Raw genomic sequence first — 115,343 nt, forward strand, 5'->3', positions numbered from 1 at the left:
AAGGCGTTTTACCGATTTTCAGAGGATGTGTATTATATCCGTTCGGACAGAATACAGCGGAATGTCGGGTGGACGGCTGAGACGGCTTACGGAAAGCTGGACATCACGATCAACCTTTCAAAACCGGAAAAAGATCCGAAAGCAATTGCCGCTGCCAAAGAGCAGCCTCAATCCGATTATCCGAGATGTGTTCTTTGTAAAGAAAATGTCGGGTACGAGGGGAGACCGGATCACCCGGCGCGTCAAAACCTTCGTGTCATTCCGGTAATTCTCGGCGATGAGCAGTGGTTTCTGCAATTTTCTCCGTATGTGTATTACCGGGAGCATTGCATCGTTTTGAAAGACCGGCACGAACCGATGAAGATCAGCAAAAAAACGTTTGACCGGCTGCTGTCGTTCGTCAGCCAGTATCCTCATTATTTTCTCGGTTCCAATGCTGATCTGCCGATTGTCGGCGGCAGTATTTTAAGCCACGACCATTTTCAGGGGGGCAATTATGAATTCCCGATGGCGCGGGCGGAGACAGAAAGCCGGTACAGGCTGCCTGACTATCCGAAAACGGTGTTGGGAATTGTGAAGTGGCCGATGTCGGTCATCCGCCTGCAAAGCGAGAGTGCGTCTGAGCTTTCCGGCGCGGCGGATGCCATCCTGCGGGCGTGGCGCGGTTATTCCGATGAGGCGGCTGATCTCCTCGCCCATTCAGGAGAAACACCGCACAATACAATTACGCCGATTGCCCGGCGGAGAAACGGTTTATTCGAATTAGATCTCGTCCTCAGAAATAACCGCACCTCTGATGAGCATCCGCTGGGAATTTTTCATCCCCATCAGGAAGTTCATCACCTGAAAAAAGAAAATATCGGACTGATTGAGGTAATGGGGCTTGCGATTCTGCCGGGCCGCCTTGAACAAGAAATGAAATACACGGCTGAAGCGCTGTGCTCACCGGACCCGGAAGCGGTCTTAACGGCAGACCCTTCTGCGGCAGCGCATAAAGATTGGGCGCTCAGTGTGCTGCATAAGCGGAAGGTAACGAAAGAAAACGCGGAACAGATTCTGAAAGAGGAAATCGGCCATGCCTTTGCGCGGATACTGGAGCATGCCGGCGTCTTTAAACAAACAGAAGAAGGCAGAGCGGCTTTCCGGCGGTTTATCCGCCATTTGGGCGCTCTACCGGAAAAAAGCCCCATCCCATAAGGGACGAGGCTTTTTTTTTATCCTCTGCTTCTGGCGATCAGGCTGAATAAGAACACCACGATCGCAGCTCCGATGATTGCCGGAATAATGGCAAAGCCGGCAAGGTGAGGACCCCATGTGCCGAGCAGTCCGTGCCCGATCCATGCGCCGATCAGACCGGCGATCATTGACCCGATGATTCCCCCGGGCATACTGCCTTTTACAAATAAACTTCCGATCCAGCCGATAATAATAGCGACAATCAGAGATACGATAAAACCCATAAATATCACTTCCTATTTTTTATTATTTATGCCTATATGTTTCCTTCGTTTTGTCCATATTAAACATATAAATGTGTTTTTTATAATGAACATATCAAGGCGCGTTCCGGTCTTTTTTTTCATAATGCGTTGCGTTAAAATGGAAACCGTGTGAAAAGGTGTGAACAAAGGAAAAAATATTTCTTTTGTAGAATGTTTAACAAAATGAATCTTTTTGTTGACCAGCGTTTTTTATTATGGTAAACCTTTATTTGGTATTATTCGTTCTCACTATCTTTTTTCTCTATATATGCTAAATGATCTAAAACTTTTTATGTTTGGTTTGCGCAAGTGGAAAAAGTTCATGCATTTTTTGACGATTTTGTGACATTAGGTCGAAAAAAAGATGAACTTTAGAAAAAAATAAAGCTAATAAGGGCAGATTTTGATAGCATAACAAGGTAGATAGAGAAAAGATTTTGAGAAAGTACATTTCAGATTCACTACATCAATAGGAAGGATGGTGATCTTCTTGTTCAGAGCATTTAAACCGTTACTTTTAATAGCGATGTTGGCTGTTGTTTTCGTACTGGGCGGATGCAGCGACATTTCCGTTTTAGATCCGAAAGGACCTGTAGCAGACCAGCAGAAAGATCTGATTCTCTTGTCAATCGGATTTATGCTGTTCATTGTCGGCGTCGTATTCGTACTATTTACAATCATTTTAGTGAAATACCGCGACCGCAAAGGCAAAGACAGCGGAAATTACAAGCCCGAGATGCACGGCAACACGTTCTTAGAAGTAGTCTGGACAGTGATCCCAATTTTAATTGTTATTGCACTTTCTGTGCCTACCGTACAGACGATATATTCGTTAGAAAAAGCGCCTGAAGCGACAAAGGATAAAGAGCCTCTTGTTGTTTATGCTACTTCGGTAGACTGGAAATGGGTATTCAGCTACCCAGAGCAGGATATTGAGACGGTTAACTACCTGAACATTCCTGTAGACCGTCCGGTTTTATTTAAAATTTCTTCAGCCGATTCAATGGCATCGCTATGGATTCCTCAGCTTGGGGGACAAAAATACGCGATGGCGGGAATGCTGATGGATCAATACTTACAGGCTGACAAAGTGGGAACATATGAAGGCCGCAACGCGAACTTCACCGGCGAACACTTTGCCGACCAGAAATTCAACGTAAAAGCTGTTACGCAAAAAGACTTTAACAGCTGGGTGAAAAAAGCCCAAAGCGATTCTCCAAAGCTGACGAAAGAGAAGTATGACGAACTGATGCTTCCGGAGAATGTCGGTAAATTAACGTTCTCTTCTACACACTTAAAATACGTTGACCACGGCCAAGATGCCGAATATGCGATGGAGGCGCGAAAACGCCTTGGCTACAAAGCCGTATCACCGCACTCTAAAACAGATCCGTGGGAAAATGTAAAGAAAAACGAATTTAAAGTATCCGACGATAAACAAGATTGAAATTGAACAAGAAAGGAGGAAGCCCGAATGAAATTGAGATGGGATGAATTTTTTGTAACAGGTGACCCATTAATTCTGGGCGCACAAGTTTCCATTGCGCTTTCCACTATCGCTATCATCGTTGTACTCACATACTTCAAAAAGTGGAAATGGCTCTGGTCTGAATGGCTGACGTCTGTAGACCATAAGAAACTTGGAATCATGTACATTATCTCTGCTGTTATCATGCTGTTCCGCGGCGGGGTCGACGGCTTGATGATGCGCGCCCAGTTAGCGCTTCCTAATAACAGTTTTTTAGACTCAAACCACTATAATGAGATCTTTACGACTCACGGTACGATCATGATTATCTTCATGGCGATGCCGTTTTTAATCGGTCTGATTAACGTTGTCGTACCTTTGCAGATCGGTGCGCGCGACGTAGCATTCCCTTACTTGAACAACCTGAGTTTCTGGACGTTCTTCGTAGGTGCGATGCTATTCAATATTTCTTTCGTTATCGGAGGTTCTCCGAACGCAGGCTGGACGAGTTACATGCCGCTGGCAAGCAACGACATGAGTCCCGGGCCTGGTGAGAACTTCTACCTGCTCGGTCTTCAGATTGCCGGTATCGGTACGCTGATGACGGGTATCAACTTTATGGTGACGATCCTGAAAATGCGTACGAAAGGCATGACGCTGATGCGTATGCCGATGTTCACATGGACGACGCTGATTACAATGGTTATTATCGTATTCGCCTTCCCTGTTTTGACAGTGGCATTGGCGCTGTTATCATTTGACCGTTTGTTCGGCGCTCACTTTTTCACGCTGGAAGCCGGCGGTATGCCGATGCTTTGGGCTAACTTGTTCTGGATTTGGGGACACCCTGAAGTATATATCGTTATCTTACCGGCATTCGGTATTTTCTCTGAAATTATTTCAGCGTTTGCAAGAAAGCAGTTATTCGGTTACAAAGCGATGGTCGGCTCAATTATCGCCATTTCCGTCCTGAGTTTCCTTGTATGGACTCACCACTTCTTCACAATGGGGAACAGTGCGTCTGTTAACTCTTTCTTCTCGATTACAACGATGGCGATTTCGGTTCCGACCGGGGTTAAAATCTTTAACTGGCTCTTTACGATGTATAAAGGCCGAATCAGTTTTACAACACCGATGCTGTGGGCGCTCGCGTTCATCCCGAACTTCGTTGTCGGCGGGGTAACAGGGGTTATGCTTGCGATGGCTGCAGCGGATTATCAATACCATAATACGTACTTCCTCGTATCTCACTTCCACTATGTGCTGATCGCGGGTACGGTATTTGCATGTTTCGCAGGATTTATTTTCTGGTATCCGAAAATGTTCGGTCACAAGCTGAACGAAAGAATCGGAAAATGGTTCTTCTGGATCTTTATGATCGGATTTAATGTATGTTTCTTCCCTCAATACTTCTTGGGGCTGCAAGGTATGCCTCGCCGTATTTACACATACGGACCGAATGACGGATGGACTGCATTGAACTTTATTTCAACTGTCGGAGCCTTCATGATGGGTGTCGGATTCTTAATCCTTTGTTACAACATCTACTACAGCTTCCGCTACTCTACTCGCGAGATCAGCGGAGATTCATGGGGCGTGGGACGTACGCTTGAGTGGGCGACTTCATCTGCGATTCCGCCGCATTACAACTTTGCGGTGCTTCCTGAAGTGAAATCTCAAGATGCGTACCTGCAATTGAAAGAAGACAAAACGGATATTCATCCGGAAAGCAAGTTCAAGAAAATCCATATGCCGCACAACTCCGGAAGACCGCTTATTATGTCAGTGGCGTTCGGTATTGCAGGCTTCGGACTTGTATTTGAATGGTTCTGGATGGGCATTGTCGGCTTGATCGGCATTCTGCTTTGCATGGTGCTTCGTTCATTTGAATATGACAATGGCTACTATATACCTGTTGAAGAAATAAAAGAGACGGAAAGAAAGATTTCCGAATAAAGGAGGCGTGATTTATGGAACATGCAGAACACGGCAATTCTAACGCGCCTATGGAATATCAATCTGAAACCGGCAGACTCAATATTCTCGGGTTTTGGATCTTTTTAGGGGCAGAGATTGTGTTGTTCTCAACACTATTTGCAACCTTCTTCGTTCTTCAAAGAAGAACAGCAGGAGGAGTCTTACCGGCTGAATTATTTGAAGTGAAGCTTGTCATGATCATGACATTCCTGCTTCTGATCAGCAGTTTCACCTGCGGGATCGCTGTTCATGAAATGCGTCGCGGAAGTTTAAAAGGCGTCGTCATTTGGACGATCATTACGCTTCTTCTTGGCGCGGGCTTCGTCGGATGTGAGCTTAACGAGTTCATCCACTATGTACATGAAGGAGCATCTCTCGGTACAAGTGCTTTCTGGTCTGGATTCTTCGTCCTTCTGGGAACGCACGGAACGCACGTAACGATCGGTATCTTCTGGATTGCCGGCATCTTACTGCAATTGAAGAAACGCGGATTAACGCCGCAGACGTCTTCAAAAATCTTTATCTCAAGTTTATACTGGCACTTCTTAGACGTTGTTTGGATCTTCATCTTTACAGGCGTCTATCTCATCGGATTGGGGGGACTATAATATGGCAAACAAATCTGCTGAACACAGCCACTTTCCGTGGAAGCATATCGTAGGTTTTGCGTTGTCTATTATTCTGACCCTGCTGGCCCTTTGGGTTGCGGTATATACGGATTTAAGCTCATCAGCAAAACTCTGGATCATTTTCGGATTCGCATTTATCCAAGCCGGTCTTCAGCTTCTCATGTTCATGCACATGACAGAAAGCGAAAACGGCGGAATTCAAGTCGGAAACACGCTCTTCGGATTTTTCGGAGCGATTGTTATCATCCTTGGTTCCATCTGGATCTTTGCGGCGCACTACCATCACGGTGACCATATGGATGGAAACCCTCCTGGCGGTGCGAAGCATCATTCCGAACATCAGGAATAAAAAGAAACCCTCTTCGTTTATGCGAAGAGGGTTTTTTGTGCCTTTATTGGCTTCTTCTCCGGCGCAGTCGCGGAAGGCCGTAAATGATAAAGGCGGCGATATGGGCAACGATGACGTTGACGGCAAACAGGATGATCATAAGTGTGTGGCCGAGAGGGGATAGGCTGCTGGTTGCGTAAAAGTAGAAGAAAACCCACATGAGAATAATTGGCGGTATGGCCGAAAGAGCGACTTTTTTGTTATCCAGCCAGATAAAGAGGGGTGTTGCGCTTGCGACCAGTAAATAAGCAAAAAACATGTCCATCTTACATGTCTCCTTTCATTTTATGGGAGCGTTTCCAAAATGAAATACAGAGAATAAAATGTGTCTGTTTTGTGGTCGTTTTTTGAACATTTTGTTACAATTATTATACCATGTTTTCCAATTTTTGATACCGCTTTTTCGAGAAATGTATTGCAACTATTGCCTCATTTTTGGATAGGTACAAGAAACCGGAAAGGCCAAATACCCTGTCACATTTCCGGACAATGGAATGGCGCAGGCTGTGAACCTTTGCTATGGTCAAAGAAAATATGCACAGCAAGGGTGGTTTGAAGTGGACGTAAGGAAAGAAGATGTCACAGCGCCGGATGTCTTTGCGCTTTTGCAGGATCATCTGAAGAGCATGACCATGCATTCTCCTCCGGAAAGTATACATGCGCTCAATGCGGACCGGCTGCGTCAGCCTGACGTTACGTTTTGGAGTGCGAGGGAAAACGGCATCCTGCTCGGCTGCGGTGCCTTAAAGGAGCTAAACAGCCGGCACGGTGAGATCAAATCAATGAAAACCTCTCCGCATCATGTCAGAAAAGGCGTTGCCAACCGGATCCTCCGCCATATGCTTGAAGAAGCAAGGCGGCGGGGCTATCAGCGGATCAGCTTAGAAACCAGTTCTATGGAGGCTTTTCTCCCCGCCAGACGCCTGTATGAAAAAGCCGGGTTTCAATATTGTGATCCGTTTGCACATTATAAAGAGGACCCGAACAGCTTGTTTATGACGTTAAACATAGGCTGAAACCCCTTTTCTGACGAGAAGGGGTTTTTTATCGGAAAAGTTTCATCATGACCGAAACATTTCCTTTTCTGACACGTCATATGTCGTGTAGTCCCCAAACCGTAAAAAATAAAAAGGAAGCAACCTCATCATGTTTTCTTGAACGGTGTTCATGTATAATAAACAATAGTGACTTCCGATGAAAATGTAAGGCGGGATAGAATGAGTCGATATAAGAAACAGCAAAATCCCTATTATCAGGGGGATTTGATTTTTATATTTGGTGTGTTTTTAATAATTAGTGTTGCGGCGATTTATGCGGCCGGACAGTTCGGGCAGTACGGAAGTGATGCCTGGATGAGACAGATCGTCTTTTATGTCATCGGAGCCGGTCTCATGGTCAGTATCATGTATTTTGATTTAGAGCAGCTTGAAAAACTGAGTCTGTACGTGTTAATTGCCGGCGTGCTGTCGCTGCTCCTTTTACGTGTGGCGCCGGAATCCATCGCGCCGATTAAAAACGGAGCGAAGAGCTGGTTTAAAATCGGCAGCTTTACCCTCCAGCCCTCTGAGTTCACGAAAATAGGAATTATGATGATGGTCGCGTCCATTATATCGAAGGCGGGCCCGAAGGATCAAAGGTCACTTCGGGAAGATGTGAATCTGCTTTTGAAAATTGCGGCATGGACGGTTATTCCGATCGGGATGATCGTTTTGCAGGATGCCGGAACGGGTGCGATCTGTCTGTTCATCGTTATGGTGATGGTGTTTATGTCGGGTGTGAACTGGAAGCTGATCACCATCATCGGCGGTTCGGCCGCGCTTGTGCTTGGCCTTTTCTTAGTGCTGGTGATTGAATTTCCCCATGTGGCGAATTCAATCGGCATTGCGGATTATCAAATTAACCGGATTACATCGTGGATGTCTGACTCCAGTGCGGCAACGACTCAGGCAGAGAGCGATAAAAGCTGGCAGGTGGATCAGGCCGTTATGGCGATCGGATCGGGCGGCATTACCGGAAACGGCGTTCATAATCTGAAGGTGTACGTACCTGAGGGACAGACCGACTTTATCTTTGCGATTTTGGGTGAAAGTTTTGGATTTTTAGGCTGCGCCATTGCGGTTGTCATGTTTTTCTTTTTAATTTACAGACTTGTGGTGCTGATTGACCGCTTGCATGCGTTTAACCGATTTGGCGCGTTTTTTTGCGTAGGATTTACTGCACTTATCGTGATTCACACCTTCCAGAACATCGGGATGAATATCGGCATTATGCCGGTTACCGGTATTCCGCTGCTGTTTGTCAGCTATGGGGGGAGCTCGGTGCTTTCTACATTAATCAGCTTCGGGATCGTATATAACGCAAGTGTGCAGCTGACGAAATATAAAAGCTACTTGTTCAATTCTTAATGTGAGACGGCTCGTTTTTCGGGCTGTCTTTTTTTGTTTAGAGCATTTCGCTTTTGACATGATTCCCTTTCGGATATGATATAGAAAGAAGGAGGCTTTTATATGAACAATACCATCGAAACCATACTTAATCATCGGTCGATCCGATCATTTACTGACGAGCTTCTGACAGCAGAAGAGATAGATACATTAGTGAAAAGCGCCCAGGCGGCGTCAACGTCCAGTTACGTGCAGGCTTACTCCATCATCGGCGTAACCGATAAGGAGAAAAAGCGGAAGCTGGCGGCACTGGCCGGAAACCAGCCTTACGTCGAGAATAATGGGCACTTGTTTGTGTTTTGCGCTGATTTGTACCGTCATAAAAAACTTGCTGAGGAAAAAGGCGAAAACATTACCGAGCTTCTTGAGAATACAGAAATGTTTATGGTCAGCGTCATTGATGCCGCACTTGCCGCACAAAACGTAAGTGTTGCCGCGGAATCAATGGGACTTGGCATTTGTTATATCGGAGGCATTCGAAATGAACTTGATCAGGTGACGGAAGTGCTTGGAACGCCTGACCATGTGCTGCCGCTGTTCGGCTTGGTAGTCGGTCATCCCGCTCATCCGTCCGGTCAAAAGCCGCGCCTGCCGAAACAAGCCGTATATCATGAAAACACGTACGATACGAATGAAGAACACTTCCGCAGTTATATGAAGGAATATGATGAAACCATTTCCGCTTATTATGATAAACGGACAAACGGCAAGCGGGTTGAAACGTGGTCTGATCAAATCCTGCAGTTCATGAAACAAAAACCGAGAACCTATTTAAATCAATATGTAAAAGATAAAGGTTTTCAAAAGAATTAAGAAAAAACCTCTCCTGACCGGGAGAGGTTTTTATGTTTCACGTGTAACATATTTCGACAAAATGGAACAAGGTATATAAATGTTTATCATCAGGGATGCTTATAAGCATGCAGAAAGAAAAAACGGCTTAGCAGTGGTACGATGTTGATGAGGTGACAGTGATGATTTCATTAAGCATATTAGATCAATCTCCTGTATCAGAAGGGAGTTCCGCGGAAAGTGCTCTGCGGAATACAGTAAGACTGGCGCAGGAGGCGGAAAAGCTCGGATATAAGAGGTTTTGGGTGTCAGAGCATCATTTTTCAGAGCGGTTGGCGGGTTCAAGCCCTGAAGTGCTGATCAGCCATATTGCGGCGAAAACGAATGAGATTCGTGTAGGCTCGGGCGGTGTCATGCTTCCGCATTACAGCGCATATAAGGTGGCGGAGAATTTCCGCGTGCTTGAAGGGTTGACGCCGGGCAGAATCGATCTCGGATTAGGGAGAGCGCCGGGCGGAATGCCGATCGCATCATGGGCGCTGAATGACGGCGGGAAGCGTAACGCTGATCAATATCCGCAGCAGCTTCGTGAGCTGGCGATGTATTTGCATGATGCAGCCGACGACAATCACCGTTTTCCGAATCTGACCGCATCACCCCTTATTAAGACGGCGCCGGAAGTCTGGCTTCTCGGTTCTTCGGGGGAAAGCGCGCTTCTGAGCGCAGAAATGGGAGCAGGCTATATGTTTGCTCACTTTATTAATGGAGAAGGCGGAGAAAGCACGACAGCACAATATAAGCGCAGATTTAAACCTTCTGTATTAGGAAAAGAACCAAACACAGCCGTGGCGGTGTTTGTGCTGTGCGCGGACACGGAGGAGAAAGCGGAGGAACTCGCGGCCGTCATGGATTATACGCTGCTTGCGGGTGAACAGGGGATTCCGCTTCACGGCGTACCGTCTTACGAAACCGTCCGCGGCAATACGTACACACCGTATGAGCAAAGACGAATTGCCGATAATCGGAATCGAATGATCATCGGAACGAAGCAACAAGTGAAAGAACAGATTCTGGCTCTCAGTAAAGCATACGGAACGGAAGAAGTGATGGCTGTAACCATTACTCATCATTTTGAAGATAAACTTCAGTCATACCGGCTGCTTCGTGAAGCTTTTGCCGAATGATCAGAAAGAAACCCTGCTGATGCTCCAGCAGGGTTGTTCGGTTATTCAATGATAAAAGGTTTTTCAGTCAGCACCTGGCTTGATTTCCCTTTGTTCGCGGCATAGGCCAGCATATAATATTCTCCTGCCGGCAGTGCGGTGTCACCATTGACTTTGCCGTTCCAGTCGAAATATTGATAGCCTTTATCCTGCTTTTTGTAGATGCCGGCTTGGCCGACAAAGTCAAGATTGCTGTCATATACAAGGAAGGCAAGCTCTTCGGCTCCCGCCGGAAGATAGGTTTCAATTTGGTAGGTTCCCTGCGTTGTGCCGTCCTGCACGTCGATTGACGTCACGCGCGGATAGTCCGGCTCTTTTACAATCAGCAGCGTCGGCACTTTTGCGACTGTTTTTCCGCCTTCACGCACTGTGACGGTTCCCTCATAGGTGCCTGCCTTTACTTTTTTGGCATTGACCTTTACTTTCGCATTGACCTTTCCGGTTTGATGAGCGGGGATCACGACCCGGTCTGTGCCCGAAACGGTAATGCCCGTGCCGTTGAAAGAGTACTCGAGCTGATATGATTTTCTGATGGACGATTGATTTTCAATCGTAAAGGTTTCTTTTTTCGTTTCATTGCCTTTGTCTTTCATAAACGTTCCGTAAGAATAACTTCCCGGGGCGACAAGGGAGTCTGCTTTGATCGCCTTCATGATTCTGATGCTTCCGGCACCTTGCGCATTATGCGGGTATACGTCACCGTCCGCGTCCGTTAAGGTTTCCGCCGTGTTCATGAGAGCGGCTTTTATTTGTTCCGGGCTCCATTTCGGTTTGGCCTGCTTGATGACGGCAGCTGCGCCGGCTACATGCGGGGAAGCCATGCTCGTTCCCTGCTTCGATCCGTAGCCGTACGGGTCGGCCGGATCATGGGTCGGAATGGTGCTGACGATGTTTACGCCGGGAGCGGAGACGTCAGGTTTAATCATCCACGTGTCCATAACCGGACCGCGTGACGAAAAGTCTGCCATTTGTTCAGTGAGCGATTTAGCCACGGATAAATTGAATGTCGCTTTTGTGCCGCCCGCTTTTAATTGGCTGACGAGTTTTTCGCCGTCTTCTGATGAAAGCTTAATCGTCGGCACGGACATGCCCGGTACGTTGGCTTCAATTTCTCCCGGGGCATTGTTATACACAACCATACCGATCGCGCCCGCTTTTTTGGCGTTGTCTGCTTTATCCACAAAGGCGATGCTGCCCCGTTTGACGACCGCGACTTTTCCTTTCAGATCTTTGCCTTCAAAATCCTTTTGCTCGCCGATCCCCGCCTCTATGAGCTCTGTTTCTTTTTTATTCAGTGCTTTTATGTCATCTTCTTTGTTGTAGCCCATTACTTTCGCTGAGGAATAGGAACCGAAGGACACGGCGTACTCGTTCAGCGGCAGCTGGGTCGCTCCGACGGAGATGGCTTCTCTGGACGTTCCCGGAGAGCCGACGGTCCAATTGTTCGGTCCGCTGTTTCCGTTTGATGTAACGGCCGTGACGCCTTCTGACATCGCCCAGTCAAGCGCCGTGCTTGTCGCCCAGTCTGGGTTATTCACAGAATTGCCGAGAGAAAGGTTCATGACATCCGCTCCGTCCTGTACCGCGCGTTCGATGCCGGCGATGACGTTCTCCGTTGTTCCGCTTCCGCCCGGACCGAGCACACGGTAGGCAAGGAGTGTAGCATCCGGCGCAACGCCTTTAATCGTTCCGTTTGCCGCTACCGTGCCCGCGACATGGGTTCCGTGGTCAGTCGACGCGCCTCTCGGATCACCGGACGGCGTTTCTTCAGGATCGTAATCGTTATCCACAAAATCGTATCCTTTATATTGTCCGAAATTTTTCTTTAAGTCAGGGTGTTTATATTCGACACCGGTGTCAATAATGGCAACCTTGACGCCTTTACCCGTATAGCCGAGCTTCCACGCGTCATTTGCCCCTATATAAGGCGCGCTGTCATCCATCTGCGGAGACACGGCATCCTTAGATAGGGTGATGTCTTTATCTTTGAGCTGATCGGTATGATAGGTGACATTCGGATAAACCGCTTTGACATCCTGATCACTCAGCAGTTTGGGGATTTCATTTGCCGGGAGTTTCATGGAGAAGCCGGAAAACACTTGCTCATATTCCCTGTTGATTTTTCCGTGTTTAATGGTTTTGAGCGCTTTCTTTTTCACTTTTGCGCGTTCGCTTTTCAGCTTGCTTTTTGTCTGTGCTTTGCCGAGTTCCTTTGCTTCCGCCAGTGACTTTTCCTTCAGCTCCACGATGACTGTCGTTTGTTTGCCGGTGGTCATATCAATGTCACCGAACACCTCAGCCTTCTCAAGATCAGGAGTTTGCGGTTTTGAAGCCGGCGCAGCCTGTGAACTTGTGGATAAGGTAAAGGATAAGACAAAAGCCGGAAGCAGATAACGGATGATTCCTTTTTTCAATCGTGTTTCCCCCTTTTTCTTTATCTAAATTAGAAATCTAGTATATATTTCTTGAAAATTCAAAATAATCCTTGTGTCATATGACTCATTTATGGAAATTGGTCTGTGAATAAGGAGGGAGTTATACACAGAATCCTGTGTATAACTGAATAAATTTGTGTATATATATTGTTGGGAACGAGTGTTCCTATACAAAATATAGATCGAGTTTGTGGATATGTGGATATGCCCTGTGTTTAAGCTGTGCTTAACCAAGGGATAAGGTGTGTATAATTTTTTTTATCGGCTTTTCCATTTTTCAGGTCATTTCCATCAGCTTTCAACAAAACTTCTGAAAACTAGTTTGTTTTTTCACTCATATTGTGACAAACAATTCGCCCGGCCGCGTCTATCATAGAGTCATAGGGTTGCTAGACCCGCTAGTTTTTAGCGGAGAAGGATCGGCCGCCTTTTCCGTTAAAGCGGAGAGAAAAACAGGCCTGCGAACAAGCTGTCTGTCAAAAAGAAGCGGAGGGATGATTTGCAATGAAACGTTTGCTAGTATCTTTACGGGTGTGGATGGTCTTTCTGATGAACTGGATGGCGCCGGGTAACGGAAGATATCCATTAGCCGCCGTGTACGGAAACCAAGTGGCTTATCATAAGAAAGCGAAGCGGACGGCTGGGGCTTTTTCGTTTGTGAGCCGTGTCCGATCGGTGGATTTGACCGATGAAACGAAATCGGCCCGCGGCAGGCTGGATAAAAACCGATGGATGCCTGTCCGCAAAGAATTGCCGAAACGGGAGCGCGCGGGTCCGGCACCTTTACATCATATGAAAAAGAGGGTACAATCCCACTAAACATATGAACGGGAGCGAACCTCTTGAGAATAGACAAAGTATTAAATAACAATGCGGCGTTAATAAAAGAAGACGGACGGGAAAAGATCGTAATGGGTCCCGGAATCGCTTTTCAAAAGAGAAAAAATGATGTGATTCAAAAACATAAAATTGAAAAAATATTTGTCGTGCACGACGAAAATGAAAAGTTCAAACAAGTGTTAGAAACGCTTCCCGAAGAGCATATAGAGGCGGCTGAAGATATCATCAGCCATGCGGAGGGAGAGCTTGCGGCACCTTTGAGCGATCACATCCACATTGCGCTGGCGGACCATTTATCCTTTGCGATCGAAAGGATTCAAAACGGCCTTCAGGTGCATAACCGATTGCTTCATGAAATTAAGGCGCTTTATAAAAAAGAATATGAGATCGGCCGCTGGGCGGTTGAACACGTGAAACAAACCCTCGGTATATCATTGCCTGATGATGAGGCGGGGTATATCGCGCTTCATATCCACACTGCCAAGGCGGATGCCAAAAGCATGTATTCGGCGATGAAGCATACAACCATGATCAAAGAAATGATCGAAAAGATCGAATCCTTTTTCGAACAGAAGGTGGATGAAGACAGTATTTCCTATCAGCGCCTCGTCACGCACTTACGGTATGCGGTCAGCCGGTTGGACTCAAATGAAGCACTCCATTCCATGGACGAGGAGATGCTTTATTTCATCCAAAAAAAGTATCCGTTTGCTTATCGGTGTGCGCTTGAACTGGCGGCGTTTTTAAAAACTGAATATGATTTGGAGCTGCCGGAATCCGAGGCCGGCTATATCACGCTGCATGTCCAGCGTCTGCAAAAAAACCCGGAATAACGCGTCTGTTTCGAGAAACAGACTTTTTTTTTGAAAACATATTGACGAAAGCGCTATCATGGAATAGAATGAAAGCGCATTAAAAAACTGAATCCGGCGGGATTGTGACTGGTAATGCAGGCAAGACCTAAAATTTGCGTACATGAAAAAGGGATTATGCTGACCTTTTTCGTTGGCGAATTTTAGGTCTTTTTTGATTTTAGAAAGGGGGATACATCATGAATTATCAAGAAACGGCAAAACAGCTTATCAAACATATCGGAGGGGAATCAAATATCATCAGCGCGACACATTGCGCGACGCGGCTCAGGCTCGTCATTCAAGATGAACAGAAGATCAGCCAGGCCGGCATTGAAGAAATAGAAGGCGTAAAAGGGGCTTTCAGCAGCTCGGGGCAATATCAGATTATATTCGGCACCGGCCTCGTGAATAAAGTGTATGACGCTTTTTCAAAAGAAGCCGATTTGGGGCGGGAGGATCGTGAGACACATCAGGACGCAGCGAAAAAAAAGCTGAATCCGGCCGCAAGATTTGCGAAGACACTGTCTAACATATTCGTTCCCATCATTCCGGCTATCGTGGCAAGCGGACTTTTAATGGGGCTGCTCGGCATGATGAAGGCTTTTCACTGGGTGTCTGAACAATCATCGCTGTTTAAGCTTTTAGACATGTTTTCAAGCGCGGCGTTTATCTTCCTGCCCGTATTCATCGGGTTCAGCGCGGCGAAGGAATTTGGCGGTAATGCCTATCTCGGTGCCGTGCTCGGGGGAATTATGATCCATCCGGCGCTTTTGAATCCGTGGGGGCTTGCGGATGCATCGCCTGATTTTATGCAGCTCTTCGGCTTCGACATTGCGCTGCTCGGCTACCAAGGGACGGTCATCCCCGTACTGTTAGCCGTTTACATTATGAGCAAAGTGGAAAAGGGCACGAGAAAAATTGTGCCTCACGCATTCGATTTATTGGTCACGCCCTTTGTCACGGTGATTGTCACAGGATTTATCACCTTTATCGCAATCGGTCCGCTTGGCAGGGCGATCGGATCAGGCATTACCGTCTCGCTGACATATGTGTATGATCATGCGGGCATTGTTGCCGGACTGCTTTTCGGCGGTCTTTATCCGCTTATTGTGCTTACCGGTGTGCATCACAGCTTTCATGCGATTGAGGCCGGTCTCATCGCTGATTTGGGCAGAAACTATATCCTTCCTATCTGGTCGATGGCGAATGTCGCTCAGGGCGCGGCGGGACTGGCTGTATTTTTCCTGACGAAAAAAGCGAAAATGAAAGAAATCGCTCTGCCGGCCGCCTTTTCCGCTTTTCTCGGTGTAACCGAACCAGTCATTTTCGGTGTGAACCTAAGATACCGCAAGCCGTTTATCGCGGGAATGATCGGCGGAGCGCTGGGAGGAGCCTATGTCGTGGTGACCGGTGTCGCCGCCAATGCCTACGGTCTGACCGGAATTCCGATGATTGCCATCACGGCTCCGCTCGGTTTAGGAAATCTTATAAACTATCTGATCGGAATGGGCATCGCCTCTGTCTCGGCGTTTATTGCCGCTTACATTATGGGAGCTAAAGAAAAGGAGGCCGTCAAATGAGGACACCGGATCAAGAGCTGCGCCTGCAGGCTGAGGAAGCAAAAAAGAAGCGGGGAGAAACAGCCGCGTCAGATCCATACCGCCAGAACTATCATATTATGCCGCCGGTCGGGCTTTTAAATGATCCGAACGGCGTGATCCAATGGAACGGCGTATATCACTTGTTTTTTCAATGGCAGCCATTTCATACGGGGCACGGCGCGAAATTTTGGGCGCATGTGACGACGAAGGATTTCGTTGAGTGGAAAGAGGAAGAAATTGCGCTTGCGCCGGGTGAGTGGTATGACAAAAACGGCTGCTATTCCGGAAGCGCCATCGAAAAAGACGGGCGGCTCTGCCTGATGTACACAGGCAATGTCCGTGACGGAGAAGGCAATCGGGAAACGTATCAATGCCTCGCCGTATCCGAAGACGGGATCGTATTTGAAAAAAAAGGAGTCGTCGCGCGTCTCCCGGAAGGCTATACCGCTCATTTCCGTGATCCGAAGGTTTGGAAGAAAGACGGAGCGTATTACATGGTGCTCGGCGCGCAGACAGAAAAGCTCACCGGAAGCGCTGTATTGTTCACATCAGAGAACTTGATGGATTGGACGTTTCTCGGTGCGATTGCGGGGGCGGACTCCGGCGGTCTCGGGTCATTCGGTTATATGTGGGAATGTCCCGACCTGTTTTCCCTTGACGGAACCGACGTGCTGCTCGTATGTCCGCAGGGGCTTGAAGCCGACGGGATAGAATATCATAACAGCCACCAGGCGGGCTATTTCCTCGGCAGGCTGCATACAGAGCCGCCAGAATTTAAGCACGGTGAATTTACGGAGCTTGACAGAGGATTTGATTTTTACGCGGCGCAGACGCTGGAAGATGATAAGGGACGGAGAATTCTGTTCGCGTGGATGGGCGTTCCGGATCAGCATGAGGACAAACATCCGACACATGCGTATCACTGGATTCACTGCTTAACGATGCCGAGACAGCTGTCACTGTCCAACGGCAGAATCATACAGCGCCCGCTTTCGGAAATGAAATCACGCCGCACGGATGAACAAAAGCGCCGTCTTCAATTGAATTGCTCGTCTGTAAGCCTCCCGGTGAAAGATGCGTCCCGGGCTGAAGTGCTGCTGGAGGACATCACTTGCGAATCCGGTTTTGAAATCTCAATTCGGGGCGCGGCCCGGTTTATATTTCATCAGGAAGAGGGGCTGGCTGTGCTGGAGCGCACCGCTTTCAGCGGAGAAGAAAAAGAAAAGAGAAGCTGCGCCATCAGCGAGGTGCATTCCGTGCAGCTCTTTCTGGATGCATCCTCGATTGAATTGTTTTTGAATGATGGAGAAGAGGTATTCAGCGCCAGATATTTTCCTTTCCCGGGAAATGATGACGTAACCGTCACTTCGGCAGGAAAAACGGAAATAAATGGCTCGATTTGGACACTTTTGTAGAAAATCGTTCTTTTTTCTTATGTGAAACCTATGCCATCTGTGCTATTCTTCAAACGAAAGCCTATGATTCCAGGAATAAAAGGAGTTGTTTTCTCAGTTTTGAAAAATCAGAAGATGACGCCGAAATGTTTACTTGTCAAAGCCGCAGAGCAAGTGGAAGATAAGCGGGAAGAATATAAAGAAGTATTGCTTCAGCTGAATCGCATGCTCAAGAGAGCTGAGCCGCACAATGAATGGAGTGATCGGCTGATGCATACATATGAACAGATGAAGGAATATGCGCTGTTTGTGCAGTCTATTGAGATGTTTTTGCGGTCATCCGCGAAAAAAATGAAATAATCCCCCTCGGGTAATGAGGGGGATATTTATTTTATTTTCCGCTAAGACGCATCGCCGAATGTTTAGTCGGTCCGATGTATTGGTTCAGCGGGAAGGATTCTTTGATTGCCGCGGTGATAAATTCTTTTGCCGCATAGATGGCTTCCTTCACTTCAGAGCCTTTGGCCAGTTCTGCCGTCACGGCGGCGGAGAATGTGCATCCGGCTCCGTGCGTGTAAGGTGTATCAATCATTTCGCTTTCTAATACTTCCGCGGTTTCTCCGTCATACAGCACGTCGATCGCTTTTTCATGTTTCAATTTGCCTCCGCCTGTAATCAATACATATTTCGCGCCGAGTTCGTGAATTTTCTTGGCCGCTTCTTTCATGTCTTCCACCGTTTTTAATTCATCCATACCGCTCAGCTGGCTTGCTTCAAACAGGTTTGGCGTGATGACGGTTGCCAGAGGCGCCAATTGGGTGCGAAGCGCTTCGGCATGCTCCGGATACAGTACTTCGTTCGCTCCTTTGCAGACCATGACAGGATCGATAACGACATTCTTCAGCTGTTTTTCTTTAATCGTTTTCGCCGCAAGCTCTATGATCTCCACGGTAGGGAGCATTCCCGTTTTCATGGCGTCTACGCCGATTCCGTCAACAATCGTCGCCAGCTGTGCGCGAATCGTATCGGCATCGATCGGAAATACTTGATGATCCCAGCTGTTCTCCGGGTCCATCGCTACGATCACGGTCAAAGCCGTCATTCCGTATACGTTTTTTTCTTGAAATGTTTTTAAATCGGCCTGAATTCCCGCGCCGCCGCTGGAATCAGAACCGGCAATAGTAAGTGCTTTGTGCATTGACATATCAATGGCCTCCATCAGTGTTTTATATCTCATTATAGTTAGATTTTCTTCCGATCACAATACGGAAGGCTTGGAGGAATGATTTGACAGCCGCGGGGGATGTGCGTACAATACCTACATAAGAATACTAGGTAAGGGTGAGAAAATAAATGCTCAACAGGGAGCTTGTAAAGGGAAGCACGGTCATTCTGGTGCTGACGCTGCTGAATGAACGGCCCATGTACGGGTATGAACTTGTGAAAGAAATGGAGAAAAGAAGCGGGAATGAACTGCAAATGAAGGAAGGCACGCTGTACCCATCGCTTCATAAGCTTGAACGCCAAAGCTATATTTCTTCTTACTGGGAAAAGCAGACCAAAGGGCCGGACCGAAAATATTACCGGATCACCGATGAAGGAAAAAACATTCTAGCCGAACGGACGAAGGAATGGAATCTGTTCTCTGCTCTGATGGACCGGATGCTGAAGCGGGGCGGGCAGAATGGATAAGGACCTTTATGTGCAGGAAATCAGAAAAGGGCTCGAGGGCAAGTCCGGAAGCCGTGAATTATTAAAAGAAATCGAAAGCCATATTCATCATGCCATTTGTGATCATCTGGAAAAAGGCAAAACCGAAAGCGAAGCGATGGAGCTTATTCTGCGGGAAGTGGGGACTCCGTCTGAGATTATCTCTGCTTTTCAAAAAGCTTCGGCGGTGCCCGCGCGGACTTTTATGCTCTTTTATCTGTTCTGCAACTGCGGTCTTTTTGTGATGGGGGCGATGATTACGATGATGCACGCGTGGAGGATTCATCCCGCTGTTGACGCGCTGTGGAAAGGGATTTCCGTGTCAGTGTGGCTGATTATGATCGGTTATGTGCTGTATGGTTCCAAATCGGCTATCAAGCTGGCAAAGAGTTCGGGGCTGGCGGCAAAAAGCTTGCTGAGCGGACGGTATGGGCTTCAATGGTGCCGAATCTATGTTTTATGTTTGTCTTCTTGTTCAATCTGGTTCCGGCTGGGCTGTTTCCTTCGGCGGTCACACCGAGTTTTGCGGCAGTATGCGCCGTTGTGACGGTATGTTTTCCGTTTTGCGGAAAAATAGGTTTTTACGCAGGCAGGCAGAGACTTGCCTGATCTTTTTCACTATATACATAGGGGATCTATATAGGGGTGTTAAAATGAGATTAGGTTCGTGGATGTACGGCGCGTGCGCCCAAATAGCCGTAACCGTATTTACCGTCTGCAGCTTGGTTCTTGCATTGCCCGTTGTGAGTCTTTTTATTATGGTTCTGAATGGGATGCAAGACGCTGTTTTTGTTGTTTTCAGTATTTTGCTTCTTCTATTATTTTATGCGCTGGGATGGATTTGGGCCGTTTCGTTTGCGCGTGAGTGGAAGGTGAAACTTTTCGAGCTGCAGATCAGTTCGCTCATTCCGCTGGCGGGTATATTATACTTGTACATTGACAGCGGGGTGAGTATACCGGAACTGATTCATGATTGGCATGAGGATGGATGTGCGCTTGTCCCGCCGGCTTTTGTCTGCTTGTGCACAAGCTATGCGATGGTGTTGGTGCCTGTTTATCAATCAAAACTTTGGAACGCCATGGAGGCGGGCAGACTTAATGCCAAGGCGGTATGCACTGTTTGGGGAGACCTTCTGATCATTCTCGTTTTGCTGGCGGGCATGACCTGGATTTGTTTCTGAATGGGCCGAAATCAAAAATCCCCCCTGATCTCTCCGCCGCTTTATGTTTTAATAGAACATGAGAAAAAGCAGAAGGAGCGGATCATGAATATATCAATTGTCATAGTCACGTATAATCGGATTCCGGCTTTGTGTGAGCTGCTGGAGTCGATTTCCATGCAGACCATAAAGCCTTATGAAGTGATCATTGTAAATGATGCCGGGGAATCGGTCGAACAAGCGAAGCAGCTGTACAGCGATCTGCCGATTCAGATTATTGATTTAGAACAGAATGCCGGACATGTGGAAGCTCGGAACGCAGGTGTGAAAAAAGCGTCGGGTGATTGTATCATGCTGTGCGATGATGATGATTTCATTACGCCGGGCCATTTGGAAAGAATGGCGGCTGCACTTGCTGATGCGGATTTTGTCCATTCTGACGCGGAAATTGTGTCATTTGAAGAACGGGGCGGCACGAGATACCCGGTGTCACGAAAGCCGTTCGCCTATACGGCGGATTATGCGGATATGCGGGTATTTTCCACGTACGTTCCGTCAGGCAGCATGTACAGGCGTTCTCTGCATGACACGTTGGGGTATTTTGATCCGGATGTCCATAATTATTGGGACTGGGACTTTTATTTGCGCGCCGCGAAACAGCACCGTGTGAAGCGTGTTCCTTGCGCGAGCGTCATATATGCGTTTTTTGAGGGAGGCGGCAATCAGTCCGCGGATCTCGGCGGCAAAAGGAAGCGGTACTTAGACCGGTTAAGCGAAAAGCACGGGCTTGGAGAACTCCCGACGAAAAACTTTGCGGTTCTTCTTGAAGAGCCGGACATGAAGAGGCGGGAGGCGCCGACTGACATTGTGTGGGACGGAAAGCCCGTCCATTCAAGACTGCACAGTTCATAAGGGGGACGGACAGTTTGAAACAGCTTTTAAAAGACAGCTGGTGGAATCAGCTGAAAGATGAATTTGACAAACCGTATTATCAAGAGCTGAGAGAAATGCTGAAACAAGAATACAGCAGCCAAACGATTTATCCTGACAGCCATGATATTTTTAACGCCTTGCATTATACGCCCTATGAGGATGTAAAAGCGGTCATTCTCGGACAGGATCCATATCACGGGCCAGGACAGGCGCACGGGCTTAGTTTTTCCGTTCAGCCCGGGGTCAGGCAGCCGCCGTCTTTGAAAAATATTTTCATAGAGCTTCAGGACGATATCGGCTGCTCCGTACCGAACCATGGATCGCTCGTCAGCTGGGCGAAGCAGGGAGTGCTTTTGTTAAACACAGTGCTTACGGTTCGCCGCGGTCAGGCCAATTCCCACAAAGGCAAGGGATGGGAGCGGCTCACTGACCGCATCATTGATGTGGTGAATGAAAGAGAGAAGCCGATTGTCTTTATCCTATGGGGGCGTCACGCGCAGATGAAAAAAGAGCGCATTGACACATCGAAACACATTATTATTGAATCGACTCATCCGAGCCCGTTTTCGGCAAGGAACGGTTTTTTCGGGAGCAGACCGTTTTCCCGTACAAACGCCGCCCTTGAAAAAATGGGGGAGCAGCCGATCGATTGGTGCATCCCCGACCTGCCGCAATAAACGGTTTTTTTTGAGGCGCTTCCGCCTGGCGGAAAGCGCCTTTTTTGGCGTTCAGGGCGGTATGCCGTCAGAAAAAATAACAAACTCAATTCTGCGATTCGCTCAGAAATTTGATAAAATGCAGGAAGAAGACAAATTACTGCTGGAGGATTTACTCATGAACATACATATCTCTGCTTTGATTCAGAAGATGGAAGAAGAACTGAGGCAGGCGAAAACGGCGACCCGCACCGAGGAGGTCAAAATGCACGCGGCCGCCATCCGCTCTCTGTGTGATGTCGTGCTCGGCACTCAGACGCACACCGCTCCGGCGCCTGTGCAGAATTCGATTCCGAAAGCGGCGCCGAAACCTTCCGCGTCTCCTTCGACAGACCCGCTGCTGCTTGAAAAAATGATGGGCAGCGCCGGGCTGAACCAATATCAGAAAAAAGCGAAAGACGAACGTGAGGAAGACGGAAACGGGGATTCCATTTTCGATTTTTAACAGGAGAGGTTGATTGACTTGAAACTGATACTCGGGGGTTTGCAATGGACGGCATTTATGATTGCGGCTGCGATTGTAGTTCCTGTCGCCATCGCACAATCATTTCACTTGAACCATGCCGATTCTGCCGCATTGATTCAGAGCACATTTTTTGTGCTTGGCGTCGCCGCGGTCATCCAATGTCTCCAGGGACATCGTCTGCCGATTAATGAAAGCCCGGCAGGCTTATGGTGGGGCGTATACACGATTTACGGCGGACTGACTGGCACGGTGTTTGCGACATTCGGCGAGACGCTGCGGGCGCTGCAGGGGGCGCTGTTATTAAGCGCTGTCTTTTTCTTTTTGTTCAGCCTTTTTAAAGTGATTGAACGGCTGGCCGTGCTGTTTACGCCGGTTGTGACCGGTGTGTATCTGCTGCTGTTGGTCATGCAGCTGAGTCAGCCGATTGTGAAAGGCCTTTTGGGCATCGGCTATTTAAAAAACAGCGTCGACGGCCTTGTATTCGGGCTCGCCATGGTTGTGACGGCGGCGATGTTCATCATGTCCCGATCGAATGTTACGTTCTTAAGACAGTATGCGATTCTCCTTTCGCTTGCGGGCGGATGGATCTTATTCGCCGTCTTCGGCGCTGCCAAACCGATTCAAATACCGGACCGCGTGATTCAGCTGCCGGCTCTTTTTCCGTTTGGAAAACCCGTGTTTGACAGCGGCCTGATCATTACGTCACTTTTCATTACCGTGCTTTTGATTGTCAATATGCTCGCGAGCATCCGGGTTGTAGAAGCGGCGGTGAAAAAATTCGGCGGCACCGTCGGGAAACGGCGTGAGCGTCCGGCTGGGTTTGCGGCTTCGATCAGCCACCTTTTGAGCGGACTGTCAGGGGGCATTGCGCCTGTGCCGATTTCAGGGGCGGCCGGTTTTATTGAGACGACGAAGCTTCCTTCGAAAAAGCCGTTTCTTTTGGGAAGTGTATTTGTCATGATCATCAGTATGATCCCGCTATTTATGAATGCGTTTGCGAGTCTGCCCTCACCGGTCGGCTTTGCGGTAAACTTCGTCGTTTTCTCCACGATGGCGGGTCTTGCCTTTACGGAGTTTGACTCTTATGAGAAAGCGGAGCAAAAACGAATCCGTTCCATTATCGGTCTGGCGCTCCTGACGGGAGTCGGTGTGATGTTTGTGCCGGAGAGCGCGTTATCGGGAATGCATCCGATACTGATTTCGCTCTTAAGCAACGGTCTTGTGCTCGGGACGCTGCTGGCGATAGCGATTGACCGAATCCAGCTTATCAAAAAGAAAAAATCCGACAATCTCGTGTCATCGGACGGCGGACGTTGAATTTTGCCGATGTTGGGTTATGATTGAATTGGAAACTTTAACGAAAAGGCGGGAGAAAAATAGATGAAAGTGTTTATTATTCTTGGTGCGATTAACGCTTTATTGGCCGTGGCGCTGGGCGCTTTCGGCGCGCATGGGCTTGAAGGGAAAATCCCCGATAAATATTTGCAGGTGTGGCACACAGGCGTGCAATATCATATGTATCACGCGCTCGGTCTTCTGGCTGTCGCGTTTTTGGCCGAAAAGCTTTCTGGCGCAGGCAGTGTTTCTGTTGCGGGCTGGCTGATGTTTGCGGGCATCGTTCTGTTTTCAGGAAGCCTGTACGTATTGAGCGTGACGCAGATTTCCATTCTCGGCGCGATTACACCGCTCGGCGGCGTGGCGTTTATCATCTCTTGGATTATGATTATCGTCGCGGCCGTCAAATATTTATAAAGAAAAAAAGCCAATCCTCTGTCAAGTGAGCGATTGGCTTTTTGATTTATCTCGGAGAATAAGAAGACATGGAGTACGGATAAGTATAAGCGATTTCCTCATCAAACGTGATGTAATCAAGGTAAATGGTCAGAAGCAGATAGCGGGTGCCCGTTTTCGGATCGCTGATGATGATATGGTCACGTCCCGCCGCCTGAATCACACCGCGGAAAATCTTTGAATTCCATTCTTTGCTGTTTTCAAATGTCATATAAATCGTCGCTGTTTTGCCCCGGTTCAACCGCAGAATATTTTCAATGTATGACTCTTCAATCGGCAGCATGCCGGGAACGTTTTGTGACGATGATGGACCTGACGGAATCTGAAAGCTGCCGCCGCCCTGCTGCTGCGGCTGGCCGGGGAACCCCCCGCCGAAGCTCTGCTGGCCTTGCTGCATCGGCATTGTCATTTGCTGCTGCATCGGCATCATTTGTGATCCTTGGCCCTGAGGCTGCGGATAAGGATTAGGCCCGAGCTGCGGCTGGTATCCTTGCATATCCATTCCCATTCCCATCCCCATCCCCTGCATTTGCTGATATTGATTCTTTTTCGGTTTCATATTGTTCCTCCTTTGATGAAAACCTCTTGATGCTGAAACCTCCTGACAAGTATCAGACAGCCGACAGAGCGGCTGCTGTTTTTATCTATTCCACCATATGAGCCCAAAGAAAGATTTATGCGAAAAAAGAAAATACGCTCCAATGAGTCCGGACATCAGAGCCGGCTTTTTTTGTGCGCGCAATGCTGACTTTTCACATAATAGTCTGTATTCCTAGCGCATCTTCCGCATAAGGAACATATGATAGCGGTAGTTTCAGGTGCGAAAAGGGGGTGACGAGTTGCCTAAAGTGTCAGTGATCATGACGAGCTATAACAAAAGTGACTATGTGGCCCGCTCTATTAAAAGTATTCTGTCTCAAACGTTTACGGACTTTGAGCTGTTCATTATGGATGACAACTCAAATGAAGCGACATTGGCGGAAATACGTCCTTTTCTCACGGATGACCGCGTCCGGTTTTATCAAAGCGATGTATCGGGCGTCAAAGAAAGAACGGAAAAAACACGCTACGCCGCCTTGATTAATCAGGCAATAGAAATGGCGGAGGGCGAGTACGTGACGTATGCGACCGACGACAACACGTATGTGCCGGAACGGCTTGAGAAAATGGTGAAAGAGCTTGATGAAGACCCGGAAAAAGCCGTCGTGTATTCAAGTTCCAAAACCTATCATCTGAATCAGCGGAAAGAGACGGTGAAGGAGACGGCCAGGCCCGCCGAACGGATCGTGTGGAACGCGCCGTGCGCCATTGACCATTGTTCGGTCATGCACCGGTTTTCCGTGCTGGAACAGGTCAAATCGGCATTCGGTTCCTATTGGGATGAAAGCCCGGCGTTTTACCGGATCGGTGACGCCCGTTTCTTCTGGAGAGTGAATCATTTTTATCCGTTTTACCCGATTTCTGAGGAGCTTGATATCAATTATATTACCGATCAATCCATCCATTATCAGCTTTTCGCGGCGGAGAAAAACGAGTTTGTGAACAGCCTTCCGCAGCAGACCACGTGCCGGGAGCTGAGGGAATCATTAAAAAAGCTTGGAAAGGGGTGAGGGCTTGTCGGCATACTTAGCGAATTATTGGGTGCTGTACCGGCAGTATATTGACCTTTTTCAGTCACTTCGCTACAAAGACATCCCGCTCGCATTGATCAGTAATTTTTATCAATATATCAGTCCGGCGCTTCGGGAGAGCATGGAGCAGAACCCAGAGCTTTTCGGTCCGGCTGATCAGCATATTCCTGAAGCCGGTATACAGCCATATTATGATCAAAAAAGGCAAAACATTAAGAAAACAGATGAGAAACCGGTAAACGGAAAAGTCATTCTGCATTTCGATCATCTTCGGTTCACCGAGGGAAACTACCGGCAGTTTGATCCGGCAAAAACAGCGGTACTGGCCAGATGGAGTCTGCCTGACCATTACGGGCTGCCCGTTATCTGCAAATTGGAGCTGACGGGAATGGGGCAAAAAGGGAACCCCGTCCCTTATATTGAAAAAGCCCATTCCATTTTGAAAGAGCTTCACAGCCATCCCGCTTTCGGAAACAGAGAATTTCAGGAACGTTTGTATAAAGACATTCCCTTATTTATTGAAGCGATTGACGCCATTGATATTTTGTTTACGGCCGAAAAGATTTCCGCCGTTGTAGTCGGCACGACGGAGGATATTTACAGCCGTGTGCTGGCGCTGATGTCCGCGAAAAAAAACGCCGTCAGCATCTGTCTTCAGCACGGAGCGCTCATGGGAGATGAAGCGTTTCTGCCCGTGTTTACGGACTATCAGGCCGTATTCGGGGCTTATGAAGCGGAGTGGTATAAAGCAAAAGGCTGCAGGGATGAACAAATCATCATCACGGGGCATCCCCGTTTCGACGAGATTTTCTCAAGAGAGCCGATAGATCAGGACACGTTTTACCGCAAACTTTCTTTTTTCCCGTCACAGCGGACGGTGCTGATCGCCACGCAGCCGTTTTCTGATGAATTTTATACGGGCGTGCTTGAAGAGCTTGCCGGCCAAAAGAACATGCAGCTCATTATTAAACCGCATCCGTGGGAAATCGGCAAAAACAAGCTGGATGCTTACAATCAGGTGCTGCGGAAATATAAAGCAGGCAAAATCATCAAAAAAGAGATGGAGCTGTATGATATTCTCCCGTATGTTGACGCTGCGGTGACACAGACATCAACGGTCGGTCTTGAAGCGATGCTGTTTCAAAAGCCCGTGCTGATCGGAAAATCAGCGGGAACCCGCAGATACCCTTATTATCACTCACTTGGAGAATTTGTCTTTGAGGACCCGCAGGCACTCGCTCAGGAATTAATCCGGATATGCGAAAGCCCCGCAGAATATCAAAAAGCGGAACAGGCGCGCCGTGCTTTTGTCGCCGCGAACTACCCGGTTCAGGATTCGCTTGCCGCTTTATGCCAAGTGCTTCAGGAAAAAACCGGAGTCAGCTTCAGACGGGTTGACCCTTCATAAAAAAGATAGGAGCGCAAAGAAAATGGTGCAAAAAAGATCAGCTTTTCTTCCCTATTCATTGCCCATGATCGGGAAGGACGAAATTCAGGAGGTTATTGATACGCTTGAATCGGGCTGGCTTTCAAAGGGACCGAAAGTAGAGGCGTTTGAAAAAGCCTTTGCCGCCTGGACGGGGGCAAAGCACGCGATCGCGCTGAACTCATGTACCGCCGCTTTGTTTTTGGCCCTGAAAGCGAAAGGGATCGGTCCCGGCGACGAGGTCATCACGTCTGCCGTGACGTTCAGTTCAACGGCCAATACAATCGTGCACACAGGCGCCGTTCCGGTGTTTGTTGACATCGATCCGCTTTCGCTGAATGCGGACCCTAAAAAAATTGAGGCGGCCGTCACCCCGCGGACAAAAGCGATTGTACCCGTTCATTTCGCCGGCCAGTCGTGTGATATGGATCAGATTCTGGCCATTGCCGAAAAGCATCAGTTATTTGTCTTAGAGGATGCCGCACATGCCGTGTATACCACGTATAAACAGAAAATGATCGGATCAATCGGCGATGCGACGGCATTCAGCTTCTACGCGACAAAAAACCTGGCAACCGGTGAAGGCGGCATGCTGACGACGGACGATGACGGGCTCGCCGATCAGATCAGGGTGCTCAGCCTTCACGGCATGAGCAAAGGCGCGTGGAACCGCTATTCTTCAAACGGAAGCTGGTACTACGAGGTCGAAACGCCCGGCTATAAAATGAATATGTTTGATCTTCAGGCAGCGCTTGGGCTTCATCAGCTGAAACGGATTGACAGCATGCAGCAAAGAAGAGCCGACATTGCGAGCCGCTACCAGGACGCCTTCAGACACATGAAAGGGCTGACCATCCCGCATGTCAGTGATGACGGACGGCATGCATGGCATCTGTATGTTCTTCAAATAGAGGAGCAGGAGGCCGGGGTCAGCCGGAACGATCTGATTTCCGCTTTAAAAGACCAATATAATATCGGCACAAGTGTTCATTTTATTCCGGTTCCGTTCCATCCGTATTATCAAAAAACGTACGGGTATAAGGAAACTGACTTTCCGGCCGCTGCAGCGTATTATCACCGCACCGTGTCACTCCCTCTTTATCCGTCAATGACAGATGACGACGTTGAATACGTCATTGCAGCCGTTACGGATATCGTCAAAGGGGCTGATTAGGTGTACAGACTGAGGGAAAATCTTGCGCAGGACATGATTCATACCTTCCTGCATCAGAAGGGCATTCAGCCGGAAGCCTATGAATCGTCGCTCTGTTTATTGGAAGAAAACAGCCTTCAAGGCGTGATTTTATATGAAAACTCTTCGTGGGAAAGTCAATTGTTTCGAAAAAATATCATCAATGTGAAGCTTGCAGCCGCAAACAGCGCCGGACAGCTCAAAAGGCTGTTTCAGGAATTTTACGCGGCAAGGCGGGCGGCAGGCACTGATTTTATATTTATTAAAATACCGGCTGAAGATATCGGCGCGATGCAGGTCGTTCAGCAGCTTCCGAACGCTTATTTTGTAGGGAGTCTTCTCAAGCTCGTCAGTCCGGTGCGTGTTTATAACAGCACGCCGCCATTTGAGATTACAGAAGCCGGACCCGGCGACACGGAAGCGATCAGCCGGCTGGCCCGCGACGCCTTTACAAAAAGCAGGTATTATCAAGACCCCCGCCTCAGCTATGAAAGTGCAAACCGCCTGTTTGAAGAGTGGGCGCGGAATAACGCGGAAGGCAGAGCTTCGTTACAATTCGCCGCCACATATAAGGGAGAGACCGTGGGCTTTGTTCAGGGGCTGTCTAAAGGCGATGAATTCGTCCTTGATCTGATGGCGGTAAAGCCGGGATTTGAAGGAAAAGGAGCGGGATTCCATTTAGCGGCGCATGTGATTGAACAATCATTGCGCTTTCAGCATAAGACTGTATCAGCGGGAACGCAGCTCCACAATGTAAGAGCCATCCGCCTGTATGAAAGAATGGGATTTAAAGCGGATGCGTCCTATTACTACTATCATGTGTGGCCCGGGAAGGAGGCGGACTGATGGCATCATGCCAAATCGGAACGAAGTCAATCGGCGAAGGTTCACCCGTATTCATCATCGCCGAAGCCGGAATTAATCATGACGGAAAACTGAGCCAGGCGTTTGAATTGATAGATGCGGCCAGTGAGGCCGGCGCGGACGCGGTCAAGTTCCAAATGTTTCAGGCTGACAAAATGTATCAGAAAGACCCCGGCTTGTACAAAACCGCTGCGGGAAAAAACGTCTCTATTTTTTCTTTGGTGCAATCAATGGAAATGCCCGCCGAGTGGATCGAACCGCTGCTTGAATATTGTAAGAAAAAAGGCGTGCTGTTTTTAAGCACGGTCTGTGACGAAGGCTCTGCCGACTTACTGTATGCGACTTCGCCTTCAGCCTTTAAAATCGCCTCCTACGAGCTGAACCATCTGCCGTTATTGAAATATGTTGCGGGGCTGAAGACCCCGATTATCTTTTCCACCGCGGGCGCTGATATTTCAGATATTCAGGAGGCTTATCAAACCATTACCGGCGAGGGGAACACAGAAATTGCGATCATGCATTGTGTGGCGAAATATCCCGCGCCGCCTGAATACAGCAATCTGAGCGTCATTCCCATGCTTGCCGCTGCATTCCCGGATGCTGTGATCGGTTTCTCCGATCACAGCGCCCATCCGTATGATGTGCCGTGCGCGGCTGTCAGGCTCGGAGCGAAACTGATTGAAAAGCATTTTACGATCGATAAAAACCTGCCCGGTGCTGATCACTCCTTCGCCCTCAATCCGGATGAATTAAAAGAAATGGTTGCGGCAATCCGCTCAGTTGAAGCGGAGCTGCGGCAGGGGCATCACGCTCCGGTGCCGGAAGTGCTGTCGGGAAGCTCCCATAAAACCACGACACCGATTGAAGGGGATATCAGAAGGTTCGCTTACAGAGGCATTTTTTCAACAGCGCCGATTCAAAAAGGCGAATGTTTTACGGCGGAAAACCTTGCCGTCCTTCGTCCCGGCCAAAAACCGCAGGGGCTCCACCCGAGATATTTTGAGCTTTTAACTGACGGCGCGCGTGCGGTCAGGGATATTCCCGCCGACACGGGCATCACTTGGGATGACCTTTTGACGAAAGGCAGCTCATATGATGACTGACATTTTGTTTATCATTCAGGCGCGGATGGGAAGCGGGCGTCTTCCCGGTAAAGTGCTGAAACCGATCGGCGGGTATACGATCCTCGATATGATTGTCAAAAGGGTTCGGCAAAGCGCGTATTATGATCAATCGCGGGATAATCTGATCGTCGCCTCGTCTGACAGCAAGACCGACGACATTCTGTCTGCGCACTGCCTCAGCAAGAACTACCGTGTGCACCGCGGCAGCGAGCAGCGCGTGCTTGACCGGTTTGCACAAGTCATCGAACAAGTTAAACCGGACATCGCAGTCAGACTGACGGGGGATAACCCGTTTGTCGACCCTTCGCTGCTTGATTTTCTGATTCAATCGCATTTAGATCAGCACGCAGACTACACGTATATCTGCGGTACACCGCTCGGCATCGGCGGCGAGGCGGTAAACGCGCGACTTTTAACGGAGATCAATGCCGACAAAACGCTGGCGGACAAATACCAGGAACATGTCACGCTTTTAATAAGAGAATCTCCTGAGAGGTACCGGCTTCTCTTTCCTGAGCCCCCGCAGGAACTCCGGGCTCCTCACTTGCGGATGACCGTCGATACAGAAGAGGACTACAGGCTGGCCCGCGAGCTGTACGTAAAAGCGGGCTCGCGTCCTGATATTCCGGCAAAAGAATTGATCCATCTGCTGAATCGTGATCCGGAGCTCAGGGCCATTAATCAAATGATCCGGCAAAAAGAGGCTGATTAGCATGCGGGTTCTGATTTTCGCTGACGGGGGCCGTGACATCGGCATGGGGCACGCGGTCCGGATGAAGCTGCTTGCCGGTGCCATTAAGAACAATTGCTCAATAACGTTCTGCACAAATAAAGAGGCTTCTTCTTATCTGTCTTCTGATCAATGGGAAGTGATCATCAAGCCTGACAAGGAACAGAAGGAATTTATTGTCCGGGAAATAAACAGGCAGGCTCCTGACCTTCTTATATTCGATCTGCTCGATATGCCGTGTGACTGGTTAGAGGAAGTCAAAAAGCATTCATCGGCACGCATCGTCTTATTTGAAGAAAAACGGGAACATGTCATTCATTTATGCGATGCCGTTATAAACGGCATTTACGGCGGGCTGAAAAGCCGGACGGTCCAAATGGGCAGCGCCGCTGTATATGAAGGCCCGGAATATATGATTCTTCATCCGGGTTTTGAAAAAGCCAAACAGCTCTATCAGCTGAGAAAAGAATGCGGGACCATATTGGTCTCATTAGGAGGAAGCGACCCGAAGAAGCTTGTCTTTAAAGTGATGGAAGCATGCCGCCGCATCCCCGACATTCATCGAAAACGAGTGATCATCATCATGGGCGGCGCCGCGCCTCATGCTGACGACGTGCGCGCGCATCTTACACAAATGCCTTATGCCGAGATGGTAAGGCAGACAAATGACATGGCCGCGCTTCTTTCGAGGGCTGATATGGCCGTCGTGTCCGGCGGGATCACTTTATATGAAACCATTTGTACAGGTGTGCCCTGCATCGTACTTTCTCAAGTGGAGCATCAAACTGAGACGGCGGAAAAATTCGCCGCACGGGGGGCCGCCATTCATCTCGGCCTTGGTGAATGCATATCACCGGACGTTCTCGCTCGGCATATGTCTGACATGGCCGCTGATTATCCGATGCGGACCGGACTTCATCAATACGGAAAGCCGCTGGTTGACGGCAGGGGCATCAAACGGGCGGCGGCGATTCTTTATGATTTGTGATAAAACCACACGTAAGGAAGTGTTCATGTGAAAGGTGTTATCTTAGCCGGAGGCACCGGCTCACGCCTTATGCCGCTGACAAAAGCGGTCAATAAGCATTTACTCCCTGTCGGTCCATATCCGATGATTTACTGGTCGGTCATGAAGCTGGAAGAAGCGGGGATTACAGATATCTTGCTGATTACGCAAAAAGAATATATTCCGCAATTTCATAAACTTCTCGAAACCGGAGAAGAGCTCGGCGTCTCAATCACATATCAGGTTCAGCCAGCCGCATCCGGCATATCCGACGGTTTATCATACGCAAAGCGGTTTACCGGGCGCGATCCGTTCGTTCTGCTTTTGGGAGATAATATTTTTGAAGATTCATTAAAACCTTATACGGAGCGTTTCGCAAAGCAGGGAAAAGGAGCGAAAGTGCTGCTGAAAGAAGTGGACGATCCGGAGCGCTTCGGCATCGCCGAGATTGATGAGGAAAACAAACGGATCAAGTCGATCATTGAAAAGCCGGAGCAGCCGCCGACCAGACTATGCGTCACAGGGATCTACATGTACGACGCAGAAGTGTTTTCTTATATTGAACAAATTTCCCCTTCAAAACGCGGCGAACTGGAAATTACGGATGTCAATAATTTATACATTGAACACAGTGAGCTGACGTATGATGTGTTAACGGGCTGGTGGGTGGATGCGGGCACGCATGAATCGCTCCACCTTGCCGGAAGCCTGGCGCATCAGGCATTACAGAAAGGACAGGAGCATTAATCATGCCAAAATCATATTTAATTACAGGGGGCGCCGGATTTATCGGCCTTACCTTTACAAAGATGATGCTGAAAGAAACGGACGCGCAGATTACCGTCCTGGATAATCTCACGTATGCAAGCAGGCCGCTTGAAATAGAAGCCTTAAAAAAGAACGGCCGTTTCCGTTTTATCAAAGGTGACATTTCTGAAAAAGAGGACATTGACAAAGTCTTTTCCCAAATGTATGACGCTGTCATTCATTTTGCGGCTGAATCCCATGTGGACAGAAGCATAAATCAGGCAGAGCCGTTTATCACAACAAATGTGATGGGCACATACCGACTGGCGGACGCGGTGTTACAGGGAAAAGCCGGCAGGCTGATTCACATTTCCACAGATGAGGTGTACGGAGATTTGGCGCCGGATGATCCCGCTTTTACGGAGACGACGCCGCTTTCTCCGAACAATCCGTATTCCGCCAGCAAGGCAAGCTCAGACCTGCTCGTCATGTCTTACGTGAGAACCCATAAGCTTCCTGCCATCATTACAAGATGCAGCAACAATTACGGGCCGTACCAGCATCACGAGAAAATGATTCCGACCATTATCAGGCATGCCGTAAACGGCACGCCGGTTCCGCTGTACGGCGACGGGATGCAGATCAGAGACTGGCTGTTCGCCGAAGATCATTGCCGCGCCATTAAGCTCGTGCTGGAAAAAGGAACACTCGGTGACATTTACAATATCGGCGGAGGAAATGAACGGACGAATAAAGAGCTTGCGTCATTTATCATGAAGGAGCTCGGTGTCGAGGAACGGTTTGCTCATGTCGAAGACAGAAAAGGGCATGACCGCCGTTACGCCATCAATGCTTCAAAGCTGAAAAATGAGCTGGGATGGCGGCAGGACGTCACATTTGAAGAAGGAATGAGAAGAACCATTCGCTGGTATACAAACAGCCAAGACTAATCGGAAAGAAGGGGATCCGATTGACGAAGGTATTAGTAACCGGAGCGGCCGGCCAGCTGGGGCGGGAGTTATGCCGCCAGCTGAAGCGGGAAGGGTATGAAGTGATCGCCTTGACAAAAGCGATGATGAACATATCCGACCAGCGTTCGGTGCGGCACTCGTTCAGCCATTACAAGCCGGATATCGTCGTCAATACGGCGGCATACACCTCCGTTGACAAATGTGAAACGGAGCTCGACAAAGCGTATTTAATAAACGGAATCGGCGCTTATTATGCCGCGCTTGAGGCTGAAAACACCGGCGCGAAATTCATTCACATCAGCACCGATTACGTCTTCAGCGGCAAAGGAACACGGCCATACCAGACCGATGATCCCGCAGATCCGGGCACGATTTACGGAAAAAGCAAAAAACTCGGCGAAGAACTGATCCGGTTAACGGGAAAAAACCACACCATTATCAGAACGTCGTGGGTGTACGGCAGCGGCGGGCACAACTTTGTCAATACGATGCTGAAACTTGCGGATACACATGATCAGGTGCGTGTCGTTAACGATCAAGTCGGAGCGCCGACGTACACAAAGGATTTAGCCGAAACGGTGATCGGTCTGTTTGACAGGCCGCCGGGCTTATACCACGCCGCAAACAGCGGAGTGTGCAGCTGGTATGAATTTGCCAAGGCTATTTTTGAAGAAAGCGGCAGAACCGCCTCCGTGCTGCCCGTCACGACGGAGGAATACGGAAATGAGACGCCGCGCCCCGCTTACTCGGTGTTGAGTCTTGAGTCGATTGAACGGCAGGGGCTCGGCATGAGGCATTGGCGGGAAGCGCTGCATGATTATTTACAAAGGGAGGGACAGTGCAAGTGATCGAAGGCGTAAAAATCAAAAAGCTGATCAAACACAGCGATGACCGGGGTTTTTTCTCAGAACTCGTCCGTGACGATGAACATCTCTTAGAGCGTTTCGGGCAGGCTTCCTGGTCCAAAAGCTACCCCGGCGTCATTAAAGCATTTCACTATCATGAGAAACAGGATGACCTGTGGTTTTTTCCGACGGGCCACGCCCAGGTCGTGCTGCATGACCTTCGCGAAGAGTCGGCAACCAAGGGAGAAACGGATGTCTACTACATGGGAGAAGACAATCCGATGCTCCTTCTCATTCCTAGGGGCGTCGCACACGGGTACAGAGTGCTGGGTGAAACCCCGCTGACCATTATTTATTTCACGACAATGTCCTACAATCCGGATCAGCCTGACGAAAAAAGAATTCCGTGGAATGATGACACCATCGGATTTGACTGGCAGACGGCTCACCGATAGCGCACAAGACGAAGACAGCGGATGTCTTCGTTTTTTGTGCTGATTCATCTCGTGAAAAATAAATGATTGAATATTCTAAAAAATAATTTACTTCCATGGATAAAGGTGGTAGATTATTCTCAGGAAAAGAGAAACCCAATTCGCGAATGGAACCATCAGACACGCTTTTCCGGCAGAGGACGCTCTGAATCCCATATGATCTGGAGGAATTCATGATGTTAAAAAGAAAATCATTTTCGGCCTTTCTCATCAGTGCTGCGGTATTTTCATCTGTGTTCTTGCCATCTTTTCATGCGAACGCCCAATCTGCCGTTATTGAAGCGAAAACCGTCAATAGTACGAAAGAATACGCGACGTCTGATATTGAAGTCACATACAAGCCGAATGCGCTGCTTGCCGTCGGCGCCGTTGAATTTCAATTTCCTGACGGGTTCAACGCCACTGTGAGGGACTCTGTAAACGGAAGAACACTGAAAGAAACGCAAATTCTCAACTACGGAAAAACGGTCAGACTTCCGCTTACCCTTGACTTATTGGGCGCGTCTGAATACAATCTCGTCCTAGTGCGTAAAAACCTTCCGCGCGCGGGCGCGTATACAATTAAAGGCGATTACGTAAACGGTTTGGGGGCCGGCAGTCTTTATGCCGAAACAAAGCTGGTTATTGACCCGCGTTAATCGGGGATGAAAGAGGCTGACAACAGCCTCTTTTTTTTATGCGCAAAAAACCTGGCATGAATCTTGCATATAAAAAAGGGCGTAACGACAATGTGAAAGGGATTGATGGGTTTTGGTGTAAAAGCGCTTACATTTTGTTCTGCCGGTAATTGAAGCTTACACGTAAAATACGATGAGGTGATAAAACATGTCAGCCAACCCGATTTCTAAAAGCAATCAGAAAGATGAAGAAAAAGAAGTTCTTAATTTGTTCTTGTCAACACAATCGATCATAAAAGAGGCCCTGCGAAAACTGGGGTACCCTGACAATATGTATGAACTGATGAAAGAGCCGATGCGGCTTTTGACCGTCCGCATCCCTGTCAAAATGGACAATGGCTCAGTACAGGTTTTCACGGGCTACCGCTCACAGCATAATGACGCAGTCGGCCCGACAAAAGGGGGCGTGCGGTTTCATCCGGAAGTCAGTGAAGAAGAGGTTAAGGCGCTTTCCATCTGGATGACTTTAAAATGCGGCATCACAAATCTTCCTTACGGGGGCGGAAAAGGCGGCATCATCTGTGATCCTCGGACGATGTCATTCGGAGAGCTGGAACGGCTGAGCCGCGGATATGTGCGTGCGATCAGCCAGATCGTCGGTCCGACAAAGGATATTCCGGCTCCCGACGTATATACCAACTCGCAGATTATGGCATGGATGATGGACGAATACAGCCGCCTGAGAGAATTTGATTCACCGGGATTCATTACGGGCAAACCGATTGTTCTCGGCGGTTCACAGGGGCGGGAAACGGCGACCGCGCAAGGCGTCACGATTTGTATTGAGGAAGCCGTTAAGAAAAAAGGGATTCCATTGGAAAATGCGCGGATCATCATTCAGGGGTTCGGAAATGCGGGGAGCTTTCTCGCTAAATTTATGCATGACGCCGGCGCCAAGGTGATCGGCATCTCAGACGCCCACGGCGCTTTGTATGACCCTGACGGCCTTGACATTGATTACCTGCTGGATAAGCGGGACAGCTTTGGCACGGTGACGAATCTCTTCTCGGATGTCATAACGAACAGGGAGCTGCTGGAAAAGGACTGTGATATTCTCGTGCCCGCTGCAATCTCCAATCAGATTACGGCTGAAAACGCCCATCACATTAAAGCTTCAATCATTGTGGAGGCGGCAAACGGCCCGACAACGATAGATGCCACGAAAATTCTGAATGAAAGAGGCGTGCTTCTCGTGCCGGATATTTTGGCAAGCGCCGGCGGCGTGACGGTGTCTTATTTTGAATGGGTGCAAAATAATCAAGGCTTTTACTGGTCTGAGGAGGAAGTCGCCGGAAAACTGCGCAGCGTCATGGTGAATTCGTTTGAATCCATTTATCAGACAGCGCATATCCACAAAGTCGATATGCGTTTGGCCGCCTATATGACGGGCATCAGAAAGTCGGCTGAAGCGGCCCGGTTCCGCGGCTGGGTATAAGTGTTATCCGCAAAGAGATTTTGCATCAGTTATATAGCGGATCGCAAAATTTCTTTGCGTTTTCAGATTACAGCTGACAGATTCGGACAAGCTTCGTCCGCTTTCGGCAAAGATTTTCTTATTTTTATCACAAATTGCTATGCTGGTATGCTTCTTGCATCTTCATAAAGCGTGAGCACACATTACAAAATACGGGGAGGAATTCTAATGACAGTTTCATACGCACACGAACCATTTACAAATTTTCAGGAAGAGACAAATAAACAATCGTTTCAGGAAGCGCTGGCTTATGTGAATTCACAGCTCGGCAAGCATTATCCGCTTATCATCAACGGTGAAGCGATTGAAACGGATAAAAAGATCATTTCCGTCAATCCGGCAGATAAAAAAGAAGTGATCGGTTCTGTATCGGCCGCCGGAAAAGAACTTGCGGAAAAGGCCATGCAGGCTGCGCTGCAGGCATTTCAAACATGGAAAAAAGTACGGCCGGAACACCGCGCGAATGTGCTGTTTAAAGCGGCGGCGATCATCCGCAGAAGAAAGCACGAATTCTCCGCATATCTAGTGAAAGAAGCGGGAAAACCGTGGAAGGAAGCGGATGCGGATACGGCGGAAGCGATCGACTTTTTAGAGTATTACGCCCGTCAGATGCTGAAACTGAAAGACGGTTCCCCTGTAAAGAGCCGTGACGGAGAATATAATCAGTATCACTATGAGCCGCTTGGGGTGGGGATCGTCATCTCTCCATTCAACTTCCCGCTTGCGATTATGGCGGGAACGGCGGCGGCAGCCATCGTAACAGGCAACACGATACTGCTGAAACCGGCGGATGCGGCGCCTGTCGTGGCGGCGAAATTCGTTGAAGTGATGAAAGAAGCGGGCCTGCCGGACGGCGTGCTCCAATTCATACCGGGCGACGGAGGAGAAATCGGCGACTATCTGGTTGAGCATCCGAAGACGAGATTTGTGTCGTTTACAGGTTCCCGCGCGGTCGGATGCCGCATCTATGAACGCGCCGCAAAAGTACAGCCGGGCCAAAAGTGGCTGAAACGGGTCATTGCCGAAATGGGAGGGAAAGATACGGTGCTTGTAGACAGAGATGCTGATCTTGATCTTGCCGCTTCCTCAATCGTGTATTCCGCCTTCGGATTCTCAGGCCAAAAATGTTCAGCCGGTTCCCGTGCGGTCATCCATCAGGACGTCTATGATGAAGTTGTTGAAAAAGCCGTCGCTTTAACAAAATCACTCACCGTCGGAAGTCCGGAAGATTTTGATACATACATGGGGCCAGTCATCCACGAAGCATCTTATAATAAAGTCATGAGTTATATCGAAATCGGCAAAACAGAAGGAAAACTCCTGACGGGAGGCGAAGGTGATGATTCAAAAGGATACTTTATTCAGCCGACCATTTTTGCGGATGTTGATGAAAACGCCCGCCTGATGAAGGAGGAAATTTTCGGGCCGGTCGTCGCGATCTCAAAAGCCCGTGATTTCGACCATATGCTTGAGATTGCCAATAATACCGATTACGGACTGACGGGCGCTCTGTTATCGAAAACCCGCGCGCACATTGAACGCGCCCGCGAAGATTTTCACGTCGGGAATCTATACTTCAACCGCGGATGTACGGGAGCGATTGTCGGATACCAGCCGTTCGGCGGCTTCAATATGTCAGGAACCGATTCAAAAGCCGGAGGACCTGACTATCTGATTCTTCATATGCAGGCAAAAACAACGTCTGAAGCCTATTAATCTTTCGGAAATAGCGCGATGAAAAAGAGAGTCGCGCTATTTTCTCTATATGAGGGTAAGGAGGATGGAATATGTATCAGCAGCTCAGCAAAATGCTTCCGGAGGAGAAAATAGAAGCCATTACAAAATCACTGGTGGCGTTAAACAGCATCAACGGCACATTGGGAGAAGGAAAAAAAGCCGACTATATCAAAGATATGATCAAGAGCTTTCCCTACTTTCAGGAGAATCCGTCACATGTGTGGGAGCAGGCGATTCCTGAGGACCCTTACGGCCGCAAAAATATTTTCGCATTTATTGAGGGTAACGGCGAAAGCCTGAATACGGTCATTTATCACGCTCATCTTGATACGGTCGGCATCGAGGATTTCGGCCCTTTAAAAGATATCGCTTTTGATTCCGGCCGTCTCGCGGAGTATTTCTCAAACTATGAATTTGATCGGGATGTGCAGCGGGACGCCCGCTCAGGCGAGTGGATGTTCGGAAGGGGTTCGGTTGATATGCAGAGCGGTATTGCCGTTCATCTCGCCAATCTGCTTCACTTTTCTGAACGGCGCGATCAGCTGCCGGGCCATATTCTGTTCATGGCAAACCCGGATGAAGAAAGCCAGCATTCCGGCATTTTAACCAGCATTTCTGAATTAAAACGGCTGAAACAAGAAAAGCAGCTTCGTTATTTAGCAGCGATTAATAACGATTTTATCACCCCGCTGTATGAGGGTGACACGACAAGGTACATCTACACGGGCGCGGCAGGGAAGCTTTTGCCTTGCTTTGCGATTTACGGGCGGGAGGTGCATGTCGGTGATACGCTGTCCGGCATCGACCCGAATTTGATCGCGTCAGAAATCACCAGAAGAATTCACAACAATATTCATATGGCGGAAAACATTGAAGGGGAGCTTGTGCTTCCGCCGACCTGCCTGTACCAGCGTGACAACAAGGAAGCGTATAACGTGCAGACCGCCGTCAGCAGCTATGTCTATTTTAATTATTTTATTTACGAGAAAACCGCCAAAGAAGTCATGGATCAGCTGACCGCCGTGGCTGACGAAGCCTGCAAAGAGACAGAACGAAAATTATCTGATTATTACGACGAATACTGTGAGAGAACGAGCTTGCCGAAAAAAGAGATGTCATGGAACGTTCAAGTGTACAGTCTGGAAGATTACCTGAAAAGGCTGAGAAGCCGCGGAATAGACCCTGCACAGTGTATCGGGCAGGCATTTAAAACATATGAACATCTTGAACTGCGGATGAGATGCTTTAAAGCCGTCGAGGAACTGCAAAAACTCGATCCTGAGCAGGGAGCCAAGGTCATTATTTTCTATGCGCCGCCTTACCTTCCGCACAATTATCTGAAAGAAGAGAGCACACGGGACCGGCTTTTGCAGCATGTCATTCAAGAAGCGGTCGATAAAACAGCGGCGTCAACCGGAGAAACATTCGCCTTTAAAAAGTTTTTCCCTTATTTAGCGGACGGAAGCTTTTTATCGCTGCATGAAACAGACGAGGAGGTCTCCGCCTTTACCGATAATTTTCCGGGCTGGGATGTCATCGGGACGATTCCTTTTAAAGAAATCAGGGAATTGAATATTCCGTCGGTCAATATAGGGGTATACGGAAAGGACGGCCATAAATGGACGGAACGCGTGTACAAGCCGTACACATTCCATGTGCTGCCGGAACTCATTCAGCAGACGACAATGCACCTTTTGCACAGCTACCGATTAGACATACGCACAAATGGCTGACATAACGGAATAAGGGGGATGTATATGCAGGGAGATACCAATCAAACTGAATTGCAGCGCACGATGAAGGGCCGGCATTTGTTTATGATCGCCCTCGGCGGCGTGATCGGGACGGGGCTTTTTCTGGGCTCCGGTTTTACGATCAGTGAAGCGGGACCGATCGGCGCGATATTGGCTTATGTGATCGGCGGATTTTTAATGTATCTGGTGATGCTTTGTTTGGGGGAGCTCGCGGTCGCCATGCCGGTCGCAGGATCATTTCAGGCGTATGCCGCAAAGTTTCTCGGGCCGTCGACGGGTTTTACGATCGGGTGGATGTACGCATTCAGCTGGGCCAATACAGTGGGGCTTGAACTGACGTCGGCGGGGATTTTAATGCAGCGGTGGTTTCCGGCCGTTCCGATTTGGGTGTGGTGCCTGGTATTCGGCGTCGTCATTTTTTCCATTAACGCGCTGTCTGCGCGGAGTTTTGCGGAAATGGAATTTTGGTTTTCCAGCATTAAGGTCATGGCCATTGTATTGTTTATTATTCTCGGCTGCGCTGCGGTATTCGGCTTTGTCGGTTTTAACGGCGGGCAGACGGCTCCGTATCTGTCAAACTTTACGACGGACAAAGGGCTTTTCCCGAACGGTGCCCAAGCCGTGCTGTTTACCCTTGTCATGGTGAATTTTTCATTCCAGGGCACCGAACTGGTCGGAATCGCCTCGGGAGAAAGCGAAAATCCGGAAAAGACGCTTCCCCGCTCAATCCGAAACGTCATATGGCGGACGCTGTTTTTCTTCGTGCTGGCAATGTTTGTTCTCGTGTCCATTTTGCCGTACCAAACGGCAGGCGTCATCGAAAGTCCGTTTGTGGCTGTGCTGGATAAAATCGGCGTTCCTTATGCGGCTGATATCATGAACTTTGTCATTCTGACCGCCATGCTGTCGGTGGCGAATTCCGGGCTGTACGCTTCGTCCAGAATGATGTGGTCCCTATCAAAAACTAAGATGGGCCCCGCTTCTTTAACGAAACTGACGAAAAAAGGCGTGCCTCTGAAAGCTCTTTCCATCACCATCGCTATCTCCGGTTTATCCCTGCTGACAAGTGTATTCGCGGCTGAAACGGTGTATGTGTGGCTCATTTCCATCTCCGGTATGATTACCGTCGTCGCGTGGATGTCAATCTGCGCTTCACAATTCGTTTTCCGGAGACGCTTTCTCGCTGAAGGAGGAAATCTGAAAGACCTGGCATTTAAAACGCCTCTTTATCCGATCGTGCCGATTCTCGGATTTTCGGTTTACGGCCTTATCTTAATCAGTCTCATCTTTATCCCCGACCAGCGTATCGGTCTGTACTGCGGCGTCCCGCTGATGATCATCTGTTACGCGTATTATCACTTCGGTATTAAAAAACGCCTGAAGGGTGAGCCGGCTTCTTCGGAAAAAGGCGCTGCCGGATAAGAAAAAAAGCCCTCCGCAAAAAGCGGCGGGCTTTACTTTGTTTTTCGTTTGGCCGACAGCACATAGGATAGAACGGCAAAGAACTCAAAACCGAAAATGCTGACGGCCATCGGCCAGGCATTTTCTTCTCCGGCAATCCCGACAAGGGGAGCGGCAGCCGCACCGCCGATAAAGGGCAGGAGTCCGAGAAGAGCCGCAGCGCTTCCCGCGCCTTTCTCCTGTTTCTGCATAGCCAGAGAAAACCCTGTCGTCGTGACGATCCCGACAGAAGAAACAATGATGAATAAAGAAATGCAGACCGCCGTCAGGCCTAAACCAAACGCAAGTGATAAAAGCAAAGCGATGCTTCCGATGACGGCGATCAAAAGCCCGGAGACAAACAGCTTCCGTTCATCATGTGTTTTGGCCATCCGTCCGGTGATTTGGGTTGCGCATATGATTCCCGCACCGTTTACGGCGAACAGCAGGCTGAACATTTGCGCCGATACGCCGTAGATGTTTTGCAGTACAAACGGCGACCCGGCAATATATGCGAACATGCCGGTCATCACAAATGCCTGGCTGAGCGCAAATCCCATAAACATCCGGTCGCCAAGCAGGCCGCGAAACGTCATCAGCGTCTCCCGGAGTCCGCCGCTTGTCCGCTTTTCCGGCGGGAGTGATTCAGGCAACGCCGTAAGCACGGCGGCAGTAATGATACAGCCGATCACCGCCAGCACGACAAATACGATTTTCCAGCCGGCAAACTGAAGGATAAATCCCCCTGTAATCGGCGCTAAAATCGGTGCCGCCCCATTGACGAGCATCAGTAATGAGAAAAAAGCCGTCAATTCTTTTCCGGAATACATATCGCGTGCGGACGCCCGTGCGATGACGATTCCGGCCGCCCCGGTGAATCCTTGAATAAACCTCATGACAATTAAAAACGAAACAGAAGGGCTGAAGGCGCATAATAAAGAAGACAGCGTATAAAGCAGCAATGACAGAATGAGCGGCTTCCGGCGCCCGATCATATCACTGAGCGGCCCGACAACGATCTGCCCGACCGCCAGCCCCAAAAGACAAAACGTCAGGCTCAGCTGCGCAAGTGACGCTGTCGTATGAAGATCGGCCGCCACTTCAGGCAAAGCGGGCAGATACATATCGAGCGAAAGCGGCCCGAATGAAGCGAGCGTCCCGAGAATCAGTACCATGCCGAGGCCTGCGCGGGCGGCCTTTGAATCAGCGTTATTCATTTCATGACCCCCACCTTAACAAATGATTCTATCACTATAGCATAACCGGACGGCGTATTTTATATCATTTATTGAATACAAACTAAATATTTTATTTAAAATCTGAATGTAAATAAAAAAACAGAATTAGTTTTCATGTGAAATGTAAAATGAAACATAAGGATGCTAAACTATAAAACAACAAAAGGTAGAAAAGTTTTACGGAAGAGGTGTTCAAAGAGCATGAACAGCAAACAAACCGATCACATCGAAACGAAACGCCGATTTCCGATCTGTCTCGCGCTTGCTTTGACATTAGGCGTATTTGCCGCCGGTTCTGAAGAGCTGGTGATTTCTCCGCTGCTTCCGGATTTAGCGCGGGCATTCAGCTCGGATGTCAGTGTGCTGGCGCTTTCCATCAGTATTTACGGAGTGATGATTTTTATCGGTGCGCCGCTTCTCGTTCCGCTGGGCGATAAATATTCCCGGGAACTCAGCCTGATGGCGGGGCTGCTTATATTTACGGCCGGCACGGTGATCTGCGCGCTGGCGCACAATCTCTTTTTCTTCTTTCTGGGCAGGGCGCTTTCCGGGCTTGCGGCGGGTGCGTTTGTGCCGACAGCTTATGCGGTGGTCGGCGACCGTGTGCCTTATGCGTACCGCGGCAAGGTGATGGGTCTGATCGTGTCAAGCTGGTCGCTCGCTTTGATTTTCGGCGTTCCGATCGGCTCTTTTATCGGCGGCGTTTTAAATTGGCGGTGGACGTTTTGGATTTTCGCCCTCATGTCTGTCCTCGTTGCTTCGCTCATTTTCATTGAGGCGCGCCGCAGCACGGCGGATGGGGATAAAACAGAAGAGGAAAACGGCCGGCAGGCAGGCACTTTCCGGGATGCGCTGAAGGTGCCCCGTGTCCCTGTATACCTCACGATCACTTTTTGCAACATGATCGGTTTTTACGGCATGTATTCCTTTCTCGGCACATATCTTCACCGCGTGCTGCCGGGGGGGAATACAGCTTCAGGGCTGCTGATCATGGTGTACGGAGTCGGTTTTTCCATGAGCGTGTTCACCGGAAAAATCGCAGATAAGGCGGGGAAAATGCGCTCTTTGATCGCGGCATTGGCCGTGATCAGCATATGGCTTTCCTGTCTCGCCTATGCGCCGTCATCAATGCCGTTTTTGGTCATCGGGTTATTCGTCTGGGGATTGATGCAAAGCCTGACGGTGACCTTGCTCAGCACCATTTTAAGTGATTGCTCACAGAGCCGCCGGGGCAAAATCATGGCATTTTACAGCCTGGCGTCCAATTTGGCCGTCACCTTGGGTTCTGCTGTCATGGGTCCGGTCTATGTCGGATACGGATATGCAGCTGTTGGATTTATCTGTGCGGCCGTCACCCTCATCGGCTTTGTCCTCAGCGTTTTCGCATACAGAAGGTATGAGAAATATGAGCATCAGGCCGACCAATCATTGTATCGGTAAAATAAAGTTTCTATAATTTTGTAAATGTTAATTTTTAGCACCCTATTTCATAGGGTGTTTTCTAATATATAGGAATAATTATCAATATTTTCAAATAATATTGACAGCTTGAACATCTATGGATAATATTTACTTAAAATTTAACAGATTGGTTGGTGCTCATGATTATATTGGATAATAGCATTCAAACGAAAAGCAAGGCTTATTCAATATCTAAACTGATTACGATCAACACGCTCGGTCCTGAAGGGACAAGCAGTGAGTACGCAGCAAAAAACTTTATCACCAATTTTACCCTTCTCCAAGGGGTGAACAGTAAATTATCACTGCATGATACATTTGAATCGTGCATTGAAAAAACGCTTCAAAGTCCGCTGGAATACACAATTGTGCCTCACGCGTATGACGGCATTAAGCACTTCTACATGAGACCGGATCTGCAGCTTCTGCAAATTTTCAGGTGCGACACCCCGATGTACGGCCTGGCTGTCCGGCCCGGTTTTGAATATACGGATGACATGCTTGATCAGACTGTCATCGTATCCCACCCGTCTCCTATCAATTTGATTAAGTATTTTACCCGTAAAGATGTCACGTTTGATCTGGTGAACTCAACGAGCGCAGCCGCGAAAAGAGTGAAGGACGGTTTGTCCGACATCGCGCTGACAAATGAGCTGGCCAGACAAAAGTACGGCCTTCACTTTGTCAAAACATTTAAAAGCATTCCCATGAGCTGGTCATTATTCGGAAAAGGAGAGATTCATGATGAAAACTGAACAAGATTTGCAGGAACTTTATTTCCCGACGCCTAAATTAATAGAATGGGATAACGGAGTAAGACAATATTCGTCCGTCAGAGGAGATACGGAAGTTCTGCTTTCTTACGTTCCGCCGCATACAAACGTGGAACCGCATCAGCATAAGGAAGTCCAAATCGGCCTTGTCGTTTCCGGCGAGCTGTCCATGACTGTCGGAGATGTCACAAGAAAGATGACAGCGCTGGAATCAGCCTATATCGCGCCTCCTAATGTGCCTCACGGCGCAAGAAATGAGACGGATCAAGAAGTGATCGCCATTGATATTAAACGCCTGAAAGCCGGTGAAACCTACACAAGCCCTGAAGATTATTTTTTGAATATTTTTAAAACGAGAGACTTATTGCCCGGTATGGAAGTCACGTTCTTCGTGGAAGACTGGGTGGAAATCATGCTTGCCAACATTCCGGGCAACGGGGGAGAAATGCCGTTCCATAAACACCGCAATGAACAGATCGGCATCTGCATCGGCGGCGGCTATGATATGACCATTGAAGGCTGCAAAGTGGATATGACATTCGGCACAGCTTATTTCTGCGATCCGAGAGAAGATCACGGCGCCATCAACAGATTTGAAAAAGATTCAAAATCAGTCAATATCTTTTTCCCTCCGCGCTATAACAGAGCAAAAGCGAAAAAATTAGAGGCGGAAGAGTCATGAACCTGACGGATAAAACCGTCCTCATCACAGGGGGCGCATCAGGCATCGGTTATGCCGCGGTTCAGGCGTTTCTGAATCAGCAGGCGAATGTGGTCGTCGCGGATATTGATGAGGCGCAGGGAGAAGCGATGATCAGGAAAGAAAACAATGACAGGCTGCATTTTGTGCAGACGGATATTACAGATGAGCCGGCATGTCAAAACGCCATCCAGTCAGCGGCGGACAAGTTCGGCGGATTGGACGTGTTAATCAATAACGCCGGCATCGAAATTGTCGCCCCGATTCATGAGATGGAGCTGAGCGATTGGAACAAGGTGCTCAACGTCAATCTGACGGGCATGTTTCTTATGAGCAAGCACGCGCTCAAGTATATGCTCAAAAGCGGCAAGGGCAATATCATTAACACGTGCTCCGTCGGAGGAGTCGTTGCATGGCCCGACATTCCCGCATATAACGCCTCTAAAGGCGGCGTATTGCAGCTGACGCGTTCGATGGCTGTCGATTACGCCAAACACAACATCCGCGTCAATTGCGTGTGCCCGGGAATCATTGACACACCTTTGAATGAAAAGTCGTTCCTTGAAAACAACGAAGGCACGCTTGAAGAAATCAAAAAAGAAAAAGCGAAAGTCAATCCGCTGCTGAGACTCGGCAAGCCTGAAGAAATAGCGAACGTCATGCTGTTTCTCGCGTCGGATTTATCAAGCTATATGACCGGAAGCGCGATCACCGCAGACGGTGGATACACCGCACAATAGAGAAGGAGTGTTTACATATGGAGAGAAAAACAGTATTGGTTATCGCTGACCTTGGGGGATGCCCGCCGCATATGTTTTACAAAAGCGCAGCCGAAAAATACAACCTCGTCAGCTTTATTCCAAGGCCTTTTGCAATTACAGCCTCTCATGCGGCATTAATTGAAAAATACTCGGTCGCGGTCATAAAAGATAAAGACTATTTTAAGAGTCTGGCTGATTTTGAGCATCCCGATTCGATTTACTGGGCTCATGAAGATCATGACAAACCTGAGGAAGAAGTAGTCGAAGAAATCGTCAAGGTGGCCGGCATGTTCGCGGTTGACGCCATTACGACCAACAATGAACTGTTTATCGCTCCGATGGCAAAAGCGTGTGAACGTCTCGGCCTGCGGGGAGCGGGCGTACAGGCCGCTGAAAATGCCAGAGATAAAAACAAAATGAGAGCCGCTTTCAACCGGGCCGGCGTCAAGTCTATCAAAAACAAACGGGTGACGACGCTGGAAGATTTCCGCGCCGCGCTTCAGGAAATCGGAACGCCGCTCATTCTAAAGCCTACATATCTGGCGAGCTCCATCGGCGTGACGCTCATCAAAGAGAGGGAAACGGCAGAAGCCGAATTTAACAGAGTCAATGAATACCTGAAGTCGATTAACGTACCGAAAGCGGTCACGTTTGAAGCGCCGTTTATCGCGGAAGAATTTTTGCAGGGCGAGTATGACGACTGGTACGAAACAAGCGGTTATTCCGACTATATCAGCATAGAAGGCATCATGGCCGACGGAGAATACTTCCCTGTCGCAATTCATGATAAAACACCGCAAATCGGATTCACGGAGACATCGCATATTACGCCGTCCATCCTGGATGATGACGCGAAGCGGAAAATCGTCGAAGCAGCCAAAAAGGCGAATGAAGGACTCGGCCTCGAAAACTGCGCAACACATACAGAGATTAAATTAATGAAAAACCGGGAAGCCGGACTGATTGAATCAGCGGCACGATTTGCGGGCTGGAACATGATTCCGAATATTAAAAAGGTCTTCGGCGTCGATATGGCGCAGCTGTTATTGGATGTTCTCTGTTTCGGAAAAGAAGCCGATCTGCCGAAAGGATTATTGGAGCAGGAGCCATGCTATGTCGCCGACTGCCACTTGTATCCTCAGCATTTCAAAGAAAACGGCCAGCTGCCTGAGACGGCTGTCGATTTCGTCATTGAAAGCATTGACATTCCCGGCGGCGTCTTAAAGGGAGACACCGAAATCGTTTCTTTCTCGGCGGCCGAGGCGGGTACATCCGTGGATCTGCGGCTGTTCGAAGCGTTCAACAGCATTGCGGCGTTCGAGCTGAAAGGAAGCAATTCGGGTGACGTGGCCGAATCAATCAAACAAATTCAGCAGCAGGCGAAGCTGACTGCAAAGTATGCGTTACCGGTATGAAACAGCTGAAACCGAACTCTAAGTATTTGCTTTTCGGGCAGGCGCTTTCGTTTATGGGAGACTATTGCGTTCTCCCGGCTCTGCTCATTTTGTCTACATACTATCACGACTACTGGGTGACGTCCGGCGTCATCGCGGTCCGCAGTATTCCGATGGTGTTTCAGCCGTTTTTAGGCGTGCTCGTGGACCGGCTCGACAGGGTGAAAATCATGCTGTGGACGGATGTGATCAGAGGCGTCATCTTTTTGGGGCTGACATTTCTCCCGAAAGGCGAATATCCGCTGCTTTTTCTGGCGCTGCTGTTTGTTTCTTACGGAAGCGGCGTGTTTTTTAACCCGGCACGTCTCGCGGTCATGTCGTCTTTAGAAGCGGATATTAAAAATATCAACACTTTGTTTGCAAAAGCCACGACGATTTCGATTATTGTCGGCGCTGCAGCCGGCGGACTTTTTCTGTTAGGCGGTTCTGTGGAGCTTGCCGTCGCGTTTAACGGGGTGACCTATCTTGTCTCCGCGTTTTTCATCAGCCGCATTAAGCTTCAATACGTGCCGATTCAGTCAGAAAACGTTAGGGAAGCTTTTCAGTCGTTTAAAGAAGGCCTGAAGGAAATCAAAACAAATGCTTTTGTGTTAAACGCCATGTTCACGATGATTACGATGGCGCTTTTGTGGGGTGTCGTCTACAGCTATTTCCCGATTGTCAGCCGCTTTTTAGGCGACGGAGAAATCGGCAATTTCATCCTGACGTTCTGTATCGGCTTCGGCGGCTTTATCGGCGCCGCTCTTGTCAGCAAATGGGGCTTTAACAACAATAAAGGGCTGATGTATTTTACAGTGTTATCGATCATCTCGCTTGCGCTGTTTTTGTTTACCCCGATTTTCGCCGTGTCAGTCATTGCCGCCATTCTTTTCTTTATCGCAATGGAATACGGTGAGGTGCTGGCGAAGGTCAAAGTTCAGGAGAACGCGGCGAACCAGATTCAGGGCCGGATTTTTTCGGTGGCGGAGGCCTCCATCGGATTGTGCATCGCCGTCGGTTCCATGCTGATCAACATTGTAGACGCGGCAGTCATCATGGCGTTTATCGTCCTTTTGGTCAGCGGGCTGTTTCTGCATACAAAACTGGTCAATAAATCCTTTTCAGAACGGAATAACGAATCAGAGCAAATTCATTTATAAGGAGCCTTTCAGATGGAAATCATACCGTCCGACGTCATCAAGACACTTCCGAAACAGGAATTTTCGCTCGTTTTTCAAAAGGTAAAAGAGATGGAGAAAACGGGAGCCCAGATCATTAATCTCGGGCAGGGGAATCCCGATCTCCCCACACCGTCGCATATCGTTGAAACATTGCGGGAGGCTGCGCTGAATCCTTCGTATCACGGATACGGCCCGTTCAGAGGCTATCCGTTTCTGAAAGAAGCCATCGCGGAATTTTATGAGAGAGAGTACGGGGTATCGGTCAATCCGGAGACAGAAGTCGCGCTGTTCGGCGGAGGGAAAGCTGGTTTGTACGTTTTGACGCAATGCCTGCTGAATCCCGGCGATATCGCCTTAGTCCCGAACCCCGGCTACCCTGAGTATTTATCGGGAATTACAATGGCCAGAGCGGAGCTGCATGAGATGCCGCTTCATCCGGAAAACGGCTATCTGCCGGATTTTGAGCGGATTGATCCCGCCGTCCTGAAAAAAGCCAAGCTGATGTTTTTGAATTACCCGAATAACCCGACGGGCGCGACTGCGGATCAGGCGTTTTATGAAAAAGCGGCAGCGTTTGCAAAAAAACATGACATCCATCTTATTCACGATTTTGCATACGGCGCGTTCGAATTTGATCAGAACCCGGCCAGCTTTCTTCAGGCGAAAGAAGCGAAAACGGTCGGCGCGGAGCTTTATTCATTTTCGAAAACCTTCAATATGGCAGGCTGGAGAATGGCATTTGCTGTGGGGAATGAGAAAATCATTCAGGCGGTCAATGAGTTTCAGGATCACGTCTTCGTCGGCATGTTCGGCGGCCTTCAGCAGGCGGCAGCGGCGGCGCTGTCAGGAAATCCTGAGCATACCGAGCGTCTGAAGCGCACATATAAAGAACGGATTGACTTTTTCACGGCGTTATGTGAAAAGGAATTAGGCTGGAGCATTGAAAAACCGAAAGGGACTTTTTATGTCTGGGCTGAAATTCCGAATGAATTCGAGTCTTCACACCAGTTTTCGGACTATCTGCTGGAGCATGCCCATGTTGTCGTGACGCCCGGCGAGATTTTCGGCAACGGCGGAAAGCGTTATGTCAGAATATCAATGGTGGCCAAGAAGGGCGATTTGAGGGAATTCGTGCTGCGGATTCAAAAGCTCGGTTTGTCCTTTCCTTCATTACAAGAAACATCCCGCTGAGAGCGGGATGTTTTTATTATATGCTTTTCATGCTGCCGCCGTCGGCTGATACTTGCTGTCCGGTAATATAGGAGGCTTCTTCAGAGGCAAGAAAGGCAGCCAGCGCCGCGGTTTCTTCCGCAGTTCCGACACGCTTCATCGGGACGCCTGAGGCAATCCGTTCTTCCGCTTCCGCTTTAGAAATGCCGTTTTGCTTCATGACATTCTTCACGAATTGGTGATAACGGTCTGTGGCGATAAACCCGGGATTCAGACAGTTGACAGTAATGTGAAAAGGCGCAAGCTGAATGGCGATGTTTTTGCTGGCATTAATTAAAGCGGCGTTCATCATGCTGTTGGTAAACATATTGGCGCCGGGTTCTTTCCATAGGTTTCCGACGATATTAATGATTCTGCCGAATTCGTGCTGCTTCATGATTGCTGCGGCCGTTTTCATAGAGTCGATATAAGCGATCGTTTTATTCGTAAAGGTATTTGTCATATCTTCTATATCGCAGTTTTCAAAGGTATCCGGCGAGCCGCCCGGAATGTTGTTGATCAATACATCAAGCCGTCCGCATTGTGATCTGATCTCTTCAAAAATGCCGGCTCTTGTCTTCTGGTCCGACATATCCCCGGCCAGAACGGTGACGCCCGCATCCGGATGTTTGGCGAGGATCTCTTCTTTTACCGATTCGATATTTTCGGGAACTCGTGAATTAATGACGGTATGAAAGCCATTGTCCGCCAGTTTCAGAGCGATCGCTTTGCCGATCCCCTGACTGGCTCCCATAATAAACGCGGTTCGTTTTGACAACTGTCTGCACCCCTTTACCAAAATGGAATCTCCTTTACATCGTAAAAAAAAATGATAAAAATAGCAAATTTTATTTAAATTCTGACAAATAAAAACCCGCCGGACAGGCGGGGGGGGGTTACACGTGCAAAAACTTCGGAAGCGTGTCGAGAGACAAGCGGTTTCCGACAAAAAATGAACCAAATTCGCCGTAGCGCGCGCTGACTTCGTCAAAGCGCATTTCATAAACAAGTTTTTTGAACTGAAGCACATCATCGCTGAAGAGCGTAACGCCCCATTCGTAATCGTCAAAACCGACAGATCCCGTGATAATCTGTTTGACTTTGCCGGCATAGCTCCGTCCGATCAAGCCGTGGCTTCTCATCAGGTTTCTGCGTTCATCCATAGAAAGCATGTACCAGTTGTCATTGCCGCTTCTTCTTTTATCCATCGGATAGAAGCAGACGTATTTCGCTTCGGGCAGCTCAGGATACAGGCGGGCGCGGACATGCGGATTTTCATACGGATCGCCTTCTCCGCTTGCGAGGTAGTTGCTCAGCTCAACCACGGACACGTAAGAATAAGCCGGGATTGTAAATTCAGCAAGCTTTGATTTGTTAAATTCAAGCTCGATTTCGTTCAGCTCTTCCATTGTCGGGCGAAGAATCATCAGCATAAAATCAGCTTTCTGTCCGACGATGCTGTAGATGGTTTGCGAGCCTTTGCCTTCTTTTTGGGCGACACCCCATTTTTCAAGCAGTCCCGTAAATTCGTGAATAATCGACAGGCGCTCATCGCTGGATAACATCTTCCATGACGTCCAGTCCATTGTGCGGAAATCGTGAAGCGCGTACCAGCCGTCAAGCGTTTGGGCGGCTTCGTTCGTTTTTTGCTGCTCACTCATGTATCTTCACTCCTATATCTTTTCATTACATTGATGCCTTCACTATATCACAGTTTAACCGTTTCGGCTGTGGAGAAACCTTGAATAATCCGAAGCCTTGTGTCAGAAACTATGCCGTGAACAAACGGTCAATTAAATTAGTTAGAAAAATAAGATTTCTTTTTGAAAGCGCTATAATAGAAGTTGGTTATTTGAATTTAGCTGGAAGAAGAGTATGCTGTAAAAGTAAGCGTTTTTTGTCAACATAGAGGAGGGTATATCGTGGCAGATTTATTTACAAAAGTACAAGAAAAAGTCGCAGGAAAAGATGTGAAAATCGTATTTCCTGAAGGGTTGGACGAACGTATCCTGGTTGCGGTCAACAACTTGGCGGGCAACAAGGTATTAAAGCCGATCGTAGTCGGCAATAAAGAAGACATTCAAGCAAAAGCGAAAGAATTAAATCTTACGCTTGACGGCGTGGACATTTTTGACCCGCATACATATGAAGGCATGGAAGAACTCGTTCAGGCTTTCGTAGAACGCCGCAAAGGCAAAGCGACGGAAGAACAGGCCCGCAAAGCTTTGCTGGACGAAAACTATTTCGGCACGATGCTTGTGTACAAAGGTCTCGCAGACGGACTTGTCAGCGGAGCTGCACATTCTACTGCTGATACGGTGCGCCCTGCACTGCAAATCATCAAAACAAAAGAAGGCGTGAAAAAAACATCAGGCGTCTTCATCATGGCCCGCGGTGACGAGCAGTATGTGTTCGCTGATTGCGCGATCAACATTTCTCCTGACAGCCAGGACCTTGCCGAAATCGCCATTGAAAGCGCCAATACGGCTCAAATGTTTGACATTGACCCGCGCGTTGCCATGCTCAGCTTCTCTACAAAAGGATCGGCGAAATCAGACGAGACGGACAAAGTGGCTGAAGCCGTGAAAATTGCGAAGGAAAAAGCGCCTGAGCTTACGCTTGACGGCGAATTCCAATTCGACGCTGCATTTGTGCCGTCTGTCGCTGAGAAAAAAGCGCCGGACTCCGACATTAAAGGAGACGCGAATGTATTTGTATTCCCAAGCCTTGAAGCAGGAAACATCGGCTACAAAATCGCTCAGCGCTTAGGCGGCTTTGAAGCGGTCGGACCGATTCTGCAAGGATTAAATATGCCTGTAAACGATCTTTCCAGAGGATGTAATGCGGAAGACGTCTACAATCTTGCGTTAATTACGGCTGCTCAAGCGCTGTAATCCGCAAAAGCCGGCCTTTACGAGGGCCGGCATTTTTTTATAGAAAGAACGTCACTGCGGCCCAGCCGAACAGGGACAAACAGAGAGAACCGATCAAGCCTGCTGCGAGAGCTCGCCAGCCGTTATGGCGAAACGCCGATATATGGACTTTCAAACCGAGACCCGCCATCGCCATGCCGATTAAAACATAAGACACTTGAACAAGAAACGCGGAAAACGAAGCTGAAATAACGCCTGATGTATGGATGGCGCTCATTCCGAGAAATCCGAAGATAAACCAAGGGATGGGGAGCGAAGCGGCAGAAGCCGTCTTTGACTTTCCGCTGCGGCGCGCCCGCATTCCGAGCATGAATGCGGCCGGGACGAGCAGCGCGACCCGGGTCAGTTTGACGATCACCGCCATCTCGACGGCTGCTTTTCCTCCGGCGCTGCCGGCCGCCGCCGCATGCGCCACCTCGTGAAGCGTTGCCCCGCAAAAGGCTCCGTAAGCCGCAGGAGAAAAGCCCAATCCATGATAAGCAAGAGAATATACAACAGTAAAAACGGTTCCTAATAACGAAACGGCGGCCGCGCTGATGGCGGCTGCATTTTCATTTGATCTGATCTGCGGCGCGATCGCGGCAATGGCAGCCGCCCCGCAGATCGCTGTGCCGCAGGCTGTCAGCGTGCTGAGTGTCTGATCTATACGGAACAGCCGGGACAGTCCGTATACAACGGCACCCGCAAACATCATACAGCAGACGGCAATTGCAAATACGTGCCAGCCCGCATGATAGATATCCGCCAGATTCAGTCTCATGCCAAGCAGGATGATGCCTGCTTTCAGCAAGTATTTGCTTGAGAACGCGATCCCCGGCTCTAATGCCGCCCGCTGTCCGAATACGGCGCGCCAGAGCATGCCGATCAGCATTGCAAGGACAAGCATTCCGAGCATTTGCAAAAACGGCAGGCGGCTGACATAGAAAGCCGCAAACGCAATTCCTGCGGTAACTGAAACACCTTTTACCATCTTCATCTCAGTCACTTCCCATTATCTTGATAACTCCACTTTACTGCGGTCTTAATCATTAGTAAAATATATTTATATGATCTAAACGATTAGGAAAAATAATGATTAGGGGCGATGCTTTTTGTATTATGGGGAACTGAAAACATTCATTGCCGTCGTGGAAGAAAAAAACTTTACAAAGGCGGCGCAGAAGCTGATGATTTCTCAGCCGAGCGTCAGCCTTCACATTAAAAACCTGGAGAAAGAATTTCAAACCGCCTTGCTGAACCGCTCTCCGAAGCACTTTACGACTACGCCGACGGGGGACATTCTCTATCAGCGCGCCAAGCAGATGGTCTTTTTGTACGAACAGGCGAAATCCGAAATTTACGCCCATCATCATTATGTCAAAGGGAAGCTCAAAATCGCCGCGAGCTTTACCATCGGCGAATATATTCTGCCGCCGCTTCTCGCAAAGCTTCATAACGAGTATCCCGAGCTGAACCTGGACGTCATGATCGGAAACACGGAGGAGGTCAGCGAAGCGGTTCGGATGCTTCAAGCCGATATCGGATTAATTGAAGGGCATACGGGGAAAAACGAGCTCGACATTCAGCCGTTTATGGAGGATGAATTGTGCATTGCCGCACCGAACGGACACCCGCTCGCCGGCAGAAAAAACATCCCGGCTGCCGAATTGCAAAATCAAGCGTGGGTGACGAGGGAGAAGGGTTCGGGAACGAGGGAATATTTAGACCACGTCCTTCAATCAAACGGACTGCGGCCGAAATCCATGATGACGATCAGCAGCAACCAGGGCGTCAAGGAAGCCGTGATCAGCGGAATGGGTCTTTCCGTACTGTCAAAAAGCGTGCTGCAAAAGGATCTGCTTCACGGCAGCATTTCCGTGCTTGAGATAAAAGGATTCTCCTTAAAACGGAAACTGTCTATCATCCAATCTTCCATTATGGAGAACACAAAAAACAAAGAAATCTTCATCGCTCTTTTGAAAAGCCAATTTCAATCATCACAAGCGGAGTGATATAATAAATGCATGGAAAGCCTATGACGAAAGGGATTTAATATAGATGGGAAAGCAACCGATTGATTTACTGATGCAGCCGAGCTGGAGAATCATTGACCAATCCAGCCTCGGGCCTTATTTTGATGCGAAGCAGTCATTCGCAATGGATGATACGCTGTGCGCCTCCGTAGGCAAAGGGGAATCGCCTGCGACGGCACGCTCTTGGGTGCACCACCGGACGATCGTGCTCGGCATTCAGGACACGCGCCTGCCGTTTTTAGAGGACGGCGTGAAATTGCTGGAGGACGAAGGCTACCGTGTTATTGTCCGCAATTCCGGAGGCCTCGCCGTCGTACTGGACGAAGGCGTATTGAATATCTCGCTTATTTTTGAAGACGAGAAAAAAGGCATCGACATCGACAGAGGCTACGAGGCGATGACAGAGCTGGTGCGGCGGATGCTGCGTCCGTACCATGCTGAAATTGAAGCATATGAAATTAAAGGATCGTACTGTCCGGGCAGCTATGATCTCAGCATCGGCGGCCGAAAATTCGCGGGAATCTCACAAAGACGCCTGCGGGGCGGAACCGCGGTTCAGATTTACCTCTGCGCCGATAAAAGCGGAAGCGAACGCGCCGATCTGATCAGACGTTTCTATCAAGCCGCTTTAAAAGACAAAAGCAACGATACAAAAGGCGTATATCCCGATATCCGGCCCGAAACGATGGCTTCATTAAGCGAATTGCTGCAAACGGACATTACCGTGCAAGACTTAATGCTGGCGCTTTTGACCGAACTGAAGGAACTCAGCGGCCGCCTGTATGCAGCCGGATTATCGCCGGAAGAAGAAATGGTATTTGAAAAAAATCTGACCCGAATGCTGGAACGGAATGAGAAGGTGTTCGGCACGCAGGAAAGCTTGGACTAAGTCCGGGCTTTTTTTGTTTTTGGTAATTATATACTATTTAGTTATAGTGAAAAAGAAGTGTTATACCAAAACTAGTTTACATTATATACCTTATTTGATTAATATATTTATGTAGGTTCCAAATAATTCTATAAACTGAAGGAGATGGAGATATGAACTTTAAAAAAATAAGAGAAGAAAAAAGAATCACGATCCCGACGCATTTGTTAGCCGGAGATGCGGAACAATCAGGCAATTCTTTCGCTTGGAGCGGCTGGGTGCTTGTAGTGCCGAGCCAAGAAGACAATCAAAACCCGAATTTGAATTTCTCTGATTTAGCCGCTCAAAAGTAGGATAATCACTGTTTGGAGCCTACACATCTGAGACGAGGCGGTGAGAGTGTGACACAAGAGTATATAACAGAAATTAAGCGGGGGGCACTGTCATGGATTGTTAAAAATATCCATTATTTTGATATGAATCATAAAGTAGCGAATGATTTCAGGTGGCGCCTTAAAACATTTATAGAACTCATTTTTCTTACCAATTACCTGATCAGAAATCAGGCAGATGATAAGGAAGTTGCTGTTTTAACGGAGTTTATTACAGAAAGGCTCCATAATGATCAGCTTGAAGAATTTATTCATTTTGATCCGGACGGTCTCGCCGGATTGGCTATCGCGGGTGAATTTCTTACCTTGACTGATCATCCGTCACGGGCTTCGGTGATATGGGAGCTGGAAAAATTCACGGCAGCACGTTTTGATTGCAGCCTTGCTAAAATTCCCTTTCGGAAAATGGATCTGAAGTACAGTCTGCAAAGAGCAGGCGTAACCTCGGAAATAACGGATTTTTCTGACTTATATCACTACACAGCAGCTGGTCAGGATATCCCAAATACATATATGACGGATCATGATGCGTACAGTATCACTCATACGATTTTTTATATAACAGACATGGGATGTTCTTCGCTTACGGATAAAGAGTATCATCTGCCGTCCTTAAAAGAAAAGGTCCTGAAATTTCTCGGGATCTATATCTGTCTTGAGAATTTAGATATTACCAGTGAATTATTGATGTGCAGCTCTTTTTTACATATCGACATGGATAAGGACAACCATAAACCGCTCTATGAAGCAGCCTGGAATAAAATCTATCAGGGCCGAATGAAAGAGGGGAATGTCCCGAGCATCACCTATCAACATAAACTCGGTTTGAAAGGTGAACAGCGAAGAGAAGATGTGTTTAAACATTGCTATCATACAACACTTGTCGCCGCGGGTGCCGCGCATGCCTGTCTTAGAGCAGAAAGGAACGATTAACTTGAATAGATTAGCTGAAGAGACAGATCAATTTTTATTATCTTTTGCTGAACAATCGCTTCCGGATCAAAAGAGCATTCAGCTGTTTGCCGGCTTCTGCAAGTACTACAGGAAGACGAGCCATTCTTCCGCTGTAAAAGAACATACTGAAAGGATTGCCTCCGCTTTCGTTGATAAGTCATGCTGGGAAGATCTGTTTCACTGTAACACGGCCATTGTCAATGAGTTGATTCATATCTATTTAACGGCAAAAGCTTATAAAAAGAAGCAGGGAATGGATTCGGATGATCAGGTCATACGTCACGGATTGCAAAACGGCTATCTTATAAAAAAAGAATGGCCTTATTTTAAATACGCCGAATTCGTCGGTTTGCTGAGCGAGCTGGGAATGTCAACTGACCATGAAAAAGTGCGCTTTTACAAGAATTCGATGTTTCAGCCTTTGCTCCATGACGCATGGAAAAGAACAGCTGAAAACGAGCTGGAGTTTGTCGAGTACTGTCTTCTTCATTTAGATCAGGGAGAGCATCTGCTTCATCCCGGCTTGAAGGCTTCCATTCAAAAATGGCTTGTGTTTTGTCTCGGCAGCCGAAAAATGAAACAGCTGTGCAATATGTTATTTATCCAATCGTGTATCGATCCATTTTTTTATGGCTGTCAAGCGGCTCTTCATCATATAAATAACGAGAATCCATCCATTCATTGTGCTCCGGCTCTTCTGCCGGCGATTGAGATTCTGAATCTGGAGTGTGGAACATGCAGATAGTCAAGGAACATTTTAATATAAAAAAACAGAAGAATGGCTGCTGGGTTTTTGGAAGAACATTCAGCTGCAGCCGGAAGAAATGGAAGCAGATGATTTCATGCACCTGTTTTGCGGTTTAGCGGCATGTCATCATTTTGAAAGCAGAAAGGATACAGAAGAAGTTATTCTATTCCTAGACCGTTATTTCGGAGAAAAAACACACGAATGCCATCCGGTCCTGTTCGCGTATGCGTATCATGTGTACCGCAGGATAGATGCCGCAAAAAGCATCTTTTTTCATAACGGACTTGAACAAATGGTCCGCGGTTTACAAGAGGAACTGAAATCAGAGCCGTCCTCTATGATCCTCATGGTGTTAGGAGCTTATTTTGGGGCGGTGACTCCGGAAGAACTGATCGTGTTCTTAGAAACCGGGATGAAACGTGAGGCCGATTTGCTCATGGCACCGGGCGGCATGCAGGAAGAACAGGCGGATGCCCTTTATGCCGTCACTTATTTGCAAATGAAAGAATTGCAGCCTTTTCTCACGGAATGGTACAAAACATCAGACTTTGCTTTTTCAGGTTTAATGTTAGCCGAGTGCAGAAAGTATCACATTGACGCCGTTGCAAAATACACAGCCATTATGAAATTTCTCCAATTCGATGAGGCGCTTTTTATACGGGAAGGGCGGGAATTTCTACGCTTTCAGCAGCGAAGCAGCGGGAGCTTCGGTTATTTGAATCCATTAGCGATGGACCAAGGGGCGGTCAGCGGCAAATTGCTGGACCGTCAATATTTCCTGCCGTCCGCTCATTATGCCGCCGCCTCTCTGTCTATGCTGTAATGTCTCTCTTTTGAAAGACGGAAAAAGAAATCAATAAACAAATAAGAAAGTAGATCGCTATAACCGTCATGGAATAGGGGATGTTTAACGTTGAAATCGCATCACCCGCACTTTTATTTACATAAGCAACGAGATTTAAATGCGGAAAGAGCGTAAATTTATACCACGTAAATTGGGCAAGCAAATCAGTTCCGCCCAATATACTGCCGGCAAACAGCAGTAAAATCGATAAGCAAAGGGAGAGCGCCTGGCTTTTGCACAATACTGACAAAGTGAACGCAATGGTGACAATGCTTATAATTGATATGAAACGCAAAAGCAGAATGATTCCGGATGCTTTGATTGAACTGATGGTATACAGACTGTCATTTAAATGAGTATAGACGAGCGGATATGAAGCATTGGAAAAACCGAATAACACGCCGCCGATCAGCAAACAGCTCACACAGTAAAATAAGTAAATCATACCGGTAAACAGAAGGGAGGCCAGAAATTTCGATGTTAAAATCCGCCATCTTCGGTTCGGGCTTGTAGCGATAAACTTAATCGTTCCAAGGGCAAACTCTTTAGAAACAATCCCGCTGACGGTTAAAATCGCGGTTAAGCTTACGAAAATCTCAAGCCCGTTTGAAGTAACCGTGCCGAAAAACCTCCAGCCGTTCCATTCATAGGGGTTGATGTTATGCTCCAAATAATAGTCTTTATTCTTAACATCAGCAGAATAATAAACGCCTGTCGTTTCAGCGGGTTTATCAATTTCTTCCTGTTTTTTTTCGGCGAGAAGCCGTTCTTTCCAATTGTTATCCGAGGAAGCATCTAACTCATGATTCATAATAAGGCCGGCCAGCAAAACGATGAGAAACAGGAAAAAAAGAGATAAAAGTGTGCCTTTTTTTCGGGTTATTTTTATGAATTCGTTCTGCGCCAGATGAAATATGCTCATACCGCGTCCTCCTGATCTGTAATCATCATGTATTTCTCTTCCAATGATAAAGTTCTTGCAGAAACGCGGGAAATCAGAATCTCTTTCTCTGCCAAAGATTTAATGACATACGGGATGGTATCTTCTTCCGCTTCCAATTCAATGATGCGGCTGTCTTTTTGCTGTACTTGAAGAATACCGTCCTGCTCTAATATTTCTTTCGCCCTTGCCGGATGATCTACCGTGACGGTAAACAGTTTTTTCTGACCAAGGTCATGTCTGTTCTTCATGTCTTCAATTCCTAAAATCCGTCCCTTTTTAATATAGGCAACCCTATCGCAAATCTCCTCCATTTCCGACAATAAATGGCTTGATAATAAAATGGAAACCCCTTGCTTCGCTAAATCGGAAAGAATGGTGCGCAATTCTTTCATTCCTTTAGGATCGAGGCCGTTCATCGGTTCATCCAGAATTAATAATCCGGGATTGTGAAGAAGAGAATAAGCGAGCCCCAAGCGCTGTTTCATACCTAATGAGAAATGTTTCACTTTTTTGCGGGCAGCCTGCTCTAGCCCGACTTTTGCAAGGGTATTCATAAGGTCATCCGTTCGCAGCGAGGTGCTGCGCAGTTTAGTAAAATATTTTAGGTTTTGCAAAGCGGTCATATTCGGATACATATCCGGGCCTTCAATGATAACCCCGATATGTCTCATAAAATATTCAAAGTCGCTGTCCGGTCTGCCTCTGAATGAAATGGCTCCTTCTGTTTTTTTAATAAGCTGTACGATCATTCTGAAAATAGTGGTTTTTCCTGAGCCGTTCGGCCCTAAAAGGCCGAAAATCTCGCCTTTTCTCACATCGAAAGAAATTGACTGTACAATAGGGGTATGATTGATTGTTTTAGAGACATCTTTTAATATCAGGGCTGGTTCAGTCATGATATTTGCACACCTTCCTTATGATTTAGGGTAAAAGCCGTCAAAACCGAAGAACATGCTTCCGATCAGGCCGGCAACGATTAAAATGAGAGCAATGCTATACCACATTTTTCGATTCAATGGTTTCCCTCCTTACAACGCTGACATTCCATTTGAAATAGCGCAAAAAGATGCGGAATATCAGTTTCGAAAGATCAAATCCGGCCATAAACACCGCCATACCCGCTCCAAGAACCATACATCCGTTAAAAATGGCTGTTGCAATCGGCACTTTTACGAGGAGAAAGAATGATCCGGTCATCAGCATCAGGCCGATCGCCATCAAACTTAACACCGCAACAGAGGCAAAAAGAAACGGTGTCAGCATAAACATGAAGTTGAACATGCCCATCCCCAGCATCAGGCCGAATGCTTTGAAAAAGGAGCGCCATGTTTTCTGCTCCTCGGCATCACTAATGAAAATATCCGCTTTTAAGGCGCGCGCAAGTGTTTTGGGGTTTCCTAAATTGTCGGCGATTTGTTCATCGCTTTTTCCTTCAGCGCCGCCCATTTGGAATATTTCGCCGATATCGGCGAGTATCTCTTTTTGCTCAAGTTCCGGCAGATCTTTTATTTCCCGCCGGAGATGTTTTAAATATTGGTCTTTACACATTCATTTTCCCTCCTTAATGATGCTGTTCACTTTTTCGGACAGGTCAAGCCATTCCGATTTTAATGTTTGATGATATAAGGCGCCTTCTTCTGTTACTTTGTAATATTTGCGTGATGGGCCTTGATCGGAAGCTGCTGTATACGTTTTTAGGTAGTTATTTTTTGTGAGTCTTCGTAATATGGGGTAGATGGTGCCCTCCGATACAGGGAACGTTTCACTTATGATCTTGATTAATTCATAACCATATAAATCTTCATAAAGAAGCAGGGACAACACACAAAGTTCCAACGCTCCTTTTCGTAATTGGCTACTCATTTACTATCATTCCCATCATATCTAATAATTGTATTCTCTATACAGTGTATTGCACAGTAGCTAATCGATCAATAATTCCCAAGAACCATTTGGGATGAGGAATTGAATCTTTATGCTTATGTGCGGGCGGGGACCGAGATGCGCAGCCCTTGCGGGAAGAAGGCCTCCTGAACAATGTTTACATTAATATAGATCAGGATGCGCGTCATTGACAAATGGCAAAAACCCCTTTTTCCATGACAAGGAAAGGGGTTTTTCCGTTATTCGGCCATTTTTTCTAAATTGCCGTTCCGGTCCATTTTGAAGGACGGAGAGGCATGTTCGTCGTCTTCAAATAAAACTAGTTTTCTGGCTCTGTTCATAATTTTCACCAAGGTTTCGTAGTCTTCCTGAATGGTTTTTTGATCTTTTTCAAGCTTTTCGACGGCCGCTTCCAGCTGCTCGGTTTTAGACTGAAGTTCTTGGTTTTCCCGTTTTAAACGGTCATTTTCCATTTGCAGGGCGGAAGTTTGCTTTCCGCTGCCTTCATAGCTCTTCAGAAATTGAATGACGTCTGCCATTGTGAGCTCCGCCTTTTGGCTCGGCTGCTGAGGCGCCAGCAAATGTGATAAACTAGCTAACTCTTCCTTGAAGCTTTCATCGACATAAGGCATATGTTCGCCGGACATGACGGCTTGCCGATCCTCTTTTGGCGCTTCCGTTTGAACCGTCTCTTCGGCTGCGGTTTCCTGCATGATGTCCGCATCCGGCGCAGGCGGCTGATATAATAGTTTCTTCTTGGCCGGCTGGCCGTTTCCGAGCGCGCGCATCCGCTGTTTCCGCTGTTTTTTGGCGAGCTGAAGCGCTTTTTCGTATTGATGGCGGACGACGGCATTCCATCTGAAACCGCACGCTGCCGACGTTCTGTTTAATTTATCGCCTACCTCTTCAAAGGCGTTCAGCTGCGTGCTTCCTTCCCGGACGTGCCGGAGCACGGTTTCCGCAAGCAGCAGGTCATTTTCCTCCGACCAGGCGTCCTGTCTTTGTTTTGTCAATGTTCTCAACCCCCAATATCTTTGATGGTATTAGAATGTCCAGATTGGAAAATATTTATACAAATTGGCTGAAAGAATGAGAGATACGCAGAGCCTTGCAGGATAAGATGAATCCTTGTACAATGAGATGTGATGTGATTTTTTTCGTTTTTAAAATTAAGTTTTAACATAGAGGAACATTGAATGAAGGGAAGCGTACATCATGGCTAATGAATTCCGAGTGTGTGATGATTGCCAGGCCACCAATATTAAGACTTTGCTGCCGCGTTTGAAAGAAGCTGACCCGGATGCAAAAGTGGAGGTCGGATGTCAGTCATATTGCGGGCCCGGACGCAAAAAATCGTTTGCTTTCGTAAACAACCGCCCGCTGTCGGCGCCGACTGAGGACGAGCTGATTGAGAAAGTGAAAAAGAAGATCAAAAAGTAAATGTGTATTTTACGACAGCCTCGCCCGATGGGTCAGGCTTTTTTGCTTCAAAAAATCAATGACGGAAAACTGGAACAAAACGCCGGACAAATTCAAGGATGTTTTCAAATTACAGAGCCGATATAATAGAATCACGGCTAAAAAAAAGAGGGAATGACGATGGCGTATCCAAACGGAAAATTATCAGAAGAAAAAGTGTTTAAAGATCCCGTTCACCGCTATGTTCATGTGCGGGACAAGCTGATCTGGGATTTGATCGGCACCCGTGAATTTCAGCGGCTGCGCCGGATCAAACAGCTCGGTACGACGTATTTGACGTTTCACGGCGCGGAACACAGCCGTTTTAACCATTCTCTCGGCGTCTATGAGATAGTCAGACGAATGGTTGATGATGTTTTTAAAGGGCGTCCTGAATGGGATGACAATGAACGCGAACTCTGTCTCAGCGCCGCGCTTTTGCACGATTTGGGACATGGGCCGTTTTCGCATTCCTTTGAAAAGGTTTTTCATCTGGATCATGAAGACTATACGAGGGAAATCATTCTCGGCGACACCGAGGTGAATCAGGTTCTCAGAAAGGCGGGACCGGGATTTCCGCAGGATGTTGCCGAAGTCATTGCCAAAACATACAAAAACAAACAGGTGGTCAGCCTGATTTCGAGCCAGATTGACGCCGACAGGATGGATTACCTTCAGCGGGACGCATACTATACGGGCGTCAGCTACGGACATTTTGATATGGAACGGATTTTAAGGGTGATGCGTCCGCGAGAGGACCAGATCGTCATTAAGCAAAGCGGCATGCACGCTGTCGAAGACTATATTATGAGCCGCTATCAAATGTACTGGCAGGTGTATTTTCATCCCGTGACGAGAAGCGCTGAAGTCATATTGACGAAAATTCTCCACCGTGCGAAGCAGCTCCATGAAGAAGGGTATATCTTCACTCATGCTCCCGTTCATTTTTATTCCATTTTTGAAGGGAAGCTGACGCTTGCGGATTATCTGAAGCTTGATGAAGCCATCATTTTATATTATTTCCAGGCTTGGGAAGAAGAAGAGGACCCGATTCTGTCCGACTTGTGCCGCCGCTTCATTAACCGCCAGCTGTTTCAATATGCCGAATTTAACCCCAATGAGGAAATGTCGGCTTATTTTGAACTGACCGCTCTGTTTAAAGAGGCGGGAATTGATCCCAATTACTATTTAGTGGTCGATTCTTCATCGGATCTGCCGTATGATTTTTACCGGCCGGGTGAAGAGGAGGAGCGTCTGCCGATTCACCTGTTAACGCAGAAGGGCCAGATCAAAGAGCTGTCCAGGCAGTCCGCCATTGTCGAATCCATTTCGGGCAAACGCCGGACGGACCATAAGCTCTACTATCCGATGGACCTCATTTGCGACGATTCAGAAAACCCTGAAGCAAAATTAAAAATCCGGCAGCTGCTGGGACTGACATAGAAGGATTTTGGTAAAGAAGGAAAAGGAGATGTCGGGAATTTGTTGAAAGAACATGCAAAACTGATGAAGGTGTTCTCGGATTCTGGAGAAATCATCGGGCGGAAAAAGCTGCAGAAAATCATTTATATCGCGAAGAAAATGCAGTATCCTTTCTACGAAAAATATGATTTTCATTTTTACGGCCCGTATTCCGAAGAACTGACGCTTCGAATTGAAGAGCTGTGCAATCTTGGGTTTCTGGATGAGGTGAAGGAAAAAAAGGGCGGCTACTTTCAATACCGGTACTCGCTGACGGAGACGGGAGCCGAGTTTTTACATCATGCGGAGCTTACGATGCCGGATATGAAGAAGTACATCGACAGCGTCAACAGCCGCTCATCCCGGTTTTTGGAGCTGGTGTCTACGATTTTGTATTTTGACGGCCTTGAAGCTGAGGAAAAGAAAGAGAAAGTGTTTACGATAAAAAGCAAACAGAAATATACGGATGAAGAATATGATGAGGCGCTTCACTACATAGAAGAGCTGAAACACATTTGTTAAAGGCGATGGCTTTCGTCTTTTTTGATGAAAAAACCAGGCCGCACATAAAGCGGGCCTGGTTTTGTTTATTGTCTCAATTTGCTGTGCTTGTACGAATATAAAAAGTAAACGATCACGCCGATGATCAGCCAGACGGCAAAATAAAGCCACGTTTTCAGCGGCAGATTGACCATTAAAAACAAACAGCAGATAATGGCCAAAATCGGCAGTACGGGTACAAAAGGCACTTTAAATCCCCGTGGCAGATCCTTATGGGTGCGGCGCAGAATCAGCACGGACAGACTGACCATGGCGAATGTCAATAATGCGCCGATGTTTGAGAGATCTGACAGCTCTTTCAGATCAACAAAACCCGCGATGCAGGCGCTGATCAGTCCGATCAGCCACGTATTAAAGATCGGCGCTCCCGATTTCTTTCCGACAATGGTAAAGACTTTCGGCAGCATTCCGTCTCTTGCCATCGCAAAAGATATACGGGTCGCCGCATAGGTATGGGCGAGAACGACGGCCATCAGTCCGATCACCGCACCGGCAGCGATAACGCCCGCCACCGCGTTTTGTCCGACAGACTGCAGCACATAAGACATGGCTTCCGGCACATTAAGCTGTGAATACGGAACCATCCCCGTCATGACGAGACAGACGATGACGTATACCAATGTACAGATCACCAGTGAACCGATAATACCGATCGGCAGGTTGCGCTGCGGTTTTTTGACTTCTTCAGCCGAAGCGGAAATCGCGTCAAATCCGAGAAACGCAAAAAAGACGGCAGAAGCCCCCGTAATGACGCCTTTGATTCCAAAAGGCATAAAAGGATGCCAATTGCCCGGCTTTACAAAAAAGCTTCCTGTGATGATAAACAGCAAAACAATTCCGATTTTTACGAGAACCATTATATTATTAAAGGTTTTGCTCTCTTTGGAGCCGCGTGACAGAACGACGGCAATTAATAGAGTAATGATGATGGCAGGAAGGTTGACGATGCCCCCCTGGCTCGGCACGTGCAGCAGACTGTCCGGCAAAGGCATGCCGATTTCGGCTAACAGATTATTAAAATAACTTGACCAGCCGCTTGCCACCGCCGACGCCGTCACCATATAAACGGATAAGAGCGTCCAGCCCATTAAATGGCCGACAATTTCTCCCATGGTGGTATAAGAGTAAATATAGGCGCTTCCGTAAACCGGGAGAACAGAAGCGATTTCGGCGTAACATAATGCTGCAAGGCTGCAGACAACGGCTGCAATGATAAAAGAAAAGATTACGGAAGGTCCGGCGTTTTTCGCGGCCGTAATGCCTGTAAGAACCATGACGCCCGTCCCGATGACGGCGCCGATGCCCAGTAAAGTTAAATCAAATCCACCCATCGTTTTGGCAGTCTGCCTGTTTCTGCTTTGTTCAAGCAGCTGGGTGATGTCTTTTTTTTGTAGGATATTCCGCAACACGCATCCCTCCATCCAAAAGCAAAAGCCAAGAGGGGCTCTTTGGCTTTTACCCGTGTCACATCTTCTGTGTAATCGACAATCCTGTGTTCTGTTTCCCCGTCTGTTCCGTTTCTTTTCCAGTCATATTGTCTGCCGCATCCGATCAGATTATCCTTTCCGTCAAACGCAGTCACCCTTAATGATTTTACCTGAATCATGTCTATAAAACCAGCATTGCATAAAAGGGATGGGTAAAAAAGCAGGAGATAATAGTCTGTATAGGGCAGGATAAAAGTTGCGGGCTTTCCGGCCGAAATTTTGACTTTCCCCGCGAGGTATCAGTAAAATGTAATAAAAAACAATCAAATGATGATGGATGCATCTTGAAATGGGGAGTTTCTGCATGGAGTACGATATATTGCAAGCAAATGTACTGGATTACGCGCTCACGAAATATTTAAAGAGCACGAAAAAGCTTGATGAGGCGACAATTCCGAAGAGTATAAACAATATCAGAGGATTTATTCTCAGGATTATTTACCGGCACGGCACGTGCACGATTAAAGATATATTGCAGGAAGTTACATTATCGCCTTCAGCCACGACAACCGCTCTGAATCATTTAGAAAAAGAGGGTTTCGTGGAAAGGTCGAGAAATAACGAAGACCGACGCACGGTATGGATGACGCTTTCCGAATCGGGAAAAATGGCGGCCATGCAAATGATTGAAAACCGGCAGATGCTCATTGACGAGCTGTTCGAAGCATTGACAGAAGAAGAAAAGAATACCTTTTTCAGCCTCGTTGAAAAAGTAATGAAATAAGCCGGCCTGACATAGCAGCGCCGGCCATTATCAAGGATTACTCCGTATCGCTGATCCGTTTGCCGGCGACGGCGTAATGATCCTTTCTCATTTCATCAATCATGACAATGATCTTTTCTTCGGCTGCGCCTGTCGTTTCTTTTACGGCTTCTGTCACTTTTTCAACCAGATTCCGTTTTTGTTCATCTGTGCGGCCTTCAAGCATTTTAACGGTTACGAGCGGCATGGTGCTGATCCTCCTTTATCGTTTCCTCTCTTTGGAAGAGAGGTCACTTATAGTATACTGAATGAAGGACAATCTTGCATTTTTTAAAAAAGGGGATTTTTACATTTGGACAGATTTTTATATTATCCGCTGGAGCTTATGCCCTATGTCGTGATTACGCTGATTGTGGCATTTACGATGCATGAACTGGCGCACGCGTATGTCGCGTATCGGTTCGGAGACGATACCGCGGCGAGACAGGGCAGATTAACGCTCAATCCGATTAAACATCTTGATGTTTTCGGAACGATTCTAATTTTGGTCGCGGGTTTCGGCTGGGCCCGTCCGGTGCCGGTGAACCGCCGCGCCTTTAAAAGACCGCGGCTGGCGGGAGTGCTGGTTTCCGTCGCCGGGCCTGTAAGCAACCTGCTTCTTGCCTTTATCGGTTTCTTTTTGCTAGTGTTGATGCATGCTTACGGAATGGAGCTGCTTTCTGCATTCAGCATGGGGCTTGACCGCTTTTTCTCTATTTGGATTCAGCTGAATCTCGCGCTGTGTTTATTCAACCTGCTGCCGCTTCCTCCGCTTGACGGCTACCGGATTATTGAGGATCTCGTGCCGCCGCGGGTGCGCGCCAAAATGACTCAGTTTGAGAGCTACGGGATTATCGTGTTTCTCGTGCTGTTTGTGACACCGGTCGGCTCCTATGTCGTGTGGCCGCTGTTAAGTGAGGGGAGAGACTGGATTCTCAAGGTATTTGCCATTATATTTCAACCGCTTTTGTAGGAGGGTATTTTCATGGAAGAAAATAAGAAGAAAACAATCGGATTTAATATTATTAAAAGTGATCCGACCGACGGACATGGCGGTTTTGGCGCCGGGGCGCTGAGCCTTGACAATATTTCTCCGGTATTTGTCGATGTGGAAGAGAAGGAAGCCTTCGTTGACATCGGCGCCATGCATGCCCGCAGTGTCGTTGAAAAAGGCATCAAATTCCTGCCGAACAAAGATGAAGTGCCGAACGGAAAACCGTACTGGCTCGTGTGGGTCACCATCGACAGAAAAGAAGAAGGCCCTTATTACGCGGGTGTGACGGCTTGTGAAATGACCGTGGACAGAAGTATCCGCAGAGGCTATAAGTCATTGCCGGAGCATGTGAATTTAATGGATAAATCAATGAAGCGCTGCATTATCGTGGACAAAATGGACGCCAGCTCAAAGCAGGTGCTTGCTGAATTTCTGCAGAAACATGACCAAGGGCTCTGGGAACGTTCATCAGATGAATTGAAAACAGGTCTGCTTCCGGAAGAAAAATAATTTGTGAACTTTTTGTGAAATTTATAAATATTTGCACTATTTTGCGATTGTACTGAGTAAACTGTTGATACAGAATCAGGACATGGAAAGTCCCGAGCCGAACCAAGACTCGGGGTTTTTCATGTTTACGCGGAGGTTTCATCATGTTCACCGTCTTTGAAATCGGGCCATGGGTCATTGAAGCAGATGCGGCGGAAACGAGAAAACAATACGAAAAATCATGGCCTGATCCTTGCGATTGCGGGAGCTGCCGGAACTTTTCCGAGGCGGTGAATCTCCTTCCCGCCGAGAAAACAAGATTGTTTACGCAGTTTGGGATTCGTCCGGCTGTCTGTCACGACTTGGGGGAGCATGGAAAGGAAAACGGCCTGCATCATTATGCGGGCAGCTATCCGATTGTCGGCAGGCTTAGGGAAGGCTGGCCGAAGTTTCATATCGAGAGGGCGGGAGATATCCGCTTTTCGTTTTCATTGCCGAGTACAACATTTTTTATACCGAAGGGTTTTCCTGACCCTATTATCCATCTCGACTTTTCACTCTTGCTCCCGTGGGTGCTTGAGGAAGACGCGGATTAAAGCCCGGCGCGCAATGCACCGGGCTCAGTCTTTTTTGCCGAGCCACTTATCCCACCACTTTTTGCGCGGAGCTTCTTTGCGGGCGGGGGCGTGTTCCTTTTCTTTTTTAGAAGGTTCCGGTCCGTAGCACACATCCGCGGGCTCAGTGCCTGCGATGAAATACGTATAATGCTTTGCGGCGCAGCCGGGTCCCGAAGTGTAGCCGGAAGCGGGATCGATATAGACGCCCGTGACGCCCTTCGGCGGTTTAAGCGCTATTTCCGGTTCTCCTTCGAGCGCCTTCTCCATAAAGTCCGCCCAAATCGTCTTCGCATAGCTTTTTTCTTCTACTGAATCAATCGTGCTGCTTTTGTCATAGCCTGTCCATACACCGGCGGCAAGAGCGGGATTAAAGCCAATCATCCAGCTGTCTGCGCTCGTCGTGCCTGATTTACCGCCATAGGTTCGGGTCAGCCGGTCAGAAATGGCGCGTCCCGTGACGGAAGTATAGCCGTTTAAATCCTGATCAAACATGCCTGTCATCATGCTCGCCGTCACAAAAGCGGCTTTTTTATCAAGCGTCTGCTGATGTCCGCGCGGCTGTTCATACAAGATGTTGCCGGCGGTATCCGTCACTTTTGTGATAAAGGAAGGGGTGATTTGTTTTCCCCCGTTTGCGAGCATCGCGTAGGCATTAACCATCTCAATCGGGCGCACGGGTTCAGTTCCGAGCGCCAGAGACGGAAGAGGCTTTAAATGTTCGCTGATGCCGAATTCCTTTGCCGCCGACACGAGCTTATTCATGCCGAGAAAGAGATGGGTCTTCACGGCATAAATGTTGTCTGATAATGCAAGCGCCTGAAGCAGCGTAATCGGTTTATTGGCGTAGTAGCCGTTGTAATTGCTTGGAGAATAAGTATCTCCGTTGTCGTCAATCTGGAACTCTGTGGCTTCGCTTTTCATCAGCGTGACCGGTGTAAAGCCGCTTTGAATCGCTTTGTAGTACAAAAGCGGCTTGATCGTGGAAGCCGGCTGCCGTTTCGCCTGTGTCGCCCGGTCAAACGGGCTTTTTTCGTAGTCACGTCCGCCGAGAAGCGCAAGCACGCGCCCTGTTGCCGGATCAATCGCGGAAAAGCCGACCTGAATGTCAGAGCCGGTACGGATCGTATGTGCCACAGTGTTTTCCGCAATCCGCTGCATGCGCTTATCAAGCGTCGTATAAACACGCAATCCGCTCGTTGCGAGCTGTTCGCGCGTCATGCCGAGCTTTTTCTCGAGTTCTTTCATCGCATCATCGTAAAAATAAGGCGCCGTTTTCGCCGCGGTTCTGTTTTTCAGCGGCTGATAGGCAAGCGGCGTTTTCTTAAGCCTTTCCGCCTTTTCTTTTGAGATCATTTTTTGGCCGATCATCAGTCGGAGAATGGTTTCCTGGCGCTGTTTGGCCTTCTTTTCGCTGACATATGGCGAATAGCCGGACGGGCCTTTCGGTATGCCCGCCAAGAGCACGGCTTCCGCATCGTTCAGATCTTTGGCGTGTTTGCCAAAATACAGGCGCGAGGCGGCTTCAATTCCATATGCGCCGTGGCCGTAATATATCGTATTTACATAACCTTCTAAAATCTCGTTTTTAGAATAGTTCTGTTCAAGGCGGATCGTGTAAAAGGCTTCATTCCATTTACGTTTCCATGTCTTATCATGCTCAAGGTAGAGATTTCTCGCGTATTGCTGGGTGATGGTGCTTGCGCCCTGAACCTTGGCCATTGCCTTTATGTCAGCCAGCGCGGCGGCGGCCATCCGCCGGTAATCAAAACCGTGGTGATTGTAAAAGTTTTGATCCTCCACCGCTATGGCGGCCTGCACCGCTATCGGATTGATATCTTTTAACCGGACCCAGTAGCGCTTTTCCCCAAAATCGGTCTCACCTAGCTTTGAGCCGTCATTTGCATAAAGAATCGTAGACTGAGGAACCCGGACGGAGGGGGCCCCCTGCCATTTCGCTGCAAGAAGAACGGATGTGAAGCAGACGCCGGCCAGCATTCCGCCGATCAGTGTCAGAAAGATGCAGGCGCGGATGATTTTGAACGTGATTCTGAGCTGTTTTCCAGATACTTTATCCACTTTTGGGAACCCCCTTTTTCATGATTCTATTATTATGTGAAAAAAGGGGGTTTTTTAAACATATCAAACCGGACACTTCTTTACTTTTTCCCCTCCATCCTCTATACTTTTTCCTTAGGTGAAAATGAGATTTTAACCGGAATAAAAGCGATACAGACGCTTACAATAAATGAAATAAGCCTTGAAAGGGAGATGACAATTGAGCGAGCTTTGGTATACGGAGAAGCAGACGAAGAATTTCGGCATTACATTAAAGGTGAAACAAACATTACATACGGAACAGACGGAATTTCAGCATCTGGAAATGGTGGAGACAGAAGAATTCGGCAACATGCTGTTCTTAGACGGAATGGTCATGACTTCTGAAAAAGATGAATTCGTCTATCATGAAATGGTTGCGCACGTCCCGTTATTTACGCACCCGAATCCGGAAAACGTCCTCGTTGTCGGCGGCGGAGACGGCGGTGTCATCAGAGAGATTCTGAAGCACCCAAGCGTAAAAAAAGCGACGCTTGTCGACATTGACGGCAAGGTTATTGAATACTCTAAAAAATTCCTTCCGTCCATTGCGGGCAAGCTTGATGATCCGCGCGTCGACGTGAGAGTCGATGACGGTTTCATGCACATCGCGAAATCAGAAAATGAGTATGACGTCATCATGGTTGATTCAACAGAACCGGTCGGACCGGCCGTCAATCTGTTCTCAAAAGGCTTCTATGCCGGAATTTCCAAGGCGTTAAAAGAAGACGGCATCTTCGTCGCGCAGACGGACAACCCGTGGTTTACACCGGAGCTGATTACAAACGTACAGCGTGACGTGAAAGAAATCTTCCCGATCACCCGTCTGTATACGGCTAATATCCCGACGTATCCGAGCGGCCTGTGGACATTTACGATCGGTTCTAAAAAGTACGATCCGCTTGAAGTGGAGGACAGCCGTTTCTTTGACATCGACACGAAATATTACACGAAAGAGCTTCACAAAGCGGCATTTGTTCTTCCGAAATTTGTGAGCGACTTAATCAAATAAAAACGTACGGCGCAGGAGCGAATCTTGCGCTTTTTTACAGGAAAGCGAGGGTTTTATCATGAGGTTTGATGAAGCATATTCAGGAAAAGTATTTATCGCAAGCCGCCCCGACTGGAAAGAGGCGGACGCCATCCTTTACGGCATGCCGATGGATTGGACGGTCAGCTACCGTCCGGGTTCACGATTCGGGCCGGGGAGAATCCGCGAGGTGTCTATCGGTCTTGAAGAATACAGCCCGTATCTCGACCGTGACTTGGCTGATTTGAATTTCTTTGACGCCGGAGACATTCCGCTTCCGTTCGGCAATCCGCAAAGAAGCCTTGATATGATTGAAGAATACGTGGACAGCATTTTAGAAAAAGGAAAGTTCCCGCTCGGCATGGGAGGGGAGCACCTTGTATCATGGCCTGTCATAAAAGCCATGTATAAGAAGTTTCCGGACCTTGCCATCATTCATTTTGACGCGCACACCGACCTGCGCACGGATTATGAAGGCGAACCGCTTTCCCACTCTACTCCGATCCGCAAAGCGGCCGAGCTCATCGGGCCGCAAAATGTATTTTCATTCGGCATCCGTTCCGGAATGAAGGAAGAATTTGAATGGGCGAAAGAAAACGGCATGCACATTTCTAAGTTTGAAGTGCTTGAGCCGCTGAAAAAAGTGCTGCCGCAGCTTGCGGGACGCCCTGTTTATGTCACGATCGATATCGACGTTCTTGATCCCGCTCATGCGCCGGGAACGGGCACGGTTGACGCAGGAGGCATCACGTCTAAAGAATTACTCGCGTCCATCCATGAAATCGCGCGCTCAGAAGTCAGCGTAAAAGGCGCTGACCTCGTAGAAGTCGCGCCGGTCTATGACCACTCAGAACAAACCGCAAACACGGCAAGCAAGATGATTCGTGAAATGCTGCTTGGGTTTGTGAAATAAAAGAATTTCCCCCGCTTGAAACATGCGGGGGATTTTTATATTGTATATAAACTACTTAGAAGTTAGTAAAAGCAACATAATATTTTACCATTAATCATTGATGTTATTGATAAAAATTATATAATAGGGTATTATTTAGTAAATACATCTTTAGAAAGGAAGTTAGAATGAAAACAGCAGTAGAAAATGAATTGGAATTAAAAAAGATTGAAATTTCAGTAATTAAACTGATAATTGCTGAAAAACCTAATAAAGAGATCGCTAAGTCATTAAACTACTCGCAGCGTAATGTCGAATATATCATAGCCGGTCTCTGTAAAAAGTGGAATGTGAGTACTAGAGTCGGTATTGTTTCGGAAGCATATAAAAGGAACTGTATACAGTGAACGAAATGAAAGAAAAACCCCTATTGAGGGGGTTTATTTATATATGCTAAAAAAACATTCTATACAGGAATGCCGTAAAAATAAAAACTGAGATTGTCAGGTAGTTCAAATTTGTTCTCCATTTCAGAAGAATAAACAAAAGAAATAAGTATGCAATATTGAACAAATCAAAGATAGAAAAAATCAAATGATTACTTGTGAAAAATAAACTGGTATTTGGATGTTCTGCGAAAATGTTTTTGAATGATATAAGAAAAAACTTAATTGCGACCGGGATGTTAGAAAACATAAATAGGGAATAAAAGGTTTTAATCTTAATTTGAGCGCCAAGAAAATTTATAATGAGAAATAATACAAATCCTTCAAAAATCACCCCGAACATTAAAAGAAACAGTGCGGCTATCGCAATGATATAATCTAAATGTTTTACTTGCTCAACAACTTGTATAGGGATGTTTTTGGGAATTAAACTTTTCATAAAAGGTAAAAGGGAACTTAAATAAAAAGCTAACCCGATAATATAAAACAAAAACGAGGACAAAAAATTAATGTTTCGTTCCTTAAATGAGGATAATTCAATTTGCATAATCTTAAGAGGCTCCTTTTATAAAGATAGGTGTAATAAATGTTTCTAACATAGCTGCTATCATTAAACCGAGAAATATAATACCAATATATTTAAAAGTGAATTTCAAATTTATTTTGAGGAGTAATAAATCCAAAGTTAATTTCATTCCTACAGAGGCTGCAAGAAGCAATACCGGCACTTCAATTATTCCATGGGGAATAACAAGCAGTAAAAGGTTTAAATTGTCTTTGATGTTTCCTATCGCATTCCCTAAAATTAATCCATTAATAATTAAAACAGCAACCGTGCCAAGCGACAGCGTCAACGGTCCTAAAAAAACAAGCAGACTCGCTACTTTAATATTATTAAAGAAAATCTGAAAAAAATCCGGACGGATATTTCGATTTAGATTATTTACATTTGAAGCGGGATCTGTATAAAAATATGCTGTAAATAAAGCAATTAAAAATAAGATCAGACAGAGTATGTACAATTTGACTAAAACGTTCTTTTTAAACAAAGTATTTTCATCCATTCGTTTAAGGGACTGCCAGGGATATTGAATTTAATGTTTTATATTAAGCTGCTGCTGTACTTGCTGCAGCCAATTGTTCTAAAACGGCTAATGGCAAGCCTGCACCAAGAGATCCTAAAACAGTAATGATAGCCAGGACTGAACCCGTTGCAGTGATAGCACTGACAATCCAACTAGGAGCTATTATTCCAGCTCTGTTTAAAATATCGATGACATCCATGCTTAAATGATTATGTTTTATACTGAAAAGAGCGAGAACAATGATTCCTGATGCTACTAATGTAAAAATCGCTTTACTATTTTGTGTTTTTAAAAGTAGACTCATTTTTTCCTCCAATTTTTTCAATATCCCCAGCAAGTTAAATAATAAAATATATTGGAAGCTATTTGAATTGCGGATTTCCGAAAAAATATTTAAGAGGTGAGATCCGTTAAGGTATCTGCTGGCTTATTTCAGTACAAAGAAAGCCGGACCATATGTATGATCCGGCTTTCTTTGTACTGAAACATTTATATTTTTTTTTCAAGAATAATATCAAAATAATCGGCTGCCCCATAACCTGAAATAGGAGGAGCAAATATTTGAACCAGCTTCCATCCTTGCTGCGAATACTTTTCAATAATTTCTTTATAGTCTTCTTTAGGCTTTCCTTTCCATCGGTTTACTTCTACTTTTATGAACTTATATTCGTACATTGCTGTATAATCCTCCGGAAGTGTATTGGAATTGTTACCTTGTTTTTCGATTATGATAAACTTGAATCCATAAATAGAGCGCGCAGCCTATTAAAAGTATTGGGAATTGCCATCCTGTATTTCCGTTTTTAAAATAATCTATTAATGACCATATCAGTAAAGCGACAGTATAAAAACTAAATGCTATTCTGGCGGCTATACCCGATTGGTGTTTTTGCATCTCATCCATTTTCTTCATAAGAACCGCTCCCTTACTTTTTTTTGGCGTTATAGTTGAATACTTTATCTATTCCCGTATTTAATGCGTGAGCTATCGAAAAAGCCAGACTTAAAGTTGGATCATATTTATTATTTTCAATTGCATTGATGGTTTGCCTGGTCACATTGCAGAGCTTAGCCAGATCATTTTGTGAAATATCAGCTGCTGTTCTAAGTTTTTTAATATTGTTATCCACTAAAACCCTCCTTAAATATTTTTGTTTTTATTTTAAATTTTCAAATTTATATATATTTATTTTAAATAATATATGTATATGTGTCAAATACTTTTTACACATTTGAATTTTAAGGTATACTTTTTGTTTTTGCAAATTAGTTGTTTATATAAAAAACGGCTTGCAGTTTAACCTGCAAGCCTAAAAGTAATCATCATTTAAATCATTCCGCGCTGAGCAACTTCAAATTGATGTTTCGGTGCACTTGCGATTTCGGCTGAAACAAAAACAGTGCTTATTGCCAAGCAAGTAAGTGCTAATTTATACTTCAATTTCATACAACTTCACACCTCCTTGAATCTGCTGTCTTGTTTCTTCCACCTTTAAAAAATATGCGGAAGCCTTCTCGAAATTTTCTCTTTCATGATAATATTTTGCCACATCTAAGGCAAAATCTTCAAGATCAGCATACATCGATTTATCTCTGAGAAAGTCAAAACATTCCATGATTGCTTCTTCATCAGGCTCACCGACATATAAAGATTCTAAAAATTCATACTCGGCGATATATAGGGAATCTTCTGCCTCCTCTGCATAAGATACCCCTTTGTCATGATATTGTCTGGCTATGGCCATATTTCCGATTTTATAATGTATTTGTGTGATTAAGAAATAGGCTTGCGGGAGAGAAGTGATGATGTTCCCATCTTCAAAAACAGCTATTGCCCGTTTTATGTAATCAATGGCTGGTTTGTAATTTTCTTGGCTGTTAAAACAAAGTCCGATATTATATAGAGTCCGGCCCATTAATTGTGGCTGCTGTTCTGCCTCTGCCATGGCATAAGCCTTTTTAAAATGCTGAATTGCTTCATCATATTGCTTTAAGTCAAGAAAGTTGGTAGCGAACAATGAATGGCACTGAAGCACCCTTATATTATATGCCTCCTGCTTATGATAAATTTTATAAGCCTGCCGGGCATAATCCATAGAAAAATAAGTCTGTTTCATATAATAGTAGGACTCTGACATCTTAAAATAAAATTCAGCTTTCTCGATACAATCTTTGACAAAATCAAGCTTATATTCAGCTTTCTTAAAAAACTGAATCGCTGAAAGATATTCACGGCATTCCAGCTCATACATCCCCCGGAAAAAATTAAAATAATAATCAAGACGTCCGGTCAGCCGGGCCTGCTTTTTATCAATATCCGCGAGCAGATCCGATAGTCTCGGCTGTTCTTCTATCCGCTGCGATTCCAGCGGTTCGAGGTATTCGAGCATCAGATTATGGCGGAATTCCATGAGAGAATAGTATAGATGAAGATCCTGATCATCTTCCAGACCTGCAAGTTCTTCTTTGATTTCTCTCCGCAAGTACTCGGCGTCCGGGATGCTGAACCTTCGAATGTACATATACCATTCGTTGATTTTTTCTCCAACCGCTGAAGATGATAAAACACTCGCCACTATTCCGAATCCCTCCCTTCCACGTTATGTATATGACATATTTTATCATTTTCATTCGGAAGGATAGCGCAAAAATACCGCAATGTTTTCTTTCGTTAAAACCGCATGTCTGCGGATATCATTTCAAAAATCCACTATTATCCCCACAATTTGTACAAGCAAACAAATACACCTTCCCATATTCTGTTGTATCTGCGTGAGCAGTGTATGTCTGAAAAGGAAGTGAAGATATGAGAAATAACAAGCTTTCCTTTAAAGAAAAAGCAGGAGCCGCACAAGAAGAATGTTTATGTTTTTGCGAGGAAGAAGCAAGCCGTGAAGCGATGTTTCAAGCGCCGATTGAATTGCCTGAGGGGTTTGTCGTTGATCCGGCTGAAGCTGTTGCAAACGTGACGTGGAATGCAGACAGCCTTTCTTGTGTCATTGAACGCTGTTTCATTGAGACGGGGCCAGAGCCTGATGAAATCGGTGTTCAATTCGCAGTGCGCCTGCAGGGAACTGTTACGCTTCTCGTCAGTGTCTCACCAGTGCGAAATCAATATGGACAAGGGAACGGGTCTGTTTCTGTCATCCGCAATGCAGAGATTGACCAAGTCGTCTATTATTCTGATGAACCCGATGATTGCCCGGATGTCAGTGACATTACGATCGAGAACCTTGTTGTCGTTCCGCCATTCTATGGCAGTCCTTTATCGGTGACGGGCACGATTGTGCTTGTGCCCGAACCGGAACCCGTTTATGCGTTTACAGCGAATCTAAATGATCAATCGGTTTCTGTGATAGATACAAACACTCACACCATTGTGACAAAAATTGCTCTTCCGTACCGGCCGACAGGTATTGAAATAACTCCGGATAAAAGCGCTGTGTTTGTTTTGCACTTCAACAATAATGTGATTTCTGTCATCGATTATGACACTTTAACAGTGACAGCATCCATACTGCTGGAACAGCCGCCTGGATCGATAAAATGCATCCCAAATCATGAGTTTGCTTATGTTCTCGGCGATACTGCGATTTATGTGATTGGAATTGATACGTTAACTGTGGATAGGTCGATTCCTGTGGAAGGATTTGATTTTGCAATTGATCCCAATGGGTTATTCGCCTATGTTCTTGATTTTGGTTTAGTGCAAAAAGTGGACCTATTCACCGGTGAAGTCACAGGAACGATTGAACGAGAGCTTATCGTATCATCCATAGAAACAAATTGGCCGGAGCGGTATGCGTATGTCTTAGAACAAGAATTCTTATTCAATTATTTGACGGTTATTGACTTAAATACGTTTACGATAAGCATTACCCAAGAGCTGGAGCCTGATGGCCAATATGTAATGTTTACGAGTGGATCAGAGGTGTATTTACATGACAGCTTCACTGGCAATTTATATGCTGTCAGTCCGAATGGTGCAGGCGTTATAGGTAATGTTCCGCAATCGGCAAGAGACTTTGCGTTTACTCCGAATGGCGAATTTCTGTATGCTGCTCATTTTTTAGAGCAGAACATCACTGTTTACAACACGGATGATTATTCTGTGGAAACTGTGATATCTCTTGGGGTTTCACCGGGAGATATTGTGATTTAACCAACTGCATGCTGTACATTTCTAAAAGGACGTGAATTCATGAAAAAGAATGATCTGCCTGCTTTACAGGAAAATTGTTTCTGTTTTTGTGATGAGGAAATTAGCAGAGAAGCGCCGTTTCAAGTGCCGATTGACATTCCCGAGGGGTTCACCATTGATTCTGCCGAAGCAGCTGCGACGGTTACATGGAGTACTGCTCATTTATTATGTATCAGTGAGCCTTGCTTAATCCAGACGGGGCCGGAACCAGAAGATATCGGTGTTCGATATGCCGTGAGAGTTAAAGGGACCGTTACGCTTCTTATCAGTGTGTCGCCTGTACGAAATCAATATGGACAAGGGGACGGGTCTGTTTCTGTGATTCATACTGAAGAGATTGATCAAGTTGTTTATTATGCAGCGCAGTCTGGCCGCTGTCCTGATTTCAGTCAAATAACAGTGGAAGATCTTCTCATTGTACCGCCTTTCTACGGCAGTCCGCTTACGGTGACCGGGACACTTGTTTTACCGCCATCGCCAGACCCTCAATCGTATGTGTTTACAGCCAATTCAGGAGACAGCACGGTTTCGGTTATTGATTCAGATTTAAACACTGTTGTAAAAACAATCCCTTTTTCTGACGTGCCAACTAATCTAGGCGTTACTTTCGATAAAGCTTTCACGTATGTCCTCCATGGGAATACCAACCTTGTCTCAGTGCTAGATAATAAAACATTAACCATCATAAATACCATCACTGTTGGAGGAGGGCCGAGAAAGGTTGAATTTGATTCAACAGATGAGTTCGCGTACGTGATGGCCGCCGGATCTATATATATGATCAACATGGCCTCTCAATCGGTCATTGATGTCATTCCGATACCCGGCGCTTTAGACTTTGCTCTTGATCCCAATGGACAGTATGTCTATACCGCTAATGGAAGCAGTTGGTCGGTTGATAAATATGATGTAAATACTGGGCAGTTGGTAGAAAGTATCATAGATACATTTGAATTTCCCAGTTTAATTGCCACTCCTTACGCTGGAAATTTTGCGTATGTGTTGAATGGTGAGCTGCTGCCGAAAGGTGTAACGGAGATCAGTTTGTCACCATTAAGCAGGGGAGGCGACTTCAACCGTTTATTTGAAACTCTGAGGACGATTGTATTTTCTCGCGATAGCACTAGGGCTTATTTTCTAGAGCCATATAGTGAACCGTTTCTCATTAATAACTTATACGTAGTTAATACGGCTGGACAGAGTATCATTGCAAACGTGTCTCTGCCCGGCGCCTTTGACCTCGCCGTAACACCTGATAATCAGTACATTTATGCAGCACAGCCCGACGACAATACCGTAACCGTGTACCGCACGAGTGATTATACAGCCATGACGGTGATTCCGGTTGGGACTGGTCCGTCAGCGATTGCGATGTAGCTTATTTCACAGGTTGAGAGAAGCAGAGCTGCGATAAAAAAATCGTTTATAAATGAGCCGATCTGCTGGATGGCAGCCAGGATGATTAAAAACAGCAGTTCACTTATGGTGAAACTGAGCATCCACCAAACCCCGGCTCCTGTCAGCGCTCCCGCAAGCCCTTTTTTGAACAGGCTGCCATGCTGGAAAAGCTGCAGCAAGTACGTCCGCATAAAATACAATAAATACAAAATCAGTAACACCGCGAGTCCCATTGATATGGCAAGGGGCGTGTGAAAGCGGAAAGGGACGGCTTTGACGATTTCGAACACGCAGCCGAATATGATGACTTGGCATAATACAGCAGCCATCACGTGTGTTTGGCGGACGTTTTTATAGCTGTCACGCAGCGCTTTGACATCGTTGGCATTTCTGCTGCACAATCTATGCTGCTGGAAGTCGCAGCAGCTTCGATGAGACTGTTTGGGTTTCTGAAAAGCTGCTGTCATGTTTTTCACGGATTGGGTGACATAGTGATATGATTTTCTCTTCTCATAAGGAACTGCTTTTTATGAGGTTTATCTTCAAATCTAATGAGCAATGATGGTAAGATAGAAGCAGTTGAAGTTTACAAACTGAAGGATTATACTATTCAAGTCAAAGCGGAATGATGAAAAGGACGTGTCAAAATGAAACAAGAGACACCGATAACACTCCATGTGAAGTCTGTGATCGAGGATGACGGAAATGAGGAAGTCATCGAATTCCGTACTACCGGATTTTACTATGTAAAACAACAAAAAGTGTATCTATCTTATTATGAAGAACACGACCTGGGCAAAGTAAAAACGATTGTGAAGGTGAGCGAAGGCGAAGTCCTGATCATGAGGTCAGGCGCTGTTAAAATGAATCAGCGTTTCATAACGGGAGCTTCCACAATTGCGAAATATAAAATGTCATTTGGTGAGCTTGAGCTGCAAACAAGCACAAAATCGATTCAATCTGATCTCGGTGAAGAAAAAGGCCGAATCAGCATCGCATATGACATGCATGTCGGAGACGAGCAGCAGCATTTACATAATATGACGATCACGTATGAGGGAGGAACTCACGCATGAACATTGCGGAACAAATGAAGGACGTGCTGAAGGAAGAGATCAAAGCGGCCGTTCTGAAAGCGGGCCTGGCGGACGAAAGCCAGATTCCAAGCGTACTGTTAGAAACGCCGAAAGAAAAAACACACGGTGATTATTCCACAAATATGGCGATGCAGCTGGCGAGAATCGCAAAAAAAGCGCCGCGTCAAATCGCTGAGGAGATCGTGGCGTCATTTGATAAAGGCAAAGCTTCCATTGAAAAGATGGATATTGCGGGACCCGGCTTTATCAACTTTTACATGAACAACAGCTACTTAACAAAACTGATTCCGTCCGTGCTTGAAGCGGGTGAACATTACGGAGAGACAAACATCGGACAAGGCGAAAAGATTCAGGTCGAATTCGTATCGGCCAACCCGACGGGAGATCTTCACTTAGGCCATGCGCGCGGCGCGGCGGTAGGTGACGCGCTGTGCAGCGTGCTTTCTAAAGCGGGCTATGATGTGAGCCGCGAATACTATATTAATGATGCGGGCAACCAGATTAACAACCTGGCGCTTTCCGTTGAAGTCCGTTATTTTGAAGCGCTCGGTCTCGAGAAACCGATGCCGGAAGACGGCTACCGCGGCGAGGATATTATCGCCATCGGGAAAAAGCTTGCCGAAGATTTCGGCGACCGTTTCGTACATGAAGAGGAGAGCGAACGTCAGGCGTTTTTCCGTGAATACGGCTTAAAGTACGAGCTTGATAAACTTCGCTCCGACTTGGAAAATTTCCGCGTGCCGTTTGACGTATGGTATTCTGAAACGTCACTGTACGAAAACGGAAAAATTGATCAGGCGCTCGAGGCGCTTCGCGAAAAGGGCCATGTATACGAAGAGGACGGCGCGACATGGTTCCGTTCCACAACGTTCGGCGACGATAAAGACCGTGTGCTGATCAAAAAAGACGGCTCATACACTTATTTGCTGCCGGATATCGCATACCATAAAGACAAACTTGACCGCGGATTCGACAAGCTCATCAATGTATGGGGCGCGGATCACCACGGGTATATTCCGCGTATGAAAGCGGCAATTGAAGCGCTCGGTTACAAGAAAGGCACATTGGAAGTTGAGATCATTCAGCTCGTTCATTTATACAAAAACGGCGAAAAAATGAAGATGAGCAAACGTACGGGGAAAGCCGTAACGATGCGCGACCTGATTGAAGAGGTCGGCCTTGACGCGGTCCGTTATTTCTTCGCGATGCGCAGCGCTGATACGCACATGGATTTTGACTTGGATCTTGCCGTATCCACATCTAACGAAAACCCTGTGTATTATGCGCAATACGCACATGCACGTATTTGCAGCATGCTTCGCCAAGGGGAGGAGCAGGGACTTAAACCGGCGGCAGATCTTGATTTCAGCCATATTCAATCAGAAAAAGAATATGACCTGCTGAAAACGATCGGCGGCTTCCCTGAGGCAGTGGCAGAAGCGGCGGAAAAACGCATTCCTCACCGTGTCACAAACTATATTTATGATCTGGCTTCCGCTCTGCACAGCTTCTACAATGCGGAGAAAGTCATCGATCCGGAAAATAAAGAGAAGAGCCGCGCGCGTCTCTCTTTAATGAAAGCGACGCAAATTACGCTGAACAATGCGCTTCAGCTGATCGGCGTATCCGCTCCGGAAAAAATGTAATGATGATCAAAGGACAAAGTCTTCGGGCTTTGTTCTTTTTTTGTATATAAAGCGTGTGATGTAATTCACAATCCCGCACACTGAGTTTTTGTATGATAAGGCTGATATTGAATCAGTGAAAGGGGCAAGCCGAATGATCAATCGTCAACATATTCAATTATCGTTGCAGTCATTAAGCTTAGTGGCAGGGTTTATGGTGTGGGTGCTGATTTCATCGCTCATTTCTCAAATGACATCAGATATTCATTTAAGCAAAGGCGAAATTTCATTGGTGACGGCGATTCCCGTTATTCTCGGATCGCTTCTCCGTATTCCTTTAGGATATTTAACGAACAGGTACGGGGCGCGGCTGATGTTTATGATCAGCTTCATCCTGCTTTTGTTTCCTGTATTTTGGATCAGTATCGCGGATTCTTTATTTGATTTAATCGCGGGCGGCTTTTTCTTAGGAATCGGGGGAGCGGTATTCTCCATCGGAGTGACGTCCCTCCCGAAATATTATCCGAAAGAAAAGCACGGAGTCGTCAATGGGATTTACGGTGCCGGAAACATCGGGACCGCCGTTACTACCTTTGCGGCGCCGGTTATCGCTCAAGCCGCGGGATGGAAAGCAACCGTGCAGATGTATCTTGTTTTGCTGGCTGTTTTCGCATTACTGCACGTTTTGTTCGGCGACCGGCATGAGAAGAAAGTCAAAGTTTCCATAAAGACACAAATGAAAGCCGTTTACCGAAATCATGTGCTGTGGATGTTGAGCCTGTTTTATTTTATTACGTTCGGCGCCTTTGTCGCCTTTACCATCTATCTTCCGAATTTTTTGGTTGAGCATTTTGGGCTGAGCCCTGCGGACGCCGGTCTGCGGACGGCCGGCTTTATTGCGGTCTCTACGCTGCTCAGGCCTGTGGGAGGGTTTCTTGCAGATAAACTGAGCCCGCTCCGCATTCTGATGTTCGTTTTCGCAGGGCTTACGCTGTCAGGCGTCATGCTGTCATTCTCCCCGACGATCGGCCTTTATGCGTTCGGATCGCTGACGGTGGCAGTCTGCTCAGGGATTGGAAACGGGACGGTATTTAAACTGGTGCCTTTCTATTTTTCGAAGCAAGCGGGGATTGCCAACGGGATTGTGTCTGCCATGGGCGGACTGGGCGGTTTTTTCCCTCCGCTGATTCTGGCAAGTGTATTTCAGGCAACAGGCCAATACGCGATCGGGTTTATGGCGCTTTCAGAGGTCGCGTTAGCCAGCTTTGTTCTTGTGATCTGGATGTATTGGCAGGAAAGAATGAAAACACATACGGAGAGAAACAGTCAGAGCCTCAATTCATAATGATCCATTCACAAGATTGTTAGTTTTTTCTGGGTGAGTGCAAATCAAGTCACGTTACAATATACATACGCAACGTGACTTTCTTCGAGGTGAGCTCATGAATATTCTCTCTGTCCGAAAATCTGATAAAGAACTTCTTTCCCGCGAACTGCATGAATTGCTGGAATCGATCAGTACGAAAAGGAAAATGAAAAAACATACTTATTTGTTTCAAGAAGGAATGGATGCAAAAGAGCTTTATCTGATTCAATCAGGACTCATTGAAATCGGCAAGCTGACGTCTGACGGAAAAGACCTGACGCTTAGAATCTGCCAAAAAAACGATATTGTCGGGGAATTGACGCTATTCACAGATGAGCCGAGATATATGCTCAGTGCGAAAGTGTTAGAGGATGGCGAGGTGCTCGTCATTAATAAAAACAAGCTGGAAAAGGAATTGATCCAAAACGGTGTTTTGACGTTTGAATTTATGAAATGGATGAGCACCCATCTTCGAAAAATCCAGTCCAAGATCAGGGACCTGCTTCTTCACGGCAAAAAGGGGGCGCTCTATTCCACCCTTATCCGCTTATCAAACAGCTACGGGGTGGAACGAAGCGACGGGATTCTGATTAACATTGTGCTGACAAATCAGGATTTGGCTAAGTTTTGCGCGGCGGCAAGGGAGAGCGTCAACCGCATGCTGGGAGACCTCCGCAAACAAGGGGTTATTTCGATAGACGAAACCGGAAAAATTATTTTGCACAAGCGGGACTATTTACGATGCGAGATCGAGTGTGAAAATTGTCCGCTTGAGATCTGCAATATTGACTGAAAAAAACAAGGGCAGCCGGTGTCCTTGTTTTTCAGCTTGTGATACATATACACATGACGGCGAAAAAGAAGCCTCCATTTATGATTTCCAGAATGCCGATCGTTTTCACCGGCCAGTCTCTTCCGTGAAAAAACCAGGCCCGCAGACTGCTTGGGATAAAAGCGAGAAACGCCCAGCCTGCCCCGAGAAAAGCCGATAAAAAGGGGAGCAAGAGGTGATATCCCCATGACCAGTATGCAAAGGTTCTGTTTTTTCTCTCCCGTATGACCGATTTCACATAAAAAGAACTCCCGACAAAAAATAAAGCGGATTGCAAGAATAGAAACCAAGCCCAGCCGTCAAGGGTTCCCGTTCCCAGCCAGCAGCTCGCAAGCCCGCCTGAACAAAAGAACAGAACACCCGCAATATCATTCGTGAGCGCCCGTTCGTTTTTTCGACGGGCATAATGCGTATGTATGAGAAACAGCGGCAATAAAAAAACGCCGATCCAGACGAGCTGCGGCTTATGATAGACAGAAATGATCAAAAAGCAGCAGGCCGGAAAACCGTAATACCATATCCACTTTTGATAGGGCTGAAGCTGTTTCTTTTTCAAAGCGAGAGAAACGGGATAAACCGTCAAGTAAAGGAACAGCCAGCCCAGAAAGAGCGGAATATGCCAGAAAACCGGGCCTCCCTTGACCATGCCGAGTAAAAATGGAATCAGCAGCATCGCCCATGCGCCGTGCTGCTTCGGAATCATCGCCTTCATCGAAACCCTCCTTTTTATTTCATTATAAGTACAAACACTCTCCTGATAAGTGACTTTTATCATACAAGCTGTGAAATACATCACTGCCGCGCGGGCTCAATCGGGCTACACTAAAGCTATCCTTAGCACAGGAGGCTTTCCTATGAATCAGTGTGACTATTTATTATTTCTGAAACAACTTCCTATGTTTAATGAAGTGCCTCTGTCCATTGTCGAAACCTTGCTGAAAAACGGGACGTTTATCCGCGGCTCATCTGACCAATCTCCATCCTTTCTTCATTCACAATCCGTTTATATTGTATTAAAAGGCAATATCCGTTTTACGGACAGCAGGCTCCCTGAAGGGTCGCAAACCGTTGCGCTGTGGGAAAAAGGCGATGTGTTTCCGATTGATGAAAAAGGCGGGCTCTCTTTATCGCCTTTTATCTCAGTCAATGCCTCACCGGATATCCTGGTACTCCATATTCCATATTCCGTTTTTAAGCAAATGATGTCTTACCATCCGCGGCTGCAAATGAACTTTTTGGCGATGCTTCAGCAAAATGTCTTCTGTTCCTATCAGTTGTTTTTGCGGTATCTGCATACATCACGGGATGAAAACGCCGAACCCGGTTCTTAAACAGAACCGGTTTTTTTTGATGACGCCGGGCGTCCCCATATCGTTTGAAAATCCTTCCTGCTGCTCTGTGTGAACGTTTTGTGAAAAAAGCAGAGTGTGTGACATAGTTCACAAGGAAACGCGCCGTCTCTGTTTATAGTGTACATAGCATCACCTGACTCGGAAGGAGTGAACGATCATGAAGAAAAAGAAAATGAGTCCGTTGCTCAGGAGATTAAACTATTTTTCTCCTATCGAACATCATTCAAATAACCATAGCCAAACGACAAGCGAAGATCGTGATTGGGAGAATGTATACAGAAACAGATGGCAGTACGACAAAGTCGTTCGCTCCACCCACGGCGTCAACTGCACGGGTTCTTGCAGCTGGAATATTTATGTAAAAAACGGAATTGTCACGTGGGAAGGACAAAACTTGAATTATCCATCAACAGGCCCGGATATGCCTGATTTCGAACCGAGAGGCTGCCCGCGGGGGGCCAGTTTTTCTTGGTACATCTACAGCCCGCTCCGTGTGAAATATCCATATGTACGCGGTGTGCTGATCAATTTGTGGCGGGAAGCATTGCAGGCGCATCAAAATCCGCTGGATGCCTGGAAATCGATCGTTGAAAACCCTGAAAAAGCGAAGTCCTATAAACAGGCAAGGGGGAAAGGCGGCTTTGTCCGCGCGGAATGGCCGGAGGTGCTGAAGCTGATTTCAGCCTCTCTGCTGTATACAGTGATGAAATACGGGCCTGACCGGAATGTCGGTTTTTCTCCGATCCCGGCGATGTCCATGATCAGCCACGCATCAGGTTCGCGATTCATGTCGTTAATCGGCGGCCCAATGCTCAGTTTTTATGACTGGTATGCGGATCTTCCGCCGGCGTCCCCGCAAATTTGGGGCGACCAGACGGACGTTCCGGAGAGCAGTGATTGGTACAATTCAGGCTATATCATCACATGGGGCTCCAACGTTCCGTTAACGAGAACGCCTGATGCGCACTTTCTGGCGGAAGCCCGCTATAAAGGCGCTAAAGTCATTTCGATCAGTCCCGATTTTGCGGAATCCTCAAAGTTCGCAGATGACTGGCTGAGTATCCGCCAGGGGACTGACGGGGCGCTTGCGATGGCGATGGGTCACGTCATTTTGCAGGAATTTTACGTGAACCAAGAAACTGAACGTTTTATTGAGTACGCGAAGCAATACACCGATTTTCCATTCTTCGTCACTCTTTCAAAAGAGAACGGCGTGTATACAGCGGGACGGTTTCTGCATGCAAAAGACATCGGGCGGCAGACAAAAAATGATCAGTGGAAGCCGGCGGTCTGGAATGAACAGACAGGTGCGTTTGCCATACCGCAAGGCACAATGGGCTCCCGCTGGGACGGGCAGCAGAAATGGAATCTGCACATGATCGACGAAGACACCAGGGAACAGATTGAGCCCCGTCTCTCAGTGCTCGGAATAGAGGACGAAATCGGCTCAGTGCGCATTCCGTATTTTTCAGATGACGGAAACAAAGTGCTTGAGCGGGATCTTCCTATTAAAAAATTGGATCTGAACGGTGAAGAGACGTACGTCACGACCGTGTTTGACTTGATATTGGCCAACTACGGCGTGAACCGGGGCATCGGCGGACAATCAGCCGCATCCTATGATGATCCCCGTCCGTTCACACCTGCCTGGCAGGAACAGATCACGGGAATTAAAAGAGAAGCCGTTATACAGATTGCCAGGGAGTTTGCCCAAAATGCGATCGATACAGACGGCAGATCCATGATTATCGTAGGGGCGGGTATTAACCACTGGTTCAACTCCGACACGATTTACCGTGCGGTGTTAAATCTTGTTTTACTCGTAGGCGCCCAAGGCGTAAACGGCGGAGGCTGGGCCCATTACGTGGGGCAGGAAAAACTCCGTCCGGCTGAAGGGTGGCAGACGATTGCAACCGCAAAGGACTGGGAAGGCGTGCCTAAGCTGCAAAACGGCACCTCATTTTTTTACTTTGCGACAGACCAGTGGCGTTATGAAGACCAGCCGATCAGTGACTTGGCTTCACCGATCGCCGCGTCATCCCGCTACAAGCATCACGCCGATTACAATGTGCTGGCGGCGCGATTAGGGTGGCTTCCGTCTTACCCGACATTCAATCAAAACGGCATTGATCTGTACAAAGAAGCTGAGAAAGCGGGGGCGGCGACACCTGAAGACGTAGGTGCGTACGTGGCCTCACGGCTTCAAGAAAAAAAACTGAAATTCGCGATTGAAGACCCTGACAATGAAGTGAATTTCCCAAGGAATCTCTTCGTATGGCGGGCAAATCTGATCTCAAGCTCAGGGAAAGGGCATGAATATTTTCTCAAGCATCTGCTGGGGACGACGAACGGTCTGATGAATGACGACAGCGACAGCATCCGCCCTAAAGAAATCAAATGGCGGGAGCAGGCGCCGGAAGGCAAGCTCGACTTGTTAATCAATCTTGATTTTCGAATGGCGGGTACGGCGCTGTATTCCGATATCGTGCTGCCGGCGGCGACATGGTATGAAAAACACGATCTCAGCAGCACGGATATGCATCCGTTTATTCATCCATTTGCTCCGGCCATCTCGGCGCCGTGGGAATCGAAGTCAGACTGGGATATTTTTAAGGCGCTGTCAAAAGCCGTTTCCGATCTGGCGGAAGAAGTCGATATGGAGCCGGTGAAAGAGGTAGTCGCAACGCCGCTCCTCCACGACACGATGCAGGAATTGGCCCAGCCGTTCGGCAAAATCAATGACTGGAGCAAGGGTGAATGTGAACCCATTCCGGGAAAAACGATGCCGAACATCCATGTCGTTGAACGGGATTACAAACACATTTTTCATAAAATGACCGCGCTTGGCCCTAATACGGCTTTAAAACCGAGCGGAACAAAAGGGATGAGCTGGTCGATTGCGGATGAATATGAATCACTCAAACAGAGACTGGGAGAAACTGATTCTTCAAACAGCGTTGCCAAAGGATGCCCGAATATAAGTGAAGCGAAGCAGGCGGCGGAAGCGATTTTAACCCTGTCGTCCACCTCAAATGGAAAAGTCGCCGTGAAAGCATGGGAATCACTTGAAAACATTACCAATCTGGAGCTGAAAGACCTGGCGGAAGAGCGCGAGGAAGAATGCTTTACGTTCGAGCAAATTACAGCCCAGCCGAAAACGGTCATCACCTCTCCGGCCTTTACCGGCTCAGAAAAAGGAGGGCGCAGGTATTCGCCGTTTACGACGAATGTGGAAAAATTAATTCCGTGGCGGACGCTGACCGGCAGACAATCCTATTATGTCGATCATGAACTGATGATGGAATTCGGTGAAACGATGGCGACATTTAAACCGATCCTCCAGCACCGCCCGTTCCTAAGCAAGCGGCCTGATCAAGAGGGCAAAGAAATCGTTCTTAATTATTTGACGCCGCATAATAAATGGTCCGTCCACAGCATGTATTTTGATTCTCTGCCGATGCTGACGCTGTTCCGCGGCGGGCCGACCGTGTGGATGAATAAAGATGACGCAGAGGACACGGATATCAAAGACAACGATTGGATTGAATGCTTCAACCGAAACGGCGTTGTCGTCGCGAGAGCGGTTTTGTCTCACCGGATTCCTAAAGGAATGGCGTTTATGCACCATGCCCAGGACCGCCACATCAATGTGCCCGGCACAAAACTGACGAATAACCGCGGAGGCACCCATAACAGCCCGACAAGGATTCACGTCAAGCCGACCCAGATGATCGGGGGCTATGCCCAGCTCAGTTACGGCTTTAACTATTACGGTCCGACGGGGAATCAGCGCGATCTGAATGTCGTCATCCGCAAGCTGAAGGAGGTCGATTGGCTTGAAGATTAAAGCGCAAATCGGGATGGTCATGAACTTGGATAAATGCATCGGCTGCCACACGTGCAGCGTCACCTGCAAAAACACGTGGACAAACCGTTCCGGTGCGGAATATATGTACTTCAATAATGTAGAAACAAAGCCGGGCATCGGCTACCCGAAGCAATGGGAGGACCAGGACAAATATAAAGGCGGCTGGACGTTGAAAAAAGGAAAGCTTGAACTGAAATCAGGCCCGAAAACGAATCGGCTCGCAGGCCTTTTCTATAACCCGAACCAGCCGACGATTGATGACTACTATGAACCTTGGAACTATGATTATGAAACATTAACAAACAGCCCGCAGAAAAAACACCAGCCGGTAGCGCGCCCGAAATCGTCCTTGACGGGGGATTTTATGAATATCGAATGGGGCCCGAACTGGGAGGATGATCTCGCGGGCGGCCATATTACAGGGCTTGAAGATCCAAACGTGCAAAAAATGGAGGAATCGATCAAAACAGAATTCGATGAAGTCTTTATGATGTATCTGCCGCGTATTTGCGAACACTGCATCAATCCGGCGTGCGTGTCCTCCTGCCCGTCCGGCGCCATGTACAAACGCGAGGAAGACGGCATCGTACTCGTTGATCAAAACGCATGCCGTTCATGGAGATATTGCGTCTCATCCTGTCCTTATAAAAAAGTCTATTTTAACTGGCAAACGAACAAAGCGGAAAAATGCACACTCTGCTTTCCGCGCTTGGAGGCGGGGCTGTCGACTATCTGCTCTGAAACGTGTGTCGGCAGAATCCGCTATCTCGGCGTCATGCTGTATGACGCGGACAAAGTGGAGGAAGCGGCATCGGTTGAAAATGAAAAGGATCTCTACCATTCCCAACTGGACGTTTTTCTTGATCCGAATGATCCTGAGATTGGCAAACTGGCAAAAGAACAAGGCATCCCAGCTGAATGGATAGAGGCTGCGCAGCAATCGCCGATCTATAAAATGATCATTGACTGGAAGATTGCGCTTCCGCTTCACCCTGAGTACCGTACGCTGCCGATGGTTTGGTACATTCCGCCGCTCAGCCCGATTATGAATCTCTTTGAAGGAAAAGGCAGCCGGCAAACGGCGGAAGCGATTTTTCCGGCTATCGACCAAATGAGAATTCCGATTGACTATTTGGCGCAGTTATTAACGGCCGGTGATACGGATCATATTCGATCCACGTTAAAGAAAATGTCTGTCATGCGCCAGTATATGAGGGCGGTTCAGACAAATAAATCCATCGACCCGGCATTGGTCTCCAGTGTCGGCTTAACAGAACAGCAAATTGAAGACATGTATCGGCTGCTGGCAATCGCCAAATATGATGACCGTTTTGTGATCCCGAGCAGCCATCGAGAAGAAGTGTCAGATTTATATGCTGAACAAGGGAGCTGCGGCTTATCATTTTCAGGCGGCCCGGGCTCTTGTTTCTAACTTTTCATAAATGAGGTGTAATAACATGAACACCACAGACCGGCAAATGACGTTCTCCGCTCTTTCCGTTCTTCTCTCATATCCGGAGGAAGAGTGGAGAGCCGAGATTCCCGATTGGAAGGCTCTTATCCATGACATCACCAATCAGCAAATCCGTGAGAAATTGCTGCACTTTTTAGAGGCGGCAGCCGGCTTTTCTCCGCAAGCGCTGATTGAACACTATGTGTATACGTTCGATTTCGGAAAAAAAACGAATATGTACGTCACCTACTTTAACTCAGGCGAACAAAGGGAGCGCGGCATTGAATTGCTGCATTTAAAAAACACCTACCAGCAATCCGGTTTCCTGCCGACAGAGAAAGAACTGCCTGATTACCTGCCGCTGATGCTGGAATTCGCCGCGGTTGCGGAGATTGAAGCGGCGAGAAGCGTGTTTGAGAAATACCTGTCCAATGTGAGGGAGCTGGCTTCCCGCCTCGAAAAAAATAACAGCATCTATGCTGAGCTGCTGCACGTGCTGCAGGCCGCACTGGAAAACATCGGTGTACGTGAAAGCATTGAAGAAGGGGCTGTTCAGGCATGAGCGGGCAGATCCTGTGGGGCGTTATGCCATACATTGTATTGACGATCTTTATCGGCGGGCATATTTACCGCTATCAGCATGACCAATTCGGCTGGACGGCGAAATCAAGCGAGCTGTTAGAAAAGAAAAAACTCGCCGCTGGCAGCACACTTTTTCATTGGGGACTGCTGTGCGTTGTCGGCGGACATGTCATGGGAATTCTGATCCCGGAAGGCGTGTATGCTTCTCTTGGCATTTCAGAGCATATGTATCACAAAATGGCGATCGGCGCAGGCCTGCCGGCGGGGATTGCTGCATGTGCCGGACTTGTCATCCTGACATACAGAAGGCTGTTTGACAAAAGAATCCGCAAAACCAGCTCGCCATCGGATATCTTGACGCTTATTCTGCTGCTGTTCATGATGCTGTCGGGCGTTGCGGCCACGTTCCTCAACATTGACTCGAAAGGATTTGATTACAGGGCAACAGTCGGGCCGTGGTTCAGGGAAATTGTTTTGTTCCGGCCTGACGCTTCTTTGATGGAAAGTGTCCCGCTATGGTTTAAGTTTCATATCATCATAGGGTACGTCGTTTTTATCCTCTGGCCGTTTACAAGATTGGTTCACGTGTTCAGCCTGCCCCTCAAGTATTTGACCCGCAGCTATGTTGTCTATCGGAAACGCACGTAAAAATCCCCCCTGCAAGAGGGGGATTTTTTATGGTGAAAAAATAAAAACATAAGATATTTTCTGCCAAGGTAATGGCTGGGCGGCCGGGATTCCTGTTATGTTTTATTTGGAAATAACAGCAACAAAAGGAGAGTGAAGAATGAAGCGGATTTTCCTCATTTTAGCCGCCTGTCTGATGACAAGCGCCGGCGTCCTGACACTCAGACATTCTCATGTATTAACCGGCGGAACAGCGGGACTGTCACTAAGCCTGTCATACTTGTTTCATTCCTCGTTTGCGATTATCTTCTTTCTGATTAATATCCCGTTTTATATATTTTCTCTCATCAGAATGGGAATCAAATTCACTCTATCCACCGTTTTTGCAGTCACAGTACTGACTCTGTTTACCGGCACGGATCACTGGCTGCCGCCGGTCTCTGTTTCACCGCTTGCCGGGGCGATTTGCGGCGGGGCGCTGATCGGGTTCGGCCTGTCGCTCATGTTTTATCATCAGGCATCGCTCGGCGGCGCCAATATCCTCGCTTTATTTCTGCAAAAGCGCTGCGGATGGAATCCGGGTGCCGTTAATTTCCTCTTCGATTTTGGCGTCGTGCTGGCCGGCATTTTTTCCGTCGGGTTGCTGAAAGGGCTCTTCTCCTTAGTGTCGATAGCGGTCACCGGTCTGATCATCGGCATCTTCAAAAATAAAATCAAAGGCAGCTGCTCGCTCAATCCGGCATTGCTTCAGAACATCACACCCGGCCAATCACAGGAAGCTTCATCATAAGCCTTTCCGCTCGTGCGGAGAGGCTTTTTCATATGTTTACAAGCCGGAAAACAGAGGGTATACAGAGATATCGGATCAGATGGGAGAGAGTCGGGATGCTGAAAAGGAGACTGGAATTTTGCTTTTTATATATGATGCTTATCGGAGCATATGTCATATGGTTTTTTCCGGTTTCCAGGCTTGAGTTTTACGGAGGGGTGCTTTGTTATGCAAGCATTATTTTGTTCAGCATTTATTCGTTAATTCTTGAAAACCGCACCTCGCAGCACACGCTGTTATGGATTCATATTCTTGTGTTTTTTCCGATCGCCGGGTACTTATTTTACCTTTTTTCCGGCCAGCTTTATGAAAAAGGCAAGCTGTTCAGGTCGAAACGGACATACAACCGGGAAAAGCTGAGAACGATATTTGATATGGAACAAACTCCCGACCTGACCGGGCTGAAAGGAAATCAGAAGCGTTTCTTTCAATATTCAATCAAAGCGTCCCATATGAATATCAATACAAAAAGCAGGCTGAAGGTGCTCAAAAACGGGGACGAAACATTTCCGGAGCTGTTTGAGGCGCTCCGGGAGGCCGCGTCATTTATACATATTGAGTATTACATGTTCAAATCAGACATGCTCGGGCACAAGATGATGGACATTATGATGGAAAAGGCGCGTCAAGGTGTGGAAGTGCGGTTTTTGTTCGACGCGGCCGGCAGCCTGAAGCTGGCCGGAAAAGATATTAAAAAACTGAAACGCGCGGGCGTGAACATCGTCCCTTTTCTGCCGCTGAAATACGGTTTTTTCAACCAAAAATTCAATTTCAGAAATCACCGCAAGATCGTCATCGTTGACGGGAAAGTCGGTTTTGTCGGCGGGCTGAATGTCGGCAAGGAGTATATCGGCAAAGACCAAGATGTCGGCTTTTGGCGGGACACCCATATGAAAGTCGAAGGAGAAATCGTTCAGACGCTCCACAGCATTTTTATGCTTGATTGGGAATACGTTTCGGATGAGGTGCTGATTGATCGGAAAGCATATACCCGCCCGGTTGCGGCAGAAAGCGGCGGCGTCTATCAAGTCGTTCCGACAGGCCCCGATATGAAGGAGCGGATGAGCGATCTGTATTATGCCATGATAGCGGCGGCCGAATCGTCTGTATGGATCGCGACGCCTTATTTCGTGCCGAATGAGCCGATCCGCACAGCGCTAAAGGAGGCTGCTGCCAGAGGCGTCCGGGTGCGTGTCATGGTGCCGGAAACCAATGACGGATTTTTAACCCAGTACGCGACGAGATCGTATTTCCCCGAGCTTCTTCGCGAAGGAATCGAAGTCTATTCTTATCAAAAAGGCTTTATGCATCAAAAGGTGCTCATCACTGACGGAAACCTCGCCTCTGTCGGGACGGCGAATATGGACATGAGAAGCTTTCAGCTGAACTTTGAAGTCAATGTCTTTTTTACAGATCAAGAGGCGATCAAAGATCTTGAAGCGCATTATCTGGAGGATATGAAGGAGTCTGAAAAAATCAGCCCCGTCCGTTTCTATAAGCGCACATTATGGGAAAGAACGAAGGAATCCTTCGCACGGTTATTTTCCGGCGTTTTATAAAAAACGCTTTTAAAACTCCTTGTGTATAGTATAATTGAGAAATATTATCATTAAGAACGAGGCACAAGGAGGACGGAATCGTGCTGCGACAATTTTTTTCTTATTATAAACCGTACAAAAAGCTGTTTTTTCTCGACTTCTTTTCTGCCATCGCCGGCGGATTGATGGAGCTGAGTTTTCCTCTGATTGTCAATTACTTTATCGATACATTGCTTCCGGGGCGGGATTGGAGTCTGATTATTTTGACTTCCGCTGCTTTATTCGGGGTCTACGCCCTCAGCTCGGCACTTCAGTATGTTGTGACGTATTGGGGCCATATGCTCGGCATTAACATTGAAACCGATATGCGGAAAAAGCTTTTCGACCATCTGCAAAAGCTTTCGTTCAAATTTTACGATAACAACAAAACGGGCAGTTTAATGTCCAAGCTCACCAATGATTTGATGTATATCGGAGAAACCGCCCACCACGGACCTGAAGACCTGTTTATCGCGATCATGACGATTTTGGGCGCATTCGGTGTGATGCTGTTTATTAACTGGCAGCTCGCGCTGTTGACTTTTATCATTATGCCGGTCGTCATATGGCTTGCTTTGTATTTCAATAAAAAAATGACCTCTGCGTTTACAAAACTGAACAAAGACGTCGGAGACTTCAGCGCGAGGGTTGAAAACAATATCGGCGGCATCCGTCTTGTTCAGGCTTTCAGCAATGAAGCGTTTGAAACGCAGCGGTTTGACGTGAACAATCAGCGTTTCCGCAAAACAAAGCTGACGTCATATAAAATCATGGCGAAAAACGGCTCGATCAGTTACATGCTGACAAGATTCGTCACGCTGTTCGTCTTATTGTGCGGCACATGGTTCGTGATCCGCGGATCGTTATCTTACGGGGAATTCGTCGCTTTTGTGCTGCTGGCGAACGTTCTGTTCCGTCCGATTGATAAAATCAACGCGATTATTGAGATGTATCCGAGAGGCATTGCCGGTTTTAAAAGCTTTATAGAAATACTGGAAACGGAGCCTGATATCAAGGACGCCCCGAACGCGAGACATGTGTCCGGTTTAAAAGGGAATATCCGTTATGATGGTGTGTCATTCGGTTACGAAGAAAACAGTCCGGTTCTGTCGGGAATCAATTTGTCCATTCATGCCGGGGAGACAGTCGCATTCGTCGGGCCTTCGGGAGCGGGAAAATCAACGCTGACAAGTCTGCTGCCGCGCTTTTATGAGCCGTCTGAAGGCGTGATTTCCATTGACGGAATCGATATTAAGGACATGACGCTGTCATCATTGCGCGGACAAATCGGCGTCGTCCAGCAGGATGTCTTTCTGTTTTCCGGCACATTGCGGGAAAACATTGCTTACGGGCGGCTCGACGCGTCTGAGGAAGAAATCTGGCAGGCCGTCCGCCAGGCGCATTTAGAGGACTTGGTAAACGGGTATCCCGACGGTTTAAACACGGTGATCGGCGAGCGCGGCGTGAAACTGTCAGGCGGGCAGAAGCAGCGGCTTTCCATCGCCAGAATGTTTTTGAAAAACCCGTCGATCTTAATTTTAGACGAGGCTACATCAGCCCTCGATACAGAAACGGAAGCCGCCATTCAAAAATCGCTGCAAGAGCTGTCTGAAGGACGCACGACGCTTGTGATCGCCCATCGGCTGGCTACGATTAAGGATGCGGACAGGATCGTCGTCGTCACGAAAGAAGGCATCGCTGAACAAGGTCATCATAAGGAACTGCTGGCATCCGGCGGCATGTACCAGAGACTTCATCAGGCCCAATTCGGCGAGCTGATTCATTAATAAAAGAAAAAGGATAGACGAGCGGGGGCCGAGGCGCCTCCTGTCTATCCTTTTTTATGTAGTCTGTATTTAATGGGCTTCTTTTTGCGCAGGTTCGATGATATGTTTGAAACGGTCAACAAGCTGCACCGCTTTCTTTCCTTCCACTACAATTAAATATTCTTGTTCTTTATGGGCCATTCTGAACGTTTCCAGCTCAATGATATCTTTGATCTTGCACATTGTTTTTTTAGAGTAGATATACAGCTCGTGGCCCCCCGTGTGGCAAAGCTGATAAAGCTGAAGCATGTTTCTTAAAGTGAACTTCTTAGCGGCTATTTTCAAAGATGTAATGTTTTTCATATGTTTTCTCCTCCGTCTGATGGTCTGTTATTTCGGAAATTCCCCATATAAACGGGTGATAAACCTGGTTATGCCTTCCACTTCAGCACTCCGCCCGCCAGGCGTTTGACTCCGCGGATGGCGCTTAATTCTTCGGCGAGCCGGAGCAGCGCCCGGTCTTTCTCTTTCGCCTCAATCATAAAATCGATGTCCGTATCCCATTGTCTGAACCGCTCCAGCACCGGCAGAATAAAATTCGCATCCACATAGTCCGCATGACTGCGTATGGCTGATTCTGATTTTGGCGAGGAGAGATGGACCTTCGGCTTTAAGCCGATCCGCTGCCATGTTTTGATCATCCGCGGAAGAATGTTATCTAAATCAGCGTCATCGGTCGGATTGGCGTAAAAATGGTGATAATCAAACACAAACGGAATGCCTTCTTGCTCACATACACTGAGTGTTTCCTCGGACGTGTATGTTTTATCATCGTTTTCTAAAGTCATCCGCTGTTTGATGACATCGGGAAGTTCTTTCAGATTCACGCGGAAACGGCCAAGCGCGCTTTGTTTGTCACCGTAAGCGCCTCCGACATGGATGTTGATGACGGAACGGTCCGCGATGCCCATTGCGTCCAGCATGTCATAATGATAGGCCATATCCTTGACCGCATTTGCGGTAATCTCCTGTTTCGGGCTTGTAAAAAGCGTGAATTGGTTCGGATGAAAGCTCGTTCTGAGGTCATATTTTCTGACCAGCCCGCCGATCTCACGAAACTCCTGGCGAAACGGCGTGACAAAATCCCACAGCACATCCGGATGGGTGGCGAGCGGCACAATCGAGCTTGAGAACCTGTACAGCGGGATGCCGTGGCTGATCACATAGTGGATGGTGCGCAGCGTATTGGTAAGATTTGCTTTCGTCACAGAAAGCAGGGCGTCTTTCCGCTCACTGCGGGAAAGCTTGGTATAGCGCGCATATGTTAAGGTTTTTGCGGGGGACGCGTCCCAAAGGCACATGGCGTTTGCGACGAATCCGAATCTGAACAGCATATGGTTTCTCCTTTATAAAAAGTAAGATATGGCCTTTCCCAGCCATTCTGCAGGAAGCTGTCTGACGGAGCGCTGTTTCACTTTTTCTAATGTGAGAAGCTCGGATTTTTCGATGTCCTGCTTTATGGTTGAAAGCACTTCCTTTGTAAAGGCTTCATCATGAATGATGACATTCACCTCTTCATTCCAGAACAGACTCCGTTTATCAAAATTCGGCGTGCCGATAATGCTGATGCGGTCATCAATAATGAAAGCTTTGACATGATAAAAGCCTTGATAATACCGATAGATGAGGCAGCCAGCTTTCAGAAGCTCGGGATAATAGGTAAAAGCTGTTTCCCGAACGAGCGGGTGGTCTGACTTCATCGGCACGATCAAGATGACTTTGACGCCTTTTCGGCAGGCTGAAATAAGCGCTTCCTGAAGCTTTTTGCTCGGTACATAATAAGGCGTGCCGATAATGATTTTTTTCTCCGCCTTACGGATGCAGTTTTCATAATGCGATTCAAGCGAAAAACCGTCAGATGCATATGTCCTATGAGAGATATTCCCTTCGGATAATGCCGGATAAACCCCGGGTGATCCGGGTGCTTTTCCGGTGTTTCGTTTCAGATCGCTTACAAAAAGAGTCTGAAGATCCGCCGTGCCTTCGCCGGTCATCCGCAGGTGATAATCCTCCCAGTTTCCGAACTTCGCTTTTTTGCCGAGGTACTCTTCAGCGATATTAAAACCGCCGACATAGCCGATTTTGCCGTCAATGACGGTCACTTTCCGGTGATTCCGTTTTTGCAGCCTGAAAAAAAGAAACGGAAATGCCGGTTTATTTAGAAAATGAACGTGAACGCCGGCTTTTTTCATCGTTTGAATGGAAGGCTTTTTCACTTGGCGGCTGCCCGCCCAATCGAGCAGCAGATATACGGAGACGCCGGCCTGGGCCTTTTCCTTCAATAAATGAAACATCTCATGGCTGACTTGGTCGTTCTTCATAATAAAAAACATCATATGAATAGAAGAGACGGCTTGGCGGATATCAGCCGTCATCTGCCGCACAAGCTCGCTGCCGCAGTGAATGAGTGTGATATCACTCTTTTTCGGGTCAAAAACGGGCTCATACGCCTGTTTTTTGTACGCCGCCCGGCCAAGCAGCATATCAAGCAGCATAAGTGCGATCAATATGATAAAAATGACAAGCAACACAAAAATGACCTTCATACCGACGCTCCTTTCCGAAGTATTCGTAGTGTGCCCTGAGAATGTGAATTTAATTATTGACTGAACACTCATTCATTATTTATGATAAAGTAAAGATATGACAATGAAGAGGGGTATCAGAACAAAGGGGGAGACAAGATGAACGCATTTCTCATGGTAAACGCGCTGCTGTTTTCAGCTGTAACCGCTTACGCCGTTTATTTATTCGTTTACCTGATCAGAACGAGGATCGCTTATATTAAGCTCGGCCAAAGGGAAGAATTTGATAAACGCCTGAAAGAACGTCTTCAGAAGATATGGGTGAATGTGTTCGGACAAAAAAAACTGCTGAAAGATAAAAAGAGCGGCATCATCCACGTTCTGTTTTTTTACGGTTTTATACTCGTTCAGTTCGGCGCAATTGATTTTATTCTGAAAGGGCTGCTTCCTGACCGCCATCTGCCGTTCGGTCCGCTTTATCCGGCGTTTACCTTTTTTCAGGAAATCGTCACGTTTCTGATTTTAGTCGCCGTAGTCTGGGCGTTTTACCGGCGCTACATTGAAAAACTCGTCAGACTGAAACGCGGGTTTAAAGCGGGGCTTGTCCTGCTGTTTATCGGCGGACTGATGGTGACGGTGCTTCTCGGGAACGCCATGAACCTTTTATGGCACGATCATTCTCTGTCTTGGACGGAGCCGATCGCTTCCTCTATTGCGTTTGTGCTCGGCGGTCTTTCAGCGCCGGCGGCAGCCGCCGTGTTTTATGTTTCATGGTGGCTTCATCTGTTGTTTTTGCTCAGCTTTTTAGTGTACGTGCCGCAATCAAAGCATGCGCACTTAATTGCGGGTCCGGCGAATGTGTTCCTCAGCAGGCTGGATTCAAAAGGAAAGCTGGAAAAAATCGATTTCACCGATGAGACGAAAGAAAGCTACGGCGTCGGAAAGATTGAAGACTTCCGCCGCTCTCAGCTTGTCGACCTTTACGCCTGCGTCGAATGCGGCCGCTGTACAAATATGTGTCCGGCCTCCGGTACGGGCAAGATGCTCTCGCCGATGGACCTCATTTTAAAGCTCAGAGACCATTTGACGGAAAAAGGCGCTGCCGTGACGTCAAAATCTCCGTGGGTGCCCGCGCCCGTTTTTCAGCACACGAAAGCGAATCAGCTCGCCGCGGCTTCCTCAGGGGGAGGATCGCGTGAAGCGGCCGCAGCCATTGATTACAACCCGAGCTTAATCGGCGAGGTCATCACGGAAGAGGAGATTTGGGCGTGCACCACTTGCCGCAACTGTGAGGATCAATGTCCGGTCATGAATGAACACGTTGATAAAATTATCGATCTTCGCCGTTATCTTGTGCTTACGGAAGGGAAGATGGACAGCGACGCGCAGCGGGCCATGACAAGCATTGAAAGACAGGGAAACCCGTGGGGCTTAAACCGGAAAGAGCGGGAGAACTGGCGGGAGCAGGCTGATACAGAAATTCCGACAGTGAAAGAAATGAAAAAACAAGACAAAGAGTTCGACTATTTGTTTTGGGTCGGATCAATGGGTTCCTACGATAACAGGAGCCAAAAGATTGCCGTCTCATTTGCAAAGCTGCTTAATGAAGCGGGCGTATCCTTTGCGATTCTCGGCAATAAGGAAAAAAACTCAGGCGATACGCCGCGCCGTTTGGGCAACGAGTTTCTGTTCCAAGAGCTGGCGGAACACAACATCGGCGAATTTGAAAAACACGGGATCAAAAAAATCGTCACGATTGATCCGCACGCCTATAATATGTTCAAAAATGAATATCCTGATTTCGGATTCCGGGCCGAAGTCTATCATCATACTGAATTATTAGCCGAGCTTGTGTCACAGGGGAAACTAAAACCGCTTCACCCGGTGAATGAAACGATTACCTTCCATGACTCGTGCTATTTAGGAAGATACAATGAAGTGTATGAGCCGCCGAGAGCGATCTTAAAAGCCATTCCGGGCGTTCAATTGAAGGAAATGGAGCGCAGCCGCGAAAACGGGATGTGCTGCGGCGCCGGAGGAGGGCTCATGTGGATGGAAGAAGAAACGGGAGCGAGAATCAACACGGCCCGGACTGAGCAGGCGCTTTCTGTCAGTCCGACGGTCATCAGCTCCGGCTGTCCTTACTGTCTGACCATGCTCGGTGACGGTACGAAAGCGAAAGAAGCCGAAGACGCGATCGGCACTTATGATGTCAGTGAATTGCTCGCCATGTCTGTATTCGGCATCGAAAAACAAGAGTCTTTATAGAAAGAAGCGGGCCGCCGGCGCATATGCCGGCGGCTTTGTTTTCGCACATCAGCCGATTTATGAAGGGACGGCTCTAAAATTTCTTAAATTACGCTGTTAAGGGTAGCATATTCTGTTTTAATTTGTTTATAATGAGAGGTATGGTTTATGAACAAAACAATACAAATTCGTTCTTATTATAGGATAGAAACAGATACATATAAGTAATAGAAAGGGAGTGTCCGACCTTGAGTATCAAACAATATTCTCAGGAACAGCTGAAGCAGATGGCTTTAGTTGAAATCGCTCACGAAATTTTCTCAGAACATAAAAAACCGGTTCCGTTCCAGGAGCTGCTGAATGAAATGATCTCCTTGCTCGGTGTTACGAAAGAGGAACTGGGCGACCGTATCGCCCAATTTTATACAGACCTGAACATTGACGGCCGCTTTATTGCTCTGTCAGACCAGACGTGGGGGCTTCGCAGCTGGTATCCGTACGATCAGCTGGACGAAGAAACGCAGCCGACTGTAAAAGCGAAAAAGAAAAAAGCGAAAAAAGTCGTTGAGGAAGATCTCGACCTTGATGAATTCGAGGAAGTTGACGAAGATGACATCGATCTCGATGAAATAGAAGAAGATATTGACCTTGAAGCAGACAGCTTTGACGACGAAGATATCGATGAAGAAGATGACGACGAGCTTGAGATCGAAGACGAGATGATTGAAGAAGATGAGGAAGATTATGATGATGAGGAAGAGGATCGCAAAGACTGATTTTATATCAGCAAAACGATCTTGACTTTCATTGTCGAACTATGTAGTATGTATTTTGGGCTCTTCAAAAAGAAGAGAATTCATAAGAGTGCTACGCTCCCTTTCAAGAAATTGAAAGGGAGCTTTCTTATTTTCATCTCCCAAATTCTTTTACACATCATTTGTTTTTAGTGAAATGATTTTCTATAAAACGGCACATTTTAAGGAATGTAGCGCAGACCGAAGAGAGGAGCAAACGAAATGACGAAATATATTTTTGTAACCGGGGGAGTTGTATCATCACTCGGAAAAGGAATTGTGGCTGCGTCACTTGGCCGCCTTTTGAAAAACAGAGGCATGAGCGTCACCATCCAAAAATTTGACCCTTATATCAACGTTGACCCGGGAACGATGAGCCCGTACCAGCACGGTGAGGTATTCGTTACCGATGACGGCGCTGAGACTGACCTTGACTTAGGGCATTATGAGCGGTTCATTGACATTAATCTGAACAGATTCAGCAACGTGACGACTGGTAAAATCTATTCTGCCGTATTGAAAAAAGAGCGCCGCGGGGACTACCTCGGCGGAACGGTTCAGGTCATTCCGCACATCACAAATGAACTGAAAGACCGCGTGTACCGTGCAGGCAAAGAAACAAACGCAGATGTAGTCATTACTGAGATCGGCGGAACAGTGGGAGACATCGAATCCCTTCCGTTCCTTGAAGCCATCCGTCAAATGAAAAGCGACATCGGCCATGAAAACGTGATGTACATTCACTGTACGCTTGTTCCGTACATCAAAGCGGCGGGCGAGCTGAAAACAAAACCGACGCAGCACAGCGTAAAAGAGCTGAGAAGCCTCGGTATTCAGCCTAATATCATCGTCGTGCGCACGGAAATGCCGATTTCTCAAGATATGAAAGATAAAATCGCGCTCTTCTGCGATATTGACACGAAAGCGGTCATCGAGTGCGAAGATGCGGACAACCTTTACTCCATCCCGCTTAACCTTCAGGAGCAGGGACTCGATAAGCTTGTCTGCGATCATATGAAATTAGAATGCAAAGACCCGGATATGACGGAATGGAAAGACCTTGTCACGAAAGTGAAAAACTTGTCTAAAACCATTACAATCAGCCTCGTCGGTAAATACGTCGAGCTTCAGGACGCTTACATTTCAGTCGTTGAATCACTGCGCCACGCCGGCTATGCGTTTGACGCTGATGTGAAGATCAAATGGATTAACGCCGAAGAAGTGACAGAAAGCAATATTCAAGAGCTGACTAGCGGCACAGACGGAATCATCGTGCCCGGCGGTTTCGGAGACCGCGGCGTAGAAGGGAAAATCATCGCCGCCAAGTATGCGCGTGAGAATAAAATTCCGTTCTTCGGCATCTGCCTCGGTATGCAGATTGCATCCATTGAATATGCGCGAAACGTATTAGGTCTGGAAGGGGCTCACTCTGCGGAGATTGATCCGTCCACTCCTTATCCGATCATCGACCTTCTGCCAGAACAAAAAGATGTCGAGGATCTTGGAGGAACGCTTCGTCTCGGACTGTACCCTTGTAAGCTTCAGGAAGACACGAAAGCCTTCGAAGCGTATGCGGATGAAGTGGTATACGAACGCCACCGCCACCGTTATGAATTCAACAACGAATACAGACAGCAAATGGAAGAGAACGGTTTTGTGTTCTCAGGAACAAGCCCTGACGGCCGTCTTGTGGAAATCATCGAGCTGAAAGACCATCCTTGGTATGTCGCTTGCCAGTTCCACCCTGAGTTCAAATCAAGACCGACAAGACCTCAGCCTTTATTCAAAGACTTTATCGGTGCTTCCGTACAAGCTGCAGAACAGAAGTAATAAAAAAAGACTTGCCTCCTTTAAAAGCGGCAAGTCTTTTTTCTGCATCAGGCATATTCCTGCATCATTTCCTTTAACGTAAAGGACAGTGCGTGATAGACATACAGGCCTGTCATTAATGAAGGAAAGCCGTATCTTGTCCCGTCTTCATCAGGCAGAAGCGGCATTTTTAATTTGCTGTCAATATGAACATCACAAAATTCCTCAATCCCGGTTTGATCTTTGATGACAGGAGATACGCCAACGAGGCCGATCCTTTTTTCATAAAGCTTTTGAGCCAGCGCCTGTTCTTCAGCCGTGCCCGGACCTGAACAAAACATCAGCACCCTGTCGCTTTCTGTAATCGAATCAGCTGTATCCGGAAACGCTTTGACGGAAGGCATCGGTTCTGAGCCGAGTTCCGCCTCGCACAAAATGCCCTGCATCTCATTTGCGCCGTATAAATAAATGGTATGGCCGCTGACGGCTGCCTGCGCCAGCAGGCGCGCGCCGTCTTCTATTGCTTCGGATTCCTTATCCTGAATGCGGGAAAAAATGCCTGCAAGCTGCGTCGTAAATATCTTTAACATGAGTGAAACCTCCTTTACACATACAAGAACAGTATACAACAAAAGAGAAAATGCTCAGAAAATGTCGGAAAGTAGACTATTATAATTAAAGGAAATGTGAAAATCAAACAGAATACATAAACAACTGCTTCCTTTTGACGAAAATGATAATATTGGGGTGTAAAATGATGAATGAAAAGATTTTAATCGTAGATGACCAATACGGTATACGCATATTGCTCAATGAAGTGTTTCATAAAGAAGGGTACCAGACGTTTCAGGCCGCCAACGGCATACAGGCGCTGGACATCGTAACGAAAGAACGGCCCGATCTCGTGCTTTTAGATATGAAAATCCCCGGCATGGACGGAATCGAAATTCTCAAGCGCATGAAGATGATCGACGAATCTATCCGCGTCATTATCATGACCGCTTACGGAGAACTCGATATGATTAAGGAATCAAAAGAGCTCGGAGCGCTGACTCATTTTGCGAAACCTTTTGACATTGATGAGATCAGAGACGCGGTGAAAAAATATTTACCTCTAAAATCGAATTAATAAAATTAGAAACAATTATGTCATTGTGTTGCCGATTTGTCGAAAAGTTGGTATCCTAGAGATGGAGAAAAAGCGATCTGTTGTTTTACATATGACAGGTTTTTATGGTCATGCTATAGGTGGAAAGCTTTTTTCGAGAAGAAGCAAATCAGGCTACATAAGGAGGACTTTCGACATGCCTTTAGTTTCAATGACGGAAATGTTGAATACAGCTAAAGAAAAAGGATATGCTGTTGGACAATTTAACCTAAATAACCTTGAGTTCACTCAAGCTATTTTACAAGCAGCAGAAGAGGAAAAATCCCCGGTTATTCTTGGTGTTTCAGAAGGCGCGGGACGCTACATGGGCGGCTTCAAAACAGTGGTTGCCATGGTTAAAGCTCTTATGGAAGAATACAAAGTGACAGTTCCTGTCGCCATTCACTTAGACCACGGTTCAAGCTTTGAATCTTGTGCGAAAGCGATTCATGCAGGCTTCACTTCTGTAATGATCGACGCATCTCACCACCCGTTTGAGGAAAACGTAGCAACTACAGCTAAAGTGGTTGAGCTTGCTCATTTCCACGGCGTTTCAGTTGAAGCTGAGCTTGGAACTGTAGGCGGACAGGAAGATGACGTGATCGCTGAAGGCGTAATCTATGCTGACCCTAAAGAGTGTCAAGAACTTGTAGAGCGCACTGGCATCGACTGCCTTGCACCTGCACTGGGTTCTGTTCACGGCCCTTACAAAGGCGAACCGAACCTCGGTTTCAAAGAAATGGAAGATATCGGCAAATCAACCGGCCTTCCATTAGTACTTCACGGCGGTACAGGAATTCCGACTGCCGACATTAAAAAATCAATCTCACTTGGTACGGCTAAAATCAACGTAAACACTGAAAACCAAATTTCTTCTGCAAAAGCTGTCCGCGAAACATTGGCAGCTAAGCCGAACGAATACGATCCTCGTAAATATCTTGGACCTGCTCGTGAAGCGATCAAAGAAACGGTTATCGGCAAAATGCGTGAGTTCGGTTCTTCAAACCAAGCTTAATCCAATGTAACATCCATAAACCGCCTGACAGGATTGACAGGCGGTTTTATGTCTTACCTTTAGAAAGCGCAATCATGTTTTACAGTTCTGAAAATTTATTACTGGGGAGGCTTTCCTTATGTTATTTTTCATTGATACAGCAAACATTGACGAGATTAAAGAAGCTTATGAACTTGGCGTTCTTGCCGGAGTTACGACAAACCCTAGTTTAGTGGCGAAAGAAGCTGACGTGTCTTTCCATGACAGACTTCGTGAGATTACGGAAGTCGTGAGCGGATCAGTAAGCGCGGAAGTCATTTCCCTGAATGCTGAAGAAATGATTGAAGAAGGTAAAGAACTTGCGAAAATCGCACCGAATATCACGGTGAAAATACCGATGACGTCTGAAGGGTTAAAAGCCGTAAAAGCGCTGAGCGACCTGAACATTAAAACAAACGTAACGCTCATCTTCAGTGCCAACCAGGCGCTTTTGGCGGCAAGAGCCGGGGCGACTTATGTATCTCCGTTCTTAGGCCGTCTGGATGACATCGGCCATAACGGTCTTGAACTGATTTCAGAAATAAGACAGATTTTTGACATTCATGACATTGATACACAAATCATCGCAGCTTCCATCCGTCATGCGCAGCACGTGACTGAAGCCGCTTTACGCGGTGCACATATCGGTACGATGCCGCTGAAAGTCATTCACCAGCTGGCGAAACATCCGTTAACGGATAAAGGCATCGAGCAATTCTTGGCAGACTGGAATAAATAAGGGTGAAAAGGGCGGCAAACCGGTTGCATCCGTTTGCCGCACCCTTATGTTTTCCTGTTTGGCAGCGGGCCTTAAGTATCAAAGTGAAGAGTGTGTTTCCCCGGAATGTGAACCCGGCGGGCCTCTGTGCATCCTGTGTTAAAAATGCCCCGCAAAGCTTCGCTATTTTCTTCCTGTTATTTTATAATGTCCTTGTATTCTTTCTCTTCGAATTGGCTACATTTTGGACAAGAGCTTTATTTGCAGAGACAGAATAAAATGCCATTTTATTTACGCTCCGCAGCTATCTTCTTATGGAAGGAGACTATCATGGAAAAGTTGAATATTGCCGGCGGCGATCCGTTAAACGGAACCGTACATATCAGCGGCGCGAAAAACAGCGCCGTCGCATTGATACCCGCAACCATTCTGGCAAATTCCGAAGTAACGATCGAAGGGCTTCCGGAGATCTCAGATATTGAAACGCTGCGTGACCTGCTGAAAGAAATCGGCGGAAACGTCCATTTTGAAAAAGGAGAAATGGTCGTCGACCCTTCCCCGATGATCAGCATGCCGCTTCCCAACGGCAAAGTGAAAAAACTCCGCGCTTCCTATTACTTAATGGGCGCGATGCTGGGCCGCTTCAAACAGGCGGTCATCGGACTGCCGGGCGGATGCCATCTCGGGCCGCGGCCGATTGACCAGCACATCAAAGGGTTTGAAGCGCTTGGGGCGGAAGTCACCAATGAACAAGGCGCGATTTATCTGCGCGCCGAAAGGCTGAGAGGCGCACGGATTTATTTAGATGTCGTCAGCGTCGGAGCGACGATCAATATCATGCTTGCCGCTGTACTGGCTGAAGGTAAAACCGTGATAGAAAACGCCGCCAAGGAACCTGAGATTATTGATGTTGCCACATTGCTCACCAGCATGGGCGCAAAGATCAAAGGCGCGGGAACCAATGTAATCAGAATCGACGGCGTAAAAGAGCTGCACGGATGCAGGCATACGATCATTCCGGACAGAATTGAGGCGGGCACCTTTATGATCGCCGGCGCCGCGATGGGGAAAGAAGTCATTATTGATAATGTCATACCGACTCACCTGGAGTCTTTAACGGCGAAGCTCAGGGAAATGGGTTTTCACATTGAGACGAGTGACGATCAGCTTCTTATGCTCGGCGGGCAGAAGCAGATAAAACCGGTCGACGTAAAAACGCTTGTTTACCCGGGATTCCCGACTGATCTTCAGCAGCCGATGACATCTCTGTTAACGAGAGCCAGCGGCACGAGCGTCGTAACCGACACCATCTACTCGGCCCGATTTAAACATATAGATGAGCTGAGACGGATGGGGGCCAACATGAAAGTGGAAGGCAGGTCGGCCATTATCACCGGTCCGGCCGAGCTTCAGGGCGCAAAAGTAAAGGCGAGCGATCTGCGTGCAGGCGCTTGTCTGGTCGTCGCCGGGCTCATGGCTGACGGCGTAACCGAAATTACCGGTCTCGAGCATTTAGACCGCGGCTACAGCAATCTTGAGAAAAAACTTGAAGGTCTGGGCGCCACAATCTGGCGGCAAAGGCTGACGGACGAAGAGATAGAACAGCTCCAAAATTCATAGAAATGCGGACTTTTGAGAGGAGATCGTGTTGAAATGGAAAGAAGCTTATCGATGGAATTGGTTCGAGTCACTGAAGCGGCGGCTTTAGCATCTGCCAGATGGATGGGCCGCGGAAAAAAAGATGAAGCTGATGATGCGGCGACAAGCGCAATGCGTGATGTGTTTGACACGGTGCCGATGAAAGGCACGGTCGTGATCGGGGAAGGCGAGATGGATGAAGCGCCGATGCTTTACATCGGCGAAAAGCTCGGAAACGGATACGGCCCGCGCGTCGATGTCGCCGTCGATCCTCTTGAAGGCACAAACATCGTAGCGAGCGGCGGCTGGAATGCGCTGACGGTGATCGCGGTCGCCGACCATGGAACACTGCTGAACGCCCCGGATATGTATATGGAAAAAATCGCGGTCGGTCCCGAAGCGGTAGGCTGCATCGATATTGAAGCGCCTGTCATTGATAACTTAAAAGCCGTTGCGAAAGCGAAAAACAAAGACATTGAAGATGTCGTGGCAACCATTTTAAATCGTGACAGACATGAAAAAATCATCTCTGAATTGCGTGAGGCGGGCGCCAGAATCAAACTGATCAACGACGGTGATGTCGCGGGCGCCATCAATACGGCCTTTGACCATACGGGAGTAGACATTCTCTTCGGTTCAGGCGGGGCTCCTGAAGGCGTGCTGTCTGCCGTTGCGTTAAAAGCGCTCGGCGGCGAAATCATCGGCAGGCTTCTGCCGCAAAGTGCGGAAGAGCAGGCCCGCTGTGAGCGAATGGGCCTTGATGTATCCAAAGTGCTCCGGATGGAGGACCTTGTGAGAGGGGATGACGCCATTTTTGCCGCAACGGGCGTCACGGACGGAGAGCTGCTGAAAGGCGTTCAGTTCAAAGGCTCCGTCGGCACGACTGAAAGTCTGGTCATCCGGGCGAAATCAGGAACGGTCCGATTCGTTGACGGAAGACACAGCCTGAAGAAAAAACCAAATCTTGTGATCCGGCCATAAATAGAGAAAAGCGGGACGGAAAGTCCCGCTTTTCTTTTGCAATAAAGAGTCAACCCTATCATTTATATGTCAAAGCATTATTTAAGTTGAATAATTTTTTGAAATGAGGTAAAAATAAAGAGTGCTGCGATTTTTCTGTGTCATTCCTTCTTTTGAGTACTGGGAAATTTTCAAATTCTACCGCATACAGACGATATAAATATTGATCTTCTCAAGTTTTTGTCCTCGCTTCCTTCAAAACTCATTAAGACATTCCTTTTTTAAAAAAGCGCCGATCATGGGTGGAAGTGTTACCGATAGAAGTTCCTGAACGTTTTATAAAAGAATGTGCTTTGGCGGAATCATGCGAAGCAGCCGATTTGAATGAAAACAGCAATACATTGACTATGAAAAGCGTGGTGTTTTTATGAAAGACGTATCTATTTCCTCTTTGGAAAATATGAAATTAAAAGAACTATATGAACTGGCCAGACATTATAAAATCTCCTACTACAGCAAACTGACTAAAAAAGAATTAATCTTTGCCATTCTGAAAGCCAACGCCGAGCAGGAGGATCTTCTGTTTATGGAAGGCGTGCTCGAAATCATCCAATCGGAAGGATTCGGCTTCCTCAGACCGATTAATTACTCGCCAAGCTCAGAAGACATCTACATTTCTGCTTCCCAGATCCGCCGCTTTGATTTAAGAAACGGTGACAAAGTATCCGGCAAGGTGCGTCCGCCGAAAGAAAACGAACGCTATTACGGACTTTTGCACGTTGAAGCGGTAAATGGAGACGATCCGGAATCTGCGAAGGAGCGCGTCCATTTTCCTGCGCTGACTCCGCTTTATCCGGACCGCCAAATGGTGCTTGAGACGAAACCGAATTATCTCTCAACAAGAATTCTCGATATGATGGCTCCCGTCGGTTTCGGCCAGCGCGGTCTGATCGTGGCGCCGCCGAAAGCCGGTAAAACCATGCTGTTGAAAGAAATCGCTAACAGCATTACGACAAATCAGCCTGACGCTGAATTGATCGTTCTCTTAATTGATGAAAGACCGGAAGAAGTAACGGATATTGAACGTTCCGTAGCGGGCGATGTCGTCAGCTCGACGTTCGATGAAGTGCCGGAAAATCACATTAAGGTAGCGGAGCTTGTGCTTGAACGGGCGATGCGTCTCGTTGAACACAAAAAAGACGTTATCATTCTGATGGACAGCATTACCCGCCTGGCACGGGCCTACAACCTCGTTATCCCGCCAAGCGGACGTACGCTTTCCGGCGGGATTGACCCGGCTGCGTTCCATCGTCCGAAGCGCTTTTTCGGTGCCGCGAGAAACATTGAAGAGGGCGGCAGTCTGACCATTTTGGCGACGGCGCTCGTAGACACGGGCTCCCGGATGGATGACGTCATCTATGAAGAGTTTAAAGGAACGGGCAACATGGAGCTTCACCTTGACCGTTCTCTTGCGGAAAGACGGATTTTCCCGGCGATCGATATCCGCCGCTCCGGCACACGGAAGGAAGAGCTGCTCGTGCCGAAAGAGCATCTTGACCGTCTATGGGCGATCCGCAAATCGATGTCTGATTCTCCGGACTTCGCAGAGAAGTTTATGAGAAAAATGAAAAAAACAAAAACGAATCAGGAATTCTTCGATCTGATCAACCAAGAATGGAAGCAGGCAAACCTTTCATCATCAGCCCGCCGCTGATAAAAAATGTATTTGCAAATGCAGTAAATGACTGATATAATTCTCTCATATGCGTTCCGGATTACTCCGGAATAATAACTCTGTTTCCACACGGGATTCAGGGCGGAAGGAGATGGATACAATGAAAGCAGGAATTCATCCTAATTTCAAAAAAGCAACAGTTAAATGCGCTTGCGGAAATGAATTTGAAACAGGCTCAGTAAAAGAAGAGGTACGCGTTGAGATTTGCTCTGAATGCCACCCATTCTACACTGGACGTCAAAAATTCGCTTCTGCTGATGGTCGTGTTGATCGCTTTAACAAAAAATACGGTCTTAAGTAATAATAGATTTTACAGGCAGGCAAGAATTGCTTCTTGCCTGTTTTTTATGTCCATAAACAGGAAAAAAAGGGGAGCGGATAGCCTATGTACATAATGAAGCAAAGCGGATGGCTTGAGCTGATATGCGGCAGCATGTTCTCTGGGAAATCAGAAGAGCTGATCCGCAGAGTGAAAAGAGCGACATATGCGAAGCAGGAGGTCAAGGTATTCAAACCTGCCATTGATAATCGCTACAGTGAGGAGGCCGTCGTTTCTCACAACGGCACATCCATGACAAGCCACGTCATCTCGTCTTCGGCTGAAATATGGGATCATATCAGTGAAAGCACGGACGTCATCGCGGTAGATGAGGTGCAGTTTTTCGGCGAATCGATCATCGGCGACTTATCCTCGCTTGCGGATAAAGGCTATCGTGTCATCGCGGCCGGACTTGATATGGATTTCCGGGGAGAGCCTTTCGGCGTGGTGCCGAATCTGATGGCGGTTGCCGAATCGGTGACGAAGCTGCAGGCGGTCTGCTCCGTTTGCGGGTCGCCGGCAAGCCGTACGCAGCGTTTGATTGACGGGAAGCCCGCTTCCTATGATGATCCGGTCATTTTAGTCGGCGCATCGGAGTCATACGAAGCGAGATGCAGACATCATCACGAAGTGCCGAAAAAAACAGACTGATAAATAACCCTTTTCATGAAAACACCGGTAAAAAATCCGGTGTTTTTTTGACGTTTTTTCAAAAATTGTAGTTAAATAACTTAAAAAAGAGTATGAAAAAATTAAGTAATTTTCATCTCTTGAATTTTCATTTTTACAGGCATAAAATGACTAAGTAATGTAAATAGTTATGAGACATTGTTCGAATAATTGTCAAAAAAAGATATAGCAGATCGCGATCACACTAGCCAAAATGGGTAATTACTTAACTTTGTTAACTATTTGAAGAAAGAAGGAGATTTTCTTGAATAATATTAAAGTAACGAAGGAAGGCAACTTAGAAACTACTTTAAGAGGAAAAGAAGTTCTATCTATCCCTACTTTAAATAAAGGTGTTGCGTTTTCAGCAGAAGAAAGAAAAAGCCTTGGATTAGACGGGCTGCTTCCTCCGACAATTCTGTCTCTTGATGAGCAGGCAAAACGCGCATACGAGCAGTTTCAAGCTCAGCCGGACCGCCTTCGCCAAAACGTGTATTTGAATGATTTGCAAAACCGTAACGAAGTTCTTTTCTTTAAATTGCTTCAAAACCATCTTCGTGAAATGCTGCCGGTTGTTTACACACCGACTGTCGGTGAAGCGATTCAAGAATACAGCCATGAGTACAGAAGACCTCAAGGGATTTACCTTTCTATCGACAACGTGGAAGGGATTGAAGAGGCATTTGAAAACCTTCATGCCACTGCCGGAGATATTGATCTGATCGTTGCGACAGACTCAGAAAGCATCCTCGGAATCGGTGACTGGGGTGTAGGCGGTATCAACATCGCCATCGGTAAATTAGCGGTATACACAGCTGCCGCCGGTATTGACCCAAGCCGTGTTATTCCTGTCGTTCTTGACGTCGGTACGAACAATGAAAAACTTCTGAACGATCCTTTATACATCGGTAACCGCCATGAACGTATCCAAGGCGAACGTTACGAAGCTTTCGTTGACGCTTATGTAAAAGCTGCGCTTAAATATTTCCCTAAAGCTCTTCTTCACTGGGAA

At 47.3% G+C, this 115,343-nt stretch carries 115 protein-coding genes and 4 pseudogenes (2 of these 119 running past the window's edge); 89 read left to right on the forward strand and 30 right to left on the reverse strand.

Annotation, left to right across the window (positions count from 1 at the left end; genetic code table 11):
* Positions 1–1,197, forward strand: the 3' portion of a protein-coding gene (galT, locus tag BR62_RS0101105) for a UDP-glucose--hexose-1-phosphate uridylyltransferase (protein ID WP_025285463.1). It extends 345 nt beyond the left edge of the window; only the last 1,197 of its 1,542 coding nucleotides appear in the window; its start codon lies beyond the left edge, outside the window; the stop codon is at positions 1,195–1,197.
* Between the two features lie 17 nt (positions 1,198–1,214).
* Here galT and BR62_RS0101110 read toward each other — a convergent pair whose 3' ends face one another.
* The gene (locus BR62_RS0101110; protein WP_003150926.1) at positions 1,215–1,460 is read right to left on the reverse strand and encodes a GlsB/YeaQ/YmgE family stress response membrane protein; all 246 of its coding nucleotides are present in this window, start codon (positions 1,458–1,460) and stop codon (positions 1,215–1,217) included.
* A 502-nt stretch (positions 1,461–1,962) separates the two neighbouring features.
* Between BR62_RS0101110 and qoxA the strand changes: the two genes are divergently transcribed.
* The 4 genes from qoxA to qoxD are packed head-to-tail and all read left to right on the forward strand — an operon-like array spanning position 1,963 to position 5,904.
* Positions 1,963–2,928, forward strand: coding sequence for a cytochrome aa3 quinol oxidase subunit II (qoxA, locus tag BR62_RS0101115; protein ID WP_087920812.1), 966 nt, complete (start codon positions 1,963–1,965; stop codon positions 2,926–2,928).
* 27 nt (positions 2,929–2,955) lie between these two features.
* Positions 2,956–4,905, forward strand: a complete 1,950-nt coding sequence (gene qoxB, locus BR62_RS0101120; protein ID WP_012118743.1) for a cytochrome aa3 quinol oxidase subunit I — start codon at positions 2,956–2,958, stop codon at positions 4,903–4,905.
* Positions 4,906–4,919: 14 nt separating this feature from the next.
* Positions 4,920–5,534: a cytochrome aa3 quinol oxidase subunit III gene (gene qoxC / locus BR62_RS0101125; RefSeq protein WP_003150930.1), complete on the forward strand. Its 615-nt coding sequence runs from the start codon at positions 4,920–4,922 to the stop codon at positions 5,532–5,534.
* A 1-nt stretch (position 5,535) separates the two neighbouring features.
* Positions 5,536–5,904: a cytochrome aa3 quinol oxidase subunit IV gene (gene qoxD, locus BR62_RS0101130; RefSeq protein ID WP_007614576.1), complete on the forward strand. Its 369-nt coding sequence runs from the start codon at positions 5,536–5,538 to the stop codon at positions 5,902–5,904.
* Positions 5,905–5,947: 43 nt separating this feature from the next.
* Here qoxD and ywcE read toward each other — a convergent pair whose 3' ends face one another.
* Positions 5,948–6,208 (reverse strand): spore morphogenesis/germination protein YwcE, encoded by a 261-nt coding sequence (gene ywcE, locus BR62_RS0101135; RefSeq protein WP_003150937.1) that lies wholly within the window; start codon positions 6,206–6,208, stop codon positions 5,948–5,950.
* A gap of 292 nt (positions 6,209–6,500) precedes the next feature.
* On the opposite strand from ywcE, the gene BR62_RS0101140 reads away from it, so the two are divergent.
* The 4 genes from BR62_RS0101140 to BR62_RS0101155 all read left to right on the forward strand — a co-directional run bounded on the left by BR62_RS0101140 (position 6,501) and on the right by BR62_RS0101155 (position 10,363).
* Positions 6,501–6,959, forward strand: a complete 459-nt coding sequence (locus BR62_RS0101140) for a GNAT family N-acetyltransferase (RefSeq protein ID WP_032869401.1) — start codon at positions 6,501–6,503, stop codon at positions 6,957–6,959.
* A gap of 201 nt (positions 6,960–7,160) precedes the next feature.
* Positions 7,161–8,348 (forward strand): FtsW/RodA/SpoVE family cell cycle protein, encoded by a 1,188-nt coding sequence (locus BR62_RS0101145; RefSeq protein WP_007614568.1) that lies wholly within the window; start codon positions 7,161–7,163, stop codon positions 8,346–8,348.
* Between the two features lie 102 nt (positions 8,349–8,450).
* Entirely contained in the window at positions 8,451–9,200 is a 750-nt protein-coding gene (nfsA, locus tag BR62_RS0101150) for an oxygen-insensitive NADPH nitroreductase (protein ID WP_007407708.1), read from the forward strand.
* A 161-nt stretch (positions 9,201–9,361) separates the two neighbouring features.
* Complete coding sequence (locus BR62_RS0101155) at positions 9,362–10,363, forward strand: LLM class flavin-dependent oxidoreductase (RefSeq protein ID WP_032869403.1); 1,002 nt, start codon at positions 9,362–9,364, stop codon at positions 10,361–10,363.
* Between the two features lie 41 nt (positions 10,364–10,404).
* Here the strand turns inward: BR62_RS0101155 and BR62_RS0101160 are convergent, their stop codons facing one another.
* Positions 10,405–12,816, reverse strand: a complete 2,412-nt coding sequence (locus tag BR62_RS0101160; protein WP_015240814.1) for a S8 family peptidase — start codon at positions 12,814–12,816, stop codon at positions 10,405–10,407.
* Positions 12,817–13,341: 525 nt separating this feature from the next.
* On the opposite strand from BR62_RS0101160, the gene BR62_RS0101165 reads away from it, so the two are divergent.
* The 5 genes from BR62_RS0101165 to BR62_RS0101185 all read left to right on the forward strand — a co-directional run bounded on the left by BR62_RS0101165 (position 13,342) and on the right by BR62_RS0101185 (position 17,886).
* Positions 13,342–13,656, forward strand: coding sequence for a hypothetical protein (locus BR62_RS0101165; RefSeq protein WP_032869405.1), 315 nt, complete (start codon positions 13,342–13,344; stop codon positions 13,654–13,656).
* Positions 13,657–13,679: 23 nt separating this feature from the next.
* Complete coding sequence (locus tag BR62_RS0101170) at positions 13,680–14,510, forward strand: PRD domain-containing protein (RefSeq protein ID WP_007407705.1); 831 nt, start codon at positions 13,680–13,682, stop codon at positions 14,508–14,510.
* Positions 14,511–14,728: 218 nt separating this feature from the next.
* Positions 14,729–16,111, forward strand: a complete 1,383-nt coding sequence (locus tag BR62_RS0101175; protein ID WP_007614557.1) for a sucrose-specific PTS transporter subunit IIBC — start codon at positions 14,729–14,731, stop codon at positions 16,109–16,111.
* Positions 16,108–17,547 (forward strand): sucrose-6-phosphate hydrolase, encoded by a 1,440-nt coding sequence (locus BR62_RS0101180; protein WP_032869407.1) that lies wholly within the window; start codon positions 16,108–16,110, stop codon positions 17,545–17,547. Before BR62_RS0101175 ends, BR62_RS0101180 begins: the two co-directional genes overlap by 4 nt.
* Before the next feature lie 63 nt (positions 17,548–17,610).
* On the forward strand, positions 17,611–17,886 hold the full coding sequence (locus tag BR62_RS0101185) for a hypothetical protein (protein WP_042635591.1): 276 nt from the start codon (positions 17,611–17,613) through the stop codon (positions 17,884–17,886).
* A 31-nt stretch (positions 17,887–17,917) separates the two neighbouring features.
* On the opposite strand, the gene BR62_RS0101190 is transcribed toward BR62_RS0101185, so the two are convergent.
* On the reverse strand, positions 17,918–18,730 hold the full coding sequence (locus tag BR62_RS0101190) for a bifunctional hydroxymethylpyrimidine kinase/phosphomethylpyrimidine kinase (protein WP_007407701.1): 813 nt from the start codon (positions 18,728–18,730) through the stop codon (positions 17,918–17,920).
* Between the two features lie 149 nt (positions 18,731–18,879).
* On the opposite strand from BR62_RS0101190, the gene BR62_RS0101195 reads away from it, so the two are divergent.
* The 8 genes and pseudogenes from BR62_RS0101195 (at position 18,880) to BR62_RS0101230 (ending at position 24,263) form a co-directional block, all read left to right on the forward strand.
* The gene (locus BR62_RS0101195; protein WP_003150960.1) at positions 18,880–19,218 is read left to right on the forward strand and encodes a PadR family transcriptional regulator; all 339 of its coding nucleotides are present in this window, start codon (positions 18,880–18,882) and stop codon (positions 19,216–19,218) included.
* Positions 19,211–19,845, forward strand: a pseudogene (locus BR62_RS0101200) (permease prefix domain 1-containing protein). Before BR62_RS0101195 ends, BR62_RS0101200 begins: the two are co-directional and overlap by 8 nt.
* Before the next feature lie 44 nt (positions 19,846–19,889).
* A complete protein-coding gene (locus BR62_RS0101205) occupies positions 19,890–20,417 on the forward strand; it encodes a hypothetical protein (protein ID WP_007407699.1) in 528 nt (175 codons plus the stop codon).
* Positions 20,418–20,501: 84 nt separating this feature from the next.
* Positions 20,502–21,308, forward strand: a complete 807-nt coding sequence (locus BR62_RS0101210; protein WP_007407698.1) for a glycosyltransferase family 2 protein — start codon at positions 20,502–20,504, stop codon at positions 21,306–21,308.
* A gap of 14 nt (positions 21,309–21,322) precedes the next feature.
* On the forward strand, positions 21,323–22,006 hold the full coding sequence (locus BR62_RS0101215; RefSeq protein ID WP_012118732.1) for a uracil-DNA glycosylase: 684 nt from the start codon (positions 21,323–21,325) through the stop codon (positions 22,004–22,006).
* A 61-nt stretch (positions 22,007–22,067) separates the two neighbouring features.
* Positions 22,068–22,490, forward strand: coding sequence for a YwdI family protein (locus BR62_RS0101220; RefSeq protein ID WP_032869856.1), 423 nt, complete (start codon positions 22,068–22,070; stop codon positions 22,488–22,490).
* An 18-nt stretch (positions 22,491–22,508) separates the two neighbouring features.
* Positions 22,509–23,828: a purine/pyrimidine permease gene (locus tag BR62_RS0101225; RefSeq protein WP_021494757.1), complete on the forward strand. Its 1,320-nt coding sequence runs from the start codon at positions 22,509–22,511 to the stop codon at positions 23,826–23,828.
* Between the two features lie 63 nt (positions 23,829–23,891).
* Positions 23,892–24,263 (forward strand): DUF423 domain-containing protein, encoded by a 372-nt coding sequence (locus BR62_RS0101230; RefSeq protein WP_003150969.1) that lies wholly within the window; start codon positions 23,892–23,894, stop codon positions 24,261–24,263.
* A 46-nt stretch (positions 24,264–24,309) separates the two neighbouring features.
* On the opposite strand, the gene gerQ is transcribed toward BR62_RS0101230, so the two are convergent.
* Positions 24,310–24,861 (reverse strand): spore coat protein GerQ, encoded by a 552-nt coding sequence (gene gerQ / locus BR62_RS0101235; RefSeq protein ID WP_007407693.1) that lies wholly within the window; start codon positions 24,859–24,861, stop codon positions 24,310–24,312.
* A gap of 280 nt (positions 24,862–25,141) precedes the next feature.
* Here gerQ and BR62_RS0101240 point away from each other — a divergent pair, with 280 nt between their 5' ends.
* The 16 genes from BR62_RS0101240 (at position 25,142) to BR62_RS0101315 (ending at position 42,396) form a co-directional block, all read left to right on the forward strand.
* Positions 25,142–25,912, forward strand: a complete 771-nt coding sequence (locus BR62_RS0101240) for a glycosyltransferase family 2 protein (protein ID WP_003150972.1) — start codon at positions 25,142–25,144, stop codon at positions 25,910–25,912.
* 4 nt (positions 25,913–25,916) lie between these two features.
* Entirely contained in the window at positions 25,917–27,341 is a 1,425-nt protein-coding gene (locus BR62_RS0101245) for a capsular polysaccharide export protein, LipB/KpsS family (protein WP_032869409.1), read from the forward strand.
* A gap of 22 nt (positions 27,342–27,363) precedes the next feature.
* The gene (locus tag BR62_RS0101250; RefSeq protein WP_007407691.1) at positions 27,364–28,533 is read left to right on the forward strand and encodes a DegT/DnrJ/EryC1/StrS family aminotransferase; all 1,170 of its coding nucleotides are present in this window, start codon (positions 27,364–27,366) and stop codon (positions 28,531–28,533) included.
* Positions 28,534–29,397 carry a GNAT family N-acetyltransferase gene (locus BR62_RS0101255; RefSeq protein ID WP_020957998.1) on the forward strand — a complete coding sequence of 288 codons (864 nt, stop codon included), beginning with the start codon at positions 28,534–28,536 and terminating at the stop codon, positions 29,395–29,397. It begins immediately after the preceding gene.
* A complete protein-coding gene (locus BR62_RS0101260; protein ID WP_032869411.1) occupies positions 29,397–30,518 on the forward strand; it encodes an N-acetylneuraminate synthase family protein in 1,122 nt (373 codons plus the stop codon). The genes BR62_RS0101255 and BR62_RS0101260 overlap by 1 nt, the downstream gene beginning before the upstream one ends.
* A complete protein-coding gene (locus tag BR62_RS0101265) occupies positions 30,511–31,251 on the forward strand; it encodes a cytidylyltransferase domain-containing protein (RefSeq protein WP_032869413.1) in 741 nt (246 codons plus the stop codon). Before BR62_RS0101260 ends, BR62_RS0101265 begins: the two co-directional genes overlap by 8 nt.
* A gap of 1 nt (position 31,252) precedes the next feature.
* The gene (locus tag BR62_RS0101270; protein ID WP_032869415.1) at positions 31,253–32,257 is read left to right on the forward strand and encodes a PseG/SpsG family protein; all 1,005 of its coding nucleotides are present in this window, start codon (positions 31,253–31,255) and stop codon (positions 32,255–32,257) included.
* Between the two features lie 27 nt (positions 32,258–32,284).
* On the forward strand, positions 32,285–33,022 hold the full coding sequence (locus BR62_RS0101275) for a sugar phosphate nucleotidyltransferase (RefSeq protein WP_032869417.1): 738 nt from the start codon (positions 32,285–32,287) through the stop codon (positions 33,020–33,022).
* A gap of 2 nt (positions 33,023–33,024) precedes the next feature.
* Positions 33,025–33,972 carry a dTDP-glucose 4,6-dehydratase gene (gene rfbB / locus BR62_RS0101280; RefSeq protein ID WP_032869419.1) on the forward strand — a complete coding sequence of 316 codons (948 nt, stop codon included), beginning with the start codon at positions 33,025–33,027 and terminating at the stop codon, positions 33,970–33,972.
* A 20-nt stretch (positions 33,973–33,992) separates the two neighbouring features.
* Positions 33,993–34,841: a dTDP-4-dehydrorhamnose reductase gene (gene rfbD, locus BR62_RS0101285; protein ID WP_007407683.1), complete on the forward strand. Its 849-nt coding sequence runs from the start codon at positions 33,993–33,995 to the stop codon at positions 34,839–34,841.
* Entirely contained in the window at positions 34,838–35,293 is a 456-nt protein-coding gene (locus BR62_RS0101290; RefSeq protein WP_007407682.1) for a dTDP-4-dehydrorhamnose 3,5-epimerase family protein, read from the forward strand. Before rfbD ends, BR62_RS0101290 begins: the two co-directional genes overlap by 4 nt.
* Positions 35,294–35,508: 215 nt before the next feature.
* Complete coding sequence (gene bslB / locus BR62_RS0101295; protein ID WP_022537147.1) at positions 35,509–35,970, forward strand: biofilm surface layer hydrophobin BslB; 462 nt, start codon at positions 35,509–35,511, stop codon at positions 35,968–35,970.
* 187 nt (positions 35,971–36,157) lie between these two features.
* Positions 36,158–37,444: a Glu/Leu/Phe/Val family dehydrogenase gene (locus BR62_RS0101300; protein WP_025285442.1), complete on the forward strand. Its 1,287-nt coding sequence runs from the start codon at positions 36,158–36,160 to the stop codon at positions 37,442–37,444.
* Positions 37,445–37,651: 207 nt separating this feature from the next.
* Positions 37,652–39,199, forward strand: coding sequence for an L-glutamate gamma-semialdehyde dehydrogenase (gene pruA, locus BR62_RS0101305; protein ID WP_015418463.1), 1,548 nt, complete (start codon positions 37,652–37,654; stop codon positions 39,197–39,199).
* A 71-nt stretch (positions 39,200–39,270) separates the two neighbouring features.
* The gene (locus BR62_RS0101310; RefSeq protein WP_020957992.1) at positions 39,271–40,953 is read left to right on the forward strand and encodes a M20 family metallopeptidase; all 1,683 of its coding nucleotides are present in this window, start codon (positions 39,271–39,273) and stop codon (positions 40,951–40,953) included.
* A 24-nt stretch (positions 40,954–40,977) separates the two neighbouring features.
* Entirely contained in the window at positions 40,978–42,396 is a 1,419-nt protein-coding gene (locus BR62_RS0101315) for an amino acid permease (RefSeq protein WP_032869421.1), read from the forward strand.
* 32 nt (positions 42,397–42,428) lie between these two features.
* Here BR62_RS0101315 and BR62_RS0101320 read toward each other — a convergent pair whose 3' ends face one another.
* Positions 42,429–43,631 carry a multidrug effflux MFS transporter gene (locus BR62_RS0101320; protein ID WP_032869422.1) on the reverse strand — a complete coding sequence of 401 codons (1,203 nt, stop codon included), beginning with the start codon at positions 43,629–43,631 and terminating at the stop codon, positions 42,429–42,431.
* A 222-nt stretch (positions 43,632–43,853) separates the two neighbouring features.
* On the opposite strand from BR62_RS0101320, the gene BR62_RS0101325 reads away from it, so the two are divergent.
* The 7 genes from BR62_RS0101325 (at position 43,854) to BR62_RS0101355 (ending at position 51,152) form a co-directional block, all read left to right on the forward strand.
* Positions 43,854–45,092 (forward strand): MFS transporter, encoded by a 1,239-nt coding sequence (locus tag BR62_RS0101325; RefSeq protein WP_032869424.1) that lies wholly within the window; start codon positions 43,854–43,856, stop codon positions 45,090–45,092.
* A 161-nt stretch (positions 45,093–45,253) separates the two neighbouring features.
* Positions 45,254–45,868, forward strand: a complete 615-nt coding sequence (locus tag BR62_RS0101330) for a bacilysin biosynthesis protein BacA (RefSeq protein WP_015418458.1) — start codon at positions 45,254–45,256, stop codon at positions 45,866–45,868.
* Positions 45,858–46,568: a 3-((4R)-4-hydroxycyclohexa-1,5-dien-1-yl)-2-oxopropanoate isomerase gene (locus BR62_RS0101335; protein WP_032869426.1), complete on the forward strand. Its 711-nt coding sequence runs from the start codon at positions 45,858–45,860 to the stop codon at positions 46,566–46,568. Before BR62_RS0101330 ends, BR62_RS0101335 begins: the two co-directional genes overlap by 11 nt.
* Positions 46,565–47,326 (forward strand): dihydroanticapsin 7-dehydrogenase, encoded by a 762-nt coding sequence (gene bacC / locus BR62_RS0101340; RefSeq protein ID WP_020957990.1) that lies wholly within the window; start codon positions 46,565–46,567, stop codon positions 47,324–47,326. The genes BR62_RS0101335 and bacC overlap by 4 nt, the downstream gene beginning before the upstream one ends.
* Positions 47,327–47,343: 17 nt before the next feature.
* On the forward strand, positions 47,344–48,762 hold the full coding sequence (locus tag BR62_RS0101345) for an alanine--anticapsin ligase (RefSeq protein WP_020957989.1): 1,419 nt from the start codon (positions 47,344–47,346) through the stop codon (positions 48,760–48,762).
* Positions 48,759–49,940 carry an MFS transporter gene (locus BR62_RS0101350; RefSeq protein WP_032869428.1) on the forward strand — a complete coding sequence of 394 codons (1,182 nt, stop codon included), beginning with the start codon at positions 48,759–48,761 and terminating at the stop codon, positions 49,938–49,940. The genes BR62_RS0101345 and BR62_RS0101350 overlap by 4 nt, the downstream gene beginning before the upstream one ends.
* 12 nt (positions 49,941–49,952) lie before the next feature.
* Complete coding sequence (locus tag BR62_RS0101355) at positions 49,953–51,152, forward strand: pyridoxal phosphate-dependent aminotransferase (protein ID WP_032869430.1); 1,200 nt, start codon at positions 49,953–49,955, stop codon at positions 51,150–51,152.
* 16 nt (positions 51,153–51,168) lie between these two features.
* Here BR62_RS0101355 and BR62_RS0101360 read toward each other — a convergent pair whose 3' ends face one another.
* Both BR62_RS0101360 and hemQ read right to left on the reverse strand, forming a co-directional pair.
* The gene (locus BR62_RS0101360) at positions 51,169–51,948 is read right to left on the reverse strand and encodes an NADPH-dependent reductase BacG (protein ID WP_007407669.1); all 780 of its coding nucleotides are present in this window, start codon (positions 51,946–51,948) and stop codon (positions 51,169–51,171) included.
* 118 nt (positions 51,949–52,066) lie between these two features.
* The gene (gene hemQ, locus BR62_RS0101365) at positions 52,067–52,831 is read right to left on the reverse strand and encodes a hydrogen peroxide-dependent heme synthase (protein ID WP_003151011.1); all 765 of its coding nucleotides are present in this window, start codon (positions 52,829–52,831) and stop codon (positions 52,067–52,069) included.
* 261 nt (positions 52,832–53,092) lie between these two features.
* Between hemQ and pta the strand changes: the two genes are divergently transcribed.
* Entirely contained in the window at positions 53,093–54,064 is a 972-nt protein-coding gene (gene pta / locus BR62_RS0101370; protein WP_007407668.1) for a phosphate acetyltransferase, read from the forward strand.
* Between the two features lie 37 nt (positions 54,065–54,101).
* Here pta and BR62_RS0101375 read toward each other — a convergent pair whose 3' ends face one another.
* Complete coding sequence (locus tag BR62_RS0101375) at positions 54,102–55,079, reverse strand: YeiH family protein (protein WP_015240790.1); 978 nt, start codon at positions 55,077–55,079, stop codon at positions 54,102–54,104.
* Positions 55,080–55,194: 115 nt separating this feature from the next.
* Here BR62_RS0101375 and BR62_RS0101380 point away from each other — a divergent pair, with 115 nt between their 5' ends.
* From BR62_RS0101380 to BR62_RS0101405, 6 genes and pseudogenes are all read left to right on the forward strand, one after another.
* Positions 55,195–56,094 (forward strand): LysR family transcriptional regulator, encoded by a 900-nt coding sequence (locus tag BR62_RS0101380; RefSeq protein ID WP_007407666.1) that lies wholly within the window; start codon positions 55,195–55,197, stop codon positions 56,092–56,094.
* Positions 56,095–56,140: 46 nt separating this feature from the next.
* Positions 56,141–57,004: an octanoyl-[GcvH]:protein N-octanoyltransferase gene (locus BR62_RS0101385; RefSeq protein WP_032869432.1), complete on the forward strand. Its 864-nt coding sequence runs from the start codon at positions 56,141–56,143 to the stop codon at positions 57,002–57,004.
* A gap of 152 nt (positions 57,005–57,156) precedes the next feature.
* A complete protein-coding gene (locus tag BR62_RS0101390) occupies positions 57,157–57,336 on the forward strand; it encodes a hypothetical protein (RefSeq protein ID WP_032869434.1) in 180 nt (59 codons plus the stop codon).
* A gap of 48 nt (positions 57,337–57,384) precedes the next feature.
* Positions 57,385–58,308, forward strand: a complete 924-nt coding sequence (locus BR62_RS0101395) for a DUF6895 family protein (RefSeq protein ID WP_032869436.1) — start codon at positions 57,385–57,387, stop codon at positions 58,306–58,308.
* On the forward strand, positions 58,277–59,074 hold the full coding sequence (locus tag BR62_RS0101400) for a hypothetical protein (RefSeq protein ID WP_032869438.1): 798 nt from the start codon (positions 58,277–58,279) through the stop codon (positions 59,072–59,074). The genes BR62_RS0101395 and BR62_RS0101400 overlap by 32 nt, the downstream gene beginning before the upstream one ends.
* Positions 59,065–59,900, forward strand: a pseudogene (locus BR62_RS0101405) (hypothetical protein). The gene BR62_RS0101400 and the pseudogene BR62_RS0101405 overlap by 10 nt, the downstream one beginning before the upstream one ends.
* On the opposite strand, the gene BR62_RS0101410 reads toward BR62_RS0101405, so the two are convergent.
* From BR62_RS0101410 to BR62_RS0101430, 5 genes are all read right to left on the reverse strand, one after another.
* Positions 59,890–60,843 carry an ABC transporter permease gene (locus BR62_RS0101410; protein WP_025285429.1) on the reverse strand — a complete coding sequence of 318 codons (954 nt, stop codon included), beginning with the start codon at positions 60,841–60,843 and terminating at the stop codon, positions 59,890–59,892. The pseudogene BR62_RS0101405 and the gene BR62_RS0101410 sit on opposite strands and share 11 nt — an antisense overlap.
* Positions 60,840–61,760: an ATP-binding cassette domain-containing protein gene (locus BR62_RS0101415; RefSeq protein WP_020957981.1), complete on the reverse strand. Its 921-nt coding sequence runs from the start codon at positions 61,758–61,760 to the stop codon at positions 60,840–60,842. The genes BR62_RS0101410 and BR62_RS0101415 overlap by 4 nt, the downstream gene beginning before the upstream one ends.
* 97 nt (positions 61,761–61,857) lie before the next feature.
* Positions 61,858–62,412 carry an HAAS signaling domain-containing protein gene (locus BR62_RS0101420; RefSeq protein ID WP_020957980.1) on the reverse strand — a complete coding sequence of 185 codons (555 nt, stop codon included), beginning with the start codon at positions 62,410–62,412 and terminating at the stop codon, positions 61,858–61,860.
* Positions 62,413–62,727 (reverse strand): PadR family transcriptional regulator, encoded by a 315-nt coding sequence (locus tag BR62_RS0101425; protein ID WP_020957979.1) that lies wholly within the window; start codon positions 62,725–62,727, stop codon positions 62,413–62,415.
* A 260-nt stretch (positions 62,728–62,987) separates the two neighbouring features.
* Complete coding sequence (locus tag BR62_RS0101430; RefSeq protein ID WP_007407656.1) at positions 62,988–63,761, reverse strand: RsfA family transcriptional regulator; 774 nt, start codon at positions 63,759–63,761, stop codon at positions 62,988–62,990.
* Between the two features lie 202 nt (positions 63,762–63,963).
* Here BR62_RS0101430 and BR62_RS0101435 point away from each other — a divergent pair, with 202 nt between their 5' ends.
* From BR62_RS0101435 to BR62_RS0101445, 3 genes are all read left to right on the forward strand, one after another.
* Positions 63,964–64,188, forward strand: a complete 225-nt coding sequence (locus BR62_RS0101435) for a YuzB family protein (protein ID WP_003151034.1) — start codon at positions 63,964–63,966, stop codon at positions 64,186–64,188.
* A gap of 159 nt (positions 64,189–64,347) precedes the next feature.
* Complete coding sequence (locus BR62_RS0101440; protein ID WP_007407654.1) at positions 64,348–65,649, forward strand: HD domain-containing protein; 1,302 nt, start codon at positions 64,348–64,350, stop codon at positions 65,647–65,649.
* A gap of 39 nt (positions 65,650–65,688) precedes the next feature.
* On the forward strand, positions 65,689–66,189 hold the full coding sequence (locus BR62_RS0101445) for a YwgA family protein (protein WP_007407653.1): 501 nt from the start codon (positions 65,689–65,691) through the stop codon (positions 66,187–66,189).
* A gap of 65 nt (positions 66,190–66,254) precedes the next feature.
* Here BR62_RS0101445 and BR62_RS0101450 read toward each other — a convergent pair whose 3' ends face one another.
* Positions 66,255–67,634, reverse strand: a complete 1,380-nt coding sequence (locus tag BR62_RS0101450; RefSeq protein ID WP_032865071.1) for an amino acid permease — start codon at positions 67,632–67,634, stop codon at positions 66,255–66,257.
* 385 nt (positions 67,635–68,019) lie between these two features.
* Between BR62_RS0101450 and BR62_RS0101455 the strand changes: the two genes are divergently transcribed.
* Positions 68,020–68,439: a MarR family winged helix-turn-helix transcriptional regulator gene (locus BR62_RS0101455; protein ID WP_020957978.1), complete on the forward strand. Its 420-nt coding sequence runs from the start codon at positions 68,020–68,022 to the stop codon at positions 68,437–68,439.
* Positions 68,440–68,476: 37 nt separating this feature from the next.
* Here the strand turns inward: BR62_RS0101455 and BR62_RS0101460 are convergent, their stop codons facing one another.
* Positions 68,477–68,665 carry a 2-hydroxymuconate tautomerase gene (locus BR62_RS0101460; protein WP_020957977.1) on the reverse strand — a complete coding sequence of 63 codons (189 nt, stop codon included), beginning with the start codon at positions 68,663–68,665 and terminating at the stop codon, positions 68,477–68,479.
* A gap of 105 nt (positions 68,666–68,770) precedes the next feature.
* Between BR62_RS0101460 and BR62_RS0101465 the strand changes: the two genes are divergently transcribed.
* From BR62_RS0101465 to BR62_RS0101475, 3 genes are all read left to right on the forward strand, one after another.
* Positions 68,771–69,430 (forward strand): site-2 protease family protein, encoded by a 660-nt coding sequence (locus BR62_RS0101465; RefSeq protein ID WP_003151043.1) that lies wholly within the window; start codon positions 68,771–68,773, stop codon positions 69,428–69,430.
* A 12-nt stretch (positions 69,431–69,442) separates the two neighbouring features.
* Positions 69,443–69,961: a YwhD family protein gene (locus tag BR62_RS0101470; RefSeq protein WP_032869440.1), complete on the forward strand. Its 519-nt coding sequence runs from the start codon at positions 69,443–69,445 to the stop codon at positions 69,959–69,961.
* A 143-nt stretch (positions 69,962–70,104) separates the two neighbouring features.
* Positions 70,105–70,536, forward strand: a complete 432-nt coding sequence (locus BR62_RS0101475) for a hypothetical protein (RefSeq protein WP_007407648.1) — start codon at positions 70,105–70,107, stop codon at positions 70,534–70,536.
* 24 nt (positions 70,537–70,560) lie between these two features.
* Here BR62_RS0101475 and BR62_RS0101480 read toward each other — a convergent pair whose 3' ends face one another.
* A complete protein-coding gene (locus tag BR62_RS0101480; RefSeq protein ID WP_032869441.1) occupies positions 70,561–72,633 on the reverse strand; it encodes a transglycosylase domain-containing protein in 2,073 nt (690 codons plus the stop codon).
* Between the two features lie 199 nt (positions 72,634–72,832).
* Between BR62_RS0101480 and speE the strand changes: the two genes are divergently transcribed.
* The 3 genes from speE (at position 72,833) to BR62_RS0101495 (ending at position 74,980) form a co-directional block, all read left to right on the forward strand.
* Entirely contained in the window at positions 72,833–73,663 is an 831-nt protein-coding gene (gene speE / locus BR62_RS0101485) for a spermidine synthase (protein WP_003151052.1), read from the forward strand.
* A 58-nt stretch (positions 73,664–73,721) separates the two neighbouring features.
* Positions 73,722–74,594, forward strand: coding sequence for an agmatinase (gene speB, locus BR62_RS0101490; RefSeq protein ID WP_007407646.1), 873 nt, complete (start codon positions 73,722–73,724; stop codon positions 74,592–74,594).
* 167 nt (positions 74,595–74,761) lie between these two features.
* A complete protein-coding gene (locus BR62_RS0101495) occupies positions 74,762–74,980 on the forward strand; it encodes a helix-turn-helix transcriptional regulator (RefSeq protein WP_003151056.1) in 219 nt (72 codons plus the stop codon).
* Positions 74,981–75,570: 590 nt separating this feature from the next.
* On the opposite strand, the gene BR62_RS0101505 is transcribed toward BR62_RS0101495, so the two are convergent.
* The 7 genes from BR62_RS0101505 to BR62_RS0101535 all read right to left on the reverse strand — a co-directional run bounded on the left by BR62_RS0101505 (position 75,571) and on the right by BR62_RS0101535 (position 78,680).
* Positions 75,571–76,083, reverse strand: coding sequence for a stage II sporulation protein M (locus tag BR62_RS0101505; RefSeq protein ID WP_007407644.1), 513 nt, complete (start codon positions 76,081–76,083; stop codon positions 75,571–75,573).
* Between the two features lie 43 nt (positions 76,084–76,126).
* Entirely contained in the window at positions 76,127–76,408 is a 282-nt protein-coding gene (locus tag BR62_RS0101510; protein WP_007407643.1) for a hypothetical protein, read from the reverse strand.
* Between the two features lie 185 nt (positions 76,409–76,593).
* The gene (locus BR62_RS0101515) at positions 76,594–76,779 is read right to left on the reverse strand and encodes a DUF4177 domain-containing protein (RefSeq protein ID WP_032868172.1); all 186 of its coding nucleotides are present in this window, start codon (positions 76,777–76,779) and stop codon (positions 76,594–76,596) included.
* Between the two features lie 34 nt (positions 76,780–76,813).
* Complete coding sequence (locus BR62_RS0101520; RefSeq protein ID WP_007407641.1) at positions 76,814–77,017, reverse strand: hypothetical protein; 204 nt, start codon at positions 77,015–77,017, stop codon at positions 76,814–76,816.
* A gap of 13 nt (positions 77,018–77,030) precedes the next feature.
* The gene (locus tag BR62_RS0101525) at positions 77,031–77,234 is read right to left on the reverse strand and encodes a helix-turn-helix transcriptional regulator (RefSeq protein WP_007407640.1); all 204 of its coding nucleotides are present in this window, start codon (positions 77,232–77,234) and stop codon (positions 77,031–77,033) included.
* A gap of 197 nt (positions 77,235–77,431) precedes the next feature.
* Positions 77,432–77,551: a PhrC/PhrF family phosphatase-inhibitory pheromone gene (locus BR62_RS0101530; RefSeq protein WP_007407639.1), complete on the reverse strand. Its 120-nt coding sequence runs from the start codon at positions 77,549–77,551 to the stop codon at positions 77,432–77,434.
* Positions 77,535–78,680, reverse strand: coding sequence for a response regulator aspartate phosphatase (locus tag BR62_RS0101535; protein ID WP_007407638.1), 1,146 nt, complete (start codon positions 78,678–78,680; stop codon positions 77,535–77,537). The genes BR62_RS0101530 and BR62_RS0101535 overlap by 17 nt, the downstream gene beginning before the upstream one ends.
* Positions 78,681–78,910: 230 nt before the next feature.
* On the opposite strand from BR62_RS0101535, the gene BR62_RS0101540 reads away from it, so the two are divergent.
* Together BR62_RS0101540 and BR62_RS0101545 are read left to right on the forward strand one after the other, a co-directional pair.
* A complete protein-coding gene (locus BR62_RS0101540) occupies positions 78,911–80,266 on the forward strand; it encodes a YncE family protein (RefSeq protein WP_032869443.1) in 1,356 nt (451 codons plus the stop codon).
* Between the two features lie 39 nt (positions 80,267–80,305).
* Complete coding sequence (locus BR62_RS0101545) at positions 80,306–81,682, forward strand: YncE family protein (protein WP_032869445.1); 1,377 nt, start codon at positions 80,306–80,308, stop codon at positions 81,680–81,682.
* 6 nt (positions 81,683–81,688) lie between these two features.
* On the opposite strand, the pseudogene BR62_RS0101550 reads toward BR62_RS0101545, so the two are convergent.
* Positions 81,689–82,197 (reverse strand): annotated as a pseudogene (locus tag BR62_RS0101550) (bacteriocin biosynthesis protein AlbG); the annotation flags it as partial.
* A gap of 153 nt (positions 82,198–82,350) precedes the next feature.
* Between BR62_RS0101550 and BR62_RS0101555 the strand changes: the two are divergent.
* The 4 genes from BR62_RS0101555 (at position 82,351) to BR62_RS0101570 (ending at position 86,584) form a co-directional block, all read left to right on the forward strand.
* Positions 82,351–82,779, forward strand: coding sequence for a YwiB family protein (locus BR62_RS0101555; RefSeq protein ID WP_032869448.1), 429 nt, complete (start codon positions 82,351–82,353; stop codon positions 82,777–82,779).
* Positions 82,776–84,446, forward strand: a complete 1,671-nt coding sequence (gene argS / locus BR62_RS0101560; protein ID WP_032869450.1) for an arginine--tRNA ligase — start codon at positions 82,776–82,778, stop codon at positions 84,444–84,446. The genes BR62_RS0101555 and argS overlap by 4 nt, the downstream gene beginning before the upstream one ends.
* Before the next feature lie 133 nt (positions 84,447–84,579).
* Positions 84,580–85,770 carry a nitrate transporter NarK gene (narK, locus tag BR62_RS0101565; RefSeq protein WP_007407632.1) on the forward strand — a complete coding sequence of 397 codons (1,191 nt, stop codon included), beginning with the start codon at positions 84,580–84,582 and terminating at the stop codon, positions 85,768–85,770.
* Between the two features lie 97 nt (positions 85,771–85,867).
* Positions 85,868–86,584, forward strand: coding sequence for a Crp/Fnr family transcriptional regulator (locus BR62_RS0101570; protein WP_007407631.1), 717 nt, complete (start codon positions 85,868–85,870; stop codon positions 86,582–86,584).
* A 31-nt stretch (positions 86,585–86,615) separates the two neighbouring features.
* Here BR62_RS0101570 and BR62_RS0101575 read toward each other — a convergent pair whose 3' ends face one another.
* Positions 86,616–87,335: a YwiC-like family protein gene (locus tag BR62_RS0101575; protein ID WP_032869452.1), complete on the reverse strand. Its 720-nt coding sequence runs from the start codon at positions 87,333–87,335 to the stop codon at positions 86,616–86,618.
* A 142-nt stretch (positions 87,336–87,477) separates the two neighbouring features.
* On the opposite strand from BR62_RS0101575, the gene BR62_RS0101580 reads away from it, so the two are divergent.
* From BR62_RS0101580 to BR62_RS0101615, 8 genes are all read left to right on the forward strand, one after another.
* Positions 87,478–87,954 (forward strand): cyclic nucleotide-binding domain-containing protein, encoded by a 477-nt coding sequence (locus tag BR62_RS0101580; RefSeq protein ID WP_007407629.1) that lies wholly within the window; start codon positions 87,478–87,480, stop codon positions 87,952–87,954.
* Between the two features lie 178 nt (positions 87,955–88,132).
* On the forward strand, positions 88,133–91,822 hold the full coding sequence (locus tag BR62_RS0101585; protein ID WP_032869454.1) for a nitrate reductase subunit alpha: 3,690 nt from the start codon (positions 88,133–88,135) through the stop codon (positions 91,820–91,822).
* A complete protein-coding gene (gene narH, locus BR62_RS0101590; protein WP_032869456.1) occupies positions 91,812–93,275 on the forward strand; it encodes a nitrate reductase subunit beta in 1,464 nt (487 codons plus the stop codon). The genes BR62_RS0101585 and narH overlap by 11 nt, the downstream gene beginning before the upstream one ends.
* Positions 93,276–93,300: 25 nt before the next feature.
* Positions 93,301–93,858: a nitrate reductase molybdenum cofactor assembly chaperone gene (narJ, locus tag BR62_RS0101595; protein WP_032869458.1), complete on the forward strand. Its 558-nt coding sequence runs from the start codon at positions 93,301–93,303 to the stop codon at positions 93,856–93,858.
* Positions 93,855–94,526, forward strand: coding sequence for a respiratory nitrate reductase subunit gamma (gene narI / locus BR62_RS0101600; RefSeq protein WP_007407624.1), 672 nt, complete (start codon positions 93,855–93,857; stop codon positions 94,524–94,526). The genes narJ and narI overlap by 4 nt, the downstream gene beginning before the upstream one ends.
* 139 nt (positions 94,527–94,665) lie before the next feature.
* Positions 94,666–95,295: a YitT family protein gene (locus BR62_RS0101605; RefSeq protein WP_032869460.1), complete on the forward strand. Its 630-nt coding sequence runs from the start codon at positions 94,666–94,668 to the stop codon at positions 95,293–95,295.
* 95 nt (positions 95,296–95,390) lie between these two features.
* Positions 95,391–96,893 (forward strand): cardiolipin synthase, encoded by a 1,503-nt coding sequence (gene cls / locus BR62_RS0101610; protein ID WP_007407622.1) that lies wholly within the window; start codon positions 95,391–95,393, stop codon positions 96,891–96,893.
* An 80-nt stretch (positions 96,894–96,973) separates the two neighbouring features.
* Positions 96,974–98,698, forward strand: coding sequence for an ABC transporter ATP-binding protein (locus BR62_RS0101615; protein ID WP_032869462.1), 1,725 nt, complete (start codon positions 96,974–96,976; stop codon positions 98,696–98,698).
* A gap of 69 nt (positions 98,699–98,767) precedes the next feature.
* Here the strand turns inward: BR62_RS0101615 and BR62_RS0101620 are convergent, their stop codons facing one another.
* From BR62_RS0101620 to cls (BR62_RS0101630), 3 genes are all read right to left on the reverse strand, one after another.
* Entirely contained in the window at positions 98,768–99,040 is a 273-nt protein-coding gene (locus BR62_RS0101620; RefSeq protein ID WP_003151087.1) for a hypothetical protein, read from the reverse strand.
* Between the two features lie 68 nt (positions 99,041–99,108).
* Entirely contained in the window at positions 99,109–100,071 is a 963-nt protein-coding gene (gene uvsE / locus BR62_RS0101625) for a UV DNA damage repair endonuclease UvsE (RefSeq protein ID WP_007407619.1), read from the reverse strand.
* 12 nt (positions 100,072–100,083) lie between these two features.
* Positions 100,084–101,283: a cardiolipin synthase gene (cls, locus tag BR62_RS0101630; RefSeq protein ID WP_020954350.1), complete on the reverse strand. Its 1,200-nt coding sequence runs from the start codon at positions 101,281–101,283 to the stop codon at positions 100,084–100,086.
* A gap of 138 nt (positions 101,284–101,421) precedes the next feature.
* On the opposite strand from cls (BR62_RS0101630), the gene BR62_RS0101635 reads away from it, so the two are divergent.
* The 3 genes from BR62_RS0101635 (at position 101,422) to pyrG (ending at position 106,133) form a co-directional block, all read left to right on the forward strand.
* Complete coding sequence (locus BR62_RS0101635) at positions 101,422–103,530, forward strand: (Fe-S)-binding protein (protein WP_032869464.1); 2,109 nt, start codon at positions 101,422–101,424, stop codon at positions 103,528–103,530.
* A 227-nt stretch (positions 103,531–103,757) separates the two neighbouring features.
* Positions 103,758–104,285, forward strand: a complete 528-nt coding sequence (gene rpoE, locus BR62_RS0101640) for a DNA-directed RNA polymerase subunit delta (protein ID WP_007407616.1) — start codon at positions 103,758–103,760, stop codon at positions 104,283–104,285.
* Positions 104,286–104,525: 240 nt separating this feature from the next.
* On the forward strand, positions 104,526–106,133 hold the full coding sequence (gene pyrG, locus BR62_RS0101645) for a glutamine hydrolyzing CTP synthase (RefSeq protein ID WP_007407615.1): 1,608 nt from the start codon (positions 104,526–104,528) through the stop codon (positions 106,131–106,133).
* Positions 106,134–106,180: 47 nt separating this feature from the next.
* Here the strand turns inward: pyrG and BR62_RS0101650 are convergent, their stop codons facing one another.
* The gene (locus BR62_RS0101650) at positions 106,181–106,702 is read right to left on the reverse strand and encodes a DUF2529 domain-containing protein (protein ID WP_032869466.1); all 522 of its coding nucleotides are present in this window, start codon (positions 106,700–106,702) and stop codon (positions 106,181–106,183) included.
* A 164-nt stretch (positions 106,703–106,866) separates the two neighbouring features.
* On the opposite strand from BR62_RS0101650, the gene spo0F reads away from it, so the two are divergent.
* The 10 genes and pseudogenes from spo0F to malS form a co-directional block, all read left to right on the forward strand.
* Positions 106,867–107,241 carry a sporulation initiation phosphotransferase Spo0F gene (gene spo0F, locus BR62_RS0101655; protein WP_012118670.1) on the forward strand — a complete coding sequence of 125 codons (375 nt, stop codon included), beginning with the start codon at positions 106,867–106,869 and terminating at the stop codon, positions 107,239–107,241.
* 175 nt (positions 107,242–107,416) lie between these two features.
* Positions 107,417–108,274, forward strand: a complete 858-nt coding sequence (locus BR62_RS0101660; protein ID WP_003151102.1) for a class II fructose-bisphosphate aldolase — start codon at positions 107,417–107,419, stop codon at positions 108,272–108,274.
* Positions 108,275–108,392: 118 nt separating this feature from the next.
* On the forward strand, positions 108,393–109,031 hold the full coding sequence (fsa, locus tag BR62_RS0101665; RefSeq protein ID WP_007407613.1) for a fructose-6-phosphate aldolase: 639 nt from the start codon (positions 108,393–108,395) through the stop codon (positions 109,029–109,031).
* Between the two features lie 309 nt (positions 109,032–109,340).
* On the forward strand, positions 109,341–110,630 hold the full coding sequence (locus BR62_RS0101670; RefSeq protein ID WP_007407612.1) for a UDP-N-acetylglucosamine 1-carboxyvinyltransferase: 1,290 nt from the start codon (positions 109,341–109,343) through the stop codon (positions 110,628–110,630).
* Between the two features lie 33 nt (positions 110,631–110,663).
* The gene (glpX, locus tag BR62_RS0101675; RefSeq protein ID WP_003151105.1) at positions 110,664–111,629 is read left to right on the forward strand and encodes a class II fructose-bisphosphatase; all 966 of its coding nucleotides are present in this window, start codon (positions 110,664–110,666) and stop codon (positions 111,627–111,629) included.
* Between the two features lie 201 nt (positions 111,630–111,830).
* Positions 111,831–112,039, forward strand: a pseudogene (locus tag BR62_RS20020) (hypothetical protein).
* The gene (gene rho / locus BR62_RS0101680) at positions 112,036–113,322 is read left to right on the forward strand and encodes a transcription termination factor Rho (RefSeq protein ID WP_003151107.1); all 1,287 of its coding nucleotides are present in this window, start codon (positions 112,036–112,038) and stop codon (positions 113,320–113,322) included. Before BR62_RS20020 ends, rho begins: the two are co-directional and overlap by 4 nt.
* Positions 113,323–113,443: 121 nt before the next feature.
* Positions 113,444–113,644, forward strand: a complete 201-nt coding sequence (gene rpmE / locus BR62_RS0101685) for a 50S ribosomal protein L31 (RefSeq protein ID WP_003151132.1) — start codon at positions 113,444–113,446, stop codon at positions 113,642–113,644.
* 84 nt (positions 113,645–113,728) lie between these two features.
* Complete coding sequence (locus BR62_RS0101690) at positions 113,729–114,313, forward strand: thymidine kinase (RefSeq protein ID WP_007614390.1); 585 nt, start codon at positions 113,729–113,731, stop codon at positions 114,311–114,313.
* 283 nt (positions 114,314–114,596) lie between these two features.
* Positions 114,597–115,343: the start of an oxaloacetate-decarboxylating malate dehydrogenase gene (gene malS, locus BR62_RS0101695; RefSeq protein ID WP_007407609.1), read on the forward strand. 951 nt of this gene lie beyond the right edge of the window; only the first 747 of its 1,698 coding nucleotides appear in the window; the start codon lies at positions 114,597–114,599; its stop codon lies beyond the right edge, outside the window.

This window comes from Bacillus sp. UNC69MF (assembly GCF_000746035.1).
Lineage (GTDB): Bacteria > Bacillota > Bacilli > Bacillales > Bacillaceae > Bacillus > Bacillus velezensis.

What these genes read in the sequence shown, in the direction of transcription:
- BR62_RS0101145 (WP_007614568.1), top strand. Translation starts at nt 7,161, where the DNA reads ATGAGTCGATATAAGAAACAGCAAAATCCCTATTATCAGGGGGATTTG.
- BR62_RS0101300 (WP_025285442.1), top strand. Translation starts at nt 36,158, where the DNA reads ATGTCAGCCAACCCGATTTCTAAAAGCAATCAGAAAGATGAAGAAAAA.
- BR62_RS0101440 (WP_007407654.1), top strand. Translation starts at nt 64,348, where the DNA reads ATGGCGTATCCAAACGGAAAATTATCAGAAGAAAAAGTGTTTAAAGAT.
- glpX (WP_003151105.1), top strand. Translation starts at nt 110,664, where the DNA reads ATGGAAAGAAGCTTATCGATGGAATTGGTTCGAGTCACTGAAGCGGCG.
- cls (WP_020954350.1), bottom strand. Translation starts at nt 101,283, where the DNA reads ATGAAGGTCATTTTTGTGTTGCTTGTCATTTTTATCATATTGATCGCA.
- BR62_RS0101585 (WP_032869454.1), top strand. Translation starts at nt 88,133, where the DNA reads ATGAAGAAAAAGAAAATGAGTCCGTTGCTCAGGAGATTAAACTATTTT.
- BR62_RS0101220 (WP_032869856.1), top strand. Translation starts at nt 22,068, where the DNA reads ATGCCGTCAGAAAAAATAACAAACTCAATTCTGCGATTCGCTCAGAAA.
- BR62_RS0101155 (WP_032869403.1), top strand. Translation starts at nt 9,362, where the DNA reads ATGATTTCATTAAGCATATTAGATCAATCTCCTGTATCAGAAGGGAGT.
- BR62_RS0101110 (WP_003150926.1), bottom strand. Translation starts at nt 1,460, where the DNA reads ATGGGTTTTATCGTATCTCTGATTGTCGCTATTATTATCGGCTGGATC.
- BR62_RS0101260 (WP_032869411.1), top strand. Translation starts at nt 29,397, where the DNA reads ATGGCATCATGCCAAATCGGAACGAAGTCAATCGGCGAAGGTTCACCC.
- BR62_RS0101435 (WP_003151034.1), top strand. Translation starts at nt 63,964, where the DNA reads ATGGCTAATGAATTCCGAGTGTGTGATGATTGCCAGGCCACCAATATT.
- cls (WP_007407622.1), top strand. Translation starts at nt 95,391, where the DNA reads ATGCTGAAAAGGAGACTGGAATTTTGCTTTTTATATATGATGCTTATC.
- BR62_RS0101345 (WP_020957989.1), top strand. Translation starts at nt 47,344, where the DNA reads ATGGAGAGAAAAACAGTATTGGTTATCGCTGACCTTGGGGGATGCCCG.
- BR62_RS0101320 (WP_032869422.1), bottom strand. Translation starts at nt 43,631, where the DNA reads ATGAATAACGCTGATTCAAAGGCCGCCCGCGCAGGCCTCGGCATGGTA.
- BR62_RS0101570 (WP_007407631.1), top strand. Translation starts at nt 85,868, where the DNA reads ATGAATATTCTCTCTGTCCGAAAATCTGATAAAGAACTTCTTTCCCGC.
- BR62_RS0101520 (WP_007407641.1), bottom strand. Translation starts at nt 77,017, where the DNA reads ATGAAGAAAATGGATGAGATGCAAAAACACCAATCGGGTATAGCCGCC.
- BR62_RS0101510 (WP_007407643.1), bottom strand. Translation starts at nt 76,408, where the DNA reads ATGAGTCTACTTTTAAAAACACAAAATAGTAAAGCGATTTTTACATTA.
- uvsE (WP_007407619.1), bottom strand. Translation starts at nt 100,071, where the DNA reads ATGCTGTTCAGATTCGGATTCGTCGCAAACGCCATGTGCCTTTGGGAC.
- BR62_RS0101165 (WP_032869405.1), top strand. Translation starts at nt 13,342, where the DNA reads ATGAAACGTTTGCTAGTATCTTTACGGGTGTGGATGGTCTTTCTGATG.
- BR62_RS0101455 (WP_020957978.1), top strand. Translation starts at nt 68,020, where the DNA reads ATGGAGTACGATATATTGCAAGCAAATGTACTGGATTACGCGCTCACG.
- BR62_RS0101555 (WP_032869448.1), top strand. Translation starts at nt 82,351, where the DNA reads ATGAAACAAGAGACACCGATAACACTCCATGTGAAGTCTGTGATCGAG.
- pyrG (WP_007407615.1), top strand. Translation starts at nt 104,526, where the DNA reads ATGACGAAATATATTTTTGTAACCGGGGGAGTTGTATCATCACTCGGA.
- BR62_RS0101460 (WP_020957977.1), bottom strand. Translation starts at nt 68,665, where the DNA reads ATGCCGCTCGTAACCGTTAAAATGCTTGAAGGCCGCACAGATGAACAA.
- BR62_RS0101495 (WP_003151056.1), top strand. Translation starts at nt 74,762, where the DNA reads ATGAAAACAGCAGTAGAAAATGAATTGGAATTAAAAAAGATTGAAATT.
- BR62_RS0101375 (WP_015240790.1), bottom strand. Translation starts at nt 55,079, where the DNA reads ATGAAGATGGTAAAAGGTGTTTCAGTTACCGCAGGAATTGCGTTTGCG.
- BR62_RS0101355 (WP_032869430.1), top strand. Translation starts at nt 49,953, where the DNA reads ATGGAAATCATACCGTCCGACGTCATCAAGACACTTCCGAAACAGGAA.
- bslB (WP_022537147.1), top strand. Translation starts at nt 35,509, where the DNA reads ATGTTAAAAAGAAAATCATTTTCGGCCTTTCTCATCAGTGCTGCGGTA.
- BR62_RS0101580 (WP_007407629.1), top strand. Translation starts at nt 87,478, where the DNA reads ATGAATCAGTGTGACTATTTATTATTTCTGAAACAACTTCCTATGTTT.
- qoxD (WP_007614576.1), top strand. Translation starts at nt 5,536, where the DNA reads ATGGCAAACAAATCTGCTGAACACAGCCACTTTCCGTGGAAGCATATC.
- rpmE (WP_003151132.1), top strand. Translation starts at nt 113,444, where the DNA reads ATGAAAGCAGGAATTCATCCTAATTTCAAAAAAGCAACAGTTAAATGC.
- BR62_RS0101385 (WP_032869432.1), top strand. Translation starts at nt 56,141, where the DNA reads ATGGGAAAGCAACCGATTGATTTACTGATGCAGCCGAGCTGGAGAATC.
- BR62_RS0101660 (WP_003151102.1), top strand. Translation starts at nt 107,417, where the DNA reads ATGCCTTTAGTTTCAATGACGGAAATGTTGAATACAGCTAAAGAAAAA.
- BR62_RS0101310 (WP_020957992.1), top strand. Translation starts at nt 39,271, where the DNA reads ATGTATCAGCAGCTCAGCAAAATGCTTCCGGAGGAGAAAATAGAAGCC.
- narJ (WP_032869458.1), top strand. Translation starts at nt 93,301, where the DNA reads ATGAACACCACAGACCGGCAAATGACGTTCTCCGCTCTTTCCGTTCTT.
- nfsA (WP_007407708.1), top strand. Translation starts at nt 8,451, where the DNA reads ATGAACAATACCATCGAAACCATACTTAATCATCGGTCGATCCGATCA.
- BR62_RS0101270 (WP_032869415.1), top strand. Translation starts at nt 31,253, where the DNA reads ATGCGGGTTCTGATTTTCGCTGACGGGGGCCGTGACATCGGCATGGGG.
- BR62_RS0101325 (WP_032869424.1), top strand. Translation starts at nt 43,854, where the DNA reads ATGAACAGCAAACAAACCGATCACATCGAAACGAAACGCCGATTTCCG.
- BR62_RS0101210 (WP_007407698.1), top strand. Translation starts at nt 20,502, where the DNA reads ATGAATATATCAATTGTCATAGTCACGTATAATCGGATTCCGGCTTTG.
- BR62_RS0101545 (WP_032869445.1), top strand. Translation starts at nt 80,306, where the DNA reads ATGAAAAAGAATGATCTGCCTGCTTTACAGGAAAATTGTTTCTGTTTT.
- hemQ (WP_003151011.1), bottom strand. Translation starts at nt 52,831, where the DNA reads ATGAGTGAGCAGCAAAAAACGAACGAAGCCGCCCAAACGCTTGACGGC.
- BR62_RS0101540 (WP_032869443.1), top strand. Translation starts at nt 78,911, where the DNA reads ATGAGAAATAACAAGCTTTCCTTTAAAGAAAAAGCAGGAGCCGCACAA.
- BR62_RS0101530 (WP_007407639.1), bottom strand. Translation starts at nt 77,551, where the DNA reads ATGAAATTGAAGTATAAATTAGCACTTACTTGCTTGGCAATAAGCACT.
- BR62_RS0101195 (WP_003150960.1), top strand. Translation starts at nt 18,880, where the DNA reads ATGCTCAACAGGGAGCTTGTAAAGGGAAGCACGGTCATTCTGGTGCTG.
- BR62_RS0101230 (WP_003150969.1), top strand. Translation starts at nt 23,892, where the DNA reads ATGAAAGTGTTTATTATTCTTGGTGCGATTAACGCTTTATTGGCCGTG.
- BR62_RS0101470 (WP_032869440.1), top strand. Translation starts at nt 69,443, where the DNA reads ATGGAAGAAAATAAGAAGAAAACAATCGGATTTAATATTATTAAAAGT.
- BR62_RS0101315 (WP_032869421.1), top strand. Translation starts at nt 40,978, where the DNA reads ATGCAGGGAGATACCAATCAAACTGAATTGCAGCGCACGATGAAGGGC.
- BR62_RS0101390 (WP_032869434.1), top strand. Translation starts at nt 57,157, where the DNA reads ATGAACTTTAAAAAAATAAGAGAAGAAAAAAGAATCACGATCCCGACG.
- BR62_RS0101505 (WP_007407644.1), bottom strand. Translation starts at nt 76,083, where the DNA reads ATGGATGAAAATACTTTGTTTAAAAAGAACGTTTTAGTCAAATTGTAC.
- BR62_RS0101180 (WP_032869407.1), top strand. Translation starts at nt 16,108, where the DNA reads ATGAGGACACCGGATCAAGAGCTGCGCCTGCAGGCTGAGGAAGCAAAA.
- BR62_RS0101575 (WP_032869452.1), bottom strand. Translation starts at nt 87,335, where the DNA reads ATGAAGGCGATGATTCCGAAGCAGCACGGCGCATGGGCGATGCTGCTG.
- BR62_RS0101190 (WP_007407701.1), bottom strand. Translation starts at nt 18,730, where the DNA reads ATGTCAATGCACAAAGCACTTACTATTGCCGGTTCTGATTCCAGCGGC.
- pruA (WP_015418463.1), top strand. Translation starts at nt 37,652, where the DNA reads ATGACAGTTTCATACGCACACGAACCATTTACAAATTTTCAGGAAGAG.
- BR62_RS0101475 (WP_007407648.1), top strand. Translation starts at nt 70,105, where the DNA reads ATGTTCACCGTCTTTGAAATCGGGCCATGGGTCATTGAAGCAGATGCG.
- BR62_RS0101400 (WP_032869438.1), top strand. Translation starts at nt 58,277, where the DNA reads ATGCCTGTCTTAGAGCAGAAAGGAACGATTAACTTGAATAGATTAGCT.
- BR62_RS0101605 (WP_032869460.1), top strand. Translation starts at nt 94,666, where the DNA reads ATGAAGCGGATTTTCCTCATTTTAGCCGCCTGTCTGATGACAAGCGCC.
- BR62_RS0101670 (WP_007407612.1), top strand. Translation starts at nt 109,341, where the DNA reads ATGGAAAAGTTGAATATTGCCGGCGGCGATCCGTTAAACGGAACCGTA.
- fsa (WP_007407613.1), top strand. Translation starts at nt 108,393, where the DNA reads ATGTTATTTTTCATTGATACAGCAAACATTGACGAGATTAAAGAAGCT.
- qoxC (WP_003150930.1), top strand. Translation starts at nt 4,920, where the DNA reads ATGGAACATGCAGAACACGGCAATTCTAACGCGCCTATGGAATATCAA.
- BR62_RS0101175 (WP_007614557.1), top strand. Translation starts at nt 14,729, where the DNA reads ATGAATTATCAAGAAACGGCAAAACAGCTTATCAAACATATCGGAGGG.
- BR62_RS0101330 (WP_015418458.1), top strand. Translation starts at nt 45,254, where the DNA reads ATGATTATATTGGATAATAGCATTCAAACGAAAAGCAAGGCTTATTCA.
- narK (WP_007407632.1), top strand. Translation starts at nt 84,580, where the DNA reads ATGATCAATCGTCAACATATTCAATTATCGTTGCAGTCATTAAGCTTA.
- BR62_RS0101350 (WP_032869428.1), top strand. Translation starts at nt 48,759, where the DNA reads ATGAAACAGCTGAAACCGAACTCTAAGTATTTGCTTTTCGGGCAGGCG.
- rho (WP_003151107.1), top strand. Translation starts at nt 112,036, where the DNA reads ATGAAAGACGTATCTATTTCCTCTTTGGAAAATATGAAATTAAAAGAA.
- BR62_RS0101620 (WP_003151087.1), bottom strand. Translation starts at nt 99,040, where the DNA reads ATGAAAAACATTACATCTTTGAAAATAGCCGCTAAGAAGTTCACTTTA.
- speB (WP_007407646.1), top strand. Translation starts at nt 73,722, where the DNA reads ATGAGGTTTGATGAAGCATATTCAGGAAAAGTATTTATCGCAAGCCGC.
- spo0F (WP_012118670.1), top strand. Translation starts at nt 106,867, where the DNA reads ATGATGAATGAAAAGATTTTAATCGTAGATGACCAATACGGTATACGC.
- BR62_RS0101250 (WP_007407691.1), top strand. Translation starts at nt 27,364, where the DNA reads ATGGTGCAAAAAAGATCAGCTTTTCTTCCCTATTCATTGCCCATGATC.
- rfbB (WP_032869419.1), top strand. Translation starts at nt 33,025, where the DNA reads ATGCCAAAATCATATTTAATTACAGGGGGCGCCGGATTTATCGGCCTT.
- BR62_RS0101335 (WP_032869426.1), top strand. Translation starts at nt 45,858, where the DNA reads ATGAAAACTGAACAAGATTTGCAGGAACTTTATTTCCCGACGCCTAAA.
- BR62_RS0101650 (WP_032869466.1), bottom strand. Translation starts at nt 106,702, where the DNA reads ATGTTAAAGATATTTACGACGCAGCTTGCAGGCATTTTTTCCCGCATT.
- BR62_RS0101635 (WP_032869464.1), top strand. Translation starts at nt 101,422, where the DNA reads ATGAACGCATTTCTCATGGTAAACGCGCTGCTGTTTTCAGCTGTAACC.
- argS (WP_032869450.1), top strand. Translation starts at nt 82,776, where the DNA reads ATGAACATTGCGGAACAAATGAAGGACGTGCTGAAGGAAGAGATCAAA.
- BR62_RS0101690 (WP_007614390.1), top strand. Translation starts at nt 113,729, where the DNA reads ATGTACATAATGAAGCAAAGCGGATGGCTTGAGCTGATATGCGGCAGC.
- BR62_RS0101415 (WP_020957981.1), bottom strand. Translation starts at nt 61,760, where the DNA reads ATGACTGAACCAGCCCTGATATTAAAAGATGTCTCTAAAACAATCAAT.
- BR62_RS0101185 (WP_042635591.1), top strand. Translation starts at nt 17,611, where the DNA reads ATGATTCCAGGAATAAAAGGAGTTGTTTTCTCAGTTTTGAAAAATCAG.
- BR62_RS0101425 (WP_020957979.1), bottom strand. Translation starts at nt 62,727, where the DNA reads ATGAGTAGCCAATTACGAAAAGGAGCGTTGGAACTTTGTGTGTTGTCC.
- gerQ (WP_007407693.1), bottom strand. Translation starts at nt 24,861, where the DNA reads ATGAAACCGAAAAAGAATCAATATCAGCAAATGCAGGGGATGGGGATG.
- BR62_RS0101410 (WP_025285429.1), bottom strand. Translation starts at nt 60,843, where the DNA reads ATGAGCATATTTCATCTGGCGCAGAACGAATTCATAAAAATAACCCGA.
- narI (WP_007407624.1), top strand. Translation starts at nt 93,855, where the DNA reads ATGAGCGGGCAGATCCTGTGGGGCGTTATGCCATACATTGTATTGACG.
- BR62_RS0101265 (WP_032869413.1), top strand. Translation starts at nt 30,511, where the DNA reads ATGACTGACATTTTGTTTATCATTCAGGCGCGGATGGGAAGCGGGCGT.
- BR62_RS0101205 (WP_007407699.1), top strand. Translation starts at nt 19,890, where the DNA reads ATGAGATTAGGTTCGTGGATGTACGGCGCGTGCGCCCAAATAGCCGTA.
- qoxB (WP_012118743.1), top strand. Translation starts at nt 2,956, where the DNA reads ATGAAATTGAGATGGGATGAATTTTTTGTAACAGGTGACCCATTAATT.
- bacC (WP_020957990.1), top strand. Translation starts at nt 46,565, where the DNA reads ATGAACCTGACGGATAAAACCGTCCTCATCACAGGGGGCGCATCAGGC.
- ywcE (WP_003150937.1), bottom strand. Translation starts at nt 6,208, where the DNA reads ATGGACATGTTTTTTGCTTATTTACTGGTCGCAAGCGCAACACCCCTC.
- BR62_RS0101420 (WP_020957980.1), bottom strand. Translation starts at nt 62,412, where the DNA reads ATGTGTAAAGACCAATATTTAAAACATCTCCGGCGGGAAATAAAAGAT.
- BR62_RS0101515 (WP_032868172.1), bottom strand. Translation starts at nt 76,779, where the DNA reads ATGTACGAATATAAGTTCATAAAAGTAGAAGTAAACCGATGGAAAGGA.